Source organism: Blastococcus sp. TF02A-26, from assembly GCF_003319125.1.
Taxonomy (GTDB): Bacteria; Actinomycetota; Actinomycetes; order Mycobacteriales; family Geodermatophilaceae; genus Trujillonella.
In genome coordinates this window covers 1-88191 of the sequence record NZ_QOHG01000020.1, presented here as the reverse complement: position 1 = coordinate 88191, position 88191 = coordinate 1, and the positions used below count along the sequence as shown (strand labels likewise).

Annotated in this window: 85 protein-coding genes, 3 tRNA genes and 1 pseudogene; 67 read left to right on the top strand and 22 right to left on the bottom strand. The window is 74.9% G+C overall.

Annotation, left to right across the window (positions count from 1 at the left end):
* A pseudogene (locus DQ240_RS23430) lies at nt 1-1045 on the top strand (hypothetical protein); the annotation flags it as partial.
* Nucleotides 1046-1173: 128 nt separating this feature from the next.
* On the opposite strand, the gene DQ240_RS19410 reads toward DQ240_RS23430, so the two are convergent.
* Together DQ240_RS19410 and DQ240_RS19405 are read right to left on the bottom strand one after the other, a co-directional pair.
* A complete protein-coding gene (locus tag DQ240_RS19410; RefSeq protein WP_233498831.1) occupies nt 1174-1554 on the bottom strand; it encodes a PH domain-containing protein in 381 nt (126 codons plus the stop codon).
* Nucleotides 1555-1577: 23 nt separating this feature from the next.
* Nucleotides 1578-2399, bottom strand: coding sequence for a helix-turn-helix transcriptional regulator (locus DQ240_RS19405; protein WP_113841354.1), 822 nt, complete (start codon nt 2397-2399; stop codon nt 1578-1580).
* A gap of 89 nt (nt 2400-2488) precedes the next feature.
* Here DQ240_RS19405 and ilvD point away from each other — a divergent pair, with 89 nt between their 5' ends.
* The 6 genes from ilvD (at nt 2489) to ilvC (ending at nt 13392) form a co-directional block, all read left to right on the top strand.
* A complete protein-coding gene (gene ilvD / locus DQ240_RS19400) occupies nt 2489-4195 on the top strand; it encodes a dihydroxy-acid dehydratase (protein ID WP_113841353.1) in 1707 nt (568 codons plus the stop codon).
* A 132-nt stretch (nt 4196-4327) separates the two neighbouring features.
* A complete protein-coding gene (locus DQ240_RS19395; protein ID WP_113841352.1) occupies nt 4328-6973 on the top strand; it encodes a bifunctional diguanylate cyclase/phosphodiesterase in 2646 nt (881 codons plus the stop codon).
* A complete protein-coding gene (locus DQ240_RS19390) occupies nt 6970-9702 on the top strand; it encodes a bifunctional diguanylate cyclase/phosphodiesterase (RefSeq protein ID WP_113841351.1) in 2733 nt (910 codons plus the stop codon). The genes DQ240_RS19395 and DQ240_RS19390 overlap by 4 nt, the downstream gene beginning before the upstream one ends.
* Nucleotides 9703-9908: 206 nt before the next feature.
* Complete coding sequence (locus tag DQ240_RS19385; protein ID WP_113841350.1) at nt 9909-11780, top strand: acetolactate synthase large subunit; 1872 nt, start codon at nt 9909-9911, stop codon at nt 11778-11780.
* 13 nt (nt 11781-11793) lie between these two features.
* Nucleotides 11794-12321, top strand: coding sequence for an acetolactate synthase small subunit (gene ilvN, locus DQ240_RS19380; RefSeq protein ID WP_113841349.1), 528 nt, complete (start codon nt 11794-11796; stop codon nt 12319-12321).
* 42 nt (nt 12322-12363) lie between these two features.
* Entirely contained in the window at nt 12364-13392 is a 1029-nt protein-coding gene (ilvC, locus tag DQ240_RS19375) for a ketol-acid reductoisomerase (protein WP_113841348.1), read from the top strand.
* 48 nt (nt 13393-13440) lie between these two features.
* On the opposite strand, the gene DQ240_RS19370 is transcribed toward ilvC, so the two are convergent.
* Nucleotides 13441-14115: a hypothetical protein gene (locus DQ240_RS19370; protein WP_113841347.1), complete on the bottom strand. Its 675-nt coding sequence runs from the start codon at nt 14113-14115 to the stop codon at nt 13441-13443.
* 152 nt (nt 14116-14267) lie between these two features.
* On the opposite strand from DQ240_RS19370, the gene serA reads away from it, so the two are divergent.
* From serA to cimA, 4 genes are all read left to right on the top strand, one after another.
* Nucleotides 14268-15872 (top strand): phosphoglycerate dehydrogenase, encoded by a 1605-nt coding sequence (gene serA, locus DQ240_RS19365; protein WP_233498830.1) that lies wholly within the window; start codon nt 14268-14270, stop codon nt 15870-15872.
* Between the two features lie 38 nt (nt 15873-15910).
* Nucleotides 15911-16933: a 3-isopropylmalate dehydrogenase gene (locus DQ240_RS19360; RefSeq protein ID WP_113841346.1), complete on the top strand. Its 1023-nt coding sequence runs from the start codon at nt 15911-15913 to the stop codon at nt 16931-16933.
* A gap of 64 nt (nt 16934-16997) precedes the next feature.
* Nucleotides 16998-17705, top strand: coding sequence for a hypothetical protein (locus DQ240_RS19355; RefSeq protein WP_113841345.1), 708 nt, complete (start codon nt 16998-17000; stop codon nt 17703-17705).
* 138 nt (nt 17706-17843) lie between these two features.
* Complete coding sequence (cimA, locus tag DQ240_RS19350) at nt 17844-19433, top strand: citramalate synthase (protein WP_113841344.1); 1590 nt, start codon at nt 17844-17846, stop codon at nt 19431-19433.
* A 57-nt stretch (nt 19434-19490) separates the two neighbouring features.
* Here the strand turns inward: cimA and DQ240_RS19345 are convergent, their stop codons facing one another.
* Complete coding sequence (locus DQ240_RS19345; RefSeq protein WP_113841343.1) at nt 19491-19820, bottom strand: putative quinol monooxygenase; 330 nt, start codon at nt 19818-19820, stop codon at nt 19491-19493.
* Entirely contained in the window at nt 19817-20200 is a 384-nt protein-coding gene (locus DQ240_RS19340) for a VOC family protein (protein WP_113841342.1), read from the bottom strand. The genes DQ240_RS19345 and DQ240_RS19340 overlap by 4 nt, the downstream gene beginning before the upstream one ends.
* A 67-nt stretch (nt 20201-20267) precedes the next feature.
* On the opposite strand from DQ240_RS19340, the gene DQ240_RS19335 reads away from it, so the two are divergent.
* The 10 genes from DQ240_RS19335 to DQ240_RS19290 all read left to right on the top strand — a co-directional run bounded on the left by DQ240_RS19335 (nt 20268) and on the right by DQ240_RS19290 (nt 28651).
* Nucleotides 20268-21080, top strand: coding sequence for a fumarylacetoacetate hydrolase family protein (locus DQ240_RS19335; protein WP_113841341.1), 813 nt, complete (start codon nt 20268-20270; stop codon nt 21078-21080).
* Nucleotides 21077-22555 carry a glutamate--tRNA ligase gene (gene gltX / locus DQ240_RS19330; RefSeq protein ID WP_113841340.1) on the top strand — a complete coding sequence of 493 codons (1479 nt, stop codon included), beginning with the start codon at nt 21077-21079 and terminating at the stop codon, nt 22553-22555. The genes DQ240_RS19335 and gltX overlap by 4 nt, the downstream gene beginning before the upstream one ends.
* Nucleotides 22552-23793 (top strand): CPBP family intramembrane glutamic endopeptidase, encoded by a 1242-nt coding sequence (locus tag DQ240_RS19325; protein ID WP_147262038.1) that lies wholly within the window; start codon nt 22552-22554, stop codon nt 23791-23793. Before gltX ends, DQ240_RS19325 begins: the two co-directional genes overlap by 4 nt.
* A 73-nt stretch (nt 23794-23866) precedes the next feature.
* Nucleotides 23867-23938 (top strand) — tRNA-Gln (locus DQ240_RS19320).
* Between the two features lie 46 nt (nt 23939-23984).
* Nucleotides 23985-24057, top strand: a tRNA-Glu gene (locus DQ240_RS19315).
* A 103-nt stretch (nt 24058-24160) separates the two neighbouring features.
* A tRNA-Glu gene (locus tag DQ240_RS19310) sits at nt 24161-24233 on the top strand.
* Nucleotides 24234-24338: 105 nt separating this feature from the next.
* Nucleotides 24339-25430, top strand: a complete 1092-nt coding sequence (galT, locus tag DQ240_RS19305; protein ID WP_113841338.1) for a galactose-1-phosphate uridylyltransferase — start codon at nt 24339-24341, stop codon at nt 25428-25430.
* The gene (gene galK, locus DQ240_RS19300) at nt 25424-26596 is read left to right on the top strand and encodes a galactokinase (protein WP_113841337.1); all 1173 of its coding nucleotides are present in this window, start codon (nt 25424-25426) and stop codon (nt 26594-26596) included. Before galT ends, galK begins: the two co-directional genes overlap by 7 nt.
* 31 nt (nt 26597-26627) lie before the next feature.
* The gene (locus DQ240_RS19295) at nt 26628-28307 is read left to right on the top strand and encodes a sodium:solute symporter family protein (protein WP_113841336.1); all 1680 of its coding nucleotides are present in this window, start codon (nt 26628-26630) and stop codon (nt 28305-28307) included.
* Nucleotides 28308-28324: 17 nt separating this feature from the next.
* The gene (locus tag DQ240_RS19290) at nt 28325-28651 is read left to right on the top strand and encodes a hypothetical protein (RefSeq protein ID WP_113841335.1); all 327 of its coding nucleotides are present in this window, start codon (nt 28325-28327) and stop codon (nt 28649-28651) included.
* Between the two features lie 24 nt (nt 28652-28675).
* Here DQ240_RS19290 and DQ240_RS19285 read toward each other — a convergent pair whose 3' ends face one another.
* A complete protein-coding gene (locus DQ240_RS19285; protein WP_113841334.1) occupies nt 28676-29377 on the bottom strand; it encodes an IclR family transcriptional regulator in 702 nt (233 codons plus the stop codon).
* Between the two features lie 64 nt (nt 29378-29441).
* On the opposite strand from DQ240_RS19285, the gene leuC reads away from it, so the two are divergent.
* Nucleotides 29442-30881, top strand: a complete 1440-nt coding sequence (leuC, locus tag DQ240_RS19280; RefSeq protein ID WP_113841333.1) for a 3-isopropylmalate dehydratase large subunit — start codon at nt 29442-29444, stop codon at nt 30879-30881.
* Nucleotides 30882-30886: 5 nt separating this feature from the next.
* The gene (gene leuD / locus DQ240_RS19275) at nt 30887-31492 is read left to right on the top strand and encodes a 3-isopropylmalate dehydratase small subunit (RefSeq protein WP_113841332.1); all 606 of its coding nucleotides are present in this window, start codon (nt 30887-30889) and stop codon (nt 31490-31492) included.
* A 49-nt stretch (nt 31493-31541) separates the two neighbouring features.
* Here leuD and DQ240_RS19270 read toward each other — a convergent pair whose 3' ends face one another.
* From DQ240_RS19270 to cofC, 3 genes are all read right to left on the bottom strand, one after another.
* The gene (locus DQ240_RS19270) at nt 31542-32456 is read right to left on the bottom strand and encodes an NUDIX hydrolase (protein ID WP_113841331.1); all 915 of its coding nucleotides are present in this window, start codon (nt 32454-32456) and stop codon (nt 31542-31544) included.
* A 2-nt stretch (nt 32457-32458) separates the two neighbouring features.
* The gene (locus DQ240_RS19265; protein ID WP_113841330.1) at nt 32459-34558 is read right to left on the bottom strand and encodes an RNA degradosome polyphosphate kinase; all 2100 of its coding nucleotides are present in this window, start codon (nt 34556-34558) and stop codon (nt 32459-32461) included.
* A 76-nt stretch (nt 34559-34634) separates the two neighbouring features.
* A complete protein-coding gene (gene cofC, locus DQ240_RS19260; protein ID WP_233498829.1) occupies nt 34635-35279 on the bottom strand; it encodes a 2-phospho-L-lactate guanylyltransferase in 645 nt (214 codons plus the stop codon).
* Between the two features lie 160 nt (nt 35280-35439).
* Between cofC and DQ240_RS19255 the strand changes: the two genes are divergently transcribed.
* Genes DQ240_RS19255 through DQ240_RS19240 form a run of 4 tightly spaced genes read left to right on the top strand, consistent with a single transcriptional unit; the run spans nt 35440 to nt 40076 of the window.
* Nucleotides 35440-36225 carry a 1-acyl-sn-glycerol-3-phosphate acyltransferase gene (locus DQ240_RS19255; protein ID WP_233498828.1) on the top strand — a complete coding sequence of 262 codons (786 nt, stop codon included), beginning with the start codon at nt 35440-35442 and terminating at the stop codon, nt 36223-36225.
* Nucleotides 36222-37217: an NAD(P)H-dependent glycerol-3-phosphate dehydrogenase gene (locus DQ240_RS19250; protein WP_113841327.1), complete on the top strand. Its 996-nt coding sequence runs from the start codon at nt 36222-36224 to the stop codon at nt 37215-37217. The genes DQ240_RS19255 and DQ240_RS19250 overlap by 4 nt, the downstream gene beginning before the upstream one ends.
* Before the next feature lie 28 nt (nt 37218-37245).
* Nucleotides 37246-38424, top strand: a complete 1179-nt coding sequence (locus DQ240_RS19245; protein ID WP_199589405.1) for a cystathionine gamma-lyase — start codon at nt 37246-37248, stop codon at nt 38422-38424.
* 20 nt (nt 38425-38444) lie between these two features.
* On the top strand, nt 38445-40076 hold the full coding sequence (locus DQ240_RS19240; protein WP_158548809.1) for a TIGR03767 family metallophosphoesterase: 1632 nt from the start codon (nt 38445-38447) through the stop codon (nt 40074-40076).
* Between the two features lie 7 nt (nt 40077-40083).
* Here DQ240_RS19240 and DQ240_RS19235 read toward each other — a convergent pair whose 3' ends face one another.
* Nucleotides 40084-40845 (bottom strand): phosphatidylcholine/phosphatidylserine synthase, encoded by a 762-nt coding sequence (locus tag DQ240_RS19235; RefSeq protein ID WP_113841325.1) that lies wholly within the window; start codon nt 40843-40845, stop codon nt 40084-40086.
* 76 nt (nt 40846-40921) lie between these two features.
* Between DQ240_RS19235 and DQ240_RS19230 the strand changes: the two genes are divergently transcribed.
* On the top strand, nt 40922-42046 hold the full coding sequence (locus DQ240_RS19230; RefSeq protein WP_113841361.1) for a D-alanine--D-alanine ligase family protein: 1125 nt from the start codon (nt 40922-40924) through the stop codon (nt 42044-42046).
* Complete coding sequence (locus DQ240_RS19225) at nt 42043-42744, top strand: hypothetical protein (RefSeq protein ID WP_113841324.1); 702 nt, start codon at nt 42043-42045, stop codon at nt 42742-42744. Before DQ240_RS19230 ends, DQ240_RS19225 begins: the two co-directional genes overlap by 4 nt.
* Here the strand turns inward: DQ240_RS19225 and DQ240_RS19220 are convergent, their stop codons facing one another.
* Both DQ240_RS19220 and DQ240_RS19215 read right to left on the bottom strand, forming a co-directional pair.
* Nucleotides 42745-43272, bottom strand: a complete 528-nt coding sequence (locus tag DQ240_RS19220) for a DUF3515 domain-containing protein (protein ID WP_233498827.1) — start codon at nt 43270-43272, stop codon at nt 42745-42747.
* Between the two features lie 112 nt (nt 43273-43384).
* Nucleotides 43385-43618, bottom strand: a complete 234-nt coding sequence (locus DQ240_RS19215) for an Lrp/AsnC ligand binding domain-containing protein (RefSeq protein WP_029432882.1) — start codon at nt 43616-43618, stop codon at nt 43385-43387.
* Between the two features lie 92 nt (nt 43619-43710).
* Here DQ240_RS19215 and DQ240_RS19210 point away from each other — a divergent pair, with 92 nt between their 5' ends.
* From DQ240_RS19210 to DQ240_RS19200, 3 genes are read left to right on the top strand one after another with little or no spacing between them, the layout of a single operon-like run.
* Nucleotides 43711-44733, top strand: coding sequence for a thiamine-phosphate kinase (locus DQ240_RS19210; protein WP_113841323.1), 1023 nt, complete (start codon nt 43711-43713; stop codon nt 44731-44733).
* A complete protein-coding gene (locus tag DQ240_RS19205) occupies nt 44717-45289 on the top strand; it encodes a GNAT family N-acetyltransferase (RefSeq protein WP_113841322.1) in 573 nt (190 codons plus the stop codon). Before DQ240_RS19210 ends, DQ240_RS19205 begins: the two co-directional genes overlap by 17 nt.
* The gene (locus DQ240_RS19200) at nt 45277-45906 is read left to right on the top strand and encodes an AAA family ATPase (RefSeq protein ID WP_113841321.1); all 630 of its coding nucleotides are present in this window, start codon (nt 45277-45279) and stop codon (nt 45904-45906) included. Before DQ240_RS19205 ends, DQ240_RS19200 begins: the two co-directional genes overlap by 13 nt.
* Nucleotides 45907-45983: 77 nt before the next feature.
* On the opposite strand, the gene rpmB is transcribed toward DQ240_RS19200, so the two are convergent.
* Nucleotides 45984-46175: a 50S ribosomal protein L28 gene (gene rpmB, locus DQ240_RS19195; RefSeq protein WP_012950027.1), complete on the bottom strand. Its 192-nt coding sequence runs from the start codon at nt 46173-46175 to the stop codon at nt 45984-45986.
* 142 nt (nt 46176-46317) lie between these two features.
* On the opposite strand from rpmB, the gene DQ240_RS19190 reads away from it, so the two are divergent.
* The 10 genes from DQ240_RS19190 (at nt 46318) to DQ240_RS19145 (ending at nt 54966) form a co-directional block, all read left to right on the top strand.
* The gene (locus DQ240_RS19190; RefSeq protein WP_113841320.1) at nt 46318-47952 is read left to right on the top strand and encodes a DAK2 domain-containing protein; all 1635 of its coding nucleotides are present in this window, start codon (nt 46318-46320) and stop codon (nt 47950-47952) included.
* Nucleotides 47953-50145 carry an ATP-dependent DNA helicase RecG gene (gene recG / locus DQ240_RS19185; protein WP_113841319.1) on the top strand — a complete coding sequence of 731 codons (2193 nt, stop codon included), beginning with the start codon at nt 47953-47955 and terminating at the stop codon, nt 50143-50145.
* Between the two features lie 19 nt (nt 50146-50164).
* Entirely contained in the window at nt 50165-50719 is a 555-nt protein-coding gene (gene rsmD, locus DQ240_RS19180) for a 16S rRNA (guanine(966)-N(2))-methyltransferase RsmD (RefSeq protein WP_113841318.1), read from the top strand.
* Complete coding sequence (gene coaD / locus DQ240_RS19175; protein ID WP_113841317.1) at nt 50716-51198, top strand: pantetheine-phosphate adenylyltransferase; 483 nt, start codon at nt 50716-50718, stop codon at nt 51196-51198. Before rsmD ends, coaD begins: the two co-directional genes overlap by 4 nt.
* Nucleotides 51195-51881, top strand: a complete 687-nt coding sequence (locus DQ240_RS19170) for a hypothetical protein (RefSeq protein ID WP_113841316.1) — start codon at nt 51195-51197, stop codon at nt 51879-51881. Before coaD ends, DQ240_RS19170 begins: the two co-directional genes overlap by 4 nt.
* A gap of 159 nt (nt 51882-52040) precedes the next feature.
* Entirely contained in the window at nt 52041-52664 is a 624-nt protein-coding gene (locus tag DQ240_RS19165) for a DUF177 domain-containing protein (RefSeq protein WP_113841315.1), read from the top strand.
* Nucleotide 52665: 1 nt separating this feature from the next.
* Nucleotides 52666-52845: a 50S ribosomal protein L32 gene (gene rpmF, locus DQ240_RS19160; RefSeq protein ID WP_113841314.1), complete on the top strand. Its 180-nt coding sequence runs from the start codon at nt 52666-52668 to the stop codon at nt 52843-52845.
* A gap of 11 nt (nt 52846-52856) precedes the next feature.
* A complete protein-coding gene (gene rnc, locus DQ240_RS19155) occupies nt 52857-53645 on the top strand; it encodes a ribonuclease III (protein WP_113841313.1) in 789 nt (262 codons plus the stop codon).
* Between the two features lie 5 nt (nt 53646-53650).
* Entirely contained in the window at nt 53651-54586 is a 936-nt protein-coding gene (gene mutM, locus DQ240_RS19150; RefSeq protein WP_113841312.1) for a bifunctional DNA-formamidopyrimidine glycosylase/DNA-(apurinic or apyrimidinic site) lyase, read from the top strand.
* A 176-nt stretch (nt 54587-54762) separates the two neighbouring features.
* Nucleotides 54763-54966: a hypothetical protein gene (locus DQ240_RS19145; protein WP_113841311.1), complete on the top strand. Its 204-nt coding sequence runs from the start codon at nt 54763-54765 to the stop codon at nt 54964-54966.
* A gap of 20 nt (nt 54967-54986) precedes the next feature.
* Here the strand turns inward: DQ240_RS19145 and DQ240_RS19140 are convergent, their stop codons facing one another.
* A complete protein-coding gene (locus DQ240_RS19140) occupies nt 54987-55196 on the bottom strand; it encodes a ferredoxin (RefSeq protein WP_113841310.1) in 210 nt (69 codons plus the stop codon).
* A gap of 104 nt (nt 55197-55300) precedes the next feature.
* On the opposite strand from DQ240_RS19140, the gene smc reads away from it, so the two are divergent.
* On the top strand, nt 55301-58867 hold the full coding sequence (gene smc / locus DQ240_RS19135) for a chromosome segregation protein SMC (protein ID WP_113841309.1): 3567 nt from the start codon (nt 55301-55303) through the stop codon (nt 58865-58867).
* Nucleotides 58868-58955: 88 nt separating this feature from the next.
* On the opposite strand, the gene DQ240_RS19130 is transcribed toward smc, so the two are convergent.
* Both DQ240_RS19130 and DQ240_RS19125 read right to left on the bottom strand, forming a co-directional pair.
* Entirely contained in the window at nt 58956-59771 is an 816-nt protein-coding gene (locus DQ240_RS19130; protein ID WP_113841308.1) for an endonuclease/exonuclease/phosphatase family protein, read from the bottom strand.
* 18 nt (nt 59772-59789) lie between these two features.
* Nucleotides 59790-61505 carry an alkaline phosphatase D family protein gene (locus DQ240_RS19125; protein ID WP_113841307.1) on the bottom strand — a complete coding sequence of 572 codons (1716 nt, stop codon included), beginning with the start codon at nt 61503-61505 and terminating at the stop codon, nt 59790-59792.
* A 74-nt stretch (nt 61506-61579) separates the two neighbouring features.
* On the opposite strand from DQ240_RS19125, the gene ftsY reads away from it, so the two are divergent.
* Nucleotides 61580-62806 carry a signal recognition particle-docking protein FtsY gene (gene ftsY / locus DQ240_RS19120; RefSeq protein WP_113841306.1) on the top strand — a complete coding sequence of 409 codons (1227 nt, stop codon included), beginning with the start codon at nt 61580-61582 and terminating at the stop codon, nt 62804-62806.
* Between the two features lie 42 nt (nt 62807-62848).
* Here the strand turns inward: ftsY and DQ240_RS19115 are convergent, their stop codons facing one another.
* The 4 genes from DQ240_RS19115 to DQ240_RS19105 are packed head-to-tail and all read right to left on the bottom strand — an operon-like array spanning nt 62849 to nt 65423.
* On the bottom strand, nt 62849-63598 hold the full coding sequence (locus tag DQ240_RS19115) for an energy-coupling factor ABC transporter ATP-binding protein (protein ID WP_113841305.1): 750 nt from the start codon (nt 63596-63598) through the stop codon (nt 62849-62851).
* A complete protein-coding gene (gene cbiQ / locus DQ240_RS19110) occupies nt 63595-64377 on the bottom strand; it encodes a cobalt ECF transporter T component CbiQ (RefSeq protein WP_113841304.1) in 783 nt (260 codons plus the stop codon). The genes DQ240_RS19115 and cbiQ overlap by 4 nt, the downstream gene beginning before the upstream one ends.
* Entirely contained in the window at nt 64378-64719 is a 342-nt protein-coding gene (locus DQ240_RS23735; RefSeq protein ID WP_199589404.1) for a PDGLE domain-containing protein, read from the bottom strand. It lies immediately after the preceding gene.
* On the bottom strand, nt 64716-65423 hold the full coding sequence (locus tag DQ240_RS19105) for an energy-coupling factor ABC transporter permease (RefSeq protein WP_199589403.1): 708 nt from the start codon (nt 65421-65423) through the stop codon (nt 64716-64718). Before DQ240_RS19105 ends, DQ240_RS23735 begins: the two co-directional genes overlap by 4 nt.
* Nucleotides 65424-65758: 335 nt before the next feature.
* On the opposite strand from DQ240_RS19105, the gene DQ240_RS19100 reads away from it, so the two are divergent.
* The 8 genes from DQ240_RS19100 (at nt 65759) to DQ240_RS19065 (ending at nt 75119) form a co-directional block, all read left to right on the top strand.
* Nucleotides 65759-67111, top strand: coding sequence for an ammonium transporter (locus DQ240_RS19100; RefSeq protein WP_113841303.1), 1353 nt, complete (start codon nt 65759-65761; stop codon nt 67109-67111).
* Nucleotides 67108-67446 carry a P-II family nitrogen regulator gene (locus tag DQ240_RS19095; RefSeq protein WP_029432903.1) on the top strand — a complete coding sequence of 113 codons (339 nt, stop codon included), beginning with the start codon at nt 67108-67110 and terminating at the stop codon, nt 67444-67446. Before DQ240_RS19100 ends, DQ240_RS19095 begins: the two co-directional genes overlap by 4 nt.
* Nucleotides 67447-67538: 92 nt before the next feature.
* Nucleotides 67539-69932 carry a [protein-PII] uridylyltransferase gene (locus DQ240_RS19090; protein ID WP_233498826.1) on the top strand — a complete coding sequence of 798 codons (2394 nt, stop codon included), beginning with the start codon at nt 67539-67541 and terminating at the stop codon, nt 69930-69932.
* An 82-nt stretch (nt 69933-70014) separates the two neighbouring features.
* Entirely contained in the window at nt 70015-70206 is a 192-nt protein-coding gene (locus DQ240_RS19085; protein WP_113841302.1) for a hypothetical protein, read from the top strand.
* A gap of 73 nt (nt 70207-70279) precedes the next feature.
* Nucleotides 70280-71845 (top strand): signal recognition particle protein, encoded by a 1566-nt coding sequence (gene ffh, locus DQ240_RS19080; RefSeq protein WP_113841301.1) that lies wholly within the window; start codon nt 70280-70282, stop codon nt 71843-71845.
* Nucleotides 71846-71849: 4 nt separating this feature from the next.
* Entirely contained in the window at nt 71850-72935 is a 1086-nt protein-coding gene (locus DQ240_RS19075; protein ID WP_233498825.1) for an amidohydrolase family protein, read from the top strand.
* A 46-nt stretch (nt 72936-72981) separates the two neighbouring features.
* Nucleotides 72982-74730 carry a proline--tRNA ligase gene (locus DQ240_RS19070; RefSeq protein WP_113841300.1) on the top strand — a complete coding sequence of 583 codons (1749 nt, stop codon included), beginning with the start codon at nt 72982-72984 and terminating at the stop codon, nt 74728-74730.
* A gap of 47 nt (nt 74731-74777) precedes the next feature.
* Nucleotides 74778-75119 carry a ribonuclease E inhibitor RraB gene (locus DQ240_RS19065; protein ID WP_113841299.1) on the top strand — a complete coding sequence of 114 codons (342 nt, stop codon included), beginning with the start codon at nt 74778-74780 and terminating at the stop codon, nt 75117-75119.
* Nucleotides 75120-75129: 10 nt separating this feature from the next.
* On the opposite strand, the gene DQ240_RS19060 is transcribed toward DQ240_RS19065, so the two are convergent.
* Nucleotides 75130-75561 carry a VOC family protein gene (locus tag DQ240_RS19060; protein WP_199589406.1) on the bottom strand — a complete coding sequence of 144 codons (432 nt, stop codon included), beginning with the start codon at nt 75559-75561 and terminating at the stop codon, nt 75130-75132.
* A gap of 135 nt (nt 75562-75696) precedes the next feature.
* On the opposite strand from DQ240_RS19060, the gene rpsP reads away from it, so the two are divergent.
* The 13 genes from rpsP to dprA all read left to right on the top strand — a co-directional run bounded on the left by rpsP (nt 75697) and on the right by dprA (nt 85298).
* On the top strand, nt 75697-76155 hold the full coding sequence (rpsP, locus tag DQ240_RS19055) for a 30S ribosomal protein S16 (RefSeq protein ID WP_113841298.1): 459 nt from the start codon (nt 75697-75699) through the stop codon (nt 76153-76155).
* Nucleotides 76156-76158: 3 nt separating this feature from the next.
* Nucleotides 76159-76395, top strand: a complete 237-nt coding sequence (locus DQ240_RS19050) for an RNA-binding protein (RefSeq protein WP_029432910.1) — start codon at nt 76159-76161, stop codon at nt 76393-76395.
* Nucleotides 76396-76406: 11 nt separating this feature from the next.
* On the top strand, nt 76407-76946 hold the full coding sequence (gene rimM, locus DQ240_RS19045; RefSeq protein ID WP_113841297.1) for a ribosome maturation factor RimM: 540 nt from the start codon (nt 76407-76409) through the stop codon (nt 76944-76946).
* Nucleotides 76943-77680 carry a tRNA (guanosine(37)-N1)-methyltransferase TrmD gene (trmD, locus tag DQ240_RS19040; protein ID WP_113841296.1) on the top strand — a complete coding sequence of 246 codons (738 nt, stop codon included), beginning with the start codon at nt 76943-76945 and terminating at the stop codon, nt 77678-77680. Before rimM ends, trmD begins: the two co-directional genes overlap by 4 nt.
* Nucleotides 77673-78173, top strand: a complete 501-nt coding sequence (locus DQ240_RS19035) for an NUDIX hydrolase (protein WP_113841295.1) — start codon at nt 77673-77675, stop codon at nt 78171-78173. The genes trmD and DQ240_RS19035 overlap by 8 nt, the downstream gene beginning before the upstream one ends.
* Before the next feature lie 152 nt (nt 78174-78325).
* Entirely contained in the window at nt 78326-78682 is a 357-nt protein-coding gene (gene rplS / locus DQ240_RS19030; protein ID WP_113841294.1) for a 50S ribosomal protein L19, read from the top strand.
* Between the two features lie 63 nt (nt 78683-78745).
* Nucleotides 78746-79750: a signal peptidase I gene (lepB, locus tag DQ240_RS19025; protein WP_113841293.1), complete on the top strand. Its 1005-nt coding sequence runs from the start codon at nt 78746-78748 to the stop codon at nt 79748-79750.
* Between the two features lie 361 nt (nt 79751-80111).
* On the top strand, nt 80112-80819 hold the full coding sequence (locus DQ240_RS19020; protein ID WP_113841292.1) for a response regulator transcription factor: 708 nt from the start codon (nt 80112-80114) through the stop codon (nt 80817-80819).
* A 176-nt stretch (nt 80820-80995) separates the two neighbouring features.
* Nucleotides 80996-81751, top strand: coding sequence for a ribonuclease HII (locus DQ240_RS19015; protein WP_113841291.1), 756 nt, complete (start codon nt 80996-80998; stop codon nt 81749-81751).
* Nucleotides 81748-82068, top strand: a complete 321-nt coding sequence (locus tag DQ240_RS19010; protein ID WP_029432918.1) for a DUF2469 domain-containing protein — start codon at nt 81748-81750, stop codon at nt 82066-82068. Before DQ240_RS19015 ends, DQ240_RS19010 begins: the two co-directional genes overlap by 4 nt.
* A gap of 130 nt (nt 82069-82198) precedes the next feature.
* Nucleotides 82199-82558 carry a YraN family protein gene (locus tag DQ240_RS19005; protein ID WP_113841290.1) on the top strand — a complete coding sequence of 120 codons (360 nt, stop codon included), beginning with the start codon at nt 82199-82201 and terminating at the stop codon, nt 82556-82558.
* Complete coding sequence (locus DQ240_RS19000; RefSeq protein ID WP_113841289.1) at nt 82555-84075, top strand: YifB family Mg chelatase-like AAA ATPase; 1521 nt, start codon at nt 82555-82557, stop codon at nt 84073-84075. The genes DQ240_RS19005 and DQ240_RS19000 overlap by 4 nt, the downstream gene beginning before the upstream one ends.
* Nucleotides 84072-85298, top strand: a complete 1227-nt coding sequence (gene dprA / locus DQ240_RS18995; RefSeq protein WP_113841288.1) for a DNA-processing protein DprA — start codon at nt 84072-84074, stop codon at nt 85296-85298. Before DQ240_RS19000 ends, dprA begins: the two co-directional genes overlap by 4 nt.
* A 14-nt stretch (nt 85299-85312) precedes the next feature.
* On the opposite strand, the gene DQ240_RS18990 is transcribed toward dprA, so the two are convergent.
* Nucleotides 85313-86116 (bottom strand): acyl-CoA thioesterase II, encoded by an 804-nt coding sequence (locus DQ240_RS18990; protein WP_113841287.1) that lies wholly within the window; start codon nt 86114-86116, stop codon nt 85313-85315.
* A gap of 108 nt (nt 86117-86224) precedes the next feature.
* On the opposite strand from DQ240_RS18990, the gene DQ240_RS18985 reads away from it, so the two are divergent.
* Nucleotides 86225-87160 (top strand): tyrosine recombinase, encoded by a 936-nt coding sequence (locus DQ240_RS18985; RefSeq protein ID WP_199589401.1) that lies wholly within the window; start codon nt 86225-86227, stop codon nt 87158-87160.
* 86 nt (nt 87161-87246) lie between these two features.
* Nucleotides 87247-88047, top strand: a complete 801-nt coding sequence (gene whiG, locus DQ240_RS18980; protein WP_113841286.1) for an RNA polymerase sigma factor WhiG — start codon at nt 87247-87249, stop codon at nt 88045-88047.
* The last annotated feature ends 144 nt before the right edge of the window (nt 88048-88191 follow it).

The following is an 88191-nucleotide window of genomic DNA, read 5'->3' as shown; positions in this document are numbered from 1 at the left end:
CCCGGTGCGGGTGCTGCTCACCCTGATCGCCTCGGTCGACACGCTCACCGGCACCGGCGCCGACGCTGATGAGCCGGCCGAGCTCGACGGCGAGACCGTCCCCGCCGCACTGGTCCGCGAACTGGCCCGCAGCCTCGGTCTGCTGCCCCGGCCGACCACCCCGGTCGACGCGACGGAGTCGGTCGACCCCTCCGACGCCGCCCCCTCTGACGCCGCCCCCTCTGACGCCGCCCCCTCTGACGCCGCCCCCTCTGACGCCGCCCCCTCTGACGCCGCCCCCTCCGACGCCGATGCCACCGACGCCGACCTCTCGGATGCCGACGTCACCGACGCCGAGGCCGACTCGACCGAGGCGGACCGGGTCGAGGCGCACCCGCGCGATGGCGAGGGCGATGCTGCGCAGCACGACGCCTCCGCGGAGGTCGGGTCGCTGGCGGCGCTGCTGGACCTGCGCCGGCTCACCGACACCGCGCTCGCCGAACGGCCACGGATCGCTCTCGTCGAGCAGCTGAGCGGCTGCCTGCTCGCCCTCACCGACAGCATCGAGCTCCGCGCCGCCGCCCGCGACGGCACCGGCCTCGGACCACCACCGGAGACCGACGGCTACCGACCCTCCGCCCCGCTCGACCGGTTCGTCCGGCTCCGCGACCGCCGCTGCCGCTTCCCCGGCTGCCGTGCCCGCGCGCGCCGCGGCGACCTGGACCACCGCGTCCCCCACCCGCTGGGCCCGACCGCGCACCACAACCTCGAAGGCCTGTGCGAGCACCACCACCGGCTGTCCCACCAGGCACCGGGCTGGAAGCTGGGCGGGTCCTCCGACGGCGGCCTGGTCTGGACCCTGCCCGGCGGCGTCACGATCACCACCGTCCCGCCCCGCTTCGGCACCGACGACGGCAGCCAACCCGCCACCACCGGTGACGGCGCTGGGTCGGACACCGATGGCTTCGCCCGACCCCGGCTCACCCCCACGCAGCGCCGCGAGCGACTCCGCCGCCGCGTCTGCGGCCGACCCGCCGAACCCGGGGAGCAGCCGGCGCCCTTCTGACCGGTGAGCCGCGGTGGGGCCGCGAGCACTCCCGGTCGTCGGAGCGGCGCGAGGGAGTGGGTGGGTCGGTCAGGGCGGCGCAGGTCGGTCGGGCTCGGGGCCGTCGGTCGCGGCTCGGGGCGGCGCGGTCAGGAGCGGGGTGGCGCCGGGACGTCGATGTGGCCCCCGGACAGCGAGGCCAGCCAGGGCAGGTCGCGGGCGCGCAGCACCGGTAGGCGCAGCTCGGTGCCGGCGGTCGTGACCAGGAACAGCGCCCCGCGGTCGCCGACGCGGATGCCGGCCAGCTCCGTCCAGCGCACGCGGCGCGCGCGGACCACCGAGCGGACGGTCAGGGCGTCCTCGCCGACGTCCACGCCGACGCGCAGCACCCAAGCGGCGGCGAGCACGGGGATCAGCAGGACGAACACGCCCCACCACGCCGCGGCGGCGAGCGGGACGGCGCAGACGAACAGCACGAGCACGGGCAGCAGCGCGGTACGGCTCATGCGCATGCGGGCAGGGGCGGCCACGTCTGCCGATGATCCCAGACCCGTCAGCCGGGGAGCCGGGTCAGTCGCTGCTCGCTCTCGCTGCCGGGGGCAGCGGTGTAGACGACCAGCTGCACGCCGGGTGCGTCGGCAGGGGTGAGCTGGTGGTGCTCCAGCAGGAGGCTGCCCACCGACGGGTGCTCGAAGCGCCGTTCGGCGGAGCTGAACCGGTCGACGTCGCGGCTGGCCCAGCCGGTGCGGAAGTGCTCGCTGGCGGCCTCCAGCCGGGCGACCAGGGCGAGCACCTCGGGATCGCCGAGCCGGTCGCCGGCCTCGGCGCGGAACTGGGTGAGGAAGCGCCGGCTGTCGCTCTCCCAGTCCCCGAGCAGCGCGCGGACCGCCGGGTCGGTGAACACCAGCCAGAGCAGGTTGCGGTCGCCGGGCGCCGCGGCGGCCACGCCCGGGTAGAAGCCCGCGTAGGCGCGGTTCCAGCCGACGATCGACCAGCTCGCGGTGATCGCGTACGCGGGGGAGGGGTCCAGCGCGTCGAGCAGGCGCTGCAGGTGTGCCGGCAGCCCGTCGGGGACCGCGGACGGCGGCGGGGTGCCGTGCCCGGTCAGGCGCAGCACGTACTCGTGCTCGGCGGCCGACAGCCGCAGCGTCCGCGCCAGCGCGTCGACCACCTGGCGCGAGGGCCGGATGTCGCGTCCCTGCTCCAGCCACGTGTACCAGGTGTGGCTGACGCCGGAGAGCATCGCGACCTCCTCGCGCCGCAGGCCCGGGGTGCGGCGCGGACCGACCAGCGGCAGGCCCGCGGTGCGCGGGTCGACCTGCTGCCGGCGCGAGCGCAGGAACTCCCCGAGCTCGCGCCGGGCGGGGCTCGTCACGCGGTCCTCCCGAGGGCGTTCGGTGGTGGTATCAGTACCAGTATCACTGCTGACTCGGCGCGGGCCGCGCGCACGCCTACCCTCAGGCCGTGACCACGGTCGAAGAACCCCGCGCAGCCACCGCAGACGTCAAGCCCCGCAGCCGCGAGGTGACCGACGGCATCACCAAGGCCCCGGCCCGGGCCATGCTGCGCGCGGTCGGCATGGGCGACGACGACTGGGAGAAGCCGCAGATCGGCGTGGCCTCGTCCTGGAACGAGATCACCCCCTGCAACCTCTCGCTGGACCGGCTGGCGAAGCGGGCGAAGGAGGGCGTGCACGCCGCCGGCGGCTTCCCGCTGGAGTTCGGCACGATCTCGGTCTCCGACGGCATCTCCATGGGCCACGAGGGCATGCGCGCCTCGCTGGTCAGCCGCGAGGTCATCGCGGACTCGGTCGAGACCGTCATGTTCGCCGAGCGGCTCGACGGCTCGGTGCTGCTCGCCGGCTGCGACAAGTCGCTCCCGGGCATGCTCATGGCCGCCGCCCGGCTGGACCTGGCCAGCGTCTTCCTCTACTCCGGCTCCACGCTGCCGGGGAAGCTGGGCGACCGCGACGACCTCACGATCATCGACGTCTTCGAGGCCGTCGGCGCCTGCGCCCGCGGGCTCATCAGCGAGGACGAGCTGGCCGCCGTCGAGAAGGCCGCCTGCCCCGGCATGGGCTCCTGCGGCGGCATGTACACCGCCAACACGATGGCCAGCGTGGCCGAGGCGCTCGGCATGGCCCTGCCGGGCAGCGCCGCCCCGCCGGCCCCGGACAGCCGCCGCGACGCCTTCGCCGTCGCGTCGGGCGAGGCCGTGGTCAACCTGCTGCGCAAGGGCATCACCGCCCGCCAGATCATGACCAAGCAGGCCTTCGAGAACGCGATCACCGTCGTCATGGCCCTGGGCGGCTCGACCAACGCCGTCCTGCACCTGCTGGCGATCGCCCACGAGGCGCAGGTCGACCTCACGCTCGACGACTTCAACCGGATCGGCGACCGGACGCCGCACCTGGCCGACGTGAAGCCCTTCGGCCGGTTCGTGATGACCGACATCGACCGCGTGGGCGGCGTGCCCGTCGTCCTGCGGGCGCTGCTGGACGCCGGCCTGCTGCACGGCGACGCCCTCACCGTGACCGGCAGGACGATGGCCGAGAACCTCGCCGACATCGCCCCGCCGGACCTCGACGGCACGATCGTCCACGCCATGGACAACCCGATCCACAAGACCGGTGGCCTGACCATCCTGCGCGGCTCGCTGTCGCCCGAGGGCGCGGTCGTGAAGTCCGCCGGTTTCGACGCCGAGGTCTTCGAGGGCACCGCCCGCGTCTTCGACGGCGAGCAGGGCGCGATGGACGCCGTCACCGACGGCACGCTCAAGCCGAACGACGTCGTCGTCATCCGCTACGAGGGCCCCCGCGGGGGCCCGGGCATGCGGGAGATGCTCGCCGTCACCGGCGCCATCAAGGGCGCGGGCCTGGGCAAGGACGTCCTGCTGCTCACCGACGGCCGGTTCTCCGGCGGCACCACCGGGCTGTGCGTCGGCCACGTCGCCCCCGAGGCCGCCGACGGCGGCCCGATCGCCTTCGTGCGCGACGGCGACCGGATCCGGCTCGACCTCACCACCCGCACGCTGGACCTGCTGGTGGACGACGACGAGCTGGCCCGCCGCAAGGAGGGCTGGGAGCCGCTGCCGGCGCGGTACACCACCGGCGTGCTCGGCAAGTACGCCAAGCTCGTCGGCTCCGCGGCGAACGGCGCCATCTGCGGCTGACGAAGGACCCCCTCGCCCCCCACCGCCCGCAGGCTCGCGGCGGGCCCCTGCGAGAGGGCCGGACAGACCCATAGGGGTGAGACGGCTCCTCCAGGGCTGGAGCACGCGTGCGCCGGTGCCGAGGTCTGCGATGTGGACAGGCAGAGGTGGGCCCTGCTCGCGGGCACCTGCGCGGTGCTCGCGGCCTGTGCCGTCGCCGCTGTCGTGCCCGGCCTCGGACGGCTCGGTGACGGCGCCGTGGCGGTGGCCGGCGTCGGTGCCGCCGCCTGGATCGCCCGCGCCGCGTGGCACCACCAGCGGGGCGCGCGGGGCTGGCGCCTCCTGGCGGCGGCGACACTGTGCCCGGTCGTCGGCTTCGGCGCGTACCTGGTGCTCCAGCCGGCCGACCGGCTCGACGCCGTCCTGCTGCGCTGGGCCCCCACCGTGCCCGGCTACGCCCTCGCCGTCGCCTCGCTGCTGACGCTGGTCCCCCGGGAGCGGCTGCGCTCGGGTGCCCGGGCCGTCGTCGAGACCACGCTGTTCGGTGCCGCCTGCGTCACCGGCATGCAGCTGCTCGTCTTCGGACCCCAGGCCACCTGGGCGGCCACCCCGGCGACGGGCCGGCTGGTGCTGGTCGCCGCCGTCCTGACGACCTCGGCGCTGCTCGTGGCGGCGCTCGTCCTGCTCGCCGCCGTGGAGAGCCACCGGCAGCCGATGGCGCTGGTCCTGCTCGGCGCGGCCGTGCTGCTCACCGCCGGCCGCGGCCTCGGCACCTCGGCCGCGCTGCACCACCTCGACGGCGCCCTGGGAGCGAGCCGCCTCCTGGTCGTCGCCGGGCTCGGGTCGCTCGCGCTGGCCGCCACCATGGACCCCGGCCCGGGCCGGGACGGCTCCCGTCCCGCTCCGCGCACCGGCCGATCGGTCCGGCTCGGGTCCGTGCTCCCGCACCTGGCGATGCTCGTCGCCGTCCTCGCGGTGTGCGTGACCTACCTGCTCGGCCTGGTGCCCTCCACCGTCACGGTGGCCGGGGCGGCCTGCTGCGTCGCCCTCGCCGCCGTGCACCGCTGGGTGACGGCGCTGGACGAGGCCCGGCGCAGCACCCGCATCCTGCGCAGCGAGGCGTGGTTCCGCTCGCTCGTCGCCTCCGGCGGCGACGCCGTGGTCATCCTCGACGGCGACCTGCGCGTCACCTGGGCCTCTCCCAGCGTCGAGCGGCTGCTGGGCGCCGGCACCGCCCTCACCGGCCGCGACCTGCTCACCGTGACCCACCCCGGTGACGCCCTGCGGGTGGCCCGCGCCCTGCACCCCACCGAGCCGGGGGAGCCGGCCCCGGAGCTGCTCGAGCTCCGGCTGGCGCACGTCGACGGCACCTGGCGGCAGGTCGAGGCGGGCGTCGCCGACCTGCGGTCCGACGCCGAGGTCCGCGGGATCGTCCTGCACTGCCGCGACATCACCGCGCGCCACGAGCGGGAGCAGGAGCTCGAGGACGTCGCCTTCACCGACCCCCTCACCGGCCTGCCCAACCGCACCGGCTGCGACCGGCTGATCGAGCAGCGCCTCGTCGTCGCCGGGAGCGAGGGCGTGCAGCCCGCGACCCTGCTGCTGATCGAGGTGGACGGGCTGACCGAGGTCCGCGAGGACGCCGGCCGCGACCTCGCCTCCCAGGTCCTGGCCGAGCTCGCCCGCCGGCTGCGGGTCACCGTCCGCGGCGACGAGCCGGTGGCGCGGCTGGGCGGCGACGCGTTCGCCGTCCTCGCCCTGGGCGCCCCCCGCGCCGGCGACCTGCTCGCCGACCGCTGCCTGTCGGCGGTCGAGCAGCCGATCACGACCGCCGCGGGCGTCTACGACCTCACCGCCGACATCGGCCTGGTCCCGCTGGAGGCCGGTCTGGCGCTCGGCGAGGTGTGGACCCGTGCCGAGATCGCCGTCCGCGCCGCGCGCCGCAGCGGTCGCGGCACCGCGCGCCGGTTCGAGCCGGCGCTGGGCTCGGCCGCCGAGCGGCGGGCGCGCCTGCGGGAGGACCTGCCGGGCGCCCGCTCCCGCGGCGAGATCGGCGTCGTCTTCCAGCCCGTGGTCTCCCTCGAGGAACAGCGGATCGTCGGGGTGGAGGCGCTGCTGCGCTGGCGGCACCCGGAGCTGGGCGAGGTCCCGCCGACCGAGTTCGTGCCGATCGCCGAGCGCGCCGGGGTCATCGGCGAGCTCCAGCGCTGGGCGCTGGAGGAGGCCGCGCGCGCCGCGGTGACCCTGCCGGTGGTCCACGCCCCCCTCCGGCTGGGCGTCAACATCTCCGCCTCGCACGTGGCCGCCCGCACCCTCGTCGGCGACGTCGCCGCGGTGCTGCAGGCCACCGGGCTCCCGCCCGAGCGGCTCATCCTCGAGATCACCGAGGCGACCCTGATGGCCGACACCGACGACATCGCCGTCGACGTCGAGGCGCTGCGACTCATGGGCGTGCACGTCGCCCTGGACGACTTCGGCATCGGCCAGTCGTCGCTCACCCACCTCAACGCCCTGCCCATCGACGTGCTCAAGCTGGACCGCGACTTCGTGGCACGGGTCGACCGGCACCCGCGCAGCCGCGCGCTGTGCGAGTCGGTCATCGCGATCGGCCGGTCCCTCGGCCTGGACGTCGTCGCCGAGGGCGTCGAGACCCCGGCCCAGCTGGGGGTGCTGCGCGGCCTCGGGTGCGGCTACGCCCAGGGGTTCCTGCTCTCCCGGCCGCTGCGGCTGTCCGAGCTCACCGAGCTGCTGGAGACCGGCGCCGGCGCCCTCTGGCCGGGCCTGGTCGGCTCGCGGTGACCCGGTCCCGCCCGCACCCGCGGTCCGTCGTCGCCTTCGGCGTCCTGCTCGTCCTGCTCGGCGCCGTCTGCGTCGGAGCCGAGCTCGCGGGCTCCGCGCTCGAGGGCTGGGTGGTGCCCGCCTGCCTGGCCGTCGGATCGCTCGCCGCGGTCGTGCTGGTCGCCTCGCTCACCGCCGACCTCCCCGGCCGCTCCGGGCGGCCGTGGCGTGCCCTGGCCCTGGCCGGCCTCCTGCTGGCGACCGGCCAGCTCATCGCCGGGGTCCGGGGCGTCATGGCCGACCGCACCACCGGCGGCCTCGAGGACCTGGCGATGCTGGCGGCGGCCCCGGTCGCGATCGCGGGGGCGGTGTGGCTGATGCCGACGCGCGCCGGCCGCCGGATCGGCTCCCGCGCACTCCTCGACGGGCTCATCGTCACCGCCTCCGTCGCGGTGCTCGGGCACATCGTCCTCGGCGACCTCCTGCCCACCGGAGGCGCCGCCACCGAGGAACTGCTCGCCACCGCCTACCCGCTGGTCGCCGTCGCCCTGTGCGGCGTCGGGCTCGTCCCCGTGACCGCCGTCGCCGAGGAGCGGCGGTCGGCGGCGACCTGGCTGCTCGTCACGTTCCTGGGCATGGCGGTCGTCGCCGTCAGCGGTGCGGTGGGACGCGACGCCGACTCCGCCCTCCCGCTCCTGCTCGCCGACCTGGCCTGGCTCGCCACCCTGGCCGCCGCCGCCCGCGGCGCCGCCACCGACCCGGGCGAGCCCGCGGTACCGCCGGCGCACCGGACGTTGCCACTGCGGGGCGGACTGGCGGCGCTGGCCGCGGCGGCCCTCCTGCTCGCCGTCCTGACCGGTGGCTCCGCCCTCGGGCTGTCCCTGACCACGGCCCAGGCCGCCGGCGGGCTCCTCGTCGTGGGCCTCATGTCCGTGCGCACGCTGCTGTGGGCCCTGGACGCCCACCGGCTCACCCGGCGGCTGCAGCGCGCCGAGCGACGCTTCCGCGCGCTCGTCCACAGCGGCGACGCCGTCACCGTGGTGCTGGACGAGGGCGACCGGGTCTCCTGGGCGTCCGGACCGGTGGCCGAGCAGCTCGGCTGGGACGACGTCGAGCTGACGGGGCGCCCGCTCGTGGCACTGCTGCACGTCCAGCACCGCGCGACGCTGGCCCAGGTCGTGGCGGCCGTCCGCGCCGGGGCGCCCGTCGAGCTGCCGGTCACGGTGCGCCTGGGCAGCCGGGCCGGCGCCTGGCACGACATCGAGATCCTCGGCGCCGCGCCCGACGGCGAGGGGTCGCTCGGTCTCGTGCTGCACCTGCGCGACGTCACCGAGCGCAGCGCCACCCAGCGCGAGCTCGAGCGGATGGCCTACACCGACTTCCTCACCGGCCTGCCCAATCGCGCCCGGCTCATGGCCGCCCTCGACACGGCGATCGCGCGTGCCGACGCCGGCCGGCGGTCGTGCCTGCTGCTGCTGGACCTCGACGGCTTCAAGGCCGTCAACGACGTGGCGGGGCACGACGCGGGGGACCGGCTGCTGCGCGAGGTCGCCGGCCACCTGTCCGGCGCGGCCCGGGACCGCGACCTGGTCGCCCGCCTGGGGGGCGACGAGTTCGCCATCGTCGTCGACTCGGGGCCGGACGAGGCGATCGCCCTGGCCGAGCGCCTCGTCGCGCTGCTGGACCGCACCCACCGGTTCCCGACCGCGCCGGCCGGACCGGACTCCGGAGAGGCCTCGGGACCGCCGCTGCACGTCTCCACCAGCATCGGCGTGGCCGAGATCGGCCGGCACGGGGACGCCTCGGCGACCATGCGCCAGGCCGACCTGGCCCTGCGCACCGCCAAGGCGCACGGCAAGAACGGCGTGCGCGCCTCCGGTCAGGCCATCGTCGAGGAGACCGGCCGGCGCAGCCGGCTGTCCCGCGACCTGCCCCTGGCCCTCGAGCGGGAGGAGCTGTGGGTCGCCTACCAGCCGGTCGCCGGCGTGGAGCAGGGTCGCGTGCTCGGCCTCGAGGCGCTCGTCCGCTGGGACCACCCCGAGTTGGGGCCGGTCTCGCCGGAGGAGTTCATCGCCGTCGCCGAGCAGGAGGGCCTCATCGTCCCGCTGCAGCGGTGGGTCATCCGCACCGCGACCGCGCAGCACGCCCGGCTGGTCGCCGACGGCCGCGACCTGCGCGTGGCGGTCAACGTCTCGGCCCTGCACGTGCAGGCGCGATGCCTGGTCGAGGACGTCGCCGAGGCGCTGGAGCGCTCGGGCCTGCCGGCCGACCGGCTGATGATCGAGCTGACCGAGTCGGTCTTCACCGACGACGCCGAGCTGCTGCGCACCACCCTCGGCCGCCTCTCCGACCTCGGCTGCGTCATCGCCCTGGACGACTTCGGCCGCGGCGCCTCGTCCCTCACCCAGCTCGCCGGCCTCCCGGTCGACATCCTCAAGATGGACCGCGGCTTCGTGACCGGCATCGACACCGACCCCCGCACGGCGGCGCTGGTCGCCACCGTCGTGGACCTCGGCCGCACCCTCGGGATGGACGTGGTCGCGGAGGGCGTGGAGACCACGGCGCAGGTGGCCGCCCTCCGCGCGCTCGGGTGCGGCTTCCTCCAGGGCTGGCTGGTCGGCCGGCCCGTGCCCGCGGACGTGCTGGTCGCCCTGGTCGACGGCTTCGACCCCGGCGTCCTGGGTTCGCCGGGCGGCGACGTGTCCCACGCCACGGCGGCTGACGTCCACCTCGTGGGACGCGTCGGTTGACGAAGGAGGCGCGGGGGCGCACAGTGGATCCGTGCCCTCCGCCTGCCTCCAGCTCGTAGTCGCCTAGCGCGTCGGTCGTCGACCGACGCGCTGACCCCTCCGTGCCCGCGGCACGAGGGGTTTTTTTGCGCCCGGAGCCGGTACGCCCGGCCACCTCCCCGTCCCGCCCGCAGACCGCCGTCAGGCCCCGCCAGGAGAACGCCGACATGAGCACCACCACCCCGAGCGAGCACCCGACCCGCGAAGCCGCCGCCGCGCTGGCCGGCGTGGAGACCGGCGCCCGCTCGGTCGCCGAGGCCGCGCACGCCCCCGCGCAGGGGATCACCGGGGCCCAGAGCCTGGTCCGGTCCCTCGAGGCGGTCGGCGTCGACGTCGTGTTCGGCATCCCGGGCGGCGCGATCCTGCCGCTGTACGACCCGCTGTTCGACTCGAAGGTCCGCCACGTGCTGGTCCGGCACGAGCAGGGCGCCGGGCACGCCGCCACCGGGTACGCGCAGGCCACCGGCCGGGTCGGGGTCTGCATGGCCACCTCCGGCCCCGGCGCGACCAACCTGGTGACGCCGCTGGCCGACGCCTACATGGACTCCGTGCCGGTCGTGGCCATCACCGGCCAGGTGCCCAGCGGCGCCATCGGCACCGACGCCTTCCAGGAGGCGGACATCCGCGGCATCACGATGCCGGTCACCAAGCACAACTTCCTGGTCACCGACGCCGCGGAGATCCCGCAGCGGATCGCCGAGGCGTTCCACCTGGCCAGCACCGGCCGCCCCGGCCCGGTCCTCGTCGACGTCCCCAAGGACGTCCTGCAGGCCACGACCGACTTCTCCTGGCCGCCGCGGCTGGACCTGCCCGGCTACAAGCCGACGACGCGGCCGCACGGCAAGCAGGTGCGCGAGGCCGCGACGCTCATCGCCGGCGCCCGCCGGCCGGTCCTCTACGTCGGCGGCGGCGTGATCAAGGCCGGCGCCACCGAGGAGCTCCTGGAGCTCGCCCACCTCACCGGCGCCCCCGTGGTCACCACCCTGATGGCCCGCGGCGCCTACCCCGACAGCGACCCCCAGCACCTCGGCATGCCGGGCATGCACGGCACGGTCGCCGCGGTGACGGCGCTGCAGAAGGCCGACGTCCTCGTCGCCCTCGGCGCGCGGTTCGACGACCGGGTGACCGGCAACCTCGCGTCGTTCGCCCCCGACGCCCTGGTCGTGCACGCCGACATCGACCCGGCCGAGATCGGCAAGAACCGCAAGGCCGACGTGCCGATCGTGGGCGACGCCAAGGAGACGATCGCCGAGCTGGTGACCGCCGTCCGCGCCGAGCACGAGGCCGGCCGCACGCCCGACCTCGAGGCGTGGTGGGCGCAGCTGGACGACTGGCGGACCCGCTACCCGCTGGGCTACGACGAGCCCGAGGACGGCTCGCTGTCCCCGCAGTACGTCATCGAGCGGCTGGGCGCGATCGCCGGACCGGACGCGATCTACACCTCCGGCGTGGGCCAGCACCAGATGTGGGCCGCGCAGTTCATCAAGTACGAGAAGCCCGGCACGTGGCTCAACAGCGGCGGCCTCGGGACGATGGGCTACGCCGTCCCCGCGGCGATGGGCGCCAAGTACGGCTGCCCGGACACCACCGTCTGGGCCATCGACGGCGACGGCTGCTTCCAGATGACCAACCAGGAGCTGGCCACCTGCGCCATCGAGGGGATCCCGGTCAAGGTCGCCGTCATCAACAACGGCAACCTCGGCATGGTCCGCCAGTGGCAGACCCTCTTCTACGAGGGCCGGTACTCCAACACCAAGCTGCACGCGGTGGACGCCGAGGGCCGGCCGAAGCCGGTGCGCATCCCGGACTTCGTCGCCCTCGCCGAGGCGCTGGGCTGCGTGGGGCTGCGCTGCGAGTCCAAGGACGACGTCGACGCCGTCATCGAGAAGGCCATGGCGATCACCGACGCCCCCGTCGTCATCGACTTCGTCGTCGGCGCGGACGCGCAGGTGTGGCCGATGGTGGCCGCCGGCGCCAGCAACGACGACATCCTGGCCGCGCGCGACCTGCGCCCGGTCTTCGGCGACGACCAGGTCTGAGGAGACGACAGCAATGACCCGCCACACCCTGTCGGTCCTCGTCGAGAACAAGTCCGGCGTGCTGGCCCGCGTCTCGGCGCTGTTCAGCCGGCGCGGCTTCAACATCGAGTCCCTCGCCGTCGGCCCGACCGAGAACCCGGACCTGTCCCGGATGACGATCGTCGTCGACGCCGAGTCCGCGCCGCTGGAGCAGATCACCAAGCAGCTCAACAAGCTCATCGAGGTCATCAAGATCGTCGAGCTCGAGGGCGACGCCGCCGTCCAGCGCGAGCTGCTGCTGGTCAAGGTCCGCGCACCCATGGCCGACCGGACCCAGGTGCTGCAGACCGCCGACCTGTTCCGGGCGCGGGTGATCGACGTCAACACCGACACCGTGACCCTCGAGGCCACCGGCACGCCCGACAAGCTGCAGGCGCTGCTGGCCGTCCTCGCGCCCCTCGGCATCAAGGAGATGGCGCAGTCCGGCACCGTCGCCCTGGGCCGGGGTCCGCGGTCGATGTCCGGCGCCGGTACCTTGCGCCCGGTCGACCGCTCCGCCTAGTCCACCGCACCGAGAACCGCAACCGAAGGGAACCGCAACCGCATGGCCGCCGAGATCTTCTACGACGACGACGCCGACCTGTCGATCATCCAGGGGCGCACCGTCGCCGTCCTCGGGTACGGCAGCCAGGGGCACGCCCACGCGCTGTCGCTGCGCGACTCGGGCGTCGACGTCCGCGTCGGCCTGCCCGAGGGCAGCAAGAGCCGGGCCAAGGCCGAGGCCGAGGGCCTGCGGGTGCTCACGCCGGGCGAGGCGGCCGCCGAGGCCGACCTGATCATGATCCTGGCGCCGGACCACGTGCAGCGGCACCTGTACACCGAGTCCGTCGAGCCCAACCTGCAGGACGGCGACGCGCTGTTCTTCGGCCACGGCTTCAACATCCGCTTCGGCTACATCAAGCCCCCGGCGGGTGTCGACGTCGCCATGGTCGCCCCCAAGGGACCCGGCCACCTGGTGCGCCGCGAGTTCGAGAACGGCAAGGGCGTGCCCTGCCTGGTCGCCGTCGAGCAGGACGCCAGCGGCAACGCGCTGCAGCTCGCGCTGTCCTACGCCAAGGGCATCGGCGGCACCCGCGCGGGCGTCATCAAGACGACGTTCGCCGAGGAGACCGAGACCGACCTGTTCGGCGAGCAGGCCGTGCTCTGCGGTGGCGCCAGCGCGCTGATCACCGCCGGGTTCGAGACCCTCACCGAGGCCGGCTACCAGCCCGAGGTCGCCTACTTCGAGTGCCTGCACGAGCTGAAGCTGATCGTCGACCTCATGTACGAGGGCGGCATCGCCAAGCAGCGCTGGTCGGTGTCCGACACCGCCGAGTACGGCGACTACACCTCCGGCCCCAAGGTCATCGACGCCCGCGTGAAGCAGTCGATGGGCGAGGTCCTGGCCGCGATCAAGGACGGCTCCTGGGCCGCCGCCTTCATCGCCGACCAGGACGCCGGTGCGCCGGACTTCAAGGCCAAGCGCGCCGCCGCCGAGGCGCACCCGATCGAGGAGACCGGGCGCAAGCTGCGCGGCCTGATGAGCTGGGTGTCGGCGTCCGACGACTACACCGGCACCGCCGCGCGCAACTGAGACACACGACGGGCCCCCGCTGCCGGCCGGCAGCGGGGGCCCTCGTGCTCAGCGGGGACGGCGGGCGCGCTCGGCGGCGAACCAGGCCGAGGACCGGGCGGTCGACAGCAGCACCACGATGAGGATCGAGCCGACGAGGCCCACCAGACCCATCAGCAGCCCGCCGGGTCCCTCGTCCTCGACGGAGCCGATCCCGCCGATGGTCAGCAGCAGGGTGGCTCCGATGGCGATGGACCCGCCCACGAGCAGCATCACCCGGCTGCGGCCGGACACCGCCCACGCCGAGCCCCAGATCATCACCACCGTCCAGGCCAGGGCCAGCAGCGCGAAGAAGACGAAGATGCCGGCGGCGGTGCCGAGCGCGTCCCCGAGGCCCGGCAGGACGTCCTCCGCGTCGTCGCTGTTGCTGCCGAGGAACACGCCGCCGACGAACAGCAGGATCGTGACCAGGACGCCCAGGGCGCCCCAGACGAAGCCGAGGACGGCGGCCGTCACGACGCCGCCGGGACGTACGGGCGGGCCGCCGTAGCCGCCGTAGCCGCCGTACCCCTGGCCGTACGTCTGCCCGTACGGCTGTCCGTGGCCCTGGCCGTACGCCTGCGGCGGCTGGCCGTACGCCTGGGCCGGCTGCCCGTGGCCCTGGCCGTACGCCTGTGGCCCGCCGTACGCCGGCGGTCCGTACGGGTCGGCGGGGGAGGACGGCTCGCTGCCGTAGCTGCTCATGGGGACCTCTCTCGGGCGCCGGTGGGGTCGGCGGACGAGCGCCAGGATGTCGGGCGGGGCGGGCCGCGGCAAGGACGCCGGGCCGCCGGACGGAGCGGGCCCGGCGGGGGCGGCGCGGGCGCACCCAGGCGACGCTCCTAGGCTGTGCCCCCGTGACTGCCTCGCTGCCCGGCGCCGCGCCCGTCGTCCTGATCGCCGAAGAGCTCGCCCCGAGCGTCCTGGAGGTCCTCGGCGGCGACGTCGAGATCCGCCACGTCGACGGCGCCGACCGCGCCGCGCTGCTGCCGGCCCTGGCCGACGCCGCGGCCGTGATGATCCGGAGCGCCACGCAGATCGACGCCGAGGCCCTCGCCGCCGCGCCGAACCTCAAGGTGGTCGCCCGCGCCGGCATCGGCCTGGACAACGTCGACGTCTCCGCCGCCACCGAGCGCGGCGTCATGGTCGTCAACGCGCCGACGTCGAACATCGTCAGCGCCGCCGAGCACGCCGTGGCGCTGCTGCTGGCGGCCGCCCGGCAGATCCCCGCCGCCGACGCCTCGCTGCGCGAGGGGGCGTGGAAGCGCTCGAAGTTCATGGGCGTCGAGGTCACCGACAAGACCGTCGGCGTCGTCGGCCTCGGCCGGATCGGCGTCCTCGTCGCCCAGCGGCTGGCCGCCTTCGGCACCACGCTGATCGCCTACGACCCCTACATCCAGCCCGGCCGCGCCGCCCAGCTCGGGGTCCGGCTGGTCTCGCTGGAGGAGCTGCTCCGCGAGTCGGACTTCATCACCATCCACCTGCCGAAGACGCCGGAGACCCTCGGTCTGATCGGCGCCGAGCAGCTGGCCACCACCAAGAAGGGCGTCATCATCGTCAACGCCGCCCGCGGTGGGCTGGTGGACGAGGCGGCGCTCGCCGACGCGCTGCGCTCGGGGCAGGTCGGTGCGGCCGGCCTCGACGTGTACGCCAAGGAGCCCTGCACCGACAGCCCGCTGTTCGGGCTGCCCAACACCGTCGTCACCCCGCACCTGGGCGCCTCCACCACCGAGGCGCAGGACAAGGCCGGCACCGCCGTGGCCCACTCGGTGCGGCTGGCGCTGCAGGGCGAGTTCGTGCCGGACGCGGTGAACGTGCAGGCCGGCGGCGTCGTCGCCCAGGACGTGCGCCCGGGCCTCCCGCTGGCGGAGAAGCTCGGCACCGTGTTCACCGCCGTCGCCGGTGGCCTCGCGCAGTCGATCACCGTCGACGTGCGCGGCAAGCTCGCCGAGTTCGACGTCTCGGTGCTCCAGCTCGCCGTCCTCAAGGGCGTCTTCGCCGACGTCGTCGAGGACCAGGTCACCTACGTCAACGCGCCGCTGCTCGCCGAGGCGCGCGGCCTCGAGGTGGCGCTCACCAGCGACGTGGAGAGCCCCGACTACCGCAACCTCGTCCGGGTGTGCGGCGCGATGGCCGACGGCCGCGAGGTCGCCGTCTCCGGCACCCTGTTCGGCAAGAACCAGGTGCCGAAGCTGACCGAGATCGACGGCTTCGACATCGACCTGGACCTCTCCGGGCACCTGCTGTTCTTCGTCTACACCGACCGTCCGGGCGTCGTGGGCACCGTGGGCGCGGCGCTGGGTGAGGCGGGCATCAACATCGCCGGGGCCCAGGTCAGCCGGACCAACCGCGGTGGCGAGGCGCTGATGGTCGTCACCGTCGACAGCCCGGTGCCGGCCGACCTGCTCAGCGACATCGCCGGTCGCATCGGAGCCCGCGAGGCGCGCGCCGCCGACCTGTGACGCAAGCCGCATCCGGGGCCCGGCTAGGGTCGGGCCCCATGCGCCTGGCAGTGATCGCGGGAGACGGAATCGGCCCGGAGGTCGTGGCCGAGGGACTGAAGGTCCTCGGCGAGGTCGCGCCCGACCTCGAGACCACCCCCTACGACCTGGGGGCGGCCCGGTGGCAGCGCACGGGCGAACTGCTGCCCGAGACGGTGCTCGACGAGCTGCGCCAGCACGACGCGATCCTGCTCGGCGCCATCGGTGACCCGGGCGTGCCGCCGGGCATCCTCGAGCGCGGGCTGCTGCTGCGCCTGCGGTTCGAGCTCGACCACCACGTCAACCTGCGCCCGGCGCGGCTGTTCGACGGGGTCCGTAGCCCGCTGGCCGCGCCCGGCGCCATCGACATGCTCTGCGTCCGCGAGGGCACCGAGGGCCCCTACGTCGGCAACGGCGGCGTGCTGCGCCGCGACACCCCGCAGGAGATCGCCACCGAGGTCAGCGTCAACACCGCCTTCGGTGTCGAGCGCGTGGTCCGCTACGCCTTCGAGCGCGCGGTGGCCCGTCCCCGCAGGCACCTCACGCTGGTGCACAAGACCAACGTGCTGACCCACGCCGGGTCGCTGTGGTCGCGCACCGTCGAGGAGGTCTCGGCGGAGTTCCCCGAGGTCACCGTCGCCTACCAGCACGTCGACGCCGCGACGATGTTCTTCGTCAGCGACCCCGGCCGCTTCGACGTCATCGTCACCGACAACCTCTTCGGCGACATCATCACCGACCTGGCCGCCGCCGTGACCGGGGGCATCGGGCTGGCCGCCAGCGGCAACCTCGACGCGTCGGGCACCAACCCGAGCATGTTCGAGCCGGTGCACGGCTCGGCCCCCGACATCGCCGGTCAGGGCATCGCCGACCCGACCGCGACCGTCCTGTCGGTGGGCATGCTGCTCGAGCACCTCGGCCGGGTCGACCAGGCCAAGAAGGTCAACGCCGCGGTCGCCTTCGAGGTGTCCACCCGCGACCCGCAGGCCGCCATCCGCACCCAGGAGGTCGGCGACCGCCTCGCGGCGCTCGCCTCCGGCTGAGCCGCAGCGCCCGGGACCCCGGGTCCGGTGTGGTAGGCAGCACACCGGACCCGAGGAGGACGCCGTGCGGACCGTGACCCCCGCCGAGACCCGGACGGTCGACCGCGGCCACGGGTACGCGCTCGCCGACTACCTGGGCGACCACGGCGACACCGCGGCCGGGCCGCAGGCGTACCTGGTGCGGCAGGGGACCGCGGAGCTCGGCGCCCACTTCCACGAGGTCGACCAGTTCCAGGTCGTCGTCGGCGGCGCGGGCACGCTGGGGCGGGAGGCGGTGGGCCGCGGCGTCCTCCACTACGCCGACGCGTACACCTCCTACGGACCGATCCGGACCGACCCCGCGGTCGGCCTGGAGTACGTGACCCTGCGGCTGGAGCCCACGACCGGCATCAACCCGATGCCGCAGGAGCGCGAGAAGCGGCGGGCGGCCGGCGGGGGAGGAGAGCACTTCACCTGCGCCCTGGACCCGACGGCCGAGCCGGGCACCCGGGCCCGCGAGCTGGCGCGCACCCGGCGCGGTGCGCGGGCCCTCGCCATGCGCCTCCCCGCGGGCGCGGCCGCCGAGGCGGACGGCCTGCCGGCGACCGGCCGGGGCTACGCGGTGGTGATCGCCGGGGCGCTCCGGGACGGCGACCGGGTGCTGCCGGCCGGCAGCGTCGTCGCCCTCGACCGCCCGGCGGAGCTCGGCGGCCTGGTCGCCGACGACGCCACGGGCGCGGAGCTGGCCGTCTGCCTGTTCCCCGAGGCGGGCGGAGGAGCCCCGGCGCTGTGATCTACTAGGGGTGATGTACCCCACCGGCCCGATCAGCATCGCCTAGCGCGCAGTCCGTCCACCCCGACTGCGCGCAGACCTCCCGTACCCGGGGGGTCTTTTTCGTGTCCGGGCCGCTCACACCCTGCAGGAGATCCGATGTCCACCGACCTCGACTTCCACGTCTTCGACACGACGCTGCGCGACGGTGCCCAGCGGGAGGGCGTGAGCTACTCGGTCGCCGACAAGCTGGCCGTGGCCCGGCTGCTGGACGAGATCGGCGTCGGCTACATCGAGGGCGGCTGGCCGGGGGCGCTGCCCAAGGACACCGAGTTCTTCGCCCGCGCCCGCACCGAGCTGAAGCTCGAGCACGCCCAGCTGGTCGCCTTCGGCGCCACCCGCAAGGCCGGCGTCCGCGTCGAGGACGACCCGCAGGTCGCCGCGCTCCTGGAGGCCGGGACGCCGGTGGTCTGCCTGGTCGCGAAGTCCGACGTGCGGCACGTGCGCGAGGCGCTGCGCACGACGCTGGAGGAGAACATGGCGATGGTGGCCGACACCGTCGCCCACCTGGTGGCGCACGGCCGGCGGGTGTTCGTCGACTGCGAGCACTTCTTCGACGGGTACGCCGCCGATCCCGACTACGGGGTGCGGGTGCTCGAGGCGGCGTTCGGGGCCGGCGCGGAGGTCGGCGTCCTCTGCGACACCAACGGCGGCATGCTGCCGATGACGGTCGGCCGGGCGGTGGCCGACGTCCGCGCCCGCACCGGCGGGAAGCTCGGCATCCACTGCCAGAACGACACCGGGTGCGCCGTGGCCAACACCCTGGCCGCGGTCGAGGCCGGGGTGACCCACGTGCAGGGCACCGCGAACGGCTACGGCGAGCGGGCCGGGAACGCCGACACGTTCCAGCTGATCGCCAACCTGGTCACCAAGATGGGCCTGCCGGTCGTGCCCGCGCAGTGCCTGCCCGAGCTGCAGCGGGTCAGCCACGCGATCGCCGAGCTGGCCAACATCGCCCCCGACGACCACCAGCCCTTCGTCGGCGCCTCGGCGTTCGCGCACAAGGCCGGCCTGCACGCCAGCGCGATCAAGGTCAGCCCCGAGCTCTACAACCACCTCGACCCGGCCGTCGTCGGCAACGACATGCGCATCCTCGTCACCGAGATGGCCGGCCGGGCCTCGGTGGAGCTCAAGGGCCGCGAGCTCGGCGTCGACCTCGAGGGGCACGCCGACGCGATCGGCCGGGTCGTGGACCAGGTCAAGGTGCTGGAGGCCGACGGCTGGTCGTTCGAGGCCGCCGACGCCAGCTTCGAGCTGCTGCTGCGCGCCCAGCTGCCCGACGCCCCGCCGCCGCTGTTCGAGCTGGAGAGCTACCGCGCCACCGTCGAGCACTGGGGCAACGGGCTGGTCGTCGGCGAGGCCACGGTGAAGGTGCACGTGCCCAACCCCGACGGGACGACGGAGCGGATCATCTCCACCGCCGAGGGGAACGGCCCGGTCAACGCCCTGGACGTCGCCCTGCGCCAGGCGCTGGTGACCCGGTACCCGGAGCTGGCCGGCGTCGAGCTCGCCGACTACAAGGTCCGCATCCTCGGCTGGAAGGGCGGCACCAGCGCCCGCACCCGCGTGCTCATCGACACCACGGACGGTGTGGGGGAGTGGACGACGGTCGGCGTGCACGACAACGTCGTCGAGGCCAGCTGGCACGCGCTGGTCGACGCCCTCACCTACGCCGTCCGCCACCGCTGATGTGCGCCTGCGGCGTGTCCCCGGCCAGGAACACGCCGCAGGCGCACATCACCCGGATCAGCCGCGGGGCTGGATCTCGCCCATCGGGCCGAAGCCGTCGACCTCCGGCGCGTCGATGTAGATGATCTGCGGCTGCCGGGCCACCAGGTCCGGACCGCGCTCGACGAAGGCCTTGAAGTGGTCGGTGCCCACGTGGGCGGCGCCGGCGGCGGCGTCCCGGAAGCCCTCGACGAGCACGTAGGTGTCGGGCTCCTCGACGCTGCGCGACCAGTCGAAGAAGAGGTTGCCCTCCTCGGCCCGGCAGCCCTCGGTGTAGTCCCGCACCAGCTCGGGCCAGGTCTCCACGAGCTCGGGGCGGACCGGGAACTTCACGACGATCAGGATCACGGGATCTCCTCCAGACGACTGCGGAGCAGGCAGAACGGGTTGCCCTCGGGGTCGGCGAGCACGTGCCACGACTCCTCGCCGGTCTGCCCGACGTCGGCCGGCACCGCGCCGAGGGCGAGCAGCCGCTGCAGCTCCGCCTCCTGGTCGCGGTCGGTCGGGTTGACGTCGAGGTGCAGCCGGCCGGTGCGCGGCGCCAGCTCGCCCACCGGCGCGAAGATCAGCGTGGGCGCGGCCCCGCCGAACCCCGCCTCCGGTCCGATCTCCACCGCGCCGTCGTCCTCCCGGCCGAGGACGCGGTACCCGAGCACCTCGGCCCACCAGGCCGCGAGGGCCTCGGGGTCGCGGCTGTCGACGACGATCTCGGACAGACGGCAGGCCATGGCCCCCGACCGTAGGCGGTGGACGGCGGCGGCGCGGCCCGGAGCGGTCGGTCAGTAGCCTCGTCCCGTGCGCATCGTCCGCTTCGCCTCGCCCTCCGGCATGTCCTTCGGTGTCCTCGACGGCGACGGTCAGGTCGCCCAGATCGAGGGCCACCCCTTCGGCACCATCTCCTTCACCGGGCAGCGGTTCCCGCAGGCCGACATCCGGCTGCTCTCGCCGATCCTGCCCAGCAAGGTCGTCTGCGTCGGCAAGAACTACGCCGCCCACGTCGCGGAGATGAAGACCGGCGACGCGCCGAAGGAGCCGCTGCTGTTCCTCAAGCCCTCGACGTCGGTCATCGGCCCGGGTGACGCCATCCGCATCCCGCCGGGCAGCACCAACGTGCACCACGAGGCGGAGCTCGCCGTCGTCATCGGTGCCCGCGGCGCCCGCAACGTCAGCCCGGAGCAGGTCCCCGGCAGCATCTTCGGCTACACGATCGGCAACGACGTCACCGAGCGCGACATGCAGCGCAGCGACGGGCAGTGGACCCGCGCCAAGGGCTTCGACTCGTTCTGCCCGCTCGGGCCGTGGATCGAGACGGACCTGCCCGGCATCGGCAAGGACCCGGCCGACCTGCAGGTCACCTGCACCGTGGACGGCGAGCTGCGCCAGGACGGCCGCACCAGCCAGCTGCTGTTCGACGTCCCGACGCTGGTCTCCTACATCTCCCGCGTGATGACGCTGCTGCCCGGCGACGTCGTCCTGACCGGCACGCCGTCCGGCGTCGGGCCCATCGCGCCCGGCCAGCGGGTGGAGGTCACCATCGAGGGCCTGGGCACGCTGGCCAACACGGTCTCCGGTGCCGACACCGTCTCGTCGGCGGGTGGCGCCCGATGACCTCCCCGGTCAAGACCCGCTTCTGCCCCTCGCCGACCGGGCTGGTCCACGTCGGCGCCATGCGGACGGCGCTGTTCAACTGGGCACACGCCCGGCACACCGGCGGCACCTTCGTCTTCCGCATCGAGGACACCGACGCCGCCCGCGACACCGACGAGTCCTACCGGCACCTGCTGGACTGCATGCGCTGGCTGGGCATGGACTGGGACGAGGGCCCCGAGGTCGGCGGCCCGAACGGGCCCTACCGGCAGTCGGAGCGGTCGGAGGTCTACCGGGAGATCGCGGAGAAGCTGCTCGCCTCCGGGCACGCCTACGAGTCGTTCTCCACCAACGAGGAGGTCGACGCCCGGCGCCGGGCGGCCGGGCAGGACCCGAAGCTCGGCTACGACAACGCCGACCGGGACCTCACCGACGCGCAGAAGCAGGCGTTCCGCGACGAGGGCCGCTCGCCGGTGCTGCGGCTGCGGATGCCCGACACCGACATCGCCTGGACCGACCTGGTCCGCGGGGACATCTCCTTCGCCGCGGGATCGGTGCCGGACTTCGTGCTGATGCGCGGCAACGGCGCTCCGCTCTACCCCTTCACCAACCCGGTGGACGACGCCCTGATGGGCATCACCGACGTGCTGCGCGGCGAGGACCTGCTGCCCTCCACCCCCCGGCAGATCGCGCTGTACGAGGCGCTGACCGCCATCGGCGTCGCGCGGGGCACCCCGCGCTTCGGCCACCTGCCGCTGGTGTTCGGCGAGGGCAACAAGAAGCTCTCCAAGCGCGATCCGCAGTCGAACTTCGACGTCTACCGCGAGCGCGGCTTCCTGCCCGACGGCCTCATCAACTACCTGGCGCTGCTGGGCTGGGCGATCGCCGACGACCGGGACGTGTTCTCCGTCGCCGAGCTGGTCGAGGCCTTCGACGTCACCCGGGTGAGCGCCAACCCGGCCCGCTTCGACCTCAAGAAGGCCGAGGCGATCAACGCCACCCACCTGCGCGCCCTGCCCCTCGAGGAGTTCCTCGGGCACGTGCGCCCCTTCCTCGCCGGCGCCGGGCTGGTCGCCGACCCACCCACCGAGGAGCAGGAGCGGGTGCTGCGGGCCATCGCCCCGCTCGCGCAGGAGCGGATGATCGTCCTCTCCGACGCGGTCGGGCTGCTGGGCTTCCTCTTCACCGACGAGGTGGAGATCGACCCCGCGGCCGCCGCCAAGCAGCTCGCCGGCGCCGACGCCGCCGAGGTCCTGGACGCCGCCACCGCGGCGCTGGCCGACCTCGCCGACTGGTCCACCGCCGCCGTCGAGGAGGCGCTCAAGGCCGCGCTCGTCGACGGTCTGGGGCGCAAGCCACGGCAGGCCTTCGGGCCGGTGCGGGTCGCGGTCAGCGGCCGCACGGTCTCCCCGCCGCTGTACGAGTCCATCGAGCTGCTCGGCCGGGAGCGCACGCTCGCCCGGCTGGCCGCCGCTCGCGGGCACACCGGGGGATGACGGTGCCGGGGACGGCGCAGGGGGACGGCGAGAGCTACACCGGCCCGCCGCCCACGGCCCGCTACGGGGCGCCGCCGCAGGTGCCCGGCGTCCTCCCGGGGCTGCACCGGCCGCTCCCGCCGGGCGCGCCCGGTGCCTGGGGGCCGTGGCCGTCCCCGGGCGCCCCGGGCCCGGTCCCCTGGCCGCTGGGGCCGGTGCCGATGCCGCCGGGCCCGCACACGCACCTGGCCGGGCCACCGCCCTGGGCCGGGCCGCCGCCGTGGGGTGGGCCGCCGCCCTGGGCGCTGCCCACGCCACTGCCGCACGACGTGCCCACGCCGTTCCTGCTGGTGATGCGCTCGCGGACGTGGCGCTGGTGGCAGCCGCTGCTCGGGCTGTTCCTGTTCGCCGTCGTCTACACCGTGGGCGCGTTCGCCGTCGTGTTCGCCGGCGCGCTGGCCGTCGTCTCCCGCGGGGAGGTCGACCTCGGCTTCACGGACCTCACCGACCCGGTGACGCTGCTGATCACCAACCTCAGCCTCGTGGTCGCGATACCCGTGGTGTGGCTGTGCTGGGTGGCGGCCCACCAGATGGGCATCGGGTGGTCGTCCTCGGTGATCGGCCGCTTGCGCTGGGACCTGTTCCGCGCTTACGTGCCGCTCGCGCTGCTCACCCTCGGCGCGGGCATCCTCGTCCAGCTCCTGCTCGGCGTCGCCTTCGACGACGGCGCGGAGGTCAGCGGTCCGGTCCGCTCCTTCGCGGCGCTGGTGCTCCTCGTGCTGCTCACCACGCCCCTGCAGTCGGCCGCCGAGGAGTACGTCTTCCGCGGCTACCTCAGCCAGGCGATCGCCGCCTGGATCGGGCGCGAGCGGGCCGGCGCGCTGGTCGCCGGGGTGCTGACCGCGGCGCTCTTCTCGCTGGCGCACCTGCCCGGGGACCTCCTGCTCTTCCTCGACCGGTTCGCCTTCGGGCTGGCGGCGTCGGCGGTGGTGTGGCTGACCGGCGGGCTGGAGGCCGCGATCGTCCTGCACGCGGTCAACAACGTGCTGGTCTTCCTGCTCGCCGGCGCGCTGGGGGAAGGCGTGCAGACCGACGCCTCGGTCACCGGCTGGTCGGGCCTGCTGGTGGTGGTCCTCGACGTCCTGGCGATGGCGGCGTTCGTGCTGCTCGTGCGGCGCTCGGTGGCCCGCCGTCCACCTGCCGTGCTCACCCGGGCGCAGGACCTCCGCCCGCCACCGATCGGCGCCGCGCCCCGCTGAGGGAGGGGGGTGCACCGGCGCCCTCAGCGGGTCGGGTATGGTGGTCACCGCGCCGCGAGGCGTGCACGACCCTTGGGGTATGGGGTAATTGGCAGCCCGACGGTTTCTGGTTCCGTTAGTCTAGGTTCGAGTCCTGGTACCCCAGCGAGGAAGCACCGCTCCGGCGGTGACGTCCTCAAGCACCACCGCACGGCCCCGTCGTCTAGCGGCCCAGGACGCCGCCCTCTCACGGCGGTAGCGAGGGTTCGAATCCCTTCGGGGCTACGCGCACGAGAGCCCCCGGCCCCCCGGCCGGGGGCTCTCGCCGTTCCCGGGTCCGGCCCCCGTCGTCGAGGCCGTCGGCGGGCATGGCAGGATGTCGGTGTCCGGCCCCGTCGTCTAGCGGCCCAGGACGCCGCCCTCTCACGGCGGTAGCGAGGGTTCGAATCCCTTCGGGGCTACGCGCTCGAGAGCCCCCGGCCTCCCCGGCCGGGGGCTCTCGCCGTTCCCGGGCCCCCGGTGCCCCGCTCAGGCGGCTGACCAGGGGCGGGACTAGCGTCGCCTCCGTGATCCGTACCAGTCGTCGGCTGGCCGATGGCCGGGAGATCGTCTACTACGACGTCGACGGGTCGTCGGCTCCCCGGGACGCCGTCGACACCCGCGACCTCCCCCCGGTCAGCACCCGCTCGCAGCTGCGCTGGGACGCGCTGCTGGGGGAGTGGGTGGCCTACGCCTCGCACCGCCAGTCGCGGACCTTCCTCCCGCCGGCCGACCAGTGCCCGCTGTGCCCGACCCGGCCCGGTCGCCCGCCGACGGAGGTGCCCGAGGCCGAGTACCAGGTCGTCGTCTTCGAGAACCGGTTCTCGTCGCTGGCCACCGGCGTCGACCCGGACGTGCCCCCGGCCGCCCCCGGTGCCCCGTACGCCCTCCAGCGGCCCGGGTTCGGCCGCTGCGAGGTCGTGGTCTTCACCAGCGACCACGACCGCGTCCCGGCCGACCTCGGCCCGGAGCGGCTGCGGCTGCTCGTCGACGTCTGGGCCGACCGGACGTCGGCGCTGTCGGCGATCGAGGGCGTCGAGTACGTCTTCCCGTTCGAGAACCACGGCGAGGAGATCGGGGTGACGCTGGGCCACCCGCACGGGCAGGTCTACGCCTACCCGTTCCTCCCGTCGCGGGTGGAGCGGATCCTGGCCTCGGTCGAGCGGCACCGGGCGGAGACCGGCGGGGACCTCCTCGCCGACGTCGTGGCCGCCGAGCGCAGCGGTCCCCGCGTGGTGGCCGCCAACGAGCACTGGACGGCGTTCGTGCCGGCCGCGGCCCGGTGGCCCTACGAGCTCCAGCTGTTCCCGCACCGGCGGGTGCCCGACCTGCCCGCGCTGACCGGCGAGGAGCGCGCGGCGCTGGCCGAGCTCTTCGGCGACTCCCTCGGCCGCTTCGCGCACCGCTTCGACGAGCCGATGAACTACATCGCCGCCTGGAACCAGGCGCCGGTGCACCGCGGCCGGGAGGAGTGGTGGCTGCACCTCCAGCTGTTCAGCTTCCGTCGCGCTCCGGGCAAGCTGAAGTACCTGGCCGGCTCGGAGTCCGGCATCGGGGCGTTCATCAGCGACACCAGCCCCGAGGACGTCGCCGAACAGCTGCGGACCACGACGTGGTGACCCCCGACCCCGAGCTGGGCGCAGCGGCCCGCGCGGCCTTCGCGACGGCGTTCGACGCCGAACCGGAGGGCGTCTGGGCGGCACCCGGCCGGGTCAACGTCATCGGCGAGCACACCGACTACAACGAGGGCTTCGTCCTGCCGGTGGCGCTCGGCCAGACCACCCGGGCGGCGGTGGCCCGGCGCACCGACGGCCGGGTCGCCCTCGTCTCCGCGCAGCACCCCGACCAGCGCGTCGAGCTGGAGCTGGCCGACCTGGCGCCGGGGCGGCCCGACGGCTGGGCCGGCTACCCCGCAGGCGTGGTCGCGGAGCTGCGGGACCGGGTGCCGGGCGGGGTGAGCGTGCTGGTCGACGGCGACGTGCCCGCGGGCATGGGGCTGTCGTCGTCGGCGGCGCTGTCGTGCTCGGTGGCGCTCGCGCTGCGCGACCTGACGGCGCCGGAGCTGTCGACCGCCGACCTGGTCGACGTCGCCCGTACCGCCGAGAACGACTTCGTCGGTGCGCCGACCGGGATCCTCGACCAGTCGGCGTCGCTGCTGTGCACCGCCGGCCACGCCCTCTTCCTCGACACCCGCGACCGCAGCAGCCACCAGGTCCCGCTGGACCTCGAGGCCGCGGGGCTGGTGCTCCTCGTCGTCGACACCGGGACGACGCACAGCCACGCCACCGGGGGCTACGGCGACCGGCGCCGGGAGTGCGAGCAGGCCGCGGAGCAACTGGGCGTGCGCGCGCTGCGCGACGTGCCCGACGTCGCCGCGCTCGCCCCGCTGGACGACGGCACGGAGGGCGGCGCCGTCCTGCTGCGCCGCGCCCGCCACGTGGTCACCGAGGACGCCCGCGTGCTCGAGGTCGTGCGGCTGCTGCGCGACACCGGGGACCCGCGGGCGGCGGGTCCGGTGCTCACCGCCGGCCACGCCTCCCTGCGCGACGACTTCGAGATCTCGACCCCCGAGCTGGACACCTGCGTGGCGGCCGCGCTGGAGGCCGGCGCCGAGGGCGCCCGGATGGTCGGCGGCGGATTCGGCGGCAGCGCGATCGTGCTGGTCACAGCCGTGTCCGTCGATCGGGTGACCGAGGTGATCACACGGCGATTCGGGGCAGAGGGGTACGGCGCGCCTCGGACCTCCCTCGCCGTCCCCTCGCCGGGGGCCCGCCGGCTCCTCTGAACCACCCACCCCGACGACAACGGAGGCCCCCGTGGGCGATCTGCGCCTCGACGCCAACTGGGTCGACTACCTGCTGGTGGTCGCCTACTTCGCCGTCGTCCTGATGATCGGGGCCGCCGCTCGCCGGCGGGTCTCCGACAGCCTCGACTTCTTCCTGTCCGGCCGGTCGCTGCCGGCCTGGGTGACCGGCCTGGCGTTCGTCTCGGCCAACCTCGGCGCGGTCGAGATCGTCGGCATGTCGGCCAACGGCGCCCAGTACGGCATGCCGACCATGCACTACTTCTGGATCGGCGCCGTCCCGGCGATGCTGTTCCTCGGCATCGTGATGATGCCCTTCTACTACGGGTCGAAGGTCCGCAGCGTCCCGGAGTTCATGCGCCGCCGCTTCGGCACCGGGGCACACCTGGTCAACGCGCTGAGCTTCGCGCTGGCCCAGATCCTCATCGCCGGGATCAACCTGTTCCTGCTGGCCAAGATCGTCGAGCTGCTGCTCGGCTGGCCGCTCTGGCTCTCGCTGGTCGTGGCCGCCGCCGTGGTCCTCAGCTACATCACCTTCGGCGGGCTGTCGGCGGCGATCTACAACGAGGTGCTGCAGTTCTTCGTCATCGTGGCCGCGCTGCTGCCGCTGACCCTGCTCGGGCTGCACCGCGTCGGCGGCGTCGACGGGCTGATGGACAAGGTCCGCGACGCGGACGCCGAGCAGCTGCGCTCCTGGCCGGGCGAGCAGCTGTCGACCTTCGACAACCCGGTGCTGTCGGTCATCGGGATCGTCTTCGGCCTCGGGTTCGTGCTCTCGTTCGGCTACTGGACGACGAACTTCGTCGAGGTGCAGCGGGCGATGGCGACCAAGTCGATGTCGGCCGCCCGGAGCACCCCGATCATCGGCGCCTTCCCGAAGATGTTCGTGCCGTTCATCGTCGTCGTCCCCGGCATGATCGCCGGCGTCCTGGTGTCGGACGTCGTCGAGGCGAAGGCCGCGGCGGACCCCGACTTCGAGTACAACAACGCGATCCTCGGGCTGATGCAGGAGACGCTGCCCAACGGCCTGCTCGGCATCGCCATCGCCGGTCTCCTGGCGGCGTTCATGGCCGGCATGGCGGCCAACATCTCCGCCTTCAACACCGTCTTCAGCTACGACCTGTGGCAGCAGTACGTGAAGAAGGACCGGCCCGACGGCTACTACCTGAAGGTCGGCCGCTGGGCGACGGTCGGTGCGACGGTCACCGCCATCGGGACGGCGATCATCGCGTCGGGCTACCAGAACCTGATGGACTACCTGCAGACGCTGTTCGGCTTCTTCAACGCCCCGCTGTTCGCCACCTTCATCCTCGGCATGTTCTGGAAGCGGATGACGGCGACCGCCGGCTGGGTCGGCCTGGTGTCCGGCACGCTGGCTGCGGTGCTGGTGGCGCTGTTCAGCGAGAACGCCTTCGGTGAGGCCTCGCTGGGCGTGATCCCGCTCAGCGGCCAGGGCGCCAGCTTCGTCGCCGCGAGCGCGGCCTTCGTGGTCGACATCCTGGTGAGCGTCGCCGTGACGCTGGTGACCCGGCCCAAGCCGGTGCACGAGCTGGCCGGGCTGGTCTACAGCGAGACCCCGCGCGAGCAGCGGACCGACCCGGACGCCCACCGGTTGCCCTGGTACCAGTCGCCGGTGCCGCTGGCGGGCATCGCGCTGGTCATGGTCGTCGCCCTCAACGTGATCTTCCGATGAGCACCCAGGAGTCCCCGATGAGCGAGCCGAGCACCCGAGGAGCCACCACCGCCGGCACGACCGGGACCGCCCGCGGGCACTCGGCCGGCGCCTTCGACGTCCGCAACGTGATCGCGGCGCTGATCGGGTTCTACGGCGTCGTCCTCACCGTCTACGGGCTCGTCGACTCCGACAACGGCGAGGCGCGGACCGGCGGGGTGAACGCCAACCTGTGGACCGGCCTCGCGATGCTGGTGTTCGCGGCGGCGTTCGCGCTCTGGTCGTGGCTGCGCCCGATCGTCGTCGACCCGACGCAGGTCCACCCCGAGGGCGAGGGGACGGACGACGGCTCGGGCGGTCACTGACCCGGCCCTCGGCCGGACGACGAGTCAGCGGGCGGCGCGGCCGATCGCGCCGGCTGCGTCGAGCACCGCGCTGACCACCTCGGGGGACGGACGGCGGCCCAGCCGCTCGACCGGGCCGCTGATCGAGACCGCGCCCAGGACCCCGCCCGTGGCGTCCCGCACGGGCGCCGACAGCGACGCCACCCCCGGCTCGCGCTCCGCGACGCTGTGCGCCCAGCCGCGGCGGCGGACGTCGAGCAGCGTGCGCGCGGTGAAGCTCGCCGACGACAGCAGCGGCGTCACCTCCTCGGCGGGGGCGAAGGCCAGCAGTGCGTGCGCGGCCGACCCGGCGGTCATCGGCAGACGGGCGCCGACCGGGACGGTGTCGCGCAGCCCCGACGCCCGCTCGGCCGCGGCCAGGCAGACCCGCGCGGCGCCGTCGCGCACGTAGAACTGCGCGCTCTCGCCGCTCGCGTCGCGCAGCGCCGCCAGGTGCCGTCCGGCGACCTCGCCCAGGTCGGCGCCGCTGCGGCCGAGCTCGGCGAGGCCGGGACCGGGGGTCCAGGCGCCCGCGGCGGTGCGGCGGACCAGCCGGTGCCCCTCGAGCGCGACCGCCAGCCGGTGCGCCGTGGCGCGGGGCAGTCCGGTGCGCGCGACCAGCTCGGCGAGGGTGGCCGGCTCCTCGGCCACCGCGCGGAGGATGGCCACTGCTTTGTCGAGCACGGCGACGGGGTTAGGCTGTCCCACACAGCAATACTTGCATCCCACTGTCTGAGAAGCCAGCGGGACCGGTCGTCCGGAGGGACCAGCAGTGCCCAAGACCCTGGCCGAGAAGGTCTACGACGCCCACGTCGTGCGCAGCACCGCGGGCGAGCCCGACCTGCTCTACATCGACCTGCACCTCGTGCACGAGGTCACCAGCCCCCAGGCCTTCGACGGGCTGCGGGCCGCCGGCCGCACGGTGCGCCGTCCCGACCTCACGATGGCGACCGAGGACCACAACGTCCCCACCCTCGACATCCTCGCGCCGATCGCCGACCCGGTGAGCCGCGCGCAGGTCGACGCGCTGCGCCGCAACGCCGCCGAGTTCGGCATCCGGCTGGCCCCCATGGGCGACCGCGACCAGGGCATCGTGCACGTGATCGGCCCCCAGCTGGGTCTGACCCAGCCGGGCATGACGATCGTCTGCGGCGACAGCCACACCTCCACCCACGGCGCCTTCGGCGCGCTGGCCTTCGGCATCGGCACCAGCGAGGTCGAGCACGTCCTCGCCACGCAGACCCTGCCGCAGTACCGCCCCAAGCAGATGGCGGTCACCGTCGACGGCGAGCTGCCCCCCGGCGTCAGCGCCAAGGACGTCATCCTCGCCGTCATCGCCCAGATCGGGACCGGCGGCGGGCAGGGCTACGTCATCGAGTACCGCGGCAGCGCCATCGAGAAGCTCTCGATGGAGGCCCGCATGACCATCTGCAATATGTCGATCGAGGCCGGCGCCAAGGCCGGGCTCATCGCGCCGGACCGGACCACCTTCGACTACCTGCAGGGCAAGCCGCACGCGCCGCAGGGCGCCGACTGGGACGCCGCGGTCGAGTACTGGTCGACCCTGCGGACCGACGACGGCGCCGTCTTCGACCACGAGGTGCACATCGACGCAGCCTCGCTGACGCCCTTCGTCACCTGGGGCACCAACCCCGGCCAGGGCCTGCCGATCAGCGGCAGCGTCCCGGACCCGGCCGACTTCCCGAACGAGGACGAGCGCCGCGACGTCGAGGGCGCGCTGGCCTACATGGGCCTGACCCCCGGCACCCCGCTGCGCGAGGTCTCGGTGGACACCGTCTTCCTCGGCTCCTGCACCAACGGCCGGATCGAGGACCTGCGGGTGGCCGCCGAGCTGCTGAAGGGCCGCCGCATCGACGCGAACACCCGGATGCTCGTCGTCCCCGGCTCGGTGGCCGTCAAGGCGCAGGCCGAGGCGGAGGGCCTGGACAAGGTCTTCGTCGACGCCGGTGCCGAGTGGCGCGGTGCCGGGTGCTCGATGTGCCTGGGCATGAACCCCGACCAGCTGGCGCCGGGGGAGCGGTCGGCCTCCACCAGCAACCGCAACTTCCAGGGCCGCCAGGGCAAGGGCGGGCGCACCCACCTGGTGTCCCCGGCCGTCGCGGCCGCCACGGCGCTGACCGGGCACCTGGCCGCCCCCGCCGACCTCGAGACCGCGCCGGCCACCCGCCCCGCCACCCCGATCGGAGCCTGATCCCGATGGACGCCTTCACCACCCACACCGGTACCGCCGCCCCGCTGCGCCGCAGCAACGTCGACACCGACCAGATCATCCCGGCGGAGTACCTGAAGCGGATCACCCGCACCGGCTTCGAGGACGGCCTGTTCATCGCCTGGCGGACCAACGAGCCGGACTTCGTGCTCAACCGCCCGGAGTACGCCGACGCCTCGATCCTGGTCGCCGGCCCGGACTTCGGGACCGGCTCCTCGCGCGAGCACGCGAACTGGGCGCTGCTCGACGGCGGCTTCCGCGTCGTCATCAGCTCGCGGTTCGCCGACATCTTCCGCAACAACTCGACCAAGGCCGGCCTGCTGACGGTGATCCTGCCGCAGGACCAGGTCGAGGCGCTGTGGACCGCCATCGAGGCCGACCCGGCGCTGCCGGTGACCGTCGACCTGCGGGAGAAGACCGTCTCCTACGGCGACACGGTCGTGCCGTTCGAGATCGACGACTACGTCCGCTGGCGGCTGCTCGAGGGGCTGGACGACGTCGGCCTGACCGAGCGGCACCTCGACGACATCGAGGCCTACGAGGCCAACCGTCCCGCCTGGAAGCCGAAGGCCCTCCCGGCCCTCCCCGCATGAACCCGAGCGAAGTCGCTCGAGTGCGGAAACCGCACTCGAGCGACTCCGCTCAGGCGGTGGGGTCGGTCGGGAAGTCGCGGTAGTAGTCGGCCAGCAGCGCGCCGGGCCGGCCGCCCAGCACCCAGGTGCTGCCCTTCGCCGCCGGCGGCCACAGCGCCCCGGCCACGCCCGCCCACCGCACGCCCAGCGCCATGAGGATCGAGGGGATCGCCCCGCCCTGGCTGCACACCACGGTGACGCCGGGGGCCGGGCGCGGCTCCAGGAAGCGCTCGATCGCGGCGAGCCCGGCCTGCGGATCGGCCGAGAACTCCTCCTCGCCGACCTCGGGCAGCGACTGCACCGGCAGCCCGAGCACCTCGGCCAGCGGCTCCACCGTCTCCCGGCAGCGGGTGCGCTCCGCCGTCAGCACCGCGGTCGGCGCGAACAGCGGCAGCACCTCGGCCAGCCGCCGTGCCTGCCGCCGTCCCTTGGGATCGAGGGGGCGCAGGTCGTCGTCGCCGTCCCAGTCCGACCGGCTGCCGGCCTTCGCGTGCCGCACCAGCAGCAGCGTCGGCGAGCGCGGCACGTCGGTGCGCGCCAGGTCTGCCAGCACGGCGCGGTCGTGGTCGTGGGTCACGAGGCCGGCCGCGGCGTCCACCGACAGCCAGCGCAGCTCGTCGGTCTCGTCGCCCGGCTCGAACCGCCCGCCGACGGCCTCCATCAACCAGTAGTCCACCCGCTTGGTCCCGCCCTCGACCGCGTACTGCGTGCGCAGGCTGCGCCGGCCGACGACGACGGACAGCCCGGTCTCCTCGGCGACCTCCCGGACGGCGGTCTCGACCAGGGCCTCGCCCGGATCGTGCTTGCCCTTCGGCAGCGACCAGTCGTCGTAGCGCGGGCGGTGCACCACCGCGGTCTCGATCCCGCCCCCGGGGGTGCGCCGCCAGACGACTCCGCCGGCGGCCGCGACCACCGCGTCGGCCATCCTCACCCCGCCTGCTCGGCCACGGCGGCGACCAGACCGGCCTGGTGGTCGCGGCCGTCCCGCCGCGTCCACGTGCCGTCCGACCCGAGCTGCCAGCAGCGCACGTCCTCGGCCATCGCCGAGTCGAACATCGCCTGGAGCTGGCGCTGGGCGTCCTCCTCGCAGACGCGCAGCAGCACCTCCACCCGCCGGTCGAGGTTGCGGTGCATGAGGTCGGCGCTGCCGATCCACCACTCGCCCTCGCCGCCGTTGCGGAAGGTGAAGACCCGCGAGTGCTCGAGGAACCGGCCCACGATGGAGTGCACCCGGATGTTCTCCGACAGGCCGGGCACCCCCGGCCGCAGCGCGCAGATCCCCCGGAGGAACAGCTCCACCGGGACGCCGGCGCAGGAGGCGTTGTAGAGCGCGTCGATGATCTTCTCGTCGACCAGCGAGTTGGCCTTCAGCCGGATGCCGGCCGGGCGCCCGTCCGCGGCGTGCCGGGCCTCGCGGCGGATCTTCTCGACCAGCCCGGAGCGGATGCCGTGCGGAGCCACCATGAGCTGCCGGTAGCTGGTCTGCCGGGAGTAGCCGGTCAGGGTGTTGAACAGGTCGGTGAGGTCGGCGCCCACCCGCGGGTCGGCGGTGAGGATGCCGAGGTCCTCGTAGATCCGCGCCGTCTTCGGGTTGTAGTTGCCGGTGCCGATGTGGCAGTACCGGCGGATCACCCCGCCCTCCCGGCGGACCACCAGGGCCGTCTTGCAGTGCGTCTTGAGCCCCACCAGGCCGTAGACGACGTGGCAGCCGGCGCGCTCCAGCTCGCGCGCCCAGCTGATGTTGGCCTCCTCGTCGAAGCGCGCCTTGATCTCGACGAGGACGACGACCTGCTTGCCCGACGCCGCGGCCTCGATCAGCGCGTTCACGATCGGCGAGTCACCCGAGGTGCGGTAGAGCGTCTGCTTGATCGCGAGGACGTTCGGGTCGGCGGCGGCCTGCTCGATGAAGCGCTGCACGCTCGTGGCGAACGAGTGGTACGGGTGGTGGACCAGCACGTCGCCCTCGCGCAGGGTGGCGAAGACGCTCTTGGGGGTCTCGCCCTCGCTCAGTCGCGGGTGGGTGGCCGGCACGAACGGCTCGTCCTTGAGCTCGGGGCGGTCCAGGTCGTACAGGGCCATCAGCGCGCCCAGGTCGAGCAGCCCGGGGACGCTGACGACGTCCTGCGGCCCCACCTCGAGCTCGGAGACCAGGACGTCGAGGATCCGCGGGTCCATCGACTCGTGGACCTCCAGCCGCACCGCGGGACCGAACCGCCGCCGGGCCAGCTCGCGCTCCAGGGCCTGCAGGAGGTCCTCGTCCCGGTCCTCCTCGACCTCGAGGTCGGCGTTGCGGGTCACCCGGAACAGGTGGTGGTCGAGCACGTCGAGGCCGGGGAACAGCTGGGGCAGGTGCGCGGCGATCAGGTCCTCGAGCGGCAGGAAGGTGACCGGTGCGGCGTCCTGCGCGCCCCCGGACGGGCCGACCCGGACGAAGCGCGGCACGTTGTTGGGCACCTTGAGCCGGGCGAACCGCGGCGCACCGGTGTCGGGGTCGCGCACGGAGACGGCGAGGTTCAGCGACAGCCCGCTGATGTAGGGGAAGGGGTGCGCCGGGTCGACGGCCAGCGGGGTCAGCACCGGGAACACCTGGTCGCGGAAGTACTCGCGCAGCCGCAGCGCGTCGGCGTCGTCCAGGTCGTCCCAGTGGACGATCCGGATGCCGGCGGCCTCCAGCTGCGGGCGGACGTCGGAGGCGAAGCACTCCGCGTGCCGGTGCACCAGCTCCTGCGTGCGCTCGGTGACCCGCGACAGCTGCTCGCGGATGGTCAGCCCGTCGGGGGAGCGGACGGTCAGGCCGGTGCTCTGCCGCCGCTTCAGGCCGGCGATCCGCACCATGAAGAACTCGTCGAGGTTGCTGGCGAAGATCGCCAGGAACTTCATCCGCTCCAGCAGCGGGAGGTCCCCGTCCTCGGCCAGCTCCAGCACCCGCGCGTTGAAGTCCAGCCACGACAGCTCCCGGTTGAGGAAGCGGTCGGGCGGCAGGTCGGCGCGCGCGGCGGGCGCCTCGGTCGTCGTCGTCTCGGCCACGTCGCCATCGTGCCGCAGGTAGATGAACGGAGGGCGACCGGCGAGGGTTCTGCGCAGGTCAGCGGTGTGGTGTCGGCTACGGCCTGCCGGGCACCGCGGGCAGCCGGAGCAGCAGGGCCGCGGTGTGCCGGCCGACGCCCAGCCGGACGGCCTCGGCGAGGTCGGCGGCGGTGTCGACGTCGCGGCGCAGCCCCGGCCAGTCGCCGGCCAGCGGCAGCGCCCCGTCGGCCGTGTGCGCCGCGGCCGACCCGGCGCCGAAGCGGGGGCGCAGCTCGCCCCCGCGCGCGGCCAGCAGCGTCGTGCCGGTGCCGGCCGCGTCGGCCACCAGCGCCCGCCCGGCGCCCTCGGCGGCGCGCAGCGCGGCCGCGAGCTCCGCGGGGCGCAGCGCCGGCAGGTCCGACGACAGCGCGGCGACCGCGGCCGTGCGCGCCGCGCCGGCGCCGTGGGCGAGTGCGGGGTTCAGTCCGCGGTCGGGCTCGTCGCCGACCGTGCGCGCGCCCAGTCCGGTCACCAGTGCGGCCGCGCGGACGTCGTCGGTGACGACGACGACGTCGGCCACGGAGACCTCCGCGTCGGCGGTGCCCAGGGCGGCGGTGACCGTGTCGGCGAGCAGGGCGAGGACGAGCTCCGCGTGCAGGTCGGGAGCGGTCGCGGTGAGCGGGGAGAGCCGGGTCTTGGCCACCGCCAGCCGCTTGGCGGGGACGACGACGGACCACTCCACGGCCACAATGTGAGCACACCGGCCCGGGGCGGCCCGTCGCGCGCGGGGACCCGGTGGCCGGCCGGCCCCGTCGCAGGGTCGATCATGGTGCGGATCACAGCGAGCGAGAGGGGGGCCGGTGACGCAGGAGTCGTCCCCGCAGGCCGCGGGGAGCCCGGCCGTGAGGGGTGGCGGGACCCGCCGCCCGTCGAAGTGGCGGACCCGGGGGCACATCCCGTGGTCGCTGTGGATGGCGGTCGTGGTGATCTACCCGACGGCGTCGCTGCTGTTCAAGCTGCGGTACCGGCACGGCGACCGGCTGCCCGCCACCGGCCCGGTGCTGCTCGTGGCCAACCACGTCTCGGTGCTGGACCCGTTGTCGTGCGCGCGGCTGGTCTGGGACAACGGCCGCGTGCCGCACTTCCTGGCCAAGCAGGCGGTGTTCAAGGGGCTGGCCGGCACGATCCTGCGGCACGCCGGGCAGATCCCGGTGGCCCGCGACGCCACGGACGCCACCGGGTCGCTGGTGCTGGCCCGGGCCGACCTGGAGGCGGGCAACCTGGTGGTCATCTACCCGGAGGGCTCGGTGACGCGCGACCCCGACTGGTGGCCCATGCAGGCGAGGACCGGTGTGGCCCGGCTGGCGCTGACCACCGACGCGGCGGTCGTCCCGGTCGCCCAGTGGGGCCCGCAGCGGGTCCACGACTACCAGGCCAAGAAGTTCCACCCGCGGCTGCGCCAGCCCACCGACTACCTGGTCGGGGAGCCGGTCGACCTCACGGCGCTGCGGGCGGAGGTGCGGGCGGGCCGGCCGCTCACCCCCGAGCTGCTGCGGGAGACCACCGACCTGATCATGGGACGGGTGCGCGACCAGCTCGCCGAGCTCCGTGGTGAGCCGGCCCCCGCCGGGTTCGCCCCGCGGCCCCGCAAGAAGCTGCCCGGGGACCTGCCGGGGACCGCCGCGTGACGCGGGTCGCCGTCCTCGGCGCCGGGTCGTGGGGCACCGCGTTCGCCAAGGTCCTCGCCGACGCCGGGAGCACCGTCGTCCTGCACGCCCGCCGGGCGGAGCTGGCCGAGGCCATCACCGCCGACCGGGAGAACGCCGACTACCTGCCCGGCGTCCGGCTGCCGGAGTCGCTGCGGGCGACGACCGACGCGGCCGAGGCGCTCGAGGGCGCCGACGTCGTGGTGCTGGCCGTCCCGTCCCAGTCGCTGCGGGAGAACCTCGGCGCCTGGGCGCCGCTGCTGCCGCCCGGTGCCAGCCTGCTGTCGCTGATGAAGGGCATCGAGCTGGGCAGCACCAAGCGGATGAGCGAGGTCATCTGCGAGGTGACCGGCGCGGGACACGACCGGGTGGCCGTGCTGTCGGGGCCGAACCTGGCCCGGGAGATCGCTGAGGAGCAGCCGGCCGCCACCGTCATCGCCTGCCCGGACCACGACCGGGCGGCGGCGATCCAGGCCGCCTGCCTGACCCCGTACTTCCGGCCGTACACGAACACCGACATGGTCGGCTGCGAGCTGGGCGGAGCGGTCAAGAACGTCATCGCGCTGGCCTGCGGCGTGGCGGAGGGCATGGGCTTCGGGGACAACACCCGCGCCTCGCTGATCACCCGCGGACTGGCCGAGACCGCCCGGCTGGGCGCGGCGCTGGGCGGCGAGCTGACGACGTTCGCGGGCCTCGCCGGCCTGGGCGACCTGGTGGCCACCTGCAGCTCGCCGCTGTCGCGCAACCGCACCTTCGGCGAGAAGCTCGGTCGGGGCATGTCGCTGGAGGAGGTGCAGCAGAGCACCCGCCAGACCGCGGAGGGTGTGAAGAGCTGCCGTCCGGTGCTGGACCTCGGCCGGGCGCACGGGGTGGACATGCCGATCACCGAGGCCGTCGTCCGCGTCTGCCACGAGGGCGTCTCCGCCGCGCAGATGGTCAAGGAGATCATGTCCCGCGAAGCGAAGCCGGAGTGAGCCGCGTGATCAGCAGGGCCGAGTCGGAGTGAGCGGACTGCTCCCGGGGTGGGGCGACGGGACGCGGTCGGTGCGGGCGGGGGAGCCCCCCGCCGTGGCCGGCGCCCCGTTGCGCCCCTCGCCGGTCTTCGCCGCGCCCTTCCACCTGGCCGACCAGCCGCCGCGGGCGAACGGGGCGGACGCCTACGCCCGCACCGAGCACCCCACGCTGCGGGTGCTCGAGGACGCGCTCGGCGAGCTGGACGGCGGCCGCTGCCTGTCGTTCGCGACCGGCATGGCCGCGATCAGCGCCGCCGTCCTGGCGGTCACCGCGGCCGGGGACCGGGTCGTGCTGCCCTCCGACGGCTACTACGCCACCCGGCTGCTGGGCGGCGAGGAGCTCACCCGCTTCGGGCTGCGGGTGGAGTACGTGCCCACGCTCGAGATCGGGGCGGTCGCCGCCCGCGGGGACCTCGCCGGCGCCCGGCTGGTGCTGCTGGAGACGCCGAGCAACCCCGAGCTCGACGTCTGCGACATCGCCGCGGTCGCCCGCGCGACCCGGGCCGCCGGTGCCCTGCTCGCCGTCGACAACACCACCGCGACCCCGCTGGGGCAGCGCCCGCTGGCGCTCGGCGCGGACATGACCGTCGGCTCGGACACCAAGGCGCTCACCGGGCACAGCGACGTGCTGCTCGGCCACGTCAGCACGACCGACGACGACGTGCACGCCCGGCTCAAGGGGTGGCGGGACCGCACCGGCGGCACCCCCGGCCCGTTCGAGGCGTGGCTGGGGCACCGCTCGATGGCCACGCTGGACCTGCGGCTGGCCCGGCAGGCGGAGAACGCCCGCGCGGTCGCGGAGCTGCTCGCCGCGCACCCGCAGGTGACGGGGGTGCGCTGGCCGTGGCTGGCCGGCGACCCGTCGGCGGAGCTGGCCGCCCGGCAGATGCTGCGCCCCAACGGCGTCGTCTCGGCGGTGCTGCCGGACGAGGCGGCGGTGGCCCGGGTCGTCGGTGCCTGCCGGCTGTGGGCGGCCGCGACGAGCTTCGGCGGCACGCACAGCACGCTCGACCGACGGGCGCAGTGGGGCGGGGACGACGTCCCGCCGGGCTTCGTGCGGTTCTCCTGCGGCATCGAGGACACCGCCGACGTGGTGGCCGACCTGGCCGCGGCGTTGGGGACGCTCGGGGGTCGCGCGCAGGACCCGGCGCACGGAGGCCGGCGCTGAGCCGCACGACCCTGGACCGGGTGCTGGGCGCCGGCGAGGTGCTGCGCCTGGGCCGGGACACCCCGTACCACGCCCTGGCCTGGCAACCCGGCGAGCCGCACCACCTGCGCCGGGAGCTGGTCGGCACCTCCTGGGAGCCGCCGCGCACCGGGACGGAGGCGATCGCCTGCCTGGCCCACGTCACGGACATGCAGCTGGCCGACGTCTGCTCCCCGGCGCGGTTCGAGTTCTTCAACCGGTTCGCCGCCGACCCGCGGATGGCGGCCCTGGTGCCGATGCAGCGTCCGCAGGAGGCGCTGACGGCGCACGCCATCGACGCGCTGGTGCGCACCCTGAACGCCGTCCGCGGCGGCCCGCGGACCGGGCACCCGCTGCAGGTCGTCGTCACCACCGGGGACGCGATCGACAACGCGCAGTGGAACGAGCTCTCGCTGTACCTGGACCTGCTCGCCGGCGGCGTCGTGTACCCCGGCGCGGGGCTGACGGCCTACGACGGCGTGCAGGCGGCCGGCTGGCCGCACGACCTGTTCTGGCGGCCCGACGTCAGCGGCGAGCCCGACGTGTTCCGGGACCGGCACGGCTTCCCGCACCGCCCCGGGCTGCTCGAGGCCGCGTTCGCCGGGTTCGCCGCCGAGGGGCTGCGGTTGCCGTGGCTGGGCTGCCACGGCAACCACGAGGCGCTGATCCAGGGCGTGGGCGTCCCGACACCGGCGCTGCAGGAGTACCTCCTGGCCGACCAGAAGCCCGTGGAGATCGCGCCGGACCTCCCGCTGGAGGACGCCGTCCGGCTGTTCACGCACTCGTCGGAGGTGTTCACGACCGCGCCGTCGCGCACGGTCACCCCGCTGGCCGACCGGCGGATCGTCGACCGCCGGTCGTTCGTCGCCGCGCACCTGGCCGATCCGGGCACGCCGGAGGGGCACGGCTTCACCGCGGACAACTACCGCGACGGGACGGCGTACTACGCGTGGGACGGGCTGCCGGGCGTGCGGGTCATCTGCCTGGACACCACCCGCGTCACCGGCGGGAGCGCGGGCTCGGTGGACGCCGTCCAGGCGCGCTGGCTGGTCGACCGGCTGCGCGAGGTCTCGTCCTCCTACGTCGACCGCGACGGCACCCGGGTGAGCACCGGCAACGCCGACCGGCTGGTCGTCCTGCTCTCCCACCACGGCTCCACGACGCTGACCCGGGCGGAGGCGTTCCGGGCGGTCCGCGACGGCGAGGAGGGCGTGCTCGGCGGCCCGGACCTGGTCGACCTGCTGCACCGGCACCCGAACGTCGTCCTCTGGCTCAACGGCCACACCCACGTGAGCGAGGTCCGGCCGTGGCACTCGCCGGGCGAGCCGGGGCGCGGGTTCTGGGAGGTCACCACCTGCGCGGTGGTCGACTGGCCCGGCCAGGCCCGGCTGGTGGAGTTCCTCGACAACGGCGACGGCACCCTGTCGCTGGTCTGCACGATGCTCGACCACGACAGCCCCGCCACCCCGCCGGAGGCGCTCGACCCGGCCGCCCGCGATCCGCAGGCGCTGGCGTCGCTGCACCGGGAGCTGTCGGCGAACGTGCCGTGGGCGGGGCTGGGCTCCGGCCTGGCCGGCGGCCCGCGGGACCGCAACGTCGAACTCGTCGTCCGCGACCCCCGCCGGCGGGACTGAGCCGCCGTCAGGCGGGGGTGCGCTCCGCCTGCCGCCGCCGGCGCGCGGCCACGGCGGTCAGGTAGAAGCTGACGCCCCAGTAGTAGACGACGTAGGCCAGCGACGCGACTGCCACGAGCGGGTGCGGATCCGGGTACTGGACCAGCAGCACCGCGTACGTGACCGCCCAGACGGCGGACAGGACCAGGCTCAGCGTCCGCAGCGTGCCGCTCCGCGAGGGGTACAGGAAGCGGATCGGCACGAAGACCAGGATCGAGAAGACGACGAGGAACGCCGCGAGCACCGGCTGGCTGGCGTCCAGCACGATCGCGTAGAAGGCGACGACGTTCCAGTAGCTCGGGAAGCCCAGGAACGTGTGGTCGTCGGTCTTCGCGTCGACCCGGCAGAACTGGTAGCAGGACGCCAGCAGCGGCAACGACGCCAGGAGCCACCCCGGCAGGCCCTCGGGGAGGTGCCCGGTCGTCCAGAGCAGGACCACGGGGGCGAAGACGTAGGTCAGGTAGTCGACGATGTTGTCCAGCAGCGCACCGTCGAACCACGGGATCGCCTGCTTGACCCGGGCGCGGCGGGCCAGCATCCCGTCGGTGCCGTCGATGACCAGTGCCACCAGCCCGAGCCACAGCGCGGCCTCGACGTCGCCGTCGACGGCCGCGATCACGATCAGGAAGGCGAGGACGCTGCCGAGCGCGGTGTAGACGTGCACCGCCGCAGCGGCGAGCCGCGCCCCCCGGGAGAGCGGCGCGGTCGGGGGAGCAGGGGCCTCGGGCATCGGCGACGAGGTTCCCACACGGCCCTCCCCGCGGCCGTCCGGGCGGGCGCGGCCCGCTCGACTAGGGTCCGTGGCGATGAGCGGACAGGCACGGAAGCTGCGCGTCGCGGTGGTGTTCGGCGGTCGCAGCGCCGAGCACAGCATCTCCTGCGTCTCGGCCGGGAGCGTCCTCGCGGCCCTGGACCCCGATCGCTACGAGGTGGTCCGGGTCGGGATCACCCGGGACGGCGGGTGGGTGCTCGCCGACCCCGGGCAGCGCCTGGCGATCGTCGACGGCGAGCTGCCCGAGGTCACGGGCGGGACGCCGGTGTCCCTGGTCGGCGACCCCTCCGGGCGCGGGTTCGCGCCGCTCGACGCGTCCGCCGCCGACGGCCTGGTCGAGGTCGACGTCGTCTTCCCGGTCCTGCACGGCGCCTACGGCGAGGACGGCACCATCCAGGGCCAGCTGGAGATGAGCGGCCTGCCCTACGTCGGCTCCGGGGTCTTCGCCAGCGCGGCGTCGATGGACAAGGAGTTCACCAAGAAGCTCCTCGCCGCCGCCGGGCTGCCGCAGGGGGACCACGTCGTCCTCCGCGACGCCGCCGGCGCGCTGTGCCCCGATCCGGCGGTGCTCGACGAGGCGGCCCGGGAGCGGCTGGGTCTGCCGGTGTTCGTCAAGCCCTCCCGCGCCGGCTCCAGCATCGGGATCACCAAGGTCACCGACTGGGCGCAGTTCCCCGACGCCGTGGCCACCGCGGCCGCCGTCGACGCGAAGGTCGTCGTCGAGGCGGCCGTCCCGGGGCGCGAGGTCGAGTGCGGGGTGCTGGCCGCCCGCGGCGGCGGGACGCCGGAGGCGAGCCTGCCCGCGGAGATCCGGCTCAAGCCGGGCACCGACTGGTACGACTTCGACGCGAAGTACCTCGACGACGCCGTCGAGTTCGACGTGCCGGCCGACCTGACGCCGGAGCAGACCCGTCTGGTGCAGGCCACCGCCAGCCGGGCCTACCTCGCGATGGACTGCCGGGGGCTGGCGCGGGTCGACTTCTTCCTCGGCACGGGACCCGACGGCGCCGACCGGCTGGTGATCAACGAGGTCAACACCATGCCGGGGTTCACCCCCATCTCGATGTTCCCGCGGATGTGGGCCGCCAGCGGGGTCGCCTACCCGGAGCTCGTCGACCGGCTCCTGGCCGCCGCGCTCGACGGGCCGGCCGCTCGGTGACCTCCCGGCGGCGCATCCTCCCCGGTGCCCCGCTGCCCGCCGTCCTCGCCGCGCTGGCCGTCCTCGCGTCGGTCGGCTGCTCCTCGGACGACGGGGAGTCGTCGGGGACGGCGCCGTCGGCGGAGGCGGCGGACCGGGCGGCGGCCGAGGTCGTCCCCGCGACGGCCGATGAGCTCTCGGCGCTGCTGGTGACCGAGGTGCCGTCCGGACTGGCCCGGGTCGCCGACACCGAGGTCTCCCCGCCGGCGGGGGAGAAGTCCGTCGACGACGTCGCCGGGTACGCCGAGGACCCCGCCTACGAGCGTGCCGTCCTGCAGGACTACGGCTACCGCTACGGCTGGGAGCGCTTCTGGGGGACGCCGGGGAGCACGGTGACCAGCGTGTTCGTCGACCAGTTCGACGAGGCCCCGGGGGCCGAGGCCTACGCCGAGGACCTCGCGGCCGACGGGGCCGACTACTACGCCGGCCCGCTGCAACACGACCCGCCGTCGCTGCCCGGGGGGTGCCGGCTGCTCACCGTCGAGCACCCCGACCCGGAGACGCGGGTGACCGGCCCGGCGGCGTTCGCCTGGTGCGCGCACGGCGTCTTCAGCGTGGCCGTGAGCGCGGTGACCGGCGTCCCGGACGGCTCGGTCGAGGCCGCCACCGACGAGGTCGCCGCCGTCGTCGCCGAGCAGCTGGAGCGGCTGCCCGGCTGATCAGGCGCCGGGCTGCGGCTCCTGGTACGGCAGCGTCGCGGTGATCAGCGGGCTGAGCGAGATCGCCGGCTCGCTGTCGATGCTGCTCGGGATGGCCAGCTCGACGTACACCGAGCGGTCGACGACGGTGAAGACGTTGACGTCGGGGTCGGTGGTGTCGACGAACCACGCCACCCCGTTGAGCACGAACAGCTGCGGCCCGCCGACCACGAAGCCGGCCGGGCGCTCCACGCCGCAGCGCAGCACGACCGGCGGCTCGCCCCACGCGTAGGCGTAGGGGGTGTCCGAGCGCACCGGCCGGGACCGCTCACCGGCCAGCTCGACGGGCAGGTCGGTCATGAACCGCGGGCAGGCGGCGTCGGTCTCGGGGGTGGCCGGGGGCACCGGGACCTCGAGCACCGGCAGGTCGGCGCGGGCCGAGGTGCTCGGGCCGCTGACGTCGACGGGCGGGTCGGCCGGCTCGTCGTCGCGCAGGTTGGCCAGGACGAGCAGCACCACGAGCACGGGGACGGCGATCGCCGTCAGCACGAGGGAGGCGCGACGCAGCGGGTCCGGCCGGTCCCCGGGGACGGCGCCGCGGTCGTCGGCCCGGTCGTCGGCCTCGTCGTCGGGCTCGGGCCCGGGACGCTCGCTCAGCGGCTCAGATGTTGACGACGGGGCAGGTCAGCGTGCGGGTGATGCCGTCCACCGACTGCACCCGCGCCACGACGAGGCGGCCCAGCTCGTCGACGGTCTCGGCCTCGGCGCGGACGATGACGTCGTAGGGGCCCGTGACGTCCTCGGCCTTGGTCACCCCGGCGATGTCGGCGATGGTCGTGGCCACCTGCGCGGCCTTGCCGACCTCGGTCTGGATCAGGATGTAGGCGTGGACCACGGGAGAACCTTCCTCGGGCAGCGCTGCCGCCGGGGTGCGGCGGCCGGGCGGCGGTGCGGCTCGCAACCTACCGCAGTGATCGGGGGCACCCCGTGACACGGCCCGGCACCCCGGAGGAGACCGTCGGGACCCTGGGGGAGTTCGCGCTCATCGACCGGGTGGTCGCCCGGGCGGGCGCGGCGCGGGCCACCGAGGTCGGCCCCGGCGACGACGCCGCGGTGCTGCGGACCCCCGACGGCCGCGTGGTCGCGACCACCGACGTGCTCGTCGAGGGCCGGCACTTCCGCCGCGACTGGTCGACCGGCCTCGACGTCGGGCACAAGGCCGCGGCGGCGAACCTGGCCGACGTCGCGGCCATGGGCGCCGTCCCCACCGCGCTGCTGGTCGGGCTGGCCTGCCCGGCGGACACCCCGACCGCCTGGCTCGAGCAGGTCGCCGACGGGCTGGCGGCCGAGGCCGGTCCGCTGGGCGCCGCGGTGGTGGGCGGCGACACCGTCGCCTCGGCCCCGGACAGCGCCGCCGTCGTCCTGTCGGTGACGGCGCTCGGTGACCTCGGGGGCCGGCGGCCGGTGCTGCGCTCGGGGGCCGCGCCCGGCGACGTGCTCGCGCTGGCCGGGCGGCTGGGCTGGTCGGCGTGCGGGCTGGCGGTGCTGCGCCGGGGCTTCTCCAGTCCGCTGGCCGCGGTCCGCGCGCACCGTCGGCCCGAGCCCCCGTACGCGGCCGGCCCCGCGGCCGCCGACGCCGGCGCCACCGCGATGTGCGACGTCAGCGACGGGCTGCTCGCCGACGCCGGCCACCTCGCCGACGCCAGCGGGGTGGTGGTGGACGTCGACGTCGCGGCGCTGCGGGCGGTCACGCTGGACCTCCCCGGGCCGCTGCCGCAGGTCGCCGCGGCTCTCGGCGCCGACCCCCTGGGCTGGGTGCTCACCGGCGGGGAGGACCACGCGCTGCTGGCGACGTTCCCGGCGGGTGCGACGCTGCCACCCGGCTGGTCGGGGATCGGGACCGTGCGCGCGGCCGACGGCGGACCGGGCGTGCGGGTCGACGGCCGGCCGGCCGCGGAGGTCGCCGCGGAACTGGGTGCGGGAGGAACGGGACATGCGCATTTCAGGTGACGGGGTCACCCCGGACGGGACCGGGCACGTGCTGCCCGACGGCCGGGTCGTCCGGTTGCGGGCGGCCGGGTACGACTCGCCGGTCGCCCAGCAGCTCGTCGCCGCCGTGCAGCAGGAGTACGTCACCCGCTACGGCGGGCCGGACGAGGCGGTGGTCGACCCCGCGGAGTTCGTGCCGCCGGAGGGCCTGTTCCTGGTCGCCGAGGTGGACGGCGAGCCGGGCGCCTGCGGGGCCTGGCGGGTGCACGCGCCGGGGGTCGTGGAGGTCAAGCGCGTCTACGTGGCACCCGCGGCCCGCCGGCTGGGGCTGGCCGGGCTGGTCATGGACGCGCTGGAGTCCAGCGCGGCGCAGGCCGGACACCGCGCGGTCGTGCTCAACTCCGGGGACCGTCAGCCGGAGGCGCTGGCCCTCTACGCGGCGCGCGGCTACGGGCCGGTACCGGGCTACGGGGTCTACGCCGACTCGCCGGGAGCGGTCTTCCTCGGCAAGCAGCTGGACGGCGGGGACCTGACCGGCGGGCAGCGGACCGGGGAGGAGCAGTCGTGGGCGTCGTGACGATCTCGGCGTCCTACGGCGCCGGCGGGGTCGACGTGGGGCCGGCCGTGGCCGAGCGCCTGGGCCTGCCGTTCCACGACCGCGCCATCCCGTTCCAGGTGGCCGGCCGGCTCGGCGTCCCGCTCGAGGAGGCCGAGGAGAACGACGAGCGGGTCGCCCGCGGCCTGTGGCGGCTCGTGGCCTCCCTCGGCAGCGTCCCCGACCCGGTGGGCGGGGTCGTGCCGATGACCGGCGTGCCCGACGAGCGGGCCTTCCGGGAGCAGACCGAGCGGGTGCTGGGCGAGATCGCCGCCGGTGTCGGGGGAGTGGTGCTGGGGCGGGCGGCCGCCCTGGTGCTGCACGACCGCTCCGACGCGCTCCACGTGCGGCTCGACGGGCCGCCGGAGCGCCGGGTCGCGGCCGTCGTGGCCCGCACCGGCCGGCCGCGGGACGAGGTGCGCCGCGAGATGGAGGCCAACGACCGCGCGCGGGAGGCCTACGTCCGGCACTTCTACCGCGTCGACTCGCGCTCGCCGCGCAGCTACCACCTCGTCGTCGACGGGACGGCGTTCCCGCTGGACTCCGTGGTGGACCTGGTCGTCTCCGCCGCCCGGGCCCGCGGCATCGGCGGCCACTGACCGCCCGCGTCCCGGGCACACGCGAAGGACCCCGGAGACCGCTGGTCTCCGGGGTCCGACGTTCGAGGGGTCAGCGCCTAGGCGCGGACGACCTTGCCGGCGCGGATGCACGAGGTGCACGCGTTGATCCGGCGACGGTTGCCGGGAGCCACGAGGGCCCGCACGGACTGGATGTTCGGGTTCCAACGGCGCGGCGTGCGGCGGTGCGAGTGCGACACCGACATACCGAAACCGGGGCCCTTGCCACACACATCGCACACGGCAGCCACGGCGGATCACTCCCAGAGATTCGTTCACTTCACGGCGGCGCTCGGACGGCGACCGCGTACAGACCGTCGGCCAGTCTAGCCGCTCCTCGGCGACGACGTCGCGCGCCCCGGTCACGTCGGTCCGCGTGGGTACTCTCCGCCCGTGTTGCCGGTGCTGGACGACGCCGCGGCCGGGCGGTGGTGCCGGGCCGCGGTCGCCGCGCTGTCCGAGGCCCGGGGCCGGCTCGACGACCTGAACGTCTTCCCGGTGCCCGACGGCGACACCGGGACCAACCTGCTGCTCACCGCCGAGGCGGCGGTGGCCGCCCTCGACGCGGCGGACGAGGGCGAGTCGGCGTGGTCGGTGATCGCCCGCGGCGCGGTCCTCGGTGCGCGCGGCAACTCCGGCACGATCCTCGCCCAGGTGCTGCGTGGCCTCGCCGACCAGCTCGCCACGGCCGGACCGGCCGACGGGCCCGGCTTCGCCAAGGCGCTGCAGAGCGCGGCCGACACCGCGTACGCCGCGGTCGCCGAACCCGAGGAGGGCACCTTCCTCACCGTGGCCCGCGCCGGCGGCGAGGCCGCGGTCGCCGCGGCGGCCGAGGGCCGGACCGACCTCGCCGACGTCGTCCGGGCCGCCGCCGACGGCGCCCGCGTGGCGCTCGAGGCCACGCCCGGGCAGCTCGCCGTGCTCCGCGACGCGGGTGTGGTGGACGCCGGCGGTGCGGGGCTGTGCCTGGTCCTCGACGCGCTGGTCACCACCGTCACCGGGGTCGAGCCGGCCCGCCCGTCCCTGGCCCGCCGGCACGCCCACCGCGACACCGGCTCCGCGGCCGGGCACCACCACCCCCATCCCGGCGACCACGACCTGCCGCACCAGCCGCCCGCGGGCCCGGGCAGCGAGGTCCAGTACCTGCTGGCCGACGCCGACGAGGCCGCGGTGGCCCGGCTGCGGGCCCGGCTGGCCGAGCTCGGCGACAGCCTCGTCGTCGTCGGCGTCGACACCCCGACCGGCCGCGAGTGGAACGTGCACGTGCACGTCGCCGACGTGGGCGCGGCGATCGAGGCCGGCATCGAGGCCGGGCGGCCGCACCGGATCTCGGTCAGCCCGCTGGCGCCGGTCCCGCCGGCGGCCCCGGTGCAGGGCACGCGGGCTGTCGTGGCGATCGCCCCCAGCGAGGGCCTCGCGCAGCTCTTCGCCGCCGAGGGCGTCTTCGTCGTCACCTGCGGGCCGGACGGCGTGACCGAGGACGACGTCCTGGACGAGGTGCTCGGCTCGACCGCCGCCGCGGTCGTCGTCCTGCCCAACGACGCGGCGCTGGCCCCGGTGGCCTCGCGCGCCGCCGTCCGGGCCCGGGAGCTGGGCCGCGAGGTCGCCGTCCTCCCGACCCGGTCCCCGGTGCAGGGTCTGGCCGCGCTCGCCGTCGCGGACCCGTCGCGGCACTTCGGCGACGACGTGGTGACCATGGCCGAGGCCGCGGCCGCGACCCGGTGGGCGGAGATCACCGTCGCCGAGCAGGAGGCGCTGACCACGGCGGGCCGCTGCCAGCCCGGCGACACGCTGGGCTCGGCGGAGGGCGACGTCGTCGTGGTCGGGCCGGACCGGGTGGCGGTGGCCTGCGAGCTGCTGGACCGGCTGCTGTCGGCCGGCGGCGAGCTGGCCACCCTCGTGGTCGGGCCGGACGTCGAGCTCGGCGACGCCGCGTGCCGGCACCTGGCCACGGCCCACCCGACGGTCGAGGTCGTGCGCTACGACGGCGGAGCGGCGGGGGTGCCGCTGCTGGTGGGGGTGGAGTGAGTGGCCGTCGACCTCGCGACCGACCTGTCCAAGGTGCTGGGCCCGAAGACGGCCAAGGCGATGGCGACCTCGCTCGGTCTGCACACGGTGCGCGACCTGCTGCGGCACTACCCGCGGCGCTACGCCAAGCGCGGCGAGATGGCCCGCCTCGACGACCTGCAGGTCGGCGACCGGGTCACCGTCCTGGCGCAGGTCCGCAAGGTCACCACCCGGCCCATGCGCCAGCGCAAGGGGATGCTCACCGAGGTGACCGTCGGCGACGGCGCCGGGACCATGCAGCTGGTCTTCTTCAACCACCGCCACGGGCAGCTGTCACAGGGCGACTGGGGCCTGTTCGCCGGGACGGTGGGGGAGTACCGCAACTCCAAGCAGTTCGCCCATCCCGACTTCCACCTCATCACCGGTGACGACGACGAGGAGTGGGCCCGCGCACTGATCCCGATCTACCCGGCGAGCAAGGAGGTCAGCAGCTGGGTGATCCAGCGGTCGGTCAAGCTGCTGCTCGACTCCGGTGGCGGCTTCGGCTTCGTGCAGGACCCGCTGCCCGAGGACATCCGCGCGCGGCACGGGCTCTCCGGCCTGCCGGCCGCGCTGCTGGACATCCACCGGCCGACGAGCGCCGAGGACGTCGAGCGCGCCGAGCAGCGGCTCAAGTGGGACGAGGCCCTGGTCCTCCAGCTCACCCTCGCCGCCCGCCGCCGGGCCGCGGCGCTGGAGCCCGGCATCGCCCGTCCGCGCCGGCCGGGGGGCCTGCTCGACGCGGTGGACGCCGCGCTGCCGTTCGCGCTCACCGAGGGCCAGCGCGAGGTCGGCGAGGAGCTGGCCGCCGAGCTGGACCGCGACGCCCCCATGCACCGGCTGCTGCAGGGCGAGGTCGGCTCCGGCAAGACCGTCGTGGCGCTGCGGGCCATGGCGCAGGTGGTCGACGCCGGCGGTCAGGCGGCGCTGCTCGCCCCCACCGAGGTGCTCGCCGCCCAGCACGCCCGCGGCATCTCCGCGCTGCTCGGCCCGCTCGGCCGGGCCGGCGAGCTCGACGGCGACCCGGCCGGCACCCGCGTCGTCCTGCTCACCGGCTCGCAGCGCGCCGCCGCGCGCCGGGAGGCGCGGGCCGCGGTCGCCGACGGCAGCGCCGGCATCGTGATCGGCACCCACGCCCTGCTGCAGGAGGGCGTCGACTTCGCCGACCTCGGCCTGGTCGTCGTCGACGAGCAGCACCGCTTCGGCGTCGAGCAGCGCGACGCCCTGCGCGCCAAGGGCAACCGCCCGCCGCACGTCCTGGTCATGACCGCCACCCCGATCCCGCGCACGGTCGCGATGACCGTCTACGGCGACCTGGAGACCTCGACGCTGCGGCAGCTCCCCAGCGGCCGCGGCGGGGTCAGCAGCTCGGTGGTGCCGGTCGGCGAGAAGCCGGCCTGGCTGGACCGGGCGTGGGAGCGGCTGCGCGAGGAGGTCGCCGCCGGCCGGCAGGCCTACGTGGTCTGCCCGCGGATCGGCGACCTGGAGGGGGAGAAGGGCGGCTCGGAGGACGAGCCGGGGGAGGACGACGGCGCGGCCGCCGACGACGGCTCTGCCCGCCGGCCCCCGCTGGCGGTGCTCGACGTCGCCGAGGCGCTGCGCGAGGGACCGCTGGCCGGGCTGCGGCTCGACGTCCTGCACGGCCGGCTCACCCCCGACGAGAAGGACGCCCGGATGCGCGCCTTCGCCGCGGGGGAGACCGACGTGCTGGTGGCCACCACCGTCGTCGAGGTCGGCGTCGACGTCCCGAACGCGACCGTCATGGTCGTCATGGACGCCGACCGGTTCGGCGTCAGCCAGCTGCACCAGCTGCGCGGCCGGGTGGCCCGGGGCAAGCACGCGGGGCTGTGCCTGCTGGTCTCGGAGGCCTCGTCGTCCTCGGCGACCGGCCAGCGGCTGGCCGCCGTGGCGAGCACCTCCGACGGCTTCGAGCTGGCCCGCCTGGACCTGGAGACCCGCCGCGAGGGGGACGTCCTCGGAGCCGCCCAGTCCGGGCGCCGCTCGGGCATCCGGCTGCTGTCGCTGCTGGAGGACGAGGACCTCATCGCCCGTGCCCGCACCGAGGCGACGGCGCTGCTGGCCACCGAGCGCGGGCTCGCCGACCACCCGGGCCTGGCCATGGAGGTGGCCGCCCTGGCCACCGACGAGCGCGCCGAGTACCTGGAGAAGGCATGACGGCCCTGGAGAAGGCCTGATGACCCGCCTGATCTCCGGCGTCGCCGGCGGGCGGCGGCTCAAGGTGCCGCCGTCGGGTGTGCGGCCCACCGGGGACAAGGCCCGCCAGGCGCTGTTCAACAGCCTGGCCTCGCTGCTGGACCTCGAGGGCGCCGCGGTGCTCGACCTGTACTCGGGCTCCGGCGCCCTCGGCCTGGAGGCGCTGTCGCGCGGCGCCGCCTCCGCGGTGTTCGTCGAGTCCGGGCCGCGGGTGCTGCCGGTGCTCCGGGACAACGTGGCCGCCGTCGGGCTGCCCGGCGCGCGGGTGGTCGCCGGCTCGGTGCCCACCGTCGTCGCCGGCCCCCCGCCGGCGCGGTTCGACCTGGTCCTCGCCGACCCGCCGTACGCCACGCCGGCGGAGGAGGTCCTCGGCGTGCTGGGCGCGCTGGTCGGGGGCGGCTGGCTGGCCGACGACGCCGTGGTCGTCGTCGAACGGTCCAGCCGCGAACAGCCCTGGGAGTGGCCGACACCCCTGACCGGGATCCGCGATCGCCGCTACGGGGAGGCCCTGCTCCGGTACGGTCGCGCATCGTGAGGCGTGCCGTCTGTCCCGGTTCGTTCGACCCGGTCACCAACGGGCACGTCGACGTCATCTCCCGGGCCGCCGCCCTCTACGACGAGCTGGTCGTAGCGGTGCTGGTCAACCCCGGGAAGGCCGGCCTGTTCTCGGTCGACGAGCGCATGGAGCTGCTGCGCGAGGCGTGCGCGGACCTGCCCAACGTCACCGTCGACAGCTTCCACGGGCTGCTGGTCGACTACTGCCGGGAGCACGACGTCCCGGTGATCGTGAAGGGCCTGCGCGCGGTCGGGGACTTCGAGTACGAGCTGCAGATGGCGCAGATGAACCGCGAGCTGGCCAACGTCGAGACCCTCTTCGTGCCGACCGCGCCGCAGGTCGGCCACCTCTCGTCGAGCCTGGTCAAGCAGATCGCGAAGTTCGGCGGGGACGTCTCCCGCCTCGTGCCCAAGGCCGTGCTCGACCGGCTCCTGGCCCAGCGGGAGCAGGGGACATGACGGAGGTCGTCTACCGGCTCTACGACGTCGTCGACGAGCTGAGCCAGGTCATCGAGCACGCCCGCAGCGTGCCGATGTCCGGCTCCTGCATGGTGCCGCGCGACCACCTGCTCGACCTGCTCGACGAGCTGCGGGAGAACCTCCCCGAGGAGGTGCAGCAGGCCGGCCGGATCGTCGAGCAGCGCACCGAGATCCTCGAGCAGGCGCAGGCCGAGGCCGAGCGGCTGACCGGCCGCACCCGCGGCGAGAGCGAGCAGCTCGTCGGCTCGGCCCGCCGCCAGCGCGAGGAGATCCTCGGCGTCGCCCGCCGCCAGCGCGACGAGCTGCTGGCCCAGGCGCAGGCCGCCGCCGAGGACCTGCTCACCGAGGCCGAGGCCGAGGCCGCCCGCCTGGTCGAGGAGGCCCGCGCGCACCACGACGCCGTCCTCGCCGACGCGCAGGCCCAGCAGGCGGAGATGCTCGCCGTGGCGGCCGCCGAGCACGAGCGGCTGGTCACCGAGACCGAGGTCTACCGCGGCGCCGTCGCCCGCGCCGACGAGCTCGGCGCCCAGACCGCCACCGAGGTGGCCCGCATGCGCGCCGAGGTCGACGAGTACGTCGACAGCCGGCTGGCCGACTTCGGCACCACCCTCGAGCGCATGATGCGCTCGGTCGAGCAGGCCCGGCTCAACCTCCGCGAGTGAAGAAGGACCCCCTCGCCCCCCACCCCTCGCTGCGCTCGCAGCGGGCCCCTGCGAGGGGGCCGAGGCGGTGCTGCGCGATCGGGTAGTCTTGGCAGCTGCTCCAGACGTGGGTCACGACCCCGCCGGGACCTCCCCCTTCCTCGACCCGCGAGTACCGACATGCCTGCCGCACCGCTGCCCCGTTCCGGCGCCGCGTCCCCGGACGCCCGGCGTCCCGCCGCCGACCCCTGGCGCGTGGAACTGCGCGAGCTGGGCCGCCGGGCCGGGTCGATGCAGGAGTTGGAGCGCACCGTCCCCGCGCCGGAGGGCTTCCGTGTGGAGCTGATCGGCGTCCCCGAGGGCGCGCCGGTCGAGCTGCACCTGCGGCTCGAGGCGGTCATGGAGGGCGTGCTCGTCTCCGGGACGGTGGAGGCGCCGCTGGTCGGCCAGTGCGCCCGCTGCCTCGACGACATCGAGGACACCCTCTCCCTGCCCGTGCAGGAGCTCTTCGCCTACGAGGGCAGCACGACCGAGGCCACGAGCGACGAGGACGAGGTGCGCCTGGTCGAGGGGGAGCGCATCGACCTCGAGCCGATGGTGCGCGACGCCGTCGTCCTCGCCCTGCCCCTGTCCCCGACGTGCTCCGACGACTGCTCGGGGCTGTGCGTCGACTGCGGCGAGCGCCTCGACGACCTCCCCGCCGACCACTCGCACGACGTGGTCGACCCCCGCTGGGCCGGCCTCGCCGGCAAGCTCACACCTCCGCCGGGCACCCCCGGCGGCGGCAACCCGAAGGAGAACTGACGTGGCCGTCCCGAAGCGGAAGATGTCCCGCAGCAACACCCGCGCGCGCCGCTCGCAGTGGAAGGCGACCGCCCCCACCCTCGCGCCGTGCCCGAACCGCGCCTGCGGCGAGCTGAAGCCCCCGCACCAGGCGTGCCCGACCTGCGGCCAGCACGACGGCCGCCAGGTCCTCTCGGTCTGACCGGACCGCAGGTGGGGAGTCCCGCGGCGGCCGCCCCGGCCACCCGCGCCGGGTCGACGACCTCGCGGGGCGGAGCTGCCCACGCCGACACCGCGGCCGCCTGGCTGCTCGACGCCCTCGGCATCGAGCTGCCCGGCGGCCTGCTGGTGCTGGCGCTGACCCACCGCTCCTACGCGTACGAGAACGGCGGGCTGCCGACCAACGAGCGGCTGGAGTTCCTCGGGGACTCCGTGCTCGGCCTGGTCGTCACCGACGAGCTGTACCGCAGCCAGCCGGACCTCCCCGAGGGCCAGCTGGCCAAGCTGCGTGCGTCGGTGGTCAACATGACCTCGCTGGCCGGCGTCGCCCGCCGGCTCGGGGACGGCGGCATCGGCCCGCACCTGCTGCTCGGCCGCGGCGAGGAGGCCACCGGCGGCCGCGACAAGGACTCGATCCTGGCCGACGCCATGGAGGCCCTGATCGGGGCCGTCCACCTCGGCCTGGGCCTGGACGTCGCCGCGGCGATCGTGCACCGCCTGTTCGACCCGCTGCTGGCCGAGTCGGCCACCCGCGGCGCGGGCCTGGACTGGAAGACCAGCCTGCAGGAGCTCGGCGCGGCACGCGGCCTCGGCGCCCCCACCTACGTGGTCGAGGACACCGGCCCCGACCACGCCAAGTCGTTCACCGCCGCGGTGCTGCTGTCGGGCACCGAGTACGGCCGTGGCGGGGGCCGCACGAAGAAGGCCGCCGAGCAGGAGGCCGCGGAGGCCGCCTGGCGGGCGCTCTCGGCCGACGCCCCGGCCGGCCCGACCGGGGACTGACGCCGGTGCCCGAGCTGCCCGAGGTCGAGGTGGTCCGGCGCGGTCTGGCGCAGTGGGTCGCCGGCCGGACCGTGGCCGCCGTCGAGGTGCGCCACCCGCGGGCCGTGCGCCGCCACCTCGAGGGCACCGACCACTTCGTCGCCGCGCTGACCGGGCGCACCCTCACCGCGGCGCACCGGCGGGGCAAGTACCTGTGGCTGCCCGTGGCCGAGCCCGACGGCACGCCGTCCGGCCGCGCGCTCGTCGCGCACCTCGGCATGAGCGGTCAGCTGCTCGTCGAGAAGAAGAGCCAGCCCGACGAGACGCACCTGCGGGCCCGGTTCACCTTCACCGACGGCGGCCGCGAGCTCCGCTTCGTCGACCAGCGGACGTTCGGCGGCCTGGCCGTCGAGGACGCGGTCGGGGAGGACCTCCCGGCGCGGCTGGCGCACATCGCCATCGACCCGCTCGACCCGTCGTTCGACGAGGACGCCTTCAGCGCGGCCCTGCGGCGGCGGCGCACCGAGGTCAAGCGCGCGCTGCTGGACCAGACGCTCATCGGGGGCGTCGGCAACATCTACGCCGACGAGTCCCTGTGGCGCGCGAAGCTGCACGGCGCCCGGCCCACCGACGCGCTGACCCGACCACAGGTGTCGGCCCTGCTGCAGGGCGTCCGCGACGTGCTGGACGAGGCGCTCGCCCAGGGCGGCACCTCGTTCGACTCCCTGTACGTCGACGTCAACGGCCAGAGCGGCTACTTCTCCCGCTTCCTCGCCGTCTACGGGCAGGCGGACCGGCCGTGCCCGCGGTGCGGCACCGCGATCCGCCGGGAGTCGTTCATGAACCGGTCGAGCTACAGCTGCCCGACCTGCCAGCCACGCCCGCGGACCCGGCGGCAGTCGGCAGAGCCGCGGACCCGGCGGCAGTCGGCGGAGCCGCGGACCCGGCGGACCCGCGCCTGAGCCGTCGGCGATGTCACCACAGCGTGACGAAGACGACATCCGTCGGACACGGTGAGTGTGCAGTGTGGGCGTTGACCTGCGTGTCCTTCCCTGTCACCCTGGGTGACACCGAGCCCGCGCCGACCGTGATCCGGGGCGCTGGGCACACCTCCCGCTGTAGGAAGGCCACCACAGCCATGGCCAAGGCCCTGTTCGGTCACGTCGTCAGCCCGGTCCAGCTCCGGGTCGCCGAGGAGAACGCCGCCCTGCGGGCGCGGGTACGCCGGCTCGAGGCCGAGCTCGAGGAGCTCCGCGCCGAGCGCGACGCCGCCCGTGACGCCGTCATCGCCTCCGAGCTGCTCAGCATGGCCGGCGACAGCGCCGAGCCCGCCCTGGCCTGAGGGACGTGTCCCGGCCGGCCTCAGTCCGGCAGCGGCGTGACGCTCAGCGCGCGCTTCGGGCACGCGGCCACGGCCTCGTGCACCCGGCTCATCAGCTCCTCCGGCGGGTTCTCCCGGAGGATGTAGAGGTACCCGTCGTCGCGGACCTCGAAGACCTCGGGCGCGATGCCCATGCACACGGCGTTGGACTCGCAGAGATCGAAGTCCGCGTCCACCTGGTAGCCGGCCACGACGCGAGCCTAGTGCGCACCGGCCCGTTCCCACCCGCCTCACCCGGCGCGGGCGTCGCGGATCCCGGTCCGGTCCGGCCGCCCTCCGTTAACCTCTCGTCCCCGTGCACCTGTCGAGCCTGACGCTCAAGGGCTTCAAGTCCTTCGCGTCCCCGACGACCCTGCGCCTCGAGCCGGGTATCACCGCCGTCGTCGGCCCGAACGGGTCGGGCAAGTCCAACGTCGTCGACGCCATCGCCTGGGTGCTGGGGGAGCAGGGCGCGAAGAGCCTCCGCGGCGGCAAGATGGAGGACGTCATCTTCGCCGGCACCGCCGGCCGCCCGGCGCTGGGCCGGGCCGAGGTCACGCTGACCATCGACAACACCGACGGCGCTCTGCCGATCGAGTACACCGAGGTCTCGATCACCCGCCGCATGTACCGCTCCGGCGAGAGCGAGTACGAGATCAACGGTGACAAGGTCCGGTTGCTCGACGTCCAGGAACTGCTCAGCGACTCCGGCATCGGCCGCGAGCAGCACGTCATCGTCGGGCAGGGCCAGCTCGACGCCGTCCTCTCCGGCCGCCCCGAGGACCGCCGTGCCTTCGTGGAGGAGGCGGCCGGCGTCCTCAAGCACCGGCGCCGCAAGGAGAAGGCGCTGCGCAAGCTCGACGCGATGCAGGCCAACCTCGACCGCCTCGGCGACCTCACCGCCGAGCTGCGCCGCCAGCTCAAGCCCCTGGGACGGCAGGCCGAGGTCGCCCGCCGTGCGGCCGGGGTGCAGGCCGACCTGCGCGACGCCCGGCTGCGACTGCTCGCCGACGACCTGGTGCGGCTGCGCGAGGCGCTGGACAAGGAGGTCGCCGACGAGACCGCCGCGCGGGAGCGCCGGGCCGTCGTCGAGGCCGAGCTGTCCGCTGTCGCCAGCCGCGAGGCCGCGCTCGAGGCGACCCTGGCGGCCAACGCGCCGCTGCTCGGCGGCGCGCAGGACACCTGGTACCGGCTGTCGGCGCTGACCGAGCGGTTCCGCGCGGTCGCGGCGCTGGCCGGGGAGCGGCACCGGCACCTCGCCACGCCGGTGGTGGCGAGCACCGGCGGCCGCGATCCCGAGCAGCTCGAGGCCGAGGCCGACCGGATCGCGGCCACCGAGGCCGAGCTCGCCGAGGGGCTCGAGGCCGAGCGGAGCCGACTGGCCGCCGCCGTCGCCGCCCGGGGCGAGCTCGACCGGGCGCTGGCCGCCGCGGAGAAGGCGTGGGTCGCGGCCAGCCGGGCGCTGGCCGACCGCCGCGAGGGGCTGGCCCGGCTCTCCGGGCAGGTCGCCGCCGCGCGCTCCCGGGTCACCGCCGGCCAGGCCGAGATCGACCGGCTGGCCGTCGCCGCCGGCGAGGCCGCGCAGCGGGCCGAGGTCGCCGCCGACCGGCTCGCCGAGCGCCGCGCGGCGCTGACCGAGCAGGAGGACGAGGACGTCGCGCTGGTCACCGCGCACTCCGACGCCGTCGCCGCGCACGCCGAGGCCGCCCGCGTGGTCACCGAGCTCACCGCCGCCGAGCGCGCCGCCGAGCGCGATCGGGCCGGAGCGCAGGCCCGCCGTGACGCCCTCGCCTCCGGCCTGGCCCCCGCCGACGGCGCGGCCGCGGTCCTCGCCGCCGGCCTGCCCGGGGTGCTCGGCCCGCTGGCCGACCGGGTCACGGTCGCGCCCGGAGCCGAGACCGCCCTGGCAGCCGCGCTCGCCGGGATGGCCGACGCCGTCGTCGTCACCGGGGTGGCCGAGGCCGCCGCGGCGCTGGCCCACCTCAAGGACGGCGCCGGCGGCCGGGCCGCCCTCCTGGTCACCGCCGGTCTCCCACCGCTGCCGCGGGACGGCTGGCCCGAGCTGCCCGAGGGCGTCCGCTGGGCGCTGGACCTCGTCGAGGCCCCCGCCGAGCTCGCCCCCGCGCTGGGGCGCGCCCTGGACCGGGTGGCCGTGGTGCCCGACCTCGCCGCCGCGACCGCCCTCGTCTCCACCCACCCCCGCGCGCGGGCGGTGACCGCCGACGGCGACCTGGTCGGCGCCGACTGGGCGACCGGCGGCCAGGCCGACGCCCCCACCGGCCTCGAGGTCCGGGCCCGGGTGGAGGAGGCCGGACGGGCGCTCGCGGCTGCCGCGGGCCGTGCGGCCGCGCTGGCCGACGAGCTGACCGCCGCCCGCGAGACCGCGCGGGTGCGCTCGGCGGACGTGGAGACGGCGCTGGCCGCCCGCCAGGCCGCCGACCGCAGCCGTTCGGCCGTCGCGACGGAGCTGGCCGAGCTCGGTGCCGCCGCCCGCTCCGCCGCCGCGGAGGCCGAGCGGTCGGCAGCCGCGCGGGTGCGGGCCGAGCAGGCGCTGGAGCAGGCGGAGACCACGCTCGCCGAGCTGGAGGAGCGGCTCGCCTCCGCCGAGGCGGTGCCGTTGGAGGACGAGCCCTCGTCGGCCGACCGCGACCGGCTGCGCCTGGAGGTCGCCGCGGCGGGACAGGCAGAGACGGAGGTCCGGCTGGCCGTGCGCACCGCGGAGGAGCGGGCCCGGGCGCTGACCGGCCGGGCCGACTCGCTGCGCCGGCAGGCCCGGCAGGAGCGCGCCGCCCGTGAGCGGGCCGCGGCCGCCCGCGCCGCCCGGGAGCGGGGCGCCGTCGTCGCCGGGCGGGTCCGCGCCGACGCCGAGGCGGCGCTCACCGCGCTGGCCGGCTCGCTCTCCCGCGCGGCCACCGAGCGCGACGAGCTGGCCCGTCGGCGCAGCGCCGCCGAAGCCGAGCTGCTGGAGGTCCGCAGCCGGGTGCGGGCGGCGACCGCGGAGCTCGAGCGCCTCACCGACGAGGTGCACCGCGACGAGGTCGCCCGCGCCGAGCAGCGCTACCGGATCGAGTCGCTTGAGGGCCGGGCGGCCGAGGAGTTCGGCGTCGACCTCCCGACGCTGGTCGGCGAGTACGGGCCCGCCGCGCCGGTGCCGCCGTCCCCGGCCGAGGTCGCCACGGCGCAGGCGGCGGGGGAACCCGAGCCCGAGCCGGTGCCCTACGACCGGGCGGCGCAGGAGCGGCGGGCGGCCCGCGCCGAGCGCGACCTCGCGACGCTGGGCAAGGTCAACCCGCTCGCGCTGGAGGAGTTCGCGGCGCTGGAGGAGCGGCACACCTTCCTCGCCACCCAGCTCGAGGACCTCAAGGCCACACGTCGCGACCTGCTCACCGTCGTCCGCGAGGTCGACGACCGCATCCACGACGTCTTCGCCGCCGCGTTCGCCGACGTGCAGCGGGAGTTCGAGCAGGTCTTCGCCGTCCTCTTCCCCGGCGGGCAGGGGCGGCTCACGCTGACCGAGCCCGAGGACATGCTGACCACCGGCATCGAGATCGAGGCGCGGCCACCGGGCAAGAAGGTCAAGCGGCTGTCGCTGCTCTCCGGTGGCGAGCGGTCGCTGACGGCCGTGGCGCTGCTCGTGGCGATCTTCCGCGCCCGCCCCTCGCCGTTCTACGTGCTCGACGAGGTCGAGGCCGCGCTGGACGACGTCAACCTGGGCCGGCTGCTGACCCTCGTCGAGCAGTTGCGGGCGACCTCGCAGCTGATCGTCATCACCCACCAGAAGCGGACGATGGAGATCGCCGACGCCCTCTACGGCGTGAGCATGCGCGGCGACGGCATCACCGGCGTGATCAGCCAGCGCCTGCGGGAGCCCGAACCCGCCTGACCGCCACGGGCATGGGTACCGATACCCGCGCCCGCAGCCTCGACGACGCAGGTATCGGTACCCATGCCTCGGTCGCCCCGGGGCGCCGTCACACGCCGGAGGGGACGAGCAGGTCGACCACCAGCGGCAGGTGGTCCGAGGCGCCCTCGCCGTCCAGCACCCGCGCCGCGGTCACGGTGACGCCGGGCGAGACCCAGACCTGGTCGATGCGGCGGCGGGGAGCGCCGGCGGGGTGGGTCATGCCCTGGCCGCTGGTCCAGAACCGCCAGCCGGCGCGGTCCTCTGTCGCCTCGGCGAGCTCCCACGCATCGGTGAAGCGCTCCTGCAGCGGCTGCAGCTCCGGGGCGTCGGGTGCGGCGTTGAAGTCGCCGACCACCACGCCGGCCGCCATGCCCGCGGTGTGCAGACCGGCCAGCGCGGCCACCTGCTCGGCCCGCTCGGCCGCCGAGTTCGTCGTCAGGTGCGTCGCGGTCACCCACAGCGAGCTGCCGTCGAGCTCGACCATGGTCTGCAGGGCGCTGCGCGGCTCGCCGGTGCCGGGCAGGCGGTGCACGTCGCTGACGAGCACCGGCAGCCGGGACAGCAGCGCGTTGCCGTACTGACGCCGGTCCGCGCCGCCGTCGCGCCGGGGCTCGTCGATGGCCGGCCCCCAGGCCAGCTGCATGTCCAGCGCCCGGGAGAGCAGCAGAGCCTGGTCGACGTCCTCGCTGCGCGCGCCGAACCGCCGGTCGACCTCCTGCAGGCAGATGAGGTCGGCGTCGACGGCGGCGAGCACGGTGGCGAGCCGGGCGAGGTCGTGCCGGTCGTCGGTGCCCACCCCGTGGTGGGTGTTGAAGGTGACGAGGCGGACGGGGATCGGCGGCTGGTCGGGCCCGGGCGCGGGCCGGAGGAGGTCGTCGGTCACCCCGTCAGCCTTCCACTCTCAGCCCCGCACCTGCGCGGCCACCGGGTCGGCGAGCGGCAGGTCCAGGACCTCCTGGAGCTCCTCGGACTCCCGGGTGCTCTCGTCGGCGACCAGCAGCCGGAAGCGGGCGCCGCGGCCGTCGAGCACGAGCTCGCCCACCTGGTTGCCGAAGAACGGCCCGGCCGCCTTGGTCCAGTCGAGCGGGGAGGGCGCGACCCGGGCGAGCTTCGCGATGCCCGTCGTCAGCCGGCGGGCCCAGCGGCTCCAGCCGATCCGGAAACCGACCTTGATCGGGTGGGGGGCCTGGTTGTGCAACGGCGAGACGGTCAGCTGGTGCACCCGGCTGGTGAGGCCGCCGGGCTCGGTGAGCTCCGCGGCGTAGGCGTGGTGCACGTCGCCGGAGAGCACCAGGACCGTCGACGGCGCGCGGCCGGCCTCGCCCCGCGCGAGCGAGGTGACCGCCCGGCCGAGGCGCTCGAAGGAGTGCCCGAACGCGGCCCAGTGCTCCAGGTCGGCGGCCTGGCGCAGCTTCTCGGACAGCCGGCCGCGCAGCCGTCCCTCGTGCCGGACGGCGAGCGTCTCGTTCCAGCGCTCGACCTCGTGGATCGCGTGCGGCAGCAGCCAGGGCAGCGAGGTGCCGACGACGACGTGCTCCACCCCCTCCTCGACCGCCCGGCGCATCGCCGCCTCGACCCAGTCGAACTCGGCGTCGTCCACCATGCGGCGGGCCTGCTCGTCGAGGACCCGGCCGGCCCGGCTGTCGACCATGACCAGGCGCACGTCTCCCCAGTGCCGCACGTAGCTCCAGCGGATGGACGCCGGCTCGCTGTCGGCGGCGGCGGCCATCGCGCGCAGCAGGGCCTCGACGTCGGCAGAGCCGACAGGTGGCCCGGCGTCGTCCCCGCCGTCGGTCCGGCCCTGCATCGCCTGCCAGGTGGCGTTGTCCGCCAGCTCCTGGGGGCTGAGGTTGCCCAGGTGCTGGTAGACCCAGTAGCTGACCAGGCCGCCCGAGATGCGGTCGGACCACCAGTCGGTGGCGGTCACCTCGCGGCGCCAGGCGGCGGAGGTGTTCCAGTCGTCGATCATCTCGTGGTCGTCGAAGACCATCGAGGACGGGATCGTCGACAGCAGCCACCGCACCTGCGGATCGGTCCAGGACTCGGCGTAGAGCCGGGTGTACTCCTCGAAGTCGGCGACCTGGGCGTCGTCGGGCACCGGCTCGCCCCGGCGCAGGGCCAGCCACTCCCGGGTCGGCGCGGTGAGCTCGTCGGCGTAGACCTGGTCGCCGAGCAGGACGAGGGCGTCGGGCCACTCCTCCTGGGGGCGGTCGGCCATCCGCGAGGCGTAGACGTCCAGCGCGTCGGGCGGGATGCCCTCCGACAGGCCGACGGTGCTCGGGCTGGCGTACCGGCAGGAGCCGAACGCGATCGTGAAGGGCCCCGGGCGGCCCGGGGTGCGGATCCGGCTGGGCGGGAAGGACGACGCGGCGTCCGGCCAGACGCGCGCGCCGTCCAGGTGCACCTCGTAGGGCGTGGTGCTGCCCGGCTCCAGACCCTCGACCACGACCAGCGCGTAGTGGTGGCCGCCGACGCAGAAGGTGCGGGCGCGGCGGCCGAGCACCTCCACCTCGCAGGCGCGGTCGGTCTCCACCCACACGGTGGCCGACACCGGGTCGACGTGCCGCAGCAGGGGCCCGATCAGGAGGGCCGGGGTGCTCCCGGCGGTCAGCGGCATGTCGGTCAGCGTCCCACTCGCGCCCGGACGTCGCCGTCGCTGCGGGCTGGAGCTCTCCTGGGAGACTGGGCGGCATGGAGTTCGTGCTGATCGCGATCGCGATCCTCGTCGTCGCCCTGCTCGTCGGGGCCGGCCTGCTGGTGGGCCGTGGCCGGCGCACCACCCGTCTGGACGACGACGCCGTCGCGGGCACCACGCTGACCCGCCCGCGCCCTCCACAGGCCCCGCCGCGGGCGCCCTCGGCCGAGCCCGGGGCGCAGGTCGGTGCCACCGCGAGCGGTCAGGGCACGACCGCCGCGGAGGAGACCCGGCCCGACGTGCCCGTCGAGCTGCCGCCCGCCGAGGCCGAGCCGGGGCTGGTCTTCGAGACCCCGCCGCCCTCGGCCGGCCGGCTGGTCCGGCTGCGCGCCCGCCTGGCCCGCTCGCAGTCGTCCCTGGGGCGTGGCCTGCTCACCGTCCTGGCCCGCGAGAAGCTGACCGAGGACGACTGGGAGGAGATCGAGGAGACCCTGCTGGCCGCCGACGTCGGCATCGCGGCGACCACCCAGATCGTCGACCGGCTGCGCACCCAGTCGATGGTGCTGGCCACGGCCTCGGGCGCCGACCTGCGTGCTCTCCTGGTCCGCGAGCTGACCGCCGTCCTCGGGCCGGACCTGGACCGCAGCCTGGGTGTCCAGCGGACCGAGGGGCGCCCGGGTGTCGTCCTGGTGGTCGGCGTCAACGGCGCCGGGAAGACCACGACGGTCGGCAAGATCGCCCGCGTCCTCGTCGGTGACGGCCGCAGCGTCGTGCTCGGTGCCGCCGACACCTTCCGCGCCGCCGCCGCCGACCAGCTGGAGACCTGGGGCGAGCGGGTCGGCGTCCTGACCGTGCGCGGCCGGGAGGGCGCCGACCCCGCGTCGGTGGCCTTCGAGGCGGTGCGCACCGGCGTCGAGGCCGAGGTCGACACCGTCGTCGTCGACACCGCGGGGCGGCTGCACACCAAGTCCGGCCTCATGGACGAGCTCGGGAAGATCAAGCGGGTCGTGGAGAAGCAGTCGCCGGTCACCGAGGTCCTCCTGGTCCTCGACGCGACGACCGGTCAGAACGGCGTCGTGCAGGCCCGCGTGTTCACCGAGGCCGTGGAGGTCACGGGCGTCGTCCTGACCAAGCTCGACGGCACGGCGAAGGGCGGCATCGTCGTCTCGGTGCAGCGCGAGCTCGGGATCCCGGTGAAGCTCGTGGGCCTGGGGGAGGGCGCCGACGACCTGGCGCCGTTCGAGCCCGAGGCCTTCGCCGAGGCCCTCGTCGGCGGGGAGTGAGTGGAGTCGCTCGGTGACGGAAACCGTCACCGAGCGACTCCGCTACGGCACCCGCGTGGGGTCGAAGCCGTACGGGAGCTCCAGCCGGTGCCGGGCCAGCAGGTCGGCGTCGGCGAGCAGCTCCCGGGTCGGCCCGTCGGCGACCACCACCCCGCCGTCCAGCACCACCGACCGCGGGCACAGCTGCAGGGCGTAGGGCAGGTCGTGGGTGACCATCAGCATCGTCACCGGCAGGCTCGTCAGGACCTCGGCCAGCTCGCGGCGGCCGGCCGGGTCGAGGTTGGACGACGGCTCGTCCAGCACCAGCACCTCGGGGTGCATCGACAGCACGGTGGCGACGGCGACCCGGCGGCGCTGGCCGAACGACAGGTGGTGCGGCGGCCGGTCGGCCACGCCGGCCATCCCCACCTGGTCGAGGGCGGCGGCCACCCGCGCGGCGACCTCGTCCTCGGGCAGCCCGAGGTTGCGCGGGCCGAAGGCGACGTCCTCGCCGACGGTGGGCATGAACAGCTGGTCGTCGGGGTCCTGGAAGACGACGCCGACCCGGCGCCGCACCTCCTGCAGCGTCCGCTTCTCCACCGGGAGACCGGCGACGGTGACCCGGCCGCGGCCGCCGCGCAGCACGCCGTTGAGGTGCAGCACCAGCGTGGTCTTGCCCGCGCCGTTGGGGCCCAGCAGCGCCACCCGCTCGCCCGGATCGATCCGCAGGTCCACGCCGTAGAGCGCCTGGTGCCCGTCGGGATAGGCGAACGCCACGTCCTCCACGAGCAGGGAGGGGACGGCGGCGGTCACCCGACCAGCATCCCCGCCCCGAGCACGGCCGCGGCGGCCAGGGGCAGGCTCAGCCCGACGGCCCACTGGGCGGGGGCCACCGCGGCGGCCGGGTCCCCGGCGAGCCGGCCGGTGTAGCCGCGGGACAGCATCGCCAGGTGGACCCGCTCGCCGCGCTCGTAGGAGCGGACGAAGAGCGAGGCCGCGGCGGGTCCGAGCACCTTCAGCGCGCCGAGGTGGCGGGGCCGGAAGCCGCGGGACTCGCGGGCCACCCGCATCCGGCGCAGCTCGCCGGACACGACGTCGGCGTAGCGGATCATGAACGACAGGATCTGCACGAGGACGGCGGGCAGCCGCAGCCGCTCCAGTCCGCGCAGCAGCTCCCGCGCCTCGGTGGTGGCGGCGAGGACGGTGGCGGCCAGGACCGAGAGGGTGGCCTTGGCCAGCAGCCCGCCCCCGGCGGCCAGGCCGCTCTCCGACAGCGACAGCCCGGCGACCTCGATCCGGGGTCCGCGGGCCACGAACGGCATGAGCAGCGCGAAGACGACGAACGGGATCTCCACCGCCAGCCCGCGCACCAGCCGGCGGGGCGTCAGGCGGGCGACCGCGGCAGCGCCCAGCACCAGGGCGAGGAAGCCCGCGTAGGCCGCCCACGCCCAGCCGGCGCCGACCGGCGTCGCCACGACGACCAGTGCGAAGGCGAGGACCCCGACCAGCTTGACGTGCGCCGCCAGCCGGTGGACGACGCTGGAGCCCGGGACGTAGACGGCGCCGAGGGCACCGCCGTGCCCGGCCCCCACTCAGCCGCCCAGGTCCGCGGGAGCCGGCTCCCGGTCCGGGGTCCCACCGGAGCGGCGGCGCAGCGCCATCGTGAGGCCGCCGGCCAGCACCAGGGTGACCGCGACCCCGATGACGCCGGCGAGCCCGCCGGACAGCCGGCCGTCGTCGACCCCGCTGACGGCGTAGTCGGCCAGCGGGGAGTCGGCCACGGCGCTGTCCTCGGCGGTGTGCCCGAAGCCCTCCTCCTCGGCCGACCACTCGAGGCCGTCGGGGGAGGCGGAGGCGTAGTAGCTGCCGACGCCGGCGATGAGCAGGGCCACCAGCAGGCCGGCGAGGAGGAACCCGCGGTTGCGGCGGCTCACCGGGTGCTCCCGGACGCCGGGGCCACGACCGGCCGCGGGGCCAGCTCGACGGCGCGCCGGAGGTGCGCCGCACCGTGCACCAGGTCGGGCCGCACCGTGAGGACGGCGCCCAGGACGGCGACGGTGATCGCCGCCTCGCCCAGGCCGATCAGGAGGTGGACGCCGCCCATCGTCGCGGCGACCGCGCCCAGGGAGACGTCGGCGACGCCGCCGACGGCGAACAGCCCCACGAAGGCCAGCGCCGCGGCCGGCACGGAGAGGAAGGCGCCCACCGCGGCACCGGCGAGCACCCCGCCGCGGGTGGGCGGCAGCAGCCGGACGACCAGCCGGAACACCCCGTAGCCGAGGACGACGGCGACCAGTCCCATCAGCGTCACGTTCGTGCCCAGCGCGGTCAGCCCGCCGTCGGCGAAGAGCACCGCCTGGACGACGAGGACGACGGTCATGCAGAGCACGGCCGTCCAGGGCCCGACGAGGACGGCGGTCAGGGCGCCGCCGATGAGGTGACCGCTGGTCCCGGCACCGACCGGGAAGTTCATCATCTGCACCGCGAACACGAAGGCCGCCGTCAGCCCGGCCAGCGGCGCGGTCCGCTCGTCCAGCTCCCGGCGGGCGCCGCGCAGGGCGAGGGCGACGGTGCCGGCGGCGACGACGCCGGTGGCCACGGACGTCGGGGCATCGAGGAAGCCGTCGGGGACGTGCACGCTGCCTCCAGGACGAGAGCGGGTGGAGGGCCGGGGGCCCGCGCCGAGCCTATTGCAGATGGTTCGCAATTGCGACGGGGTGGCAGCAAGGGCGCCTCCTGTGCCCGCGGTCACGCCGCGGGGCACGCGCAACAGCCGCGAAACACGGGCGCCAGACACGCGGCGCGGAGTTCACCGCACGGAAACAGTCGCGTGCGGCCGGGCGAAACAGGGGCCCGGCACCGTGAACGCCGGTCGCTCCCACGGACGGGAGTCGTCTTCCGAAGCCCCCGGGGCGTCCCTCGCCCCGGTCCTCCCCGTGGCCCTGCCACACCGACGACCCACAGGAGGTTGCCGTGGACACCGGCGACACCGCCTGGGTGCTGATCAGCGCCGTGCTGGTGCTGTTCATGACGCCCGGACTGGCGCTCTTCTACGGCGGCATGGTCCGCGCGAAGAGCGTCCTCAACATGATGATGATGAGCTTCGGCGCCATCGCGCTGATCGGCGTGCTCTGGGTCCTCTACGGCTACTCGATGGCCTTCGGGGACGACATCGGCGGCGGTCTCCTGGGCGACCCCTTCGAGTTCTTCGGCCTCGACGGCCTGATGGGCACCGCCGGCCTCGACGGTGGCTTCGCCGCCGAGGAGTTGGTCTTCACGGTCCCGTCGATGGCGTTCGTCGCCTTCCAGGGCATGTTCGCGATCCTGACGGTCGCGCTCATCTCCGGTGCGATCGCCGACCGCGCCCGCTTCGGCCCCTGGATGGTCTTCGCCGGCGTCTGGGCGACCATCGTCTACTTCCCGGTCGCGCACTGGGTCTTCGCCTTCGACGGCGCGGAGTCCGAGACGGGCGGCTGGATCGCCAACGACCTGCTGGCGGTCGACTTCGCCGGCGGCACCGCGGTGCACATCAACGCCGGTGCGGCGGGTCTGGCCCTCGCACTGGTCCTCGGCAAGCGGCGCGGCTTCGGGCGCGACCCGATGCGGCCGCACAACCTGCCGCTGGTCATGATCGGCTCCGGGATCCTGTTCTTCGGGTGGTTCGGGTTCAACGCCGGTTCGGCGCTCGCCGCCAACGGCCAGGCCGCCGAGGTCGCCGTCACCACGCTGGCCGCCACCGCCGCGGCGGTCCTGGGCTGGCTGGTCACCGAGAAGATCCGCGACGGGCACGCCACCTCGCTGGGCGCGGCCTCCGGTGTCGTGGCCGGTCTGGTGGCCATCACCCCGGCCTGCTCGGCGGTCTCGCCGCTCGGCGCGATCCTCCTCGGCGTCGTCGCCGGTGTCCTCTGCGCCCTCGCCGTGGGCCTCAAGTACCGCCTGGGCTACGACGACTCCCTCGACGTCGTCGGCGTCCACCTCGTCGGCGGTCTGTGGGGCACGCTCGCCGTCGGCCTCTTCGGCACGGCGTCGGCCACGGCCGGCATCGACGGCCTCTTCTACGGTGGGGGCCTCGACCAGCTGGGCAAGCAGGCGGTCGGCGCCCTCGTCGTCCTCGTCTACTCGTTCGTGGTCACGTTCGTGATCGGGTTCGTGATCTCGAAGGTCATGCGCTTCCGCATCACCGAGGAGGAGGAGGTGGCCGGCATCGACACGATGGTGCACGCCGAGACCGGCTACGACCTCGACTCCCTCGGCGGCGGCAGCGGTCCCACGCTGCGCGAGCAGGCCCGGGCCGAGGCCCGCAACATCGAAGGGAGCCGGGCGTGAAGCTCGTCACCGCCATCGTCAAGCCGTTCAAGCTCGACGACGTCAAGAACGCACTCGAGCTCATCGGGATCGCGGGGCTGACCGTCAGCGAGGTCCAGGGCTTCGGCCGTCAGCGGGGCCACACCGAGGTCTACCGCGGCGCGGAGTACCAGGTGGACTTCGTCCCGAAGGTCCGCATCGAGATCGTCGTGGGCGAGATCGACGCCGCCCGCGTCGTCGACGCCATCGTCGAGTCGGCCTCCACCGGCCAGATCGGCGACGGCAAGGTCTGGGTGACCACGATCGACGAGATCGTGCGGGTCCGGACCGGCGAGCGCGGCGCGGACGCCCTCTAGCGGACCGACGTCGGCCGGGGCGGCGGGGCGACCCCGCCACCCCGGCCGACGCGTTCCCACCCCCGGCGCTCACCGGCGCCGACGCCGATCCGATGGGGGAGACGTTGCTCGACACCGACTCGCTGCCGGCGCTGACGCGGGCGCAGCGGGTGCAGACCCTGGACACCTGGCTGACCGGTCTGCTCGCGGACGCGATCGCGGGCACCCCGCCGCCGGTCCCGCGCCGCGGCGCCGCGACGCCCCGCTCCGGCAGCGAGGGCCTCGCGCTGGTCGCGGTCGGCAGCCTCGGCCGCCGCGAGCCGCCGCCGCACGGGGACCTGGACCTGGTGCTCGTGCACGACGGCCGGCCGGAGATCGCCGCGCTGGCCGACGCGCTCTGGTACCCGGTGTGGGACGCCGGACTGCGGCTGGACCACTCGGTCCGCTCGATCTCCGAGGCCGTCACCGTGGCCTCGACCGACGTCAAGGCCGGACTGGGCCTGCTCGACGCCCGCCTGATCGCCGGCGACGCGGACCTGGGTGCCCGGCTGCGCACCGCCACCCTCGGCAGCTGGCGCCAGTCGGCGTCCCGGCTGCTGCCGCAGCTGCGCGACCTGCGCCGCGAGCGGGCCCGCAAGGTCGGCGAGCTCGCCTTCCTCCTCGAGCCGGACCTCAAGGAGGCCTACGGCGGGCTCCGCGAGGGCCAGGTCCTGCGCGCGGTCGCCGCCGCACAGCTGGCCGACGAGCCCTCCGCCGAGGCGGAGGAGGCCTACGCCTTCCTGCTCGACGTCCGCGACGAGCTCCGCCGCCGCTCGGGTCGCCCCACAGACGTCCTGGTGCGCCAGGAGCAGCGGCCCGTCGCGGTGGCGCTCGGGCTCGCCGACGAGGACGAGCTCCTCCGCCGGGTCAGCCTCGCCGGCCGGCGACTGGCGTTCGTGGCGGACGAGACCTGGCGGCGGGTGGAGTCCGCGCTGGTCCGCCGTCCCCGTGGCCGCTACCGCCGGGTGCACCGCGAGCCGCTCGCCGAGGGCGTCGTCCGGCAGGGCGACGAGGTCGTCCTCGCCCGGGACGCCCGGCCCGCGGCCGACCCCGGTCTCGTGCTGCGGGGCGCGGCCGCCGCGGCCCGCGCCGACCTGCTCCTGTCGCCCTACACGCTCAAGGTCCTCGCGGTGCACAGCCCGCCGCTGCCCGAGCCCTGGCCGGCCGAGGTGCGGTGGTCGTTCCTGCGGCTGCTGGCCAGCGGCCGCAGCGCGGTCCCGGTGCTCGAGCAGCTGGACCAGGAGGGGCTGCTGGCCCGCGTGCTACCGGAGTGGGACCGGGTGCGGTCGCTGCCGCAGCGGCACCCCTGGCACCGCTTCACCGTCGACCGCCACCTGGTCGAGGCGGCGGCTGCCGCGGCCGAGCTGACCCGGGACGTCGACCGCCCGGACCTGCTGCTGGTCGGCGCGCTGCTGCACGACATCGGCAAGGGCTGGCCGGGCGACCACAGCGTCGTGGGGGAGCCGATCGGCGCCGAGATCGCCACGCGCATGGGGTTCGCCCCGGCCGACGTGGCGACGATCGCGGCGATGGTCCGCCACCACCTGCTGCTGCCCGACACCGCCACCCGGCGCGACATCGACGACCCGGCGACCATCTCGCGGGTCAGCGAGACCCTCGGCGGCGACCCGGCGCTGCTCCAGCTGCTGCACGCGCTGGCCCAGGCCGACGGCGCGGCGACCAGCGTCTCGGCCTGGTCGCCGTGGAAGGCGCACCTCGTGGCGGCGCTCGTCGCGCGGGTGCAGGGCTTCATGGGCACCAGCACCGTCCCGGAGCCCGAGCCGGTGCTGCAGGCCGCACAGCCCCAGGTCACGGCGGCGGAGTCCACCGGGGCCGCGGTCGCGGTGACGGTCGGGATCGAGGACGTCGCCGACGGCCAGCAGATCACCGTGGGCGCACCGGACCGGCCGGGCCTGTTCAGCGTGCTGGCCGGTGTCATGGCGCTGAACCAGCTCGACGTCCGCGCGGCCAAGGTGAACGTGCTCGACGGCCGCGCGACGGCGGTGTTCGCCGTGCGCCCGCGCTTCGGCCGGGCGCCGGTGGCGACAATCCTCGCCGACGCCGTCCGCGCGGCCCTCGAGGGCACGCTGCCGCTGGCGGAGCGGCTGCGGCAGCGCGAGGCGGACTACCGGCAGGACGGCGTGCGCGCCGCGCCGCCGCGGATCTCCTGGCACGACTCGGAGGTCAGCGGGGAGCAGAACAGCATCGTCGAGGTGCGGGCCGGTGACCGGGCGGGGCTGCTGCACCGGCTCACCGCCGCGCTTGCGGGGGAGGGGCTGGACGTCACCTCCGCGCGGATCGAGACCCTGGGCGCCGACGCGGCCGACTACTTCTACGTGTGCAACTCCACCCGCGAGCCGATCGACGCCGCCCAGCGGGTGCGGATCGAGGCCGCGCTGGTCAGCGCCACGCGCGGGACGACCGAGCCGGTGCCCGTCGGGCCGGGGGGCGGGGACACGCCGGGCTGAGGTCCGCGGTCCTGTCGGTGGTCCGTGTTCTCCTCGGCTCGTCGGGACGGACCGGTCCCGACGGAGGTCGAGAGGAGTGCGCGTGTCCGACACCCGTGAGTGGCCCTGCCCCGACTGCGGCGACGCCCGGGAGTTCGTGCAGCCACCCTGCGCCGACGGGCACACCGACGACGGCGGCGACTGCCCGGAGTGGGTCTGCGCCGACTGCGGCACCGCGCTGCTGGCCGACCCCGCTCCGGTCGCCGTCACGTTCGCCGTCCGCCGGGCCGCCTGAGGCTCACCGCTCGGTAGCCTGGGGGTAGGAGGCGCGGTCTGCCCGCGCCCGAACTCTCCCCTGAGGACGGCTTGTGTTCGAGACCCTCTCCGACCGCCTGGACAAGGTCTTCACCGGTCTGCGCGGCAAGGGCCGGCTGACCGAGGCCGACATCGACGCCACCGCGCGCGAGATCCGCATCGCGCTGCTGGAGGCCGACGTCGCGCTGCCGGTGGTGCGGACCTTCATCAACGCGGTCAAGGAGCGGGCCCGCGGCTCGGAGGTCTCGCAGGCGCTCAACCCCGCCCAGCAGGTCATCAAGATCGTCAACGAGGAGCTCATCCAGGTCCTCGGCGGCGAGACGCGCCGGCTGCGCTACGCCAAGACCTCGCCCACGGTCATCATGCTCGCCGGCCTCCAGGGCGCCGGTAAGACCACGCTCGCGGGCAAGCTCGGCATGTGGCTGAAGAGCCAGGGCCACACGCCGCTGCTCGTCGCCGCCGACCTGCAGCGGCCCAACGCGGTCAACCAGCTCTCCATCGTGGCCGGCCAGGCCGGGGTCGACGTCTACGCGCCGCAGCCGGGCAACGGGGTCGGCGACCCGATCCAGGTCGCCCGGGACTCGATCGACCACGCCCGCCGCACCATGCACGACGTCGTCGTCGTCGACACCGCCGGCCGGCTGGGCATCGACGCCGAGCTGATGGCCCAGGCCGCCGGGATCCGCGACGCCGTGAACCCCGACGAGACCCTGTTCGTCGTCGACGCGATGATCGGCCAGGACGCGGTCACCACCGCCGAGGCGTTCCGCGACGGGGTCGGCTTCTCCGGCGTCGTGCTGACCAAGCTCGACGGCGACGCCCGCGGTGGTGCGGCGCTGTCGGTCCGGTACGTGACCGGCCAGCCGATCATGTTCGCCTCGACCGGCGAGAAGCTCACCGACTTCGACGTCTTCCACCCCGAGCGGATGGCCTCGCGCATCCTCGGCATGGGCGACGTCCTCACCCTCATCGAGCAGGCCGAGCAGGCGTTCGACGCCGACCAGGCCGAGCGGATGGCCGGCAAGCTCGCCTCCCGCGAGGGCTTCACCCTCGAGGACTTCCTCGAGCAGATGCTCGCCATCCGCAAGATGGGCCCGATCGCCAACCTGCTGGGGATGCTGCCCGGCGCCGGGGCGATGAAGGAGCAGCTCAAGCAGGTCGACGACCGCGACCTGGACCGCACCGCGGCGATCATCCGCTCGATGACGCCCGAGGAGCGGGTCAACTCCAAGATCATCAACGCCTCGCGGCGGGTGCGCATCGCGAACGGCTCCGGCGTCAGCGTCACCGACGTCAACCAGCTGCTGGAGCGGTTCGCCCAGGCCCAGAAGATGATAGGCCAGATGGCCGGCAGCATGGGCATGCCCGGCATGGGCCCCATGTCGAAGAAGGCCCGCGGCCGCCAGATGCAGGCGCAGTCGAAGAAGGGCAAGGGCAAGAAGGGCAAGGGCAAGGCCCCCGCCCGCCGGCCGATGGGCGGTGCCGGTCTCCCCGGCGGCAACCCGTTCGGCGGACTCCCCGGTGGCATGCCGGGTGGGATGCCGAGCCTGCCGCCGGGCCAGGCGATGCCGGACCTGACCAAGCTGAACTTCGACCAGTTCAAGGACCGCGGGCGCTGAGCCGGTGACCGCCCCCGCGCTGCACCTGGCCGGTGTCGTCCTCCCCGAGGGCGAGCACCGCGACCTGTGGGTCCGTGACGGCCGGTTCACCACCGAGCCGGTGGCCGGCGCCGAGACGGTCTCGCGCGGCGGGTTCCTGCTGCCCGGGCTGGTCGACGCGCACTGCCACGTCGGCATCGCCCGCGGCGGCGGCCACGTCGAGACCCTCGACGGCCTGCGCGAGCAGGCGGTCGCCGAGCGGGACGCCGGGGTGCTGGCGCTGCGCGACTGCGGATCGCCGGTCGACACCCGCGCCCTGGACGACGAGCCGGACCTGCCGCGGATCATCCGGGCCGGCCGGCACCTGGCCCGCACCCGCCGCTACCTGCCGGGCCTGGGCATCGAGCTGGAGCCCGAGGACCTCGTCGCGGAGGTGCGGGTGCAGGCCCGCCGGGGCGACGGCTGGATGAAGCTGGTCGGCGACTGGATCGACCGCTCGGTGGGTGACCTCGCGCCCGAGTGGCCGGCCGACGTCGTCGCCGCGGCCATCGCCGCCGCCCACGAGGAGGGCGCGAAGGTCACCGCGCACACCTTCGGCACCGACGCGCTGCCGGACCTGATCCGGGCCGGCATCGACTGCGTGGAGCACGGCACCGGGCTGACCGAGGAGCTGATCGGCGAGATGGCCGCCCGCGGCACCGCCGTCGTCCCCACGCTGGTCAACGTGGAGAACTTCCCGGGGTTCGCCGAGGCGGGGGAGAAGCGCTTCCCGCAGTACGCCTCGACGATGCGGCGGCTGTACGCGAACTCCGGCGCCGTCGTCCGGGCCGCGCACGAGGCCGGCGTCCCCGTGTTCGCCGGCACCGACGCCGGCGGCGGCATCGACCACGGCCGGGTGGCCGACGAGATCCGCGCGCTGGCCGCCGCCGGGCTGCCGAACGAGGCCGCGCTGGCGGCCGGGTCGTGGGCGGCGCGCACGTGGCTGGGCCTGCCGACCATCGCCGACGGCGCCCCCGCGGACCTGACCGTCTACGACGCCGACCCGCGGGCCGACCTCGACGTCCTGGCGCGCCCGTCGCTCACCCTGCTGCGCGGTCGGGTGTACCGGTAGGAAACCGGCGGGCGGCGCCACGGAGCCGCCTGGGAGGATCTCCGCCGTGCTCCTCCGGATGTCCTCCCTGTTCCTGCGCACCCTCCGCGACGACCCCGCCGACGCCGAGGTGCCCAGCCACCGCCTGCTCGTGCGCGCCGGCTACATCCGCCGCGCCGCCCCGGGCGGGTTCACCTGGCTGCCGCTGGGCTACCGGGTGTTCCGCAACGTTGAGCGCGTGGTCCGCGAGGAGATGGACCGGATGGGCGCGCAGGAGGTGCACTTCCCGGCGCTGCTGCCGCGCGAGCCCTACGAGGCGACCAACCGGTGGACCGAGTACGGCCCGAACCTGTTCCGGCTGCAGGACCGCCGCGGCAACGACTTCCTGCTCGGCCCCACCCACGAGGAGATGTTCACGCTCCTGGTGAAGGACCTGTACTCGTCGTACAAGGACCTGCCGCTGTCGCTGTACCAGATCCAGACCAAGTACCGGGACGAGGCGCGGCCCCGGGCCGGGCTGTTCCGTGGCCGCGAGTTCACCATGAAGGACAGCTACTCCTTCGACGTCGACGACGCCGGGCTGGACAAGAGCTACGCCGCGCACCGGGACGCCTACATCCGGATCTTCGACCGGCTGGGACTGGAGTACGTGATCGTCTCGGCGATGTCCGGCGCCATGGGCGGCTCGCGCAGCGAGGAGTTCCTGCACCCCACCGAGATCGGCGAGGACACCTTCGTCCGCTCCGCCGGCGGGTACGCCGCCAACGTCGAGGCGGTCACCACCGTCGTGCCCGACGCGATCCCGCTGGACGGGCTGCCCGAGGCGCACGTGGAGGACACCCCCGACACCCCCACCATCGAGACCCTCGTCGCCGTCGCGCAGGAGAAGTTCCCCGAGGCCGGGTACACCGCGGCCTCGACGCTCAAGAACGTCGTCGTCACGCTCGTGCACCCCGACGGCACGCGCGAGCCGCTGGTCATCGGCATCCCCGGCGACCGCGAGGTCGACGCCAAGCGGCTGGAGGCGCAGGTCGCCCCCGCCGAGGTCGAGCCGTTCGCGGACTTCGACGAGCACCCGGCGCTCGTGAAGGGCTACATCGGGCCCCAGGTGCTCGGGGCCGAGAGCGAGTCGGGCATCCGCTACCTCGTCGACCCCCGCGTGGTCCCCGGCACCCGGTGGATCACCGGCGCCAACGAGCCCGGGAAGCACGTGTTCGACCTGGTGGCCGGCCGCGACTTCACCTGGGACGGCGTCGTCGAGGCCGCCGAGGTGCTGCCCGGCGACCCGGCCCCCGACGGCTCCGGGCCGCTGGAGCTCGCCCGCGGCGTGGAGATGGGCCACATCTTCCAGCTGGGCCGCAAGTACGCCGAGGCGCTGGACCTCAAGGTCCTCGACGAGAACGGCAAGCTCGTCACCGTCACGATGGGCTCCTACGGCATCGGCGTCTCCCGGGCCGTGGCCGCGATCGCGGAGTCCACGCACGACGAGCTCGGCCTCGTCTGGCCGCGGGAGATCGCGCCGGCCGCCGTGCACGTCGTCGCCACCGGCAAGGACGCCGCGGTGTTCGAGGCCGCGGCGTCGCTGGCCGACGAGCTGGTCGCCGCGGGGCTGACCGTCCTCTACGACGACCGCCCGAAGGTGTCGCCGGGGGTGAAGTTCAAGGACGCCGAGCTGCTCGGCATGCCGACGATCGTCACCGTGGGCCGCGGCCTGGCCGACGGCGTCATCGAGGTGCGGGACCGGGCGACCGGTGACCGCCAGGAGGTCCCGGTGGCCGAGGCGCGGGACCGGGTGCTGGCTGCGGTCCGCGGCTGACGGCGGGTCTCCGCGGCGGGTACGGGGGCTCGTGGTCGACTCGCCGGGTGTCGAACGAGATGACCCGGCAGCTGGAGTCCACGGCCGAGCTGGTGGAGGTGAACCTCGGCTACGGGGACCAGGTGCACCGTCCGCGTCGGCTCGACCACCTGGCCGGGTTCAGGTCCAGGTCTGCGGCGCTCGCCGCCGCCGGGGAGCTCGAGGCGCTGGGGTACGGGATCGACGGCCTGCGGCGGCGCATGCTCACCGTCTGGCTGGCGTTCGGCAAGGAGACCCCGGTGGATCACGAGACGGCCGCGGCCTTCACCCGGGAGGTCGTGGCGGTCGTCGATCGCCACGGCGGGACCTACGACGGCTGGAGCGGCTTCCTCGTGACCGAGGACGTCTGACCCCGGGTCGTCAGCGCGCGACCAGCTCGACCTCGAAGCCGTCGCCGTCCTCCAGGTAGGCGGCGCGGTGGTCCGGGCCCCCGGCGAACGGGTGGCGGTCGGCGAACATCAGCCGCCACCCGTGCGCCGGCGCCTCGGCGACGAGGGCGTCGAGCTGCTCCGCCGTCCCGGCGTGGAACGCGAGGTGGTTCAGGCCCGGTGCCCGGCGCTCGTGCCGGTCGCCGGCGAGGTCGGGGGACTGCTCGACGACGACGTAGACGTCGCCCGCCCGCCACGACCGGCCGTGCTCCCACGACTGGTACGGCACGGCGCCCAGCCGGGTCAGCAGCCAGCCCCAGGAGCGCTCGGCGCGGCCCAGGTCAGGCACCCACAGCTCCACGTGGTGCAGCAGACCCCGGCTGGTGTCACCGCCCCGTTCTCCGCCCGCTCCCACGTCTGGCATCATGGACTGTCGAACACGGCGTCGCGCGGCCCTCTCACCGCGCCTCGGCCGTGTCCCTGGCTCCGCCCCGGCGTACCCCACGCGTCCGTCCGGCGAGCAACCGACAGACAGCGTTCGAGGAGAACACGAGCCACCGTGGCCACCAAGATCAAGCTCATGCGCCTGGGCAAGATGCGCGCGCCGTACTACCGCATCGTCGTCGCCGACTCGCGCACCAAGCGCGATGGCCGCTCGATCGAGACGATCGGCAAGTACCACCCCAAGGAGGACCCCTCCTACATCGAGGTCGACAGCGAGCGCGCGCAGTACTGGCTGGGCGTCGGCGCGCAGCCGACCGAGGCCGTCGCCGCCATCTTCCGGGTCACCGGTGACTGGCAGAAGTTCAAGGGCGAGGCCGCGCCGCCGCCCATGAAGGTCGCCGCCCCGAAGCCGGACAAGAAGGCCCTCTACGAGGCCGCCGTCCTCGCCGGTGGGGACGAGCCGGCCGCCGGCGCCACCACGCCGAAGAAGAAGGCCGCTCCCAAGGCCGACGCCGCTCCCGCCGCAGAGGACGCCGCTCCGGCGGACGCCGCTGCCGAGACGCCCGCCGAGTAAGACGTGGTGGAAGAGGCGCTCGAGCACCTGGTCAAGGGCATCGTCGACCACCCGGAGGACGTCCAGGTCGACCTGCTCACCAACCGTCGCGGCAAGACCCTCGAGGTCCGGGTGCACCCCGACGACCTCGGCAAGGTCATCGGCCGTGGTGGGCGCACCGCCAAGGCGCTGCGCACCGTCATGACCGGCGTCGGTGGCCGGGGCCTGCGGGTCGACGTCGTCGACACCGACGGGCGCTGAGCGCACCACCCTTGAGCACCACCCCTGACGACACCGTGGTGGTCGGCCGGATCGGCCGACCCCACGGTGTTCGTGGTCAGGTGACCGTCGAGGTCCGCACCGACGACCCCGACCTGCGGTTCGCCCCCGGCTCGGTCCTGCTGACCGATCCCGCCGCGCGCGGCCCGCTCACCGTCGTCGCGAAGCGCTGGCACAGCGGGACGCTGCTGCTGCAGCTGTCCGCGCCCTCCGGCGAGACCTACGTCAACCGCGAGGACGTCGACGCCCTGCGCAACACCCTGCTGCTGGTCCCGGTCGCCGACCTGCCCGAGCTCGAGGAGCCGGACTCCTTCTACGACCACCAGCTGGTCGGGCTCGCCGCGCAGCTCCCCGACGGCTCGGTCATCGGCGAGGTGACCGCCGTGCGGCACGAGGCCCAGGACCTGCTGGTCGTGCGGCGCCCCGACGCGGCCGAGGCGCTGATCCCCTTCGTGTCGGCGATCGTTCCGACCGTGGACGTCGCCGGCGGCTTCCTGGTCGTCGACCCGCCCGAGGGACTGCTGGAGCTGTGAGCTTCCGCGTCGACGTCGTCACGATCTTCCCCGAGTACCTGGCCCCGCTGGGCCAGTCCCTGCTCGGCAAGGCCGCCGAGCGCGGGCTGGTCTCCATCGGCGTGCACGACCTGCGGCAGTGGACCGACGACCTGCACCGCACGGTCGACGACGCGCCCTACGGCGGCGGCCCCGGCATGGTCATGCGTCCCGAGCCGTGGGCGCGGGCGCTGGAGGCCGTCCGCCCGCCCGGTACCCGCCTGGTCGTCCCCACGCCCGCCGGCCGGCCCTTCACCCATGCGGTGGCCGCCTCCTGGGCCGCCGAACCGGGTCTGGTCTTCGCCTGCGGCCGGTACGAGGGCATCGACCAGCGGGTCGCCGACTGGGCCGCCGGAGCCGGACCGGTCTCGGAGGTGTCGATCGGGGACTACGTGCTCGCCGGTGGCGAGTCCGCCGTCCTCGTGATGGTGGAGGCGGTCACCCGGCTCATTCCCGGTGTCGTCGGCAACCGCGAGTCGGTCGAGTTCGACTCGCACGCCGACGGCCTGCTCGAAGGGCCCTCCTACACCCGGCCCGCGTCGTGGCGGGACCACGACGTCCCGCCGGTGCTGCTCTCCGGCGACCACGCCGCGATCGCCCGGTGGCGGCGCGCGGAGTCGCTGCGGCGGACGGCCGAGCGCCGTCCGGACCTCCTCGCGGCGCTGCCCGCCGAGGCGCTGACCGACGCCGACCGCGCGGTCCTCGACGGTGACTGACCGGGCGTGGGTGCGGCCGACGGCCCGCGTCGTCGTGCTGGACCCCGCCGGACGGGTGCTGCTGCTCGGCGCCCGGCTGTCCGGTCCGGACGAGACCCCCGAGGACGTGCTGTTCTGGTACACGCCCGGCGGGGGAGTGGAGGACGGCGAGTCGGTGCGCCAGGCCGCCGTCCGCGAGCTGGCCGAGGAGATCGGTCTGCAGGCCGATCCGGCGGCCCTGGAGGGGCCGGTCTGGTTCCGCCGGCACGTGGCTGCCTTCGGCGGGCTGGACATCGACTCGCGCGAGACGTTCTTTGTGCTGCGCGACGTCGAGCACACCGTCGACGGCTCGGGACGCACCGAGCTGGAGGTGCTGGGCGACGAGCCGCACCGCTGGTGGACGGTCGAGGAGATCGCCTCCTCCGGGGAGACGTTCGCGCCCGCCGACCTCGCCGACGCTCTGGCCGCGCTGCTGCGCGGCCCGCACCAGGGGCCGCCGCGCTTCGTCGCGTGAAGTCGTGGCAGAATGGCTAGCTGCTGCACGACCGTCGGCCTCGCCGATGGGGCTCGGCACACGCCTGAGCCGCAGCTCCCCGGGACGGACAGCCGGGGCGCCCCGCTGTCCGTCACCGCTGAGACCACCGCTAGAGCTGAGGACTGCCGACGATGAACACCCTGGACGTACTCGACGCCGACTCGCTGCGCGACGACATCCCCACGTTCCGCGCGGGGGACACCGTCAAGGTGCACGTGCGCGTCGTCGAGGGCAACCGCTCCCGCATCCAGGTCTTCCAGGGTGTGGTCATCCGCCGCCAGGGTGGCGGGATCCGCGAGACCTTCACCGTCCGCAAGGTCAGCTTCGGCGTCGGCGTGGAGCGCACCTTCCCGGTGCACACCCCGGTCGTCGAGAAGATCGAGGTGCTGACCCGCGGTGACGTGCGTCGCGCCAAGCTGTACTACCTCCGCGAGCTGCGCGGCAAGGCCGCCAAGATCAAGGAGAAGCGGGAGACCGTCGCGCGCTGACACTCCGCGCCGGCTGGACCTGCCTCGACACGGCGGGCTCCCCGCGCCCGTACGCTGCTCTCGATGAGCAGCGACCGGCACGGGGGGCCCGCCGACGTCGTCCCGGGGGACGACGGATCCGGCGGCGGGGGCTCCGGAGACGCCAAGCGGGAGGCCGCGGCGTCCTCCTCCGCCTCCTCCTCGTCCGCCGAGGCGACCCCGGGGTCGGCCTCGGCGCGCCGGAAGCGGACGTGGTGGGGTGGCCGCAAGCCCGAGCCGGACAAGAAGCCGTCGCTGCTGCGCGAGCTGCCGGTCCTGCTCCTGGTGGCGTTCGTCCTCGCGCTGCTGGTCAAGACGTTCCTGGTGCAGGCGTTCTTCATCCCGTCCGGGTCGATGGAGACCACGCTGCACGGGTGCCCGGGCTGCACCGGTGACCGTGTCCTGGTGAACAAGGTGCCGTACTGGTTCGGCGAGCCCGAGCCCGGCGACATCGTCGTGTTCGAGGGCCCGGACACCTGGTCGCCCGAGGTCGAGGTCGCCGAGCCCGGCAACTGGTTCTCCAGCGGGTTGCTGTGGCTGGGCCGTGCGATCGGCGTCGCTCCGCCCAGCGAGGACGACTACGTGAAGCGGGTCATCGCCGTCGGTGGGCAGACCGTGGAGTGCTGCGACCCCGAGGGTCGGGTCGTCGTCGACGGAGAACCGCTCGACGAGCCCTACATCTACCAGAACACGCCCATCGAGACCCGGGGCTTCGGGCCGGTCACCGTCCCCGAGGGTCGGCTCTGGGTGATGGGTGACCACCGCTCCGCCTCGGCCGACTCCAAGCAGCACATGGGCGACCAGTACTCCGGCACCATCGCGGTGGACGACGTCATCGGCAAGGCCGCCCTGATCGTGTGGCCGCTCGACCGCTTCGGCGCCCTCGACGACCCCGACATCCAGGGCGCCGCCGCCTCGGGTGCGCCGGTGACCGGAGCCGCCGCGGTCGCCGCTCCGCACGTCCTCGGCCTCGTGGGCGCCGTCCCGGTCGTCGCCTGGCGCCGTCGCCGGCGGCTGCGCCGCGGCACTCGCCGTCGTCCCGCCGCCTGAGCCGGATCCCCGACTCCGCTTCCTGATCCCGGCCCCCCCGTTCCGAGAGGTCGCGGGATGTCGCACGCCCGGGGGGCCGTGCCTCCCGGCCGTCCGGGCCCCGTCGCAAGCCGTCCGAGGGGTCACGGCGGAGCGTTGGCGTCCTCCTCGATCGGTCGTCGAATGGTCGTCGAATGGCCTATCGTCAAGTCGACAATCCGGAGAACTGTTACCATTGGGATTCGGTCGCGCTTTCCAGCCCGCTCCGACAATGGCGAAAATAATGTCGGAAGAAGTGTCAAGCAGTTCTCTCACTCGTCCGATGGATGGTGTGTAAGCACCACCCCGAACGTGTGAAACGGAGTCTCCAGTGTCTGCACCCATGGCGAGCACCGCCCGCGGCGTCACTCGCGTGCTCATCCTCGCCGACGCCCCGGTCCTGCGCCGCGGGCTGGTCAGCATGATCAACGAGACCGCCGGGATGCAGTCGGTCGGCACCCCGGGCGAGCTGCGCCGGGCCCTGACCCTGGTCGAGACCGCCCGCCCCGACGCCGTCGTCGTCGAGCTCGGCTCCGGCCGCGCCGCCACGCTCGCCGCGTGCCGCGACCTCCGCCGCCGCTTCCCCCGCGTCGCCATCGTCGCCCTGGCCACCTCCGAGGACCCGGCCGTGGTCAACGAGGCCGTCGCCGCCGGTGTCCGTGGGTACCTGATGATCAACACCAGCCCGACCCTCCTGGGCTGGGCGATCCTGGCCGCCCGTGCCGGCCGCACCGTGGTCGACCCGCAGATCCGCCGGGTGGAGCCCTCCGCCGTGCCGGCCGCCAAGCCGTTCGCCCCCGAGGTGCCGCTGACCCGTCGCGAGTCCGACGTCCTCGACGAGCTGCTGCAGGGCCAGTCGAACCGCCAGATCGGCCGCAACCTCTTCATCAGCGAGGACACCGTCAAGAGCCACGTCAAGGCCATCCTGCGCAAGCTGGGTGCCCGCGACCGGGCGCACGCGGTCTCCCTGGTCCTCTCCTCGCGCTCGACCGGCACCGGGTGCACCTGTGGCGCCCACGCTGCCGCCCCGGTCGAGACCGCCGAGGTCTGACGGAGCCCGGCGCCGGTCCGGACGGTTCGCCTCCTCAGCGATCCGGCCCGGCGCCCGCGGCCCCTCGGGGTCGCACCGGTCCACGAGCCGGCCCCCTCCCGGGGGCCGGCTCGTGGCGCGTCGGGGTCCCGCCGGGTGCCGACCCGTCGCCGTCGGCGTCGTAGGGTCGGGAGGCGATGGCAGTCCGTACCGCCCCCCTGCGTCCCGTGGGTGCCCCGGCTCCCGACGACCGGCCCGACGCGCTCTGGGACATGGAGCGAAGGCTCCGCCGTCGGGGGTTCTCCGCGATCGCCGGAGCCGACGAGGCCGGTCGCGGCGCCTGCGCCGGGCCGCTGGTCGCCGCCGCGTGCGTGCTGCCCTCTGGCCGGCGGGGCCGGGTGCCCGGGCTGGCGGACTCCAAGCTGCTCACCGCCGCAGCCCGCGAGCGCGTGTACGCCGAGGTCGTCGAGCGCGCCGTCGCGTGGTCGGTCGTGGTGATGCCCGTGCCCGACCTCGACGCGCGGGGGATGCACGTCACCAACATCGAGGCGCTGCGCCGGGCCGTCTGGCTGCTCGACCCCGGCGCCGACTACGTGCTCACCGACGGCTTCCCGGTGAGCGGCCTGGCCCGGCCGACGCTCGCGGTGTGGAAGGGCGACCGGGTGGCCGCCTGCGTCGCCGCGGCATCCGTCCTGGCCAAGGTGACGCGGGACCGCATCATGCTCGACCTCCACGAGCGGTTCCCCGAGTACGACTTCGCCGTGCACAAGGGCTACATCACCGATGCGCACAGCGCCGCCCTCGACCGCCACGGCCCCTGTCCGGAGCACCGCCGGCGCTTCGTCAACGTCGCCCGAGCGGCCGCGGCACACGCCGGTCGCGACTCCCGGCTGACCGGCGCCACGGCGATGGTCGATGATGGGTCCATGCGCATCTCCGGAGAGCCGCGATGAGCACCGAGGACCTGGAGAAGTACGAGACCGAGATGGAGCTGCAGCTCTATCGCGAGTACCGGGACATCGTCCGCCAGTTCACCTACGTGGTGGAGACCGAGCGGCGCTTCTACCTGGCGAACTCGGTCGACCTCCAGGTCCGGGAGGCCGGCGGTGAGGTGTTCTTCGAGCTCAAGCTGTCCGACGCCTGGGTGTGGGACATGTACCGCCCGGCCCGCTTCGTGCGGAACGTGCGGGTGCTGACGTTCAAGGACGTCAACGTCGAGGAGCTCGACAAGCCCGACCTCGAGCTGCCGGACGGCCCACGCCTGCCCTGATGTGATGCGCATGCGGTGACCCTCACCGCCGGCGCCGACGGATCCGCCCGGTCCGTCCACAGGCCCCGCCCCCGTCCACAGAGCGTTCCGGACGCTGGTCGGCGGACCGCAGACCCGCCACGGTCGCCGGGTGCGAACGACGACCGAACTGGGCCAGCGCGGTGAGCGCATCGCCGCCCGCTACCTGACCGACCGCGGACTGCGGCTGCTCGACCGGAACTGGCGCTGCCGCGAGGGCGAGCTCGACATCGTGGCCCGCGACGGGGACGCGATCGTCTTCTGCGAGGTGAAGACCCGCCGCGAGGTCGGCTTCGGCCACCCCGTCGAGGCCGTCACGTCGACCAAGCAGCGCCGGTTGCGCCTGCTGGCCCAGCGCTGGCTCGCCGCCCATGACGAGCACGCCCCCGACCTGCGCTTCGACGTCGTGGGGGTGCTCCTCCGCGGGGGCGCACCGGCGGTCGTCACCCACCTGCCGGCGGCCTTCTCGTGAGCCTGGCCCGCACCTGGTCGGTCGGTCTGGCCGGGGTGCACGGAGCGCTGGTCGAGGTCGAGGTCGACATGTCGGCGGGGGTCCCGGGCGTGGTCCTCGTCGGTCTTCCCGACGCCGTCGTGCGCCAGTCGGTCGACCGGGTCCGGGCCGCCGTCGTGAACGCCGGCGCCAGCTGGCCGCTGCGACGGGTGACGATCGGGCTGTCGCCGGCCTCGATGCCCAAGCAGGGGAGTGGCTTCGACCTCGCGCTGGCCGCAGGGGTGCTCGCCGCGGCCGAGGTGGTGCCCGCGGGTGCGGTGGCGGACCTGGTCCTGCTCGGCGAGCTGGGGCTCGACGGGACGGTGCGGGCGATCCGCGGGGTGCTGCCCGCCGTCCTCGCGGCGCGGCAGGCGGGGCACCGGCAGGTCGTCGTGCCGGTGGGCAACGCCGACGAGGCGGCCCTGGTGGACGGCGTCACCGTCCTGCCGGCCTCGTCCCTGCGGGAGCTGCTCGCCCACCTGACCGGCCGTGCGCTGCTGGAGCCGCACGTGCGCGGGGTGCTGCCCGAGCCGCCGCCGGGCCCGGACCTCGGCGACGTCGTGGGCCAGGCCGTCGGCCGCCGGGCGGTCGAGGTGGCCGCCGCGGGAGGCCACCACCTCTTCCTGGCCGGTCCGCCGGGTGCGGGCAAGACGATGCTCGCCGAGCGGCTGCCCGGTCTGCTGCCGGCGCTCGACGAGCAGTCCGCCCTCGAGGTGACGGCGATCCACTCCGTCGCCGGGACCCTGCCCTCAGGCGCGCCGCTGGTCACCCGCCCCCCGTTCGAGGCGCCGCACCACTCGGCGACCATGGCGGCGCTCGTGGGGGGCGGGTCGGGGCTCATCCGCCCCGGCGCGCTGTGCCGGGCGCACCGCGGCGTCCTCTTCCTGGACGAGAGCCCGGAGTTCCCGCGCGCGGTCCTGGACACGCTGCGCCAGCCGCTGGAGCGGGGGTCGGTGACGATCTCGCGGGCCGCCGGGTCGGCGACCTTCCCGTGCCGCGCGCAGCTCGTGCTGGCCGCGAACCCGTGCCCGTGCGCGACAGCGGCGGGGGACGCCGCCTGCACCTGCAGCGCCGCCGAGCGGCGGCGGTACCAGTCGCGGTTGTCCGGCCCGCTGCTCGACCGCATCGACCTACGCGTCGATCTCCCGCCCGTCACCCGGGCGAGCTGGCTGGACGGGATCGAGGCCCCCGAGAGCTCCGCGGTCGTGGCCGCCCGGGTCGCCGCCGCACGCGCCACTGCGCAGGAGCGGATGCGGGGGAGCGGTCTGACACTCAACGCCCAGGTGCCCGGCCGCCTGCTGCGCGAGCGGTGGGTGGTGCCCCGGTCGGCCTCGCGGCTGGCGGAGCGGGCGCTGGAGCGCGGTGTGCTCTCGGTGCGGGGGCTGGACCGGGTGCTCCGCGTCGCCTGGACGCTGGCCGACCTCGCCGGGCGGTCGGTCCCCGGTCCCGAGCACGTCGCCGAGGCACTCGGCATGCGCCTGCAGCGGGTCGCGGCGTGACCGCGGTGGGCGTCGACCTCGACGGTCCGGGAGCGGAGGAGGTCCTCGCGGTCGTGCGGCGGGCACGGGCCTGGCTCAGCCGGGCCGCCGAACCGGGGAGCCTCGTCTTCTGGCGGTTCGTGGAGCAGCACGGGCCCGTCGAGGCGGTCCGCCTGCTCCGGGCGGGCCGGGGGCCCGAGGCCGTGCAGGCGCTCGTGGGCGTCCGCGGGCAGCAGGACGCCAGCCTGGCCGACCTGCGCCGCGCCGAGCGGTGCGGTGCCCGGCTGGTCGTCCCGGAGGACGACGAGTGGCCGGCCCTGGCCCTGCACGCCCTCACCGTGGCGGTCAGCGGAGAGCCGGCCGACTCGCGCGAGATGACCGACCGGACGGTGGCGCCGGTGCCACCCGTGGCCCTCTGGGTGCGGGGGCCGGGCCGGCTGGCCGACGTGGTGGACCGGTCGGTGGCCCTCGTCGGCGCCAGGGCCTCCACGGCCTACGGCGAGCACGTGGCCGGCGACCTCGCCCACCGGCTGGGGGAGCGGGGGTGGACGGTCGTCTCCGGCGGCGCGTACGGCATCGACGCCGCCGCACACCGCGGCGCGCTCGCGGCGGGCGCACCGACGGTGGCCGTGCTCGCCTGCGGGGTCGACCGCGTGTACCCGAGCGGCAACGGCGCGCTCCTCGAGCGGATCGCCCAGGAGGGGCTGGTGATCAGCGAGTGGCCGCCGGGCGCGGCGCCGCACCGGCACCGGTTCCTCGTCCGGAACCGGCTCATCGCCGCCCTCGCCCGTGGCACCGTCGTCGTGGAGGCTGCGGCCCGCTCGGGTGCCCAGGCGACGGCGCGCCGGGCGAAGCGGCTCGGACGGCCGGTCATGGCCGTCCCGGGTCCGGTGACGTCGGCGATGAGCGTCGGCTGCCACGAACTGGTCCGGGACCAGGAGCTGGGAGCGGTGCTCGTCGGCAGCGCTGCGCACGTCATCGAGGAGGTCGGCCGGCTCGGGGAGGACCTCGCGCCGGTGCCTGCGGTGGCCCCGGGACTCCGGGACGAGCTGTCGGACCTGGCGCGGCGGGTGCTCGACGCGTGTCCGGTGCGCCGCGGGGTCAGCCCCGAACGGCTGGCCGCGGTGGCCGGTTGCAGCGTCGTCGAGGTGCTGCAACAGCTGCCGGCGCTCGAGGTCGCCCGGCTGGTCGAGTGGACCGGCACCGGCTGGCGGCTGGCACCAGCACCGCGGCCGGCCCGATGAGGCGGGGCGGGATCTCAGCCCCGCGGCGTGAAGGTGATGACCTCCTGCGCGAAGGAGGCCACGACGGCGCCGTCGCGGGTGCGCACGGTCCCGCGGACCAGTCCGCGGTCGCCGCAGACGCGGGTCGGCTCGGCGGAGTAGAGCAGCCACTCCCCGGCGTCGACGGGAGCGTGGAACCACAGCGTGTGGTCCATGGTCACCCCCCGGGTCTCCGGGGGCGGCGGCGGACCGGGCACCTGGGCGGCGGCGAAGACCATGTAGTCGGACACGAACGCCACGACGGCGGCGTGCAGGCCGGGGTCGTCGGGCAGCGGCAGGTGCGGACGCACCCAGTAGGGGTGCAGCGGGGCGTAGACGTCGGCTCCGGCGTCGACCCGGTGCGCTCCGGCCGGGCGGAACTCGAACGGGTCCATCCCCATCAGCCGGACCTCGTCTGCGGCGATCTCCTCGGGCGGAGTGGGCATGGCGGGCAACGGCGAGGACCAGTCGGGGCCGGGCCCTCCGGCGTGGAACGAGGCGGTCAGGAGCAGCGGCGTGCGCCGCCCCTGCTCCACGGTCACCAGCCGGACCGCGCTGGACCGACCGTTCCGGACCGCGCGCACCCCCAACGTCAGCGGGCTCCCGAGCTCACCGCCGGAGGGGAAGACCGCGTGCACCGAGTGCGGGAGCAGGCCCGGGGCGACCGTCCGCGCAGCGGCGCGCACCGCCAGGCCCAGGGTGTACCCGCCGTACAGGTGCCCCTCGACGAGCGGCTCGTTCTCGAACGCGTCGTCCCCCCGGGCATGCAGGCGGAGCAGCGCGTCGAAGTCGTGTGCCATGCCCGATCCCTACCACCGGCCGGACCGGCCTCCCCGCGGCATCGCGGACCGCCGGGCCGGGCGGCGCGCCCGCTTGACCGGCCGACCACCCCGACGGACGGTTCCCCCGTGCCCGCCTCCACAGCCCAGCTGCGCGCGAGCCTGCCGCCAGCGTTGGCCGCGGTCGTGGACGACTACGAGGAGCACCTGCGCGGGGAACGGGAGCTGTCCGAGCACACCGTCCGGGCCTACGTCACCGACGCCGTCTCGCTGCTCGACCACCTCGCCCGCCGCAGCGGCACCCGGGTCGACGAGCTGGATCTCGCCGCCCTGCGCAGCTGGCTCGCCAAGGGCCGCACCACGGGCGACAGCCGGGCCACCACCGCGCGGCGCGCCGCGTCGGCCCGGTCGTTCACCGGCTGGCTGCGCCGGACCGGACTCACCTCGGAGGACGTCGGTCTGCGGCTGGTCAGCCCCAAGGCCCACCGGACCCTGCCGGAGGTGCTCGCGCCGGCGCAGGCGCAGGCGGTCGTCGAGTCGTCCGCGGGCGCGGAGGAGCCACTCGACCTCCGGAACACCCTCGTGCTCGAGCTCCTCTACGCCAGCGGCATCCGCGTCAGCGAGTTGGTCGGACTGGACGTCGACGACGTCGACCGGGACCGCCGCCTCCTGCGCGTGCTGGGGAAGGGCCGCAAGGAGCGCAGCGTCCCGTACGGGCTGCCCGCCGAGCGGGCGCTGGACGCCTGGCTCACGCGGGGCAGGCCTGCGCTGGCCACCGACCGCTCGGGCCCCGCCCTGCTGCTCGGTGCACGCGGCGGCCGGCTGGACCCCCGGGAGGCCCGGCGCGCGGTCCACGCGGCGGTCGCGGCGACCCCGGGAGCGCCGGACATCGGACCGCACGGGCTGCGGCACTCGGCGGCGACGCACGTGCTCGAGGGCGGTGCGGACCTGCGCTCGGTCCAGGAGCTGCTGGGCCACGCCAGCCTCGCGACGACGCAGATCTACACGCACGTGACGGTGGAACGGCTCCGCGCGGTGCACGCACAGGCCCATCCGCGCGCGTGAACCTCCCGACGGCTGCCGATACCGTGAGAGCAACGCAACCACGGGGCCGTTCTTCCGGACCCATCAGCGAGCGGGGGAGTCACACCGTGCCCGAGGCGACGATCGACACGGTCGACGAGTCCAACGAGGACACCGATGCCGCCATCGCGGCGCTGTGGCGCGACTACGTCGAGGACCGCGACCCCGCCCTGCGGGACCGGCTGATCCTCCACTACGCCCCCCTGGTGAAGTACGTCGCCGGCCGGGTGGGCTCCGGGCTGCCCGCGCACGTGGAGCAGGCCGACCTCGCCTCCTACGGCACCTTCGGTCTGATCGACGCGATCACCCGCTACCAGCCCTCGCGGGAGGTCAAGTTCGAGAGCTACGCGATGGCCCGCATCCGCGGCGCGATCATCGACGAGCTCCGCACCACCGACTGGATCCCGCGGTCGGTCCGGAGCAAGGCCCGTCAGTTCGAGCGGACCGTCGCCGACCTCGAGAGCAGGCTCCAGCGCAGCCCCACCGACGAGGAGGTGGCCGCCGAGATGGACATGGACGTCGAGGAGGTCCGCAAGTTCCTCGGCCAGCTCTCGCTGGTGAACGTGGTCGCGCTCGACGAGCTGCTCACCGACGACGACGGCGGCGCCCCCCGGCTCGTCGACACCCTCAAGGACAACTCCGCCCTCGATCCCCAGGCGATGGCCGAGCACGGCGAGGCCCGCCAGCTGCTGGCCCGCGCGGTCGAGCAGCTCCCCGAGCGGGAGAAGGTCGTCGTCAGCCTCTACTACTTCGAGGGGCTCACCCTCGCCGACATCGGCCGGGTCCTCGGGGTCACCGAGAGCCGCATCTGCCAGCTGCACACCAAGGCGGTGCTGCACCTGCGCACGAAGCTCGCCGACATCGCCTGACCGGCAGGCCGCCTAGCTGTACCCAGCCAGGACGTTGGTGACGGTCGGGCGGGCTTGAACGAAGGAGAACCTCCGAGTGGGGTGTGGCTTGTCGAAGGCCCAACACCTGCTCGGAGGTTCTCGTGTCCCACGCTAACGCCCGTA

What these genes read in the sequence shown, in the direction of transcription:
- DQ240_RS19385 (WP_113841350.1), top strand. Translation starts at nt 9,909, where the DNA reads ATGAGCACCACCACCCCGAGCGAGCACCCGACCCGCGAAGCCGCCGCC.
- ilvN (WP_113841349.1), top strand. Translation starts at nt 11,794, where the DNA reads ATGACCCGCCACACCCTGTCGGTCCTCGTCGAGAACAAGTCCGGCGTG.
- ilvC (WP_113841348.1), top strand. Translation starts at nt 12,364, where the DNA reads ATGGCCGCCGAGATCTTCTACGACGACGACGCCGACCTGTCGATCATC.
- DQ240_RS19370 (WP_113841347.1), bottom strand. Translation starts at nt 14,115, where the DNA reads ATGAGCAGCTACGGCAGCGAGCCGTCCTCCCCCGCCGACCCGTACGGA.
- DQ240_RS19360 (WP_113841346.1), top strand. Translation starts at nt 15,911, where the DNA reads ATGCGCCTGGCAGTGATCGCGGGAGACGGAATCGGCCCGGAGGTCGTG.
- cimA (WP_113841344.1), top strand. Translation starts at nt 17,844, where the DNA reads ATGTCCACCGACCTCGACTTCCACGTCTTCGACACGACGCTGCGCGAC.
- DQ240_RS19340 (WP_113841342.1), bottom strand. Translation starts at nt 20,200, where the DNA reads ATGGCCTGCCGTCTGTCCGAGATCGTCGTCGACAGCCGCGACCCCGAG.
- gltX (WP_113841340.1), top strand. Translation starts at nt 21,077, where the DNA reads ATGACCTCCCCGGTCAAGACCCGCTTCTGCCCCTCGCCGACCGGGCTG.
- DQ240_RS19325 (WP_147262038.1), top strand. Translation starts at nt 22,552, where the DNA reads ATGACGGTGCCGGGGACGGCGCAGGGGGACGGCGAGAGCTACACCGGC.
- DQ240_RS19290 (WP_113841335.1), top strand. Translation starts at nt 28,325, where the DNA reads ATGAGCGAGCCGAGCACCCGAGGAGCCACCACCGCCGGCACGACCGGG.
- leuD (WP_113841332.1), top strand. Translation starts at nt 30,887, where the DNA reads ATGGACGCCTTCACCACCCACACCGGTACCGCCGCCCCGCTGCGCCGC.
- DQ240_RS19270 (WP_113841331.1), bottom strand. Translation starts at nt 32,456, where the DNA reads ATGGCCGACGCGGTGGTCGCGGCCGCCGGCGGAGTCGTCTGGCGGCGC.
- DQ240_RS19235 (WP_113841325.1), bottom strand. Translation starts at nt 40,845, where the DNA reads ATGCCCGAGGCCCCTGCTCCCCCGACCGCGCCGCTCTCCCGGGGGGCG.
- DQ240_RS19230 (WP_113841361.1), top strand. Translation starts at nt 40,922, where the DNA reads ATGAGCGGACAGGCACGGAAGCTGCGCGTCGCGGTGGTGTTCGGCGGT.
- DQ240_RS19205 (WP_113841322.1), top strand. Translation starts at nt 44,717, where the DNA reads ATGCGCATTTCAGGTGACGGGGTCACCCCGGACGGGACCGGGCACGTG.
- rsmD (WP_113841318.1), top strand. Translation starts at nt 50,165, where the DNA reads ATGACCCGCCTGATCTCCGGCGTCGCCGGCGGGCGGCGGCTCAAGGTG.
- DQ240_RS19170 (WP_113841316.1), top strand. Translation starts at nt 51,195, where the DNA reads ATGACGGAGGTCGTCTACCGGCTCTACGACGTCGTCGACGAGCTGAGC.
- DQ240_RS19165 (WP_113841315.1), top strand. Translation starts at nt 52,041, where the DNA reads ATGCCTGCCGCACCGCTGCCCCGTTCCGGCGCCGCGTCCCCGGACGCC.
- DQ240_RS19145 (WP_113841311.1), top strand. Translation starts at nt 54,763, where the DNA reads ATGGCCAAGGCCCTGTTCGGTCACGTCGTCAGCCCGGTCCAGCTCCGG.
- DQ240_RS19125 (WP_113841307.1), bottom strand. Translation starts at nt 61,505, where the DNA reads ATGCCGCTGACCGCCGGGAGCACCCCGGCCCTCCTGATCGGGCCCCTG.
- ftsY (WP_113841306.1), top strand. Translation starts at nt 61,580, where the DNA reads ATGGAGTTCGTGCTGATCGCGATCGCGATCCTCGTCGTCGCCCTGCTC.
- DQ240_RS19090 (WP_233498826.1), top strand. Translation starts at nt 67,539, where the DNA reads ATGGGGGAGACGTTGCTCGACACCGACTCGCTGCCGGCGCTGACGCGG.
- DQ240_RS19060 (WP_199589406.1), bottom strand. Translation starts at nt 75,561, where the DNA reads ATGCCAGACGTGGGAGCGGGCGGAGAACGGGGCGGTGACACCAGCCGG.
- rplS (WP_113841294.1), top strand. Translation starts at nt 78,326, where the DNA reads ATGAACACCCTGGACGTACTCGACGCCGACTCGCTGCGCGACGACATC.
- lepB (WP_113841293.1), top strand. Translation starts at nt 78,746, where the DNA reads ATGAGCAGCGACCGGCACGGGGGGCCCGCCGACGTCGTCCCGGGGGAC.
- DQ240_RS19020 (WP_113841292.1), top strand. Translation starts at nt 80,112, where the DNA reads ATGGCGAGCACCGCCCGCGGCGTCACTCGCGTGCTCATCCTCGCCGAC.
- DQ240_RS19015 (WP_113841291.1), top strand. Translation starts at nt 80,996, where the DNA reads ATGGCAGTCCGTACCGCCCCCCTGCGTCCCGTGGGTGCCCCGGCTCCC.
- DQ240_RS19010 (WP_029432918.1), top strand. Translation starts at nt 81,748, where the DNA reads ATGAGCACCGAGGACCTGGAGAAGTACGAGACCGAGATGGAGCTGCAG.
- DQ240_RS18990 (WP_113841287.1), bottom strand. Translation starts at nt 86,116, where the DNA reads ATGGCACACGACTTCGACGCGCTGCTCCGCCTGCATGCCCGGGGGGAC.